The organism is Citrobacter freundii complex sp. CFNIH9, from assembly GCF_002903305.1.
In the GTDB taxonomy this organism is placed as follows: domain Bacteria; phylum Pseudomonadota; class Gammaproteobacteria; order Enterobacterales; family Enterobacteriaceae; genus Citrobacter; species Citrobacter portucalensis.
Window position 1 is genome coordinate 1,384,119 of sequence record NZ_CP026238.1, and the last position, 115,343, is coordinate 1,499,461.

114 protein-coding genes, 7 tRNA genes and 1 pseudogene (2 of these 122 cut by a window edge) are annotated in these 115,343 nt (G+C 51.9%); 43 read left to right on the forward strand and 79 right to left on the reverse strand.

From position 1 onward, the window contains the following. Positions 1–177, reverse strand: the start of a protein-coding gene (locus tag C2U43_RS30025; protein WP_103284863.1) for an autotransporter outer membrane beta-barrel domain-containing protein. 4,269 nt of this gene lie to the left of the window's left edge; the window shows 177 of its 4,446 coding nt (coding positions 1–177); it begins with the start codon at positions 175–177; its stop codon lies off the left edge, out of view. 499 nt (positions 178–676) lie between these two features. Here C2U43_RS30025 and cstA point away from each other — a divergent pair, with 499 nt between their 5' ends. Both cstA and C2U43_RS06930 read left to right on the forward strand, forming a co-directional pair. Then, positions 677–2,782 (forward strand): pyruvate/proton symporter CstA, encoded by a 2,106-nt coding sequence (cstA, locus tag C2U43_RS06925; protein WP_008784063.1) that lies wholly within the window; start codon positions 677–679, stop codon positions 2,780–2,782. Between the two features lie 63 nt (positions 2,783–2,845). Continuing rightward, positions 2,846–3,043, forward strand: coding sequence for a YbdD/YjiX family protein (locus C2U43_RS06930; protein WP_003022064.1), 198 nt, complete (start codon positions 2,846–2,848; stop codon positions 3,041–3,043). Between the two features lie 98 nt (positions 3,044–3,141). Here C2U43_RS06930 and C2U43_RS06940 read toward each other — a convergent pair whose 3' ends face one another. Next, complete coding sequence (locus C2U43_RS06940; RefSeq protein ID WP_103284864.1) at positions 3,142–4,230, reverse strand: oxidoreductase; 1,089 nt, start codon at positions 4,228–4,230, stop codon at positions 3,142–3,144. Between the two features lie 132 nt (positions 4,231–4,362). On the opposite strand from C2U43_RS06940, the gene C2U43_RS06945 reads away from it, so the two are divergent. After that, a complete protein-coding gene (locus C2U43_RS06945; protein WP_103284865.1) occupies positions 4,363–5,523 on the forward strand; it encodes a pyridoxal phosphate-dependent aminotransferase in 1,161 nt (386 codons plus the stop codon). On the opposite strand, the gene C2U43_RS06950 is transcribed toward C2U43_RS06945, so the two are convergent. The 4 genes from C2U43_RS06950 to dsbG form a co-directional block, all read right to left on the reverse strand. Next, a complete protein-coding gene (locus tag C2U43_RS06950; protein WP_103284866.1) occupies positions 5,524–6,141 on the reverse strand; it encodes an IbrB-like domain-containing protein in 618 nt (205 codons plus the stop codon). It abuts the gene before it with no gap. After that, positions 6,126–7,349: a phosphoadenosine phosphosulfate reductase gene (locus C2U43_RS06955; protein ID WP_048235901.1), complete on the reverse strand. Its 1,224-nt coding sequence runs from the start codon at positions 7,347–7,349 to the stop codon at positions 6,126–6,128. Before C2U43_RS06955 ends, C2U43_RS06950 begins: the two co-directional genes overlap by 16 nt. A gap of 165 nt (positions 7,350–7,514) precedes the next feature. Further along, the gene (citR, locus tag C2U43_RS06960; protein WP_079934602.1) at positions 7,515–8,417 is read right to left on the reverse strand and encodes a DNA-binding transcriptional repressor CitR; all 903 of its coding nucleotides are present in this window, start codon (positions 8,415–8,417) and stop codon (positions 7,515–7,517) included. Between the two features lie 203 nt (positions 8,418–8,620). Then, on the reverse strand, positions 8,621–9,367 hold the full coding sequence (gene dsbG, locus C2U43_RS06965; protein ID WP_032942669.1) for a thiol:disulfide interchange protein DsbG: 747 nt from the start codon (positions 9,365–9,367) through the stop codon (positions 8,621–8,623). A 374-nt stretch (positions 9,368–9,741) separates the two neighbouring features. Here dsbG and ahpC point away from each other — a divergent pair, with 374 nt between their 5' ends. The 6 genes from ahpC to C2U43_RS06995 all read left to right on the forward strand — a co-directional run bounded on the left by ahpC (position 9,742) and on the right by C2U43_RS06995 (position 16,390). Further along, positions 9,742–10,305 (forward strand): alkyl hydroperoxide reductase subunit C, encoded by a 564-nt coding sequence (ahpC, locus tag C2U43_RS06970; protein WP_002894394.1) that lies wholly within the window; start codon positions 9,742–9,744, stop codon positions 10,303–10,305. Between the two features lie 154 nt (positions 10,306–10,459). Beyond that, positions 10,460–12,025: an alkyl hydroperoxide reductase subunit F gene (ahpF, locus tag C2U43_RS06975; protein ID WP_020996553.1), complete on the forward strand. Its 1,566-nt coding sequence runs from the start codon at positions 10,460–10,462 to the stop codon at positions 12,023–12,025. Positions 12,026–12,247: 222 nt separating this feature from the next. After that, positions 12,248–12,802, forward strand: coding sequence for a TorD/DmsD family molecular chaperone (locus C2U43_RS06980; protein ID WP_008784072.1), 555 nt, complete (start codon positions 12,248–12,250; stop codon positions 12,800–12,802). Further along, entirely contained in the window at positions 12,799–15,069 is a 2,271-nt protein-coding gene (locus tag C2U43_RS06985; RefSeq protein WP_103284867.1) for a molybdopterin-dependent oxidoreductase, read from the forward strand. Before C2U43_RS06980 ends, C2U43_RS06985 begins: the two co-directional genes overlap by 4 nt. Continuing rightward, complete coding sequence (locus C2U43_RS06990) at positions 15,066–15,623, forward strand: 4Fe-4S dicluster domain-containing protein (RefSeq protein WP_008784074.1); 558 nt, start codon at positions 15,066–15,068, stop codon at positions 15,621–15,623. The genes C2U43_RS06985 and C2U43_RS06990 overlap by 4 nt, the downstream gene beginning before the upstream one ends. Next, positions 15,623–16,390 carry a dimethyl sulfoxide reductase anchor subunit family protein gene (locus C2U43_RS06995; RefSeq protein WP_057067699.1) on the forward strand — a complete coding sequence of 256 codons (768 nt, stop codon included), beginning with the start codon at positions 15,623–15,625 and terminating at the stop codon, positions 16,388–16,390. Before C2U43_RS06990 ends, C2U43_RS06995 begins: the two co-directional genes overlap by 1 nt. A 69-nt stretch (positions 16,391–16,459) precedes the next feature. Here the strand turns inward: C2U43_RS06995 and uspG are convergent, their stop codons facing one another. Then, the gene (gene uspG, locus C2U43_RS07000; RefSeq protein WP_003022101.1) at positions 16,460–16,888 is read right to left on the reverse strand and encodes a universal stress protein UspG; all 429 of its coding nucleotides are present in this window, start codon (positions 16,886–16,888) and stop codon (positions 16,460–16,462) included. 183 nt (positions 16,889–17,071) lie between these two features. Then, complete coding sequence (gene rnk / locus C2U43_RS07005) at positions 17,072–17,482, reverse strand: nucleoside diphosphate kinase regulator (protein ID WP_003831264.1); 411 nt, start codon at positions 17,480–17,482, stop codon at positions 17,072–17,074. 275 nt (positions 17,483–17,757) lie between these two features. Here rnk and C2U43_RS07010 point away from each other — a divergent pair, with 275 nt between their 5' ends. Next, a complete protein-coding gene (locus C2U43_RS07010; protein ID WP_103284868.1) occupies positions 17,758–18,588 on the forward strand; it encodes an alpha/beta fold hydrolase in 831 nt (276 codons plus the stop codon). A gap of 96 nt (positions 18,589–18,684) precedes the next feature. Then, positions 18,685–19,308: a flavin reductase family protein gene (locus C2U43_RS07015; RefSeq protein WP_103284869.1), complete on the forward strand. Its 624-nt coding sequence runs from the start codon at positions 18,685–18,687 to the stop codon at positions 19,306–19,308. A gap of 41 nt (positions 19,309–19,349) precedes the next feature. Here C2U43_RS07015 and rna read toward each other — a convergent pair whose 3' ends face one another. From rna to citC, 8 genes are all read right to left on the reverse strand, one after another. Then, complete coding sequence (gene rna / locus C2U43_RS07020) at positions 19,350–20,156, reverse strand: ribonuclease I (RefSeq protein ID WP_048236469.1); 807 nt, start codon at positions 20,154–20,156, stop codon at positions 19,350–19,352. A gap of 110 nt (positions 20,157–20,266) precedes the next feature. Continuing rightward, positions 20,267–21,730, reverse strand: coding sequence for a citrate/succinate antiporter CitT (gene citT, locus C2U43_RS07025; protein WP_003831271.1), 1,464 nt, complete (start codon positions 21,728–21,730; stop codon positions 20,267–20,269). A gap of 25 nt (positions 21,731–21,755) precedes the next feature. Further along, on the reverse strand, positions 21,756–22,661 hold the full coding sequence (gene citG / locus C2U43_RS07030; RefSeq protein WP_003831272.1) for a triphosphoribosyl-dephospho-CoA synthase CitG: 906 nt from the start codon (positions 22,659–22,661) through the stop codon (positions 21,756–21,758). After that, positions 22,630–23,184 carry a citrate lyase holo-[acyl-carrier protein] synthase gene (citX, locus tag C2U43_RS07035; protein ID WP_071445765.1) on the reverse strand — a complete coding sequence of 185 codons (555 nt, stop codon included), beginning with the start codon at positions 23,182–23,184 and terminating at the stop codon, positions 22,630–22,632. The genes citG and citX overlap by 32 nt, the downstream gene beginning before the upstream one ends. Before the next feature lie 3 nt (positions 23,185–23,187). Continuing rightward, complete coding sequence (citF, locus tag C2U43_RS07040) at positions 23,188–24,720, reverse strand: citrate lyase subunit alpha (protein WP_003831274.1); 1,533 nt, start codon at positions 24,718–24,720, stop codon at positions 23,188–23,190. A 9-nt stretch (positions 24,721–24,729) separates the two neighbouring features. Further along, positions 24,730–25,638 (reverse strand): aldolase/citrate lyase family protein, encoded by a 909-nt coding sequence (locus tag C2U43_RS07045; protein ID WP_003831275.1) that lies wholly within the window; start codon positions 25,636–25,638, stop codon positions 24,730–24,732. Then, positions 25,635–25,931, reverse strand: coding sequence for a citrate lyase acyl carrier protein (citD, locus tag C2U43_RS07050; protein ID WP_003831276.1), 297 nt, complete (start codon positions 25,929–25,931; stop codon positions 25,635–25,637). The genes C2U43_RS07045 and citD overlap by 4 nt, the downstream gene beginning before the upstream one ends. Then, positions 25,928–27,004 (reverse strand): [citrate (pro-3S)-lyase] ligase, encoded by a 1,077-nt coding sequence (gene citC / locus C2U43_RS07055; RefSeq protein WP_103284870.1) that lies wholly within the window; start codon positions 27,002–27,004, stop codon positions 25,928–25,930. Before citC ends, citD begins: the two co-directional genes overlap by 4 nt. Positions 27,005–27,395: 391 nt before the next feature. On the opposite strand from citC, the gene dpiB reads away from it, so the two are divergent. Beyond that, positions 27,396–29,057 carry a sensor histidine kinase DpiB gene (gene dpiB, locus C2U43_RS07060; protein WP_008784080.1) on the forward strand — a complete coding sequence of 554 codons (1,662 nt, stop codon included), beginning with the start codon at positions 27,396–27,398 and terminating at the stop codon, positions 29,055–29,057. Beyond that, a complete protein-coding gene (gene dpiA, locus C2U43_RS07065) occupies positions 29,026–29,706 on the forward strand; it encodes a two-component response regulator DpiA (protein ID WP_003831279.1) in 681 nt (226 codons plus the stop codon). The genes dpiB and dpiA overlap by 32 nt, the downstream gene beginning before the upstream one ends. 116 nt (positions 29,707–29,822) lie before the next feature. Here the strand turns inward: dpiA and dcuC are convergent, their stop codons facing one another. Next, positions 29,823–31,208, reverse strand: coding sequence for an anaerobic C4-dicarboxylate transporter DcuC (gene dcuC, locus C2U43_RS07070; protein WP_003022136.1), 1,386 nt, complete (start codon positions 31,206–31,208; stop codon positions 29,823–29,825). Positions 31,209–31,670: 462 nt separating this feature from the next. Here dcuC and pagP point away from each other — a divergent pair, with 462 nt between their 5' ends. Beyond that, positions 31,671–32,234, forward strand: a complete 564-nt coding sequence (gene pagP / locus C2U43_RS07075; RefSeq protein ID WP_103284871.1) for a lipid IV(A) palmitoyltransferase PagP — start codon at positions 31,671–31,673, stop codon at positions 32,232–32,234. Positions 32,235–32,423: 189 nt separating this feature from the next. Continuing rightward, positions 32,424–32,633, forward strand: coding sequence for a transcription antiterminator/RNA stability regulator CspE (gene cspE, locus C2U43_RS07080; protein WP_000034825.1), 210 nt, complete (start codon positions 32,424–32,426; stop codon positions 32,631–32,633). 52 nt (positions 32,634–32,685) lie between these two features. Here cspE and crcB read toward each other — a convergent pair whose 3' ends face one another. Continuing rightward, complete coding sequence (gene crcB, locus C2U43_RS07085; protein ID WP_003831281.1) at positions 32,686–33,069, reverse strand: fluoride efflux transporter CrcB; 384 nt, start codon at positions 33,067–33,069, stop codon at positions 32,686–32,688. A gap of 90 nt (positions 33,070–33,159) precedes the next feature. Between crcB and C2U43_RS07090 the strand changes: the two genes are divergently transcribed. Together C2U43_RS07090 and tatE are read left to right on the forward strand one after the other, a co-directional pair. Beyond that, the gene (locus C2U43_RS07090) at positions 33,160–33,948 is read left to right on the forward strand and encodes a deaminated glutathione amidase (RefSeq protein ID WP_008784083.1); all 789 of its coding nucleotides are present in this window, start codon (positions 33,160–33,162) and stop codon (positions 33,946–33,948) included. Positions 33,949–34,076: 128 nt separating this feature from the next. After that, positions 34,077–34,280 (forward strand): twin-arginine translocase subunit TatE, encoded by a 204-nt coding sequence (tatE, locus tag C2U43_RS07095; protein WP_003022699.1) that lies wholly within the window; start codon positions 34,077–34,079, stop codon positions 34,278–34,280. Between the two features lie 98 nt (positions 34,281–34,378). On the opposite strand, the gene lipA is transcribed toward tatE, so the two are convergent. The 10 genes from lipA to C2U43_RS07145 all read right to left on the reverse strand — a co-directional run bounded on the left by lipA (position 34,379) and on the right by C2U43_RS07145 (position 43,852). After that, positions 34,379–35,344 (reverse strand): lipoyl synthase, encoded by a 966-nt coding sequence (lipA, locus tag C2U43_RS07100; protein ID WP_003022702.1) that lies wholly within the window; start codon positions 35,342–35,344, stop codon positions 34,379–34,381. 206 nt (positions 35,345–35,550) lie between these two features. Then, entirely contained in the window at positions 35,551–36,192 is a 642-nt protein-coding gene (gene lipB / locus C2U43_RS07105) for a lipoyl(octanoyl) transferase LipB (protein ID WP_003831286.1), read from the reverse strand. A gap of 114 nt (positions 36,193–36,306) precedes the next feature. After that, complete coding sequence (gene ybeD / locus C2U43_RS07110) at positions 36,307–36,570, reverse strand: DUF493 family protein YbeD (protein WP_003022706.1); 264 nt, start codon at positions 36,568–36,570, stop codon at positions 36,307–36,309. Positions 36,571–36,676: 106 nt separating this feature from the next. Next, positions 36,677–37,888 carry a D-alanyl-D-alanine carboxypeptidase DacA gene (gene dacA / locus C2U43_RS07115; protein ID WP_003022711.1) on the reverse strand — a complete coding sequence of 404 codons (1,212 nt, stop codon included), beginning with the start codon at positions 37,886–37,888 and terminating at the stop codon, positions 36,677–36,679. 142 nt (positions 37,889–38,030) lie between these two features. After that, entirely contained in the window at positions 38,031–39,140 is a 1,110-nt protein-coding gene (gene rlpA, locus C2U43_RS07120) for an endolytic peptidoglycan transglycosylase RlpA (protein ID WP_057067704.1), read from the reverse strand. 10 nt (positions 39,141–39,150) lie between these two features. Further along, positions 39,151–40,263, reverse strand: coding sequence for a peptidoglycan glycosyltransferase MrdB (gene mrdB, locus C2U43_RS07125; RefSeq protein WP_003022718.1), 1,113 nt, complete (start codon positions 40,261–40,263; stop codon positions 39,151–39,153). A 2-nt stretch (positions 40,264–40,265) separates the two neighbouring features. Further along, positions 40,266–42,167: a peptidoglycan DD-transpeptidase MrdA gene (gene mrdA, locus C2U43_RS07130; protein ID WP_103284872.1), complete on the reverse strand. Its 1,902-nt coding sequence runs from the start codon at positions 42,165–42,167 to the stop codon at positions 40,266–40,268. Between the two features lie 30 nt (positions 42,168–42,197). Then, complete coding sequence (rlmH, locus tag C2U43_RS07135) at positions 42,198–42,665, reverse strand: 23S rRNA (pseudouridine(1915)-N(3))-methyltransferase RlmH (protein WP_003022725.1); 468 nt, start codon at positions 42,663–42,665, stop codon at positions 42,198–42,200. A 3-nt stretch (positions 42,666–42,668) separates the two neighbouring features. Further along, positions 42,669–42,986, reverse strand: coding sequence for a ribosome silencing factor (rsfS, locus tag C2U43_RS07140; protein WP_003022728.1), 318 nt, complete (start codon positions 42,984–42,986; stop codon positions 42,669–42,671). Between the two features lie 254 nt (positions 42,987–43,240). After that, a complete protein-coding gene (locus C2U43_RS07145) occupies positions 43,241–43,852 on the reverse strand; it encodes an adenosylcobalamin/alpha-ribazole phosphatase (protein ID WP_103284873.1) in 612 nt (203 codons plus the stop codon). Positions 43,853–43,948: 96 nt separating this feature from the next. Here C2U43_RS07145 and cobD point away from each other — a divergent pair, with 96 nt between their 5' ends. After that, positions 43,949–45,043 (forward strand): threonine-phosphate decarboxylase CobD, encoded by a 1,095-nt coding sequence (gene cobD / locus C2U43_RS07150; protein WP_103285970.1) that lies wholly within the window; start codon positions 43,949–43,951, stop codon positions 45,041–45,043. On the opposite strand, the gene nadD is transcribed toward cobD, so the two are convergent. From nadD to leuS, 4 genes are read right to left on the reverse strand one after another with little or no spacing between them, the layout of a single operon-like run. Further along, the gene (gene nadD / locus C2U43_RS07155) at positions 45,018–45,659 is read right to left on the reverse strand and encodes a nicotinate-nucleotide adenylyltransferase (protein ID WP_103015104.1); all 642 of its coding nucleotides are present in this window, start codon (positions 45,657–45,659) and stop codon (positions 45,018–45,020) included. The genes cobD and nadD overlap by 26 nt on opposite strands. A 1-nt stretch (position 45,660) precedes the next feature. Next, complete coding sequence (gene holA / locus C2U43_RS07160) at positions 45,661–46,692, reverse strand: DNA polymerase III subunit delta (RefSeq protein WP_103284874.1); 1,032 nt, start codon at positions 46,690–46,692, stop codon at positions 45,661–45,663. After that, positions 46,692–47,291, reverse strand: coding sequence for an LPS assembly lipoprotein LptE (gene lptE, locus C2U43_RS07165; protein ID WP_103284875.1), 600 nt, complete (start codon positions 47,289–47,291; stop codon positions 46,692–46,694). Before lptE ends, holA begins: the two co-directional genes overlap by 1 nt. Positions 47,292–47,305: 14 nt before the next feature. Then, positions 47,306–49,888 (reverse strand): leucine--tRNA ligase, encoded by a 2,583-nt coding sequence (gene leuS, locus C2U43_RS07170; protein WP_103284876.1) that lies wholly within the window; start codon positions 49,886–49,888, stop codon positions 47,306–47,308. Between the two features lie 235 nt (positions 49,889–50,123). On the opposite strand from leuS, the gene C2U43_RS07175 reads away from it, so the two are divergent. Next, a complete protein-coding gene (locus tag C2U43_RS07175) occupies positions 50,124–50,606 on the forward strand; it encodes a zinc ribbon-containing protein (protein WP_003022748.1) in 483 nt (160 codons plus the stop codon). 96 nt (positions 50,607–50,702) lie between these two features. Here the strand turns inward: C2U43_RS07175 and rihA are convergent, their stop codons facing one another. From rihA to miaB, 10 genes are all read right to left on the reverse strand, one after another. Further along, positions 50,703–51,638, reverse strand: coding sequence for a pyrimidine-specific ribonucleoside hydrolase RihA (gene rihA, locus C2U43_RS07180; protein ID WP_103284877.1), 936 nt, complete (start codon positions 51,636–51,638; stop codon positions 50,703–50,705). A gap of 116 nt (positions 51,639–51,754) precedes the next feature. Continuing rightward, complete coding sequence (gene gltL / locus C2U43_RS07185; RefSeq protein WP_003022754.1) at positions 51,755–52,480, reverse strand: glutamate/aspartate ABC transporter ATP-binding protein GltL; 726 nt, start codon at positions 52,478–52,480, stop codon at positions 51,755–51,757. Next, positions 52,480–53,154: a glutamate/aspartate ABC transporter permease GltK gene (gene gltK, locus C2U43_RS07190; RefSeq protein ID WP_048214691.1), complete on the reverse strand. Its 675-nt coding sequence runs from the start codon at positions 53,152–53,154 to the stop codon at positions 52,480–52,482. The genes gltL and gltK overlap by 1 nt, the downstream gene beginning before the upstream one ends. After that, positions 53,154–53,894: a glutamate/aspartate ABC transporter permease GltJ gene (gene gltJ, locus C2U43_RS07195; protein WP_003831316.1), complete on the reverse strand. Its 741-nt coding sequence runs from the start codon at positions 53,892–53,894 to the stop codon at positions 53,154–53,156. Before gltJ ends, gltK begins: the two co-directional genes overlap by 1 nt. Positions 53,895–54,053: 159 nt before the next feature. Next, positions 54,054–54,962 carry a glutamate/aspartate ABC transporter substrate-binding protein GltI gene (gltI, locus tag C2U43_RS07200; protein WP_003831318.1) on the reverse strand — a complete coding sequence of 303 codons (909 nt, stop codon included), beginning with the start codon at positions 54,960–54,962 and terminating at the stop codon, positions 54,054–54,056. A 411-nt stretch (positions 54,963–55,373) separates the two neighbouring features. Continuing rightward, entirely contained in the window at positions 55,374–56,912 is a 1,539-nt protein-coding gene (gene lnt / locus C2U43_RS07205) for an apolipoprotein N-acyltransferase (protein WP_103284878.1), read from the reverse strand. A gap of 24 nt (positions 56,913–56,936) precedes the next feature. Beyond that, positions 56,937–57,815: a CNNM family magnesium/cobalt transport protein CorC gene (corC, locus tag C2U43_RS07210; protein ID WP_003022770.1), complete on the reverse strand. Its 879-nt coding sequence runs from the start codon at positions 57,813–57,815 to the stop codon at positions 56,937–56,939. A gap of 129 nt (positions 57,816–57,944) precedes the next feature. Continuing rightward, the gene (gene ybeY / locus C2U43_RS07215; protein WP_003831323.1) at positions 57,945–58,412 is read right to left on the reverse strand and encodes an rRNA maturation RNase YbeY; all 468 of its coding nucleotides are present in this window, start codon (positions 58,410–58,412) and stop codon (positions 57,945–57,947) included. Beyond that, entirely contained in the window at positions 58,409–59,455 is a 1,047-nt protein-coding gene (locus tag C2U43_RS07220; protein WP_003022776.1) for a PhoH family protein, read from the reverse strand. Before C2U43_RS07220 ends, ybeY begins: the two co-directional genes overlap by 4 nt. A 206-nt stretch (positions 59,456–59,661) precedes the next feature. Further along, the gene (miaB, locus tag C2U43_RS07225; RefSeq protein WP_003831327.1) at positions 59,662–61,092 is read right to left on the reverse strand and encodes a tRNA (N6-isopentenyl adenosine(37)-C2)-methylthiotransferase MiaB; all 1,431 of its coding nucleotides are present in this window, start codon (positions 61,090–61,092) and stop codon (positions 59,662–59,664) included. Between the two features lie 145 nt (positions 61,093–61,237). On the opposite strand from miaB, the gene ubiF reads away from it, so the two are divergent. Next, a complete protein-coding gene (ubiF, locus tag C2U43_RS07230) occupies positions 61,238–62,413 on the forward strand; it encodes a 3-demethoxyubiquinol 3-hydroxylase (RefSeq protein WP_048235884.1) in 1,176 nt (391 codons plus the stop codon). 104 nt (positions 62,414–62,517) lie between these two features. On the opposite strand, the gene C2U43_RS07235 is transcribed toward ubiF, so the two are convergent. The 8 genes from C2U43_RS07235 to asnB all read right to left on the reverse strand — a co-directional run bounded on the left by C2U43_RS07235 (position 62,518) and on the right by asnB (position 65,113). Further along, positions 62,518–62,592 (reverse strand) — tRNA-Gln (locus C2U43_RS07235). A gap of 36 nt (positions 62,593–62,628) precedes the next feature. Then, a tRNA-Gln gene (locus tag C2U43_RS07240) sits at positions 62,629–62,703 on the reverse strand. A gap of 44 nt (positions 62,704–62,747) precedes the next feature. After that, positions 62,748–62,824: transfer RNA gene (locus C2U43_RS07245), tRNA-Met, on the reverse strand. A gap of 21 nt (positions 62,825–62,845) precedes the next feature. Then, positions 62,846–62,920, reverse strand: a tRNA-Gln gene (locus tag C2U43_RS07250). Between the two features lie 37 nt (positions 62,921–62,957). Beyond that, a tRNA-Gln gene (locus tag C2U43_RS07255) sits at positions 62,958–63,032 on the reverse strand. Positions 63,033–63,055: 23 nt separating this feature from the next. Continuing rightward, positions 63,056–63,140, reverse strand: a tRNA-Leu gene (locus C2U43_RS07260). An 8-nt stretch (positions 63,141–63,148) separates the two neighbouring features. Then, positions 63,149–63,225: transfer RNA gene (locus C2U43_RS07265), tRNA-Met, on the reverse strand. Positions 63,226–63,448: 223 nt separating this feature from the next. Continuing rightward, complete coding sequence (gene asnB, locus C2U43_RS07270) at positions 63,449–65,113, reverse strand: asparagine synthase B (RefSeq protein ID WP_008784099.1); 1,665 nt, start codon at positions 65,111–65,113, stop codon at positions 63,449–63,451. A gap of 39 nt (positions 65,114–65,152) precedes the next feature. Between asnB and C2U43_RS29345 the strand changes: the two genes are divergently transcribed. Continuing rightward, positions 65,153–65,299: a peroxiredoxin gene (locus tag C2U43_RS29345; protein ID WP_122973776.1), complete on the forward strand. Its 147-nt coding sequence runs from the start codon at positions 65,153–65,155 to the stop codon at positions 65,297–65,299. Positions 65,300–65,364: 65 nt separating this feature from the next. Here the strand turns inward: C2U43_RS29345 and nagD are convergent, their stop codons facing one another. The 4 genes from nagD to nagB all read right to left on the reverse strand — a co-directional run bounded on the left by nagD (position 65,365) and on the right by nagB (position 69,523). Continuing rightward, positions 65,365–66,117, reverse strand: coding sequence for a ribonucleotide monophosphatase NagD (gene nagD / locus C2U43_RS07280; RefSeq protein ID WP_003022792.1), 753 nt, complete (start codon positions 66,115–66,117; stop codon positions 65,365–65,367). A gap of 166 nt (positions 66,118–66,283) precedes the next feature. Further along, positions 66,284–67,504, reverse strand: a complete 1,221-nt coding sequence (gene nagC, locus C2U43_RS07285; RefSeq protein WP_048235883.1) for a DNA-binding transcriptional regulator NagC — start codon at positions 67,502–67,504, stop codon at positions 66,284–66,286. A gap of 8 nt (positions 67,505–67,512) precedes the next feature. Then, positions 67,513–68,661 carry an N-acetylglucosamine-6-phosphate deacetylase gene (gene nagA / locus C2U43_RS07290; protein ID WP_003831339.1) on the reverse strand — a complete coding sequence of 383 codons (1,149 nt, stop codon included), beginning with the start codon at positions 68,659–68,661 and terminating at the stop codon, positions 67,513–67,515. Between the two features lie 61 nt (positions 68,662–68,722). Beyond that, positions 68,723–69,523 (reverse strand): glucosamine-6-phosphate deaminase, encoded by an 801-nt coding sequence (gene nagB / locus C2U43_RS07295; protein WP_103284880.1) that lies wholly within the window; start codon positions 69,521–69,523, stop codon positions 68,723–68,725. Between the two features lie 342 nt (positions 69,524–69,865). Here nagB and nagE point away from each other — a divergent pair, with 342 nt between their 5' ends. From nagE to chiQ, 4 genes are all read left to right on the forward strand, one after another. Continuing rightward, complete coding sequence (gene nagE, locus C2U43_RS07300) at positions 69,866–71,815, forward strand: PTS N-acetyl glucosamine transporter subunit IIABC (RefSeq protein WP_048235881.1); 1,950 nt, start codon at positions 69,866–69,868, stop codon at positions 71,813–71,815. A gap of 187 nt (positions 71,816–72,002) precedes the next feature. After that, entirely contained in the window at positions 72,003–73,670 is a 1,668-nt protein-coding gene (gene glnS, locus C2U43_RS07305; protein ID WP_008784103.1) for a glutamine--tRNA ligase, read from the forward strand. A gap of 436 nt (positions 73,671–74,106) precedes the next feature. Next, entirely contained in the window at positions 74,107–75,513 is a 1,407-nt protein-coding gene (gene chiP, locus C2U43_RS07315) for a chitoporin ChiP (RefSeq protein ID WP_048235880.1), read from the forward strand. A 49-nt stretch (positions 75,514–75,562) separates the two neighbouring features. Further along, entirely contained in the window at positions 75,563–75,895 is a 333-nt protein-coding gene (gene chiQ / locus C2U43_RS07320) for a ChiQ/YbfN family lipoprotein (protein WP_008784106.1), read from the forward strand. 50 nt (positions 75,896–75,945) lie between these two features. Here chiQ and C2U43_RS07325 read toward each other — a convergent pair whose 3' ends face one another. The 9 genes from C2U43_RS07325 to ybfF all read right to left on the reverse strand — a co-directional run bounded on the left by C2U43_RS07325 (position 75,946) and on the right by ybfF (position 83,587). Beyond that, entirely contained in the window at positions 75,946–77,241 is a 1,296-nt protein-coding gene (locus C2U43_RS07325; RefSeq protein WP_103284881.1) for an MFS transporter, read from the reverse strand. 53 nt (positions 77,242–77,294) lie between these two features. Beyond that, positions 77,295–78,434, reverse strand: coding sequence for a tricarballylate utilization 4Fe-4S protein TcuB (gene tcuB / locus C2U43_RS07330; RefSeq protein ID WP_103284882.1), 1,140 nt, complete (start codon positions 78,432–78,434; stop codon positions 77,295–77,297). Continuing rightward, positions 78,421–79,824, reverse strand: coding sequence for an FAD-dependent tricarballylate dehydrogenase TcuA (tcuA, locus tag C2U43_RS07335; RefSeq protein ID WP_103284883.1), 1,404 nt, complete (start codon positions 79,822–79,824; stop codon positions 78,421–78,423). The genes tcuB and tcuA overlap by 14 nt, the downstream gene beginning before the upstream one ends. A gap of 97 nt (positions 79,825–79,921) precedes the next feature. Next, entirely contained in the window at positions 79,922–80,848 is a 927-nt protein-coding gene (gene tcuR, locus C2U43_RS07340; protein ID WP_103284884.1) for a tricarballylate utilization LysR family transcriptional regulator TcuR, read from the reverse strand. 127 nt (positions 80,849–80,975) lie between these two features. Continuing rightward, positions 80,976–81,422 (reverse strand): ferric iron uptake transcriptional regulator, encoded by a 447-nt coding sequence (fur, locus tag C2U43_RS07345; RefSeq protein ID WP_003022836.1) that lies wholly within the window; start codon positions 81,420–81,422, stop codon positions 80,976–80,978. Continuing rightward, positions 81,415–81,501 (reverse strand): ryhB-regulated fur leader peptide, encoded by an 87-nt coding sequence (locus tag C2U43_RS07350; protein WP_100247215.1) that lies wholly within the window; start codon positions 81,499–81,501, stop codon positions 81,415–81,417. The genes fur and C2U43_RS07350 overlap by 8 nt, the downstream gene beginning before the upstream one ends. 210 nt (positions 81,502–81,711) lie before the next feature. Then, positions 81,712–82,242 carry a flavodoxin FldA gene (gene fldA, locus C2U43_RS07355; RefSeq protein WP_003022839.1) on the reverse strand — a complete coding sequence of 177 codons (531 nt, stop codon included), beginning with the start codon at positions 82,240–82,242 and terminating at the stop codon, positions 81,712–81,714. Positions 82,243–82,397: 155 nt separating this feature from the next. Beyond that, the gene (gene ybfE / locus C2U43_RS07360) at positions 82,398–82,685 is read right to left on the reverse strand and encodes a LexA regulated protein (protein ID WP_003831362.1); all 288 of its coding nucleotides are present in this window, start codon (positions 82,683–82,685) and stop codon (positions 82,398–82,400) included. Between the two features lie 128 nt (positions 82,686–82,813). After that, positions 82,814–83,587, reverse strand: coding sequence for an esterase (gene ybfF / locus C2U43_RS07365; protein WP_103285971.1), 774 nt, complete (start codon positions 83,585–83,587; stop codon positions 82,814–82,816). 194 nt (positions 83,588–83,781) lie between these two features. Here ybfF and seqA point away from each other — a divergent pair, with 194 nt between their 5' ends. Together seqA and pgm are read left to right on the forward strand one after the other, a co-directional pair. Continuing rightward, positions 83,782–84,324, forward strand: a complete 543-nt coding sequence (gene seqA, locus C2U43_RS07370; RefSeq protein WP_003022848.1) for a replication initiation negative regulator SeqA — start codon at positions 83,782–83,784, stop codon at positions 84,322–84,324. A gap of 24 nt (positions 84,325–84,348) precedes the next feature. After that, the gene (gene pgm, locus C2U43_RS07375) at positions 84,349–85,989 is read left to right on the forward strand and encodes a phosphoglucomutase (alpha-D-glucose-1,6-bisphosphate-dependent) (RefSeq protein WP_008784117.1); all 1,641 of its coding nucleotides are present in this window, start codon (positions 84,349–84,351) and stop codon (positions 85,987–85,989) included. Positions 85,990–86,085: 96 nt separating this feature from the next. Here pgm and kdpE read toward each other — a convergent pair whose 3' ends face one another. The 6 genes from kdpE to kdpF are packed head-to-tail and all read right to left on the reverse strand — an operon-like array spanning position 86,086 to position 93,867. Continuing rightward, a complete protein-coding gene (gene kdpE, locus C2U43_RS07380) occupies positions 86,086–86,763 on the reverse strand; it encodes a two-component system response regulator KdpE (RefSeq protein ID WP_048226088.1) in 678 nt (225 codons plus the stop codon). Next, complete coding sequence (gene kdpD / locus C2U43_RS07385; RefSeq protein ID WP_032942706.1) at positions 86,760–89,444, reverse strand: two-component system sensor histidine kinase KdpD; 2,685 nt, start codon at positions 89,442–89,444, stop codon at positions 86,760–86,762. The genes kdpE and kdpD overlap by 4 nt, the downstream gene beginning before the upstream one ends. Positions 89,445–89,454: 10 nt before the next feature. Next, entirely contained in the window at positions 89,455–90,021 is a 567-nt protein-coding gene (kdpC, locus tag C2U43_RS07390; protein WP_103284885.1) for a potassium-transporting ATPase subunit KdpC, read from the reverse strand. Between the two features lie 8 nt (positions 90,022–90,029). Next, the gene (gene kdpB / locus C2U43_RS07395) at positions 90,030–92,078 is read right to left on the reverse strand and encodes a potassium-transporting ATPase subunit KdpB (protein ID WP_020996545.1); all 2,049 of its coding nucleotides are present in this window, start codon (positions 92,076–92,078) and stop codon (positions 90,030–90,032) included. A gap of 20 nt (positions 92,079–92,098) precedes the next feature. Further along, positions 92,099–93,778, reverse strand: coding sequence for a potassium-transporting ATPase subunit KdpA (kdpA, locus tag C2U43_RS07400; RefSeq protein WP_103284886.1), 1,680 nt, complete (start codon positions 93,776–93,778; stop codon positions 92,099–92,101). Next, complete coding sequence (kdpF, locus tag C2U43_RS07405) at positions 93,778–93,867, reverse strand: K(+)-transporting ATPase subunit F (protein WP_001670793.1); 90 nt, start codon at positions 93,865–93,867, stop codon at positions 93,778–93,780. The genes kdpA and kdpF overlap by 1 nt, the downstream gene beginning before the upstream one ends. A gap of 308 nt (positions 93,868–94,175) precedes the next feature. Between kdpF and C2U43_RS07410 the strand changes: the two genes are divergently transcribed. From C2U43_RS07410 to C2U43_RS07425, 4 genes are all read left to right on the forward strand, one after another. Next, positions 94,176–94,382 carry a YbfA family protein gene (locus tag C2U43_RS07410; protein WP_003022870.1) on the forward strand — a complete coding sequence of 69 codons (207 nt, stop codon included), beginning with the start codon at positions 94,176–94,178 and terminating at the stop codon, positions 94,380–94,382. A gap of 97 nt (positions 94,383–94,479) precedes the next feature. Next, positions 94,480–95,034, forward strand: coding sequence for a DUF1722 domain-containing protein (locus C2U43_RS07415; protein WP_003831377.1), 555 nt, complete (start codon positions 94,480–94,482; stop codon positions 95,032–95,034). An 18-nt stretch (positions 95,035–95,052) separates the two neighbouring features. Then, positions 95,053–96,471 (forward strand): deoxyribodipyrimidine photo-lyase, encoded by a 1,419-nt coding sequence (gene phrB / locus C2U43_RS07420; RefSeq protein WP_103284887.1) that lies wholly within the window; start codon positions 95,053–95,055, stop codon positions 96,469–96,471. A 161-nt stretch (positions 96,472–96,632) separates the two neighbouring features. Next, positions 96,633–97,535 (forward strand): Rpn family recombination-promoting nuclease/putative transposase, encoded by a 903-nt coding sequence (locus C2U43_RS07425; RefSeq protein ID WP_103284888.1) that lies wholly within the window; start codon positions 96,633–96,635, stop codon positions 97,533–97,535. 46 nt (positions 97,536–97,581) lie between these two features. Here C2U43_RS07425 and dtpD read toward each other — a convergent pair whose 3' ends face one another. Next, positions 97,582–99,063: a dipeptide permease DtpD gene (gene dtpD / locus C2U43_RS07430; protein ID WP_008784127.1), complete on the reverse strand. Its 1,482-nt coding sequence runs from the start codon at positions 99,061–99,063 to the stop codon at positions 97,582–97,584. Between the two features lie 289 nt (positions 99,064–99,352). Between dtpD and ybgI the strand changes: the two genes are divergently transcribed. The 8 genes from ybgI to nei are packed head-to-tail and all read left to right on the forward strand — an operon-like array spanning position 99,353 to position 105,648. Next, complete coding sequence (ybgI, locus tag C2U43_RS07435) at positions 99,353–100,096, forward strand: radiation resistance protein YbgI (RefSeq protein WP_103284889.1); 744 nt, start codon at positions 99,353–99,355, stop codon at positions 100,094–100,096. Between the two features lie 15 nt (positions 100,097–100,111). Next, positions 100,112–100,768, forward strand: coding sequence for a 5-oxoprolinase subunit PxpB (gene pxpB, locus C2U43_RS07440; protein ID WP_079934677.1), 657 nt, complete (start codon positions 100,112–100,114; stop codon positions 100,766–100,768). After that, a complete protein-coding gene (gene pxpC / locus C2U43_RS07445) occupies positions 100,762–101,694 on the forward strand; it encodes a 5-oxoprolinase subunit PxpC (protein ID WP_048214672.1) in 933 nt (310 codons plus the stop codon). Before pxpB ends, pxpC begins: the two co-directional genes overlap by 7 nt. Continuing rightward, the gene (pxpA, locus tag C2U43_RS07450; RefSeq protein WP_057067724.1) at positions 101,684–102,418 is read left to right on the forward strand and encodes a 5-oxoprolinase subunit PxpA; all 735 of its coding nucleotides are present in this window, start codon (positions 101,684–101,686) and stop codon (positions 102,416–102,418) included. Before pxpC ends, pxpA begins: the two co-directional genes overlap by 11 nt. A 55-nt stretch (positions 102,419–102,473) precedes the next feature. After that, positions 102,474–103,196: a DUF969 domain-containing protein gene (locus C2U43_RS07455; RefSeq protein WP_003831395.1), complete on the forward strand. Its 723-nt coding sequence runs from the start codon at positions 102,474–102,476 to the stop codon at positions 103,194–103,196. After that, positions 103,193–104,188 carry a DUF979 domain-containing protein gene (locus C2U43_RS07460; RefSeq protein WP_032942722.1) on the forward strand — a complete coding sequence of 332 codons (996 nt, stop codon included), beginning with the start codon at positions 103,193–103,195 and terminating at the stop codon, positions 104,186–104,188. The genes C2U43_RS07455 and C2U43_RS07460 overlap by 4 nt, the downstream gene beginning before the upstream one ends. Positions 104,189–104,197: 9 nt before the next feature. After that, positions 104,198–104,842: a pyroglutamyl-peptidase I gene (pcp, locus tag C2U43_RS07465; protein WP_103284890.1), complete on the forward strand. Its 645-nt coding sequence runs from the start codon at positions 104,198–104,200 to the stop codon at positions 104,840–104,842. A 14-nt stretch (positions 104,843–104,856) separates the two neighbouring features. Further along, positions 104,857–105,648 carry an endonuclease VIII gene (gene nei, locus C2U43_RS07470; protein ID WP_060682568.1) on the forward strand — a complete coding sequence of 264 codons (792 nt, stop codon included), beginning with the start codon at positions 104,857–104,859 and terminating at the stop codon, positions 105,646–105,648. On the opposite strand, the gene C2U43_RS07475 is transcribed toward nei, so the two are convergent. The 9 genes and pseudogenes from C2U43_RS07475 to C2U43_RS29555 all read right to left on the reverse strand — a co-directional run bounded on the left by C2U43_RS07475 (position 105,645) and on the right by C2U43_RS29555 (position 112,152). Beyond that, positions 105,645–106,691, reverse strand: a complete 1,047-nt coding sequence (locus C2U43_RS07475) for an AbrB family transcriptional regulator (protein ID WP_008784134.1) — start codon at positions 106,689–106,691, stop codon at positions 105,645–105,647. The two genes, nei and C2U43_RS07475, sit on opposite strands and share 4 nt — an antisense overlap. Positions 106,692–106,813: 122 nt before the next feature. After that, the gene (locus tag C2U43_RS07480) at positions 106,814–107,218 is read right to left on the reverse strand and encodes a DUF2251 domain-containing protein (RefSeq protein WP_103284891.1); all 405 of its coding nucleotides are present in this window, start codon (positions 107,216–107,218) and stop codon (positions 106,814–106,816) included. Between the two features lie 75 nt (positions 107,219–107,293). Continuing rightward, positions 107,294–107,575: a bacteriocin immunity protein gene (locus C2U43_RS07485; RefSeq protein WP_103284892.1), complete on the reverse strand. Its 282-nt coding sequence runs from the start codon at positions 107,573–107,575 to the stop codon at positions 107,294–107,296. 57 nt (positions 107,576–107,632) lie between these two features. Further along, on the reverse strand, positions 107,633–107,974 hold the full coding sequence (locus tag C2U43_RS07490) for a hypothetical protein (protein WP_048235860.1): 342 nt from the start codon (positions 107,972–107,974) through the stop codon (positions 107,633–107,635). Between the two features lie 28 nt (positions 107,975–108,002). Beyond that, positions 108,003–108,281: a bacteriocin immunity protein gene (locus C2U43_RS07495; RefSeq protein ID WP_103284893.1), complete on the reverse strand. Its 279-nt coding sequence runs from the start codon at positions 108,279–108,281 to the stop codon at positions 108,003–108,005. A gap of 34 nt (positions 108,282–108,315) precedes the next feature. Then, complete coding sequence (locus C2U43_RS07500) at positions 108,316–108,600, reverse strand: bacteriocin immunity protein (RefSeq protein ID WP_048235858.1); 285 nt, start codon at positions 108,598–108,600, stop codon at positions 108,316–108,318. After that, positions 108,587–110,326 (reverse strand): type VI secretion system tube protein TssD, encoded by a 1,740-nt coding sequence (tssD, locus tag C2U43_RS07505; protein ID WP_103284894.1) that lies wholly within the window; start codon positions 110,324–110,326, stop codon positions 108,587–108,589. Before tssD ends, C2U43_RS07500 begins: the two co-directional genes overlap by 14 nt. Before the next feature lie 228 nt (positions 110,327–110,554). Further along, on the reverse strand, positions 110,555–111,838 hold the full coding sequence (locus C2U43_RS07510) for a citrate synthase (RefSeq protein WP_003831404.1): 1,284 nt from the start codon (positions 111,836–111,838) through the stop codon (positions 110,555–110,557). Positions 111,839–112,041: 203 nt separating this feature from the next. Beyond that, positions 112,042–112,152 (reverse strand): annotated as a pseudogene (locus C2U43_RS29555) (hypothetical protein). 383 nt (positions 112,153–112,535) lie between these two features. On the opposite strand from C2U43_RS29555, the gene sdhC reads away from it, so the two are divergent. The 4 genes in view from sdhC to sdhB are tightly spaced (at most 15 nt apart) and all read left to right on the forward strand, a layout consistent with a single transcriptional unit that may run on beyond the window. Then, entirely contained in the window at positions 112,536–112,940 is a 405-nt protein-coding gene (gene sdhC, locus C2U43_RS07520; protein WP_003831406.1) for a succinate dehydrogenase cytochrome b556 subunit, read from the forward strand. Further along, the gene (gene sdhD / locus C2U43_RS07525; protein ID WP_003831408.1) at positions 112,934–113,281 is read left to right on the forward strand and encodes a succinate dehydrogenase membrane anchor subunit; all 348 of its coding nucleotides are present in this window, start codon (positions 112,934–112,936) and stop codon (positions 113,279–113,281) included. The genes sdhC and sdhD overlap by 7 nt, the downstream gene beginning before the upstream one ends. Continuing rightward, positions 113,281–115,047 (forward strand): succinate dehydrogenase flavoprotein subunit, encoded by a 1,767-nt coding sequence (gene sdhA / locus C2U43_RS07530; protein ID WP_003831409.1) that lies wholly within the window; start codon positions 113,281–113,283, stop codon positions 115,045–115,047. The genes sdhD and sdhA overlap by 1 nt, the downstream gene beginning before the upstream one ends. A 15-nt stretch (positions 115,048–115,062) precedes the next feature. Further along, on the forward strand, positions 115,063–115,343 hold the start of the coding sequence (gene sdhB, locus C2U43_RS07535; protein ID WP_003022921.1) for a succinate dehydrogenase iron-sulfur subunit SdhB. 436 nt of this gene lie beyond the right edge of the window; the window shows 281 of its 717 coding nt (coding positions 1–281); the start codon lies at positions 115,063–115,065; its stop codon lies off the right edge, out of view.

Genomic DNA, 115,343 nt, shown 5'->3' on the forward strand with positions numbered 1-115,343 from the left:
TTCACCGCTAAGCGGGCCGTAGTCGCTGGCATGAACGCAATTTGCCATTAATCCAACTGCCGATAACACCAGGCCTGCGACGGTTGCACGAACCCGTTGATCGCCCTGCGAGAGTTCTGACGTCACCACAAACATATTTCTCGCGATATTCCAGACGATGCGATAGCATTTATTCATAATTTATATCCTTATACGGCCATCCTGAACAACCTGGCGCTGGAAAATTCTGCTGAATTAATTTTATTTTTTTTATGTGGGGTATTTTGTCATTAAAGCTGGTGCTGCAGGTATATTCTTTGTTTTGAAATTGGTGATTAAGGTGAAATAAAGCACTTACTGCATACAAAATCAGGATGGTCTGAATCTCTAAGAGCAATAACCGTTAAGCTGAGAAAGTCAGGTTAATATTGTTAATTAATATCCTTATTAATAGTAAAAATATTAAGTGGCACGCTCAGCATCATGCTGAGAGGAGAATTGGATAAAACATAGAGGTGTTGGCACATACTGCGCAATTTTTTCAGTTGTCTCTGCGTTGATAGTGATCAAGTTAACAATACAATGTAAAAAATCAGTGATATATCTGCTTTGCATGGTTGTCAGGTTGTTAAATCCAGAAAAGATGTTATAGAAACAAAATGTAACATCTCTCTGGATCGGACAACGGATAACAACTATGAACAAATCAGGGAAGTACCTCGTCTGGACAGTGCTCTCCGTTATGGGAGCATTTGCCCTCGGCTATATCGCATTAAATCGTGGTGAACAGATCAACGCGTTGTGGATAGTCGTGGCGTCGGTCTGTGTCTACCTTATCGCTTACCGTTTCTACGGCCTGTACATCGCGAAAAATGTACTGGCGCTTGACCCGACGCGTATGACGCCAGCCGTGCGCCATAACGACGGTCTGGATTATGTTCCCACCGATAAAAAAGTGCTGTTTGGTCACCATTTTGCGGCAATTGCCGGAGCGGGTCCGTTAGTTGGACCAGTGCTGGCGGCGCAAATGGGCTATCTGCCGGGGATGATCTGGCTGCTCGCCGGGGTGGTACTGGCGGGTGCGGTGCAGGACTTCATGGTGCTGTTTGTTTCTACCCGTCGCGATGGTCGTTCCCTTGGCGAACTGGTGAAAGAAGAGATGGGCCCAACGGCGGGCGTTATTGCGCTGGTGGCCTGTTTTATGATCATGGTGATTATTCTCGCAGTACTGGCGATGATCGTCGTGAAAGCGCTGACCCACAGTCCGTGGGGAACCTACACCGTAGCGTTCACCATCCCGCTGGCTATCTTCATGGGGATTTACCTGCGCTATCTGCGCCCGGGCCGCATTGGTGAAGTGTCGGTCATCGGTCTGGTGTTCCTGGTGTTTGCCATTATTTCCGGCGGCTGGGTGGCTGAAAGCCCGACCTGGGCACCGTACTTTGACTTTACCGGCGTACAGCTGACGTGGATGCTGGTGGGCTACGGTTTTGTTGCCGCCGTCCTGCCGGTGTGGCTGCTGCTGGCCCCGCGTGATTACCTCTCTACCTTCCTGAAAATCGGCACCATCGTTGGCCTGGCAGTAGGGATTCTGATCATGCGTCCAACGCTGACCATGCCAGCGCTGACCAAGTTTGTTGACGGTACTGGCCCGGTCTGGACCGGTAACTTGTTCCCGTTCCTGTTTATTACCATTGCCTGTGGTGCGGTTTCTGGCTTCCATGCGCTGATCTCCTCCGGCACCACGCCGAAGATGCTGGCAAATGAAGGGCAGGCCTGCTTTATCGGCTACGGCGGAATGCTGATGGAATCCTTTGTCGCCATTATGGCGCTGGTTTCCGCGTGCATCATCGATCCGGGCGTGTACTTTGCAATGAACAGCCCGATGGCGGTGCTGGCTCCTGCGGGCACGGTTGACGTAGTGGCTTCTGCGGCACAGGTAGTCAGCAGTTGGGGCTTTGCCATTACGCCAGACACCCTGCATCAAATCGCCAATGAAGTGGGTGAGCAATCCATCATCTCCCGCGCAGGTGGTGCGCCGACGCTGGCCGTCGGGATGGCGTACATTCTGCATGGCGCACTGGGCGGCATGATGGATGTGGCGTTCTGGTATCACTTCGCCATTCTGTTTGAAGCGTTGTTTATTCTGACGGCGGTAGATGCCGGTACACGCGCCGCGCGCTTTATGCTGCAGGACTTGCTGGGCGTGGTATCACCGAGCCTGAAACGTACCGATTCGCTGCCTGCAAACCTGCTGGCTACAGCGCTGTGCGTGCTGGCCTGGGGTTACTTCTTACACCAGGGCGTGGTGGATCCTCTGGGTGGTATTAATACCCTGTGGCCGCTGTTTGGTATCGCTAACCAGATGCTGGCCGGTATGGCGTTGATGCTCTGTGCTGTGGTGCTGTTCAAGATGAAACGCCAGCGCTACGCGTGGGTGGCACTGGTCCCAACCGCCTGGCTGCTGATTTGTACCCTGACCGCTGGCTGGCAGAAAGCGTTTAGCCCGGATGCGAAAATCGGCTTCCTGGCTATCGCCAACAAGTTCCAGGCGATGATCGACAGCGGTAACATTCCGGCGCAGTACACCCAGTCGCAGCTGACGCAACTGGTGTTTAACAACCGCCTGGATGCGGGTCTTACCATCTTCTTCATGGTCGTCGTTGTGGTGCTGGGTCTGTTCTCCATCAAAACTGCGCTGGCAGCATTGAAAGAGGACAAACCAACTTCGAAAGAGACACCGTACGAGCCGATGCCTGAGAATGTCGAAGAGATCGTGGCGCAGGCGAAAGGCGCGCACTAATATTCTCTTAACCAACGAGCCCTCTCCTGAACGGGGAGGGCGTTTGTACGACAGGGAAACACTATGTTTGAAACACTCGCCAAAGCCGGGAAGTATTTAGGTCAAACCGCCCGATTAATGATAGGTGTGCCGGATTACGACAACTATGTTGAACATATGCGCGTCACGCATCCGGACCAGACGCCAATGACCTACGAAGAATTTTTCCGTGAGCGCCAGGATGCACGATATGGCGGGAAAGGTGGCGCGAAGTGCTGTTGATTTTTTGCCGGATGGCGTTGATGCTTATCCGGCCTACCACAATGCTCTGACCGTAGGCCTGATAAGGCGAAGCCGCCATCAGGCAACCCGCACCATAATCACACCGTAAACGACTCTACCTTTTCGAATGCTGCGCGCAGTGTCTCCGGCGTTAACGTTACCGGCAGGGCGTGAATGGACTCCACCGGGCGCAGAGTGTGCGCAATCACTTTGTCGATTTCGGCGCGGTTATTGATGTTCACTTCCAGTTGAGCTAATCGGGTTGGCAGGTTGAATCGCTGATAAGCGGTAATTAACTGCGCCAGCACGTCATCTTGTCCCAGCAGCGCGCTCTGCACCAGGATGCCGTACGCCACTTTGGTGCCATGTAAAAACTTCTCGGTTTGTGGGAGGACGGTCAGGCCATTGTGAACAGAATGCGCCGCCGCCACGCGTGTGTAGCGCTCGCCCAGACCACCAACCATGCCGCCTCCGGCAATAATCGCATCCACCACATCGCAAAAAGTGCGGCTTAGCGTGCCTTGTTGTTTGTCTGCCAGCGCCTGCTCGCTGCTTTCCAGCAGGACGTCGCGGATTGTCTGCGCGGCTTGAATACCCAGACGTACTGTCAATGGCAGTGTTTCCGGCTGAGGTGCGAGCACGACGGCTTCATACCACTTTGCCAGCGTGTCGCCGATCCCCGCCAGTAAGTATTCTTCTGGCGCATTGAGAACGATCCCGGGTTCGACCAGCACGAGGAAGTTCGCGTCAGGGAAGATTTCGAAATGTAGTGCCTGGCCCGCATCGTTATACCAGACGGAGAGCGGCGTCCAGGCAGCGCAGGTCGCCGCGATAGTAGGAATACCGACAAACGGCAGATCCAGACGACGGGCCAACGCTTTAGCGGTGTCGAGCAATGTACCGCCACCCACGCCAATCACCACACTGCGATCCTCTCCCGACTCTTTTGCCAGTTGAGCAACATCGGTTTCGCTGCAATGTCCCGTAAACAGCAGGCGTTTAGCCTCGGCAAGATGAAAAGCCTCTGGCAGGTAAGGGCGGGCCGCTTCGATGGCGCGTTCACCATAAACCCACACGGCGCGTGAAAGTTGGTCGGCAGAGAAAAAATCGTTCAGTCTCGACAGGCTGCCAGGATGGGAAAAATAGTTGGCTGGGCCGGTGACGACGCGAATCTCGGTATTACTCATGTTGTGTTGTCCTTTTGGCTGTCCTGTCCAGGCAGGTTATTTTTATATAGACGTCTGAACGTCTTGATTGCCAAATACTAGCATCGTGCTATAGTGGCTTCAACCACAACATCACACGCTGGGATAACAATAATGAGTAATAACCCGCTGATTCCGCAAAGCAAACTGCCTAATCTGGGCACCACTATCTTCACGCAAATGAGTGCGCTGGCGCAGCAGCATCAGGCCATTAACCTCTCGCAAGGATTTCCTGATTTTGACGGCCCACTCTTTTTGCAAGAGCGTCTGGCGTATCACGTCGCGCATGGCGCAAACCAGTATGCGCCGATGACGGGCGTGCAGCCGCTGCGCGAAGCTATCGCGGATAAAACGGCAGACCTGTACGGCTATAAACCCGACGCGAATAGTGAAGTGACCATCACGGCGGGGGCCACAGAAGCATTATATGCCGCGATCACTGCGCTGGTGCGCCCTGGTGATGAGGTGATTTGTTTTGACCCGAGCTACGACAGCTATGCGCCTGCGGTTGAATTATCCGGCGGAGTGGTTAAACGTATCGCCCTGCAACCACCGTCTTTTCGCGTCGACTGGCAGGCGTTTGGTGCCTTACTCAGCGACCGTACCCGATTGGTTATCCTGAACACGCCACATAATCCTTCTGCCACCGTGTGGCATCACGCCGATTTTGACGCGCTGTGGCAGGCGATTAAAGAACGCGAGATCTTTGTCATCAGCGACGAAGTTTATGAGCATATCTGTTTCGCCAAACAGGGGCATGCCAGCGTGCTGGCACATTCAGAGCTGCGGGAACGCGCTGTTGCCGTTTCATCGTTTGGTAAGACCTACCATATGACCGGCTGGAAGGTCGGATACTGCGTTGCGCCAGCCGCCATTAGCGCTGAGCTACGAAAAGTTCACCAGTATCTGACGTTTTCCGTCAACACGCCGGCTCAGCTCGCACTGGCGGATATGCTACGAGAAGATCCGGCACACTATCGCGAACTGCCCGCGTTTTATCAGAAAAAACGCGACGTGTTAGTGAACGCGCTGCGTGACAGCCGACTGGAAATTCTGCCGTGTGAAGGCACATACTTTTTACTGGTCGATTACAGCGCCGTTTCCTCGCTTAACGACGTGGAGTTTTGCCAGTGGCTGACCACTGAAGTGGGCGTTGCGGCAATTCCGCTGTCGGTGTTCTGCGCCGATCCTTTCCCGCATAAACTGATTCGCCTCTGTTTTGCCAAGCAAGAATCGACGCTGTTAGCGGCAGCCGAGCGTCTGGTTTCGTTGTAGCTATTTCACAGTCCAGGCTTTGGAGAATCGACGGTCAGCAAACAACGCTTGCAGGCCGTTGATTTGCTTCAGGCGTAACACCTCGTCGCTGTCCATACCAAGATCCTTGCCAATTCTTTCTTCACTCCATCCCAGTTGCGATAGCTCGCGGACAATCTCGGACATGGCGTGGATTTGATGACGCCCGCGAGCGCGGTTGTGGCGAATGGTTGCCGCCATACGCTCATGGCGTTCGCGTTCTAAACAGGCAACCGGCAGATATCCTTTCAGCCTGGGCCTCAGAGAGGCTTTGGCTTTACCTAACTCGTGGCGGTGGAAACCGTCGACAATTTCGTATTCTTCAGCCGTTGAGTGAACCACTACAATGGGCTGCGTAAACCCGTCAGCTTCGAGGGACTTCAGCAGCAGCTTTTTCTCCGGTGGCGCAACGTTATTGGGGTTGTAGTCATTGGGTGAAATATGATCATTTTTAACCCAAAGAACGCAATCTACGGGCTCCTCGCGAAAGGGACTGACGCGGTGTATTGCCTTTCTGAATTCATTTATGGCTTCAATTCTCTCTGGTTCTGATAAACCAGAAAGAAAGCTGAGGAGTTCCTGAGTTAATCGCTGTTGCATAAGAGTCCCCATTCCTGGCGTTTTGTTTTCATGCGCTCATTGTAGCGTTGATAGTTTTTGGGTTTCGTTGGACTAAATGAGAGAGCCCGGCACCAATAGTCGTTATTCAGCAGAACCTTACAGATACGCCGCCACGACGGAATATCCACTGAACCAATATCTCTTTCCTGGGTTTGTGGGATAATCTCCATGCCTTTTTTCTTATACCACTGTAAATAGACGGCGATTTTATTGCGGTAATGTTCGGCGGTCGTTTCCGGCATACTCTTCAATAACAGCATGGCGTATTCCTGCCAGCTTAAATGTTCGGGTTTTAATATTTTGCGGTGGCCGTAAAAATGGTTGTCCTGACCAGCATATATCCCGCCACTTTTTACCCCACTGACGCGGGAGCACATCATTGCCCAGCGTTCAGGCTCAATAACATGGTAAAGCCACAGCCCCTGGCGTTGTTCTGGTCCAAAGGGTTCGCAGATACGCATGTATCGCGTGGGAACCCCCGCCTGATACATCAGGTTGTACAGGGGATTACACGGGAGCGTTGACTTGGCAAACCACGTCCAGATGTCAGCAGTTTTCCAGTCATAAATCGGATAAATATACCAGGTATGCCCGCCGGGGGCGCTGGTGGTCCAGGGTTTGTCATCGGCAAAACGCTGTTTTTTCGAGTTCGCAATGGCGACGAAACGATTATATGACTCATCGGCGCGTATCCCGACCATCATGGCGGCCGGTCGTTTCTGCGAAAACCATTCAGCGAACTCACGAACAAATTGCTCGAAAGTCATACCGGGTTGGTAGAAAGAGAAAAACTCGGGATCGGTAATGGCATCTGCAGGCGGTTGGCGAACCCATTGAGTACCCGGCTCCCAGCATTGCCATTCAGGCTGAAATTGTGACAGTGAATTTTGCGTCGTCAGCGGCAATGCAACCCAATAAAATTCTTCGATGACATCGGAATAATTCTCGCGTAGCGCCTGGACATAGTCGATCGTGCAGGAAAACTGAGCCTCCCAGTCGATAAATAAGACGTTTATTTTTTTCTGTAACTGGCGGGCAATGGCGGCAGTCAGATGTAACATCAACCCCGAATCTTTACCTCCAGAGAAAGAAACGCAGACACGCGGTAGAGTCTCAAGCGTCCAGGTAATGCGTTCCTGTGCTGCTTGCAGAACATTTTTATCCAACGGTATTTTATAAACAGACATATCAAATCCATATCGAATTTTTATTATTTGCAGCCATAATAAATGTCCGTAATAAGATAGGCTTTTTCTTGCGACATGCAATATTTAAATATATTCATTATTTGCATACTATTTTGTTATTGTATATTCTATGTGAATTATAATGTGTTTTTAATCATGTTATCCTTAACTATCCAAGGATAGTTTGCTTATGTATTCTGCGAAGGCTTTGTTATTCAATGATGCCCGGTTATACATTATGAATAATTTTACTTTTGGTAATTCAAAATCGGTTTTAATTTCTTTAAATTTCAATGCTGGCTGATAAATTTCATAAATTTGTCTGGGGAGTGCACCAATAATATCTGTACTGGCGATAACGTTAGCAATCGAGAGTAAGGAGTCGCTACTAAAACCTACTTTATGGAATGCCATCGATTCGCTTGCACGGGAACGATAATCTTTAATACCCTGATCTTCAGAGGAAAAATATGTAAATTGCTCTTGTTGGATTTGTTCGAGTGTGCTCGTTTCATTTATTCTGGGATGGTTGCCACTGCACACTAAAACACAGTCAATAGTCTTGAAATGAGTACATACAATAGAACGATTGTGAACTGGCGTTGTTGTAATCACCAGATCGGCTTTACGATAGGCAAGGATGTTTTCGGCCGTTTCTGCTGACATTAATATATCATGATGCTCAATTTCAATATCTGAATTTTCTCTGAGGCTATTAATTAAAGATGTCACATTCAGGTTGGTTGTAATTTGTGGACTGTAGATGACGAATTTATTTTTCAGGCTGGAACCGTGCATGATATTGATGGTTTGTTCCAGATTATTGAGATTTTTTTCAAGGTGAAGATGAAGGTTTACCCCTGTGACCGTAGGCGTAATGCCTTTGCCTGAGCGAATAAACAAGGGGTCGTTAAACTGTGTACGCAGTCGCTGTAATGACTGGCTGACGGCTGAAGGGGTAATATACAGTGTTGCCGCAGCTTTACTGATGCTCAAATGTTGATAAATACATTCAAAAATTACCAACAGGTTAAGATCGAATTTTTTGAGGTCATAGAGGTTAGCCATGCATACCTTCCTGTGATGGTAATGTATAGGATAATTCAATTGTTGAATAATTTAAATTCTAATCATTCTTAGAATTTATGTTTATGGCTTAATGAATAATTAACTTAAACTAAAATAACACAGATTGCTTGATGGTTACGATAAAAATACATTTTAAAGAGTGATTGAAATGAGAACCATAACAATCACTCATTCTGTTACCTTTATTTATTTCCCATAATAATATTTAATTTATCTTTATCGGGTAATCCCACTTCCTGTTGTAACGTATCGTCTTTGCTCATGTAGTAGATCGCGGGCGTCACATTAGCACCTAAATCATCCATGAGTTTTTGGTTGATATTCAGTACTTTCATCTGTTCTGGATGGACAGACGTGGGGATTTCCAGCTTCATTTTCCCGCCGGATGCTTCATAGTCATGCCAGGTTTTGGCCGGATCTTTGGATGCCAGGATTGCAGCAGCGGTTGCCGGGCTTTCGGGCTTGATCACGCCAACCAGCAGCGTACGCAGCTGAACTTTACCGGAATCTACCCATGGGCGCGCCTGCTGCCAGAACTGTTTGCAATAAGGACAGAAGGGATCGGCAAACACGTAAACGATGACCGGGGCTTCTTTTTTCCCGTCCAGAATCCACGACGCTTTTTCCATTCGCTGCCACATCTCACGTCCGGCAGGGGCATAGATCTCTTTTTCTATGAGCGCATTACTGAGGTTTTCTCCTTTTTCATTATACATGTAGCCGGAGATGGCATGTTTACCGTCAGGCGTGACATAGATAGTGACCCCCATGTCCTGGTATTTTCCCAGATAGCCTTTCATTCCACCCGGTGCGTCGAAGGGCTTCAGGATCGTAATTCCCTGTTTCTCAATGGCTTTAACAGGGGCAGGGAGCTCCTCTGCGTGCACGATAGCGGGGAGAAGAGTTAAGAGTAAGGTGCGTTTAAACATTGATTTTCCTTATAAAATCAGCAGGAAAGTGGGCTTAATTGCAAAACCTATCACAGCCATAGGTAAGATCGACGGTCTGTCGATTGCCCTTTCTTTAGTTGGGTGATGTAATCCCCATCGCTGTTACGACCTTTGTTAAGGTAATGTAGAGCGCAACACATAGCCAGCTCTGCTGGCACTGACGTTACCTGCGGGTAGCTCGGGTAATGAGGCTCCCTGCAAAGGGGGCCTTTTTTACTTTTATCTTTAGGTTCACAACATGAGTTTGAGTGGGTTGTTAGTTAACGCTTATTGATTTGATAAAGGAAACGCATTAGCCCTGCTAAGAGATTTTCGTTAACTTATCTCTCAACGAAAACACGGAGGAAGTACAGATGTCTTTGATTAATACCAAAATTAAACCTTTCAAAAACCAGGCGTTCAAAAACGGTGAGTTCATCGAAGTAACCGAGAAAGATACCGAAGGTCGCTGGAGCGTCTTCTTCTTCTACCCGGCTGACTTTACTTTCGTATGCCCGACCGAGCTGGGTGACGTTGCAGACCATTACGAAGAACTGCAGAAACTGGGCGTAGATGTGTATTCCGTGTCTACCGACACCCACTTCACCCACAAAGCATGGCACAGCAGCTCTGAAACCATCGCGAAAATCAAATACGCGATGATCGGCGACCCGACTGGCGCCCTGACCCGTAACTTCGACAACATGCGTGAAGATGAAGGTCTGGCTGACCGCGCAACCTTCGTTGTTGACCCGCAGGGTATCATCCAGGCAATCGAAGTTACTGCTGAAGGTATCGGCCGTGATGCGTCTGACCTGCTGCGTAAAATCAAAGCAGCACAGTACGTCGCTTCCCACCCAGGTGAAGTTTGCCCGGCAAAATGGAAAGAAGGTGAAGCAACCTTAGCGCCATCTCTGGACCTGGTTGGTAAAATCTAAGTCGCATAGTTTGTAGGCCGGATAAACGTAGTGCATCCGGCATTCCACAGGCGCAAATTTGCGCCTGTTTCATTCCAGCACCATGACGCAAGTTGCATTAATGCAGTCCAGCAAAATCGGCTTGCATGATGATGTTTTCAGAGAGGGAAGAAGAATGCTCGACACAAATATGAAAACCCAGCTCAGGGCTTACCTTGAGAAACTGACCAAACCTGTTGAGCTGATTGCGACGCTGGATGACAGCGCTAAATCGGCAGAAATCAAGGAACTGCTGACTGAAATTGCTGAACTGTCAGAAAAAGTCACCTTCAAAGAAGACAATACTCTGGCGGTGCGTAAGCCATCGTTCCTGATTACCAATCCCGGTTCTCACCAGGGACCGCGTTTTGCCGGTTCTCCGCTGGGTCATGAGTTTACCTCTCTGGTGCTGGCGCTGTTGTGGACCGGTGGTCATCCGTCAAAAGAGGCGCAGACGTTGCTGGAGCAGATCCGCGATCTCGACGGTGATTTTGAATTTGAAACCTATTATTCACTTTCCTGCCATAACTGCCCGGACGTGGTGCAGGCGCTGAACCTGATGGCGGTGCTGAACCCACGTATCAAACATACGGCGATTGACGGCGGTACTTTCCAGAACGAAATCACCGATCGTAACGTGATGGGCGTTCCGGCGGTATTTATGAACGGCAAAGAGTTCGGTCAGGGGCGTATGACGTTGACTGAGATCGTAGCGAAAGTGGATACCGGCGCAGAAAAACGTGCGGCTGAAGAGCTGAATAAGCGTGATGCTTATGACGTGCTGATTGTGGGTTCTGGTCCTGCAGGTGCGGCGGCAGCGGTGTACTCCGCACGTAAAGGCATTCGCACCGGTCTGATGGGCGAACGTTTTGGCGGCCAGGTTCTTGATACTGTTGATATTGAAAACTATATCTCAGTACCGAAAACTGAAGGTCAGAAACTGGCAGGCGCGCTGAAAGCACACGTTGATGATTATGATGTCGATGTGATTGACAGCCAGAGCGCGAGCAAACTCATTCCAGCAGCGCAGGAAGGCGGTTTGCATCAGATTGAAACGGCCTCCGGCGCGGTGCTGAAAGCACGTAGCATTATCATCGCCACCGGCGCGAAATGGCGCAACATGAACGTTCCGGGTGAAGATCAGTATCGCACCAAAGGCGTAACCTACTGCCCGCACTGTGATGGCCCGCTGTTTAAAGGCAAGCGTGTTGCGGTGATTGGCGGCGGTAACTCCGGCGTTGAAGCGGCTATCGACCTGGCAGGTATTGTTGAACATGTGACGCTGCTGGAGTTTGCTCCTGAAATGAAGGCTGACCAGGTGCTGCAGAATAAGCTTCGCAGTCTGAAAAACGTCGACATCATTCTGAATGCGCAAACGACAGAAGTGAAAGGCGATGGCAGCAAAGTTACTGGCCTGGAGTATCGTGACCGTGTGAGCGGCGATGTTCACAATGTGGAACTGGCAGGTATCTTTGTTCAGATTGGTCTGCTGCCGAACACCAACTGGCTGGAAGGCGCCGTTGAACGTAACCGTATGGGTGAAATCATCATCGATGCCAAGTGCGAAACCAGCGTGAAAGGCGTTTTCGCTGCCGGTGACTGCACCACCGTACCGTATAAGCAGATTATCATCGCGACCGGTGAAGGCGCGAAGGCCTCGTTAAGTTCGTTTGATTATCTGATTCGCACGACAGTAGCATAAAAAAGTAAGACTCACCTGCAATGCCAAAACCGCCAGTCATCCGCTGGCGGTTTTTTATTTCCATACACTTAAATTGTCAATTCTTGAAACAATAAACCGTTTAAAACATTCACTTAATTAGCCTGATCATTATTTTCATCAAAGAAAGAGAGGGCGTTATCTTTATTATATTAACCTGCATTATTTTTTCATTTGTTGTGTGAATAAATGGTTGGTTAATTCATGGGTGAAATATATGAAACCCTGACGATCTTTGAATCGACAGGGTTATTGTTACGTGATTTTTTTATCTCTCACGATAGTTACACGCTGAAAGCGGCTTATTCAGCTTTAGATACAAATGCCTCAACGCTAACAGAGCAGGAGTGGCTGGAGGCGGAGTACGACTTCAATGCACTATTTGTTGGGCCGCAGACGCTAAAAGCCCCGCCGTTCGCTTCGGTATACCTTGAAGAAGATGCCCTCGTAATGGGTAAATCAACCTTAAGCATTCGGGAATTCATGGCAAATATAGGTCTATCTATAAACCATGTAAATAATATCCCGGATGATCATATTTCCTGCGTATTGGAATTAGCAGTTTTATTATCGGCTAATGCCAGGATATCAGCAGAATACCAGATCGTTATGACTCGATATGTAATTGAGTATATAGCGATGTGGATGCCCGCGTATATAGAAAAAATACATATAAATGCACAAACCGTTACGTTGAAAAACGTCGCGGAAAGGTTGTCTTTTTGGCTTGATGAATTAAACACGAGAGTATCAATATGAGTAATGAACCGGGAGTTCTGAACAGACGTTCATTTTTGAAAGGGTTGATTGCCCTTGGAACGGTGGCTGCCCTGCCAGGGGGATTGCTGACTTCACGCTGTGCATTGGCGCAACCGCCAATTCCGTTTAATCCCAAAACCTACAAAATCTATCGTAACGCCTGTCCACGTAACTGCTATGACACTTGTAGCCTGAAAACCTGGGTGAAGGATGACGTCATCACCTTTGTGGAAGGCGCGCCTGAATCAACGTTTACGCATGGAACTCCGTGTGTGAAGGGATTGAGCTATCCACGTAGGGTATACAGCCCGGACCGCATTAAATATCCGATGGTTCAGGATGTTCGCGGCAGCGGTAACTGGCGTCGTATCTCCTGGGATGAAGCAATGCAGCGCATTGCGACCAAGATGCTGGAGATTAAAAAGAAAGATGGTTCAATGTTGGGTCTGGCGCTGACCAAGTACTCAGGCAAATTTGGTGTATTGAACTATGCCGTTGAAGGGATGATGTCTTCACTGGGTTACACCACCCGTTTTGCCGGAACACCTTGCTGGCCAGCCGGTATCGACGCGCAAAACTACGACATGGGCGACATGTGGTGTAACGACCCGGAAGATATGGTGAAAGCCAAATACATTATTATCTGGGGCGCTAACCCGGCCTGGTGCTCTATGCACACCATGAAGTACATCTATCAGGCGCGGGAAAAAGGCGCAAAAGTGGTCGTTATCGATCCACTGTTAACCCAAACCGCTGCGAAAGCCGATCTCTATTTACGCGTTCGGCCAGGATCAGATGGCGCTCTGGCGCTGGGGATGGCACGCCACCTGGTGGACAAAGGATTGGTTGATCAGGATTTCGTTAACAACTATTCCCATGGTTATGCTGAATTTGAAGAGTATTTGCGTAATAACGTTACCGTAGAGTGGGCATCTGAGATTTGCGGGCTGTCGGCGGATGTTATTCGCCAGTTGGCGGAAGAATTTACCGCGGTTAACCCTGCTACCGTGTGGATTGGCTACGGCATGCAGCGCCATGTCAACGGCGGCGCTAACGTACGGGCGATCGATGCCTTTGTGGCAATGACCGGCAATATTGGCATTGAGGGCGGTGGCGCTCGCTACGGTCATTTGCATACCTGGGGCTTTAACTACAATGCCATGTTGCAGAAGCCACCGGTAGGCTCTATCGGGATGCCGGGAGCGGCGGGCACAACCAGCGAGTTTGGTTCTGCGGGGGAAGTCGCACAGTATTCCGATCGCTCGTTGAATATCAACCAGACCGCAAAGGGAATTCTGGAAGCCAAAGAGCCGCCTGTCCGAATGCTTTGGGTTGCCTGTAAGAATCCGTTTGCTCAGGATTTTGATCGCAGCAAGATGGAAAAAGCATTCGAAAAACTGGAAATGGTGGTGTGCGCCGACCAATTCTTTAACGAGACCGTCCAGCATGCCGATATCGTTTTGCCTGTCACCACAGCCTTTGAAGAGTGGAACGTAGACGCGTCATATTGGCACTACTGGCTCTCAATCAACCAGCCTGCAATTAAGCCAATGTATGAGGCAAAATGCGATCTGGAAATCGCCGTTTTACTTTCCCGCACAATCAACAAGCTGGAGCCGGGTTCTTGCACATTCCCGCAGGAGTTCGATCATAAGCGCTGGCTGGACCAGGAGTTCAATGACGGAATGGCCAAAATGTTTGGTATCTCCTCCTGGGATGATTTACTGGAAGGACCGAAAAAAGCCATTCTGCCAAGTTCTGCGGCCTGGTATGACCGTAAGTTTAAAACGCCCTCTGGAAAGTTTGAGTTCAAATCTGAGCTGTGTGAGAAAAATGGTCATACGGCGCTGCCGGAATACAAACCGGAGGCAAAAAGCACGTTGCCATTCCACCTGTTTACGCCGCATGTGCAGTTCGGTATCCATTCCCAATTCATCAACCTTGACTGGATGCAGGTCTTCTATCCTGAACCGTTTGTTTATATGCACCCGGTTTCCGCCGGGAAAAGAGGCATCGCTGAAAATGACCTGGTGAAAGTGTTTAACACCGCAGGTGAGGTGGAGTTACGTGCGAAGGTAACCGCTAACGTTCCGGAGGATTTCCTGGTGATGTACGAGGCGTGGTTCCCGAAACGGAAATACAACGTTCAAAACGTAGTGGCGGATACTCCAGCCGATATGGGCTTGATGAAAACTGGTGCGCCAGGTGCGGCCATCCATAGTCAGTTTGCGGACATCATTTTGATCGATAAAGGAGCAGCGGCATGAGGCGCGCGTTTTTAGTTAATAGCGATAAGTGTATCGGCTGCCGTGGCTGTGCGATGGCGTGTAAGAGTTTTAACCAGCTGGAGCCAGAACGTTTCTGGCGCTACGTCTACCCGCTGGATAAAGAAATTTATCCGCATGAAGAGCGAGCGTTCTACTCGCTGGCCTGTAACCACTGCGAAAATCCGGCCTGCCTGGCGGCTTGTCCGGTAGAGGCGTACACCAAACGTGAGGATGGCGTTGTTGTGCATAACCCGGAACGTTGTATCGGATGCAAAAACTGTATTCGCAACTGTCCATACGGTGCGCCGCGCTTTAATGAAGAGACGAAAAAAGCGGAAAAATGCAGCATGTGCTATGAGCGTCTTGATGTTGGCATGCAGCCGGCGTGCGTGAATGCCTGTCCGGTAGGTGCGCTGACGCTTATCGATCTGGATGCCGATCCTATACCTGATAATGCGGTGCAGTATCCGCCGGGATTCCCGCGTATGCCGCAGCTTAATCCTGGCACGCGTTTTATCCTTGCGCGTCAACCAAAGCAGCCGGAGGCCAAGTAATGGAAAAGTATGAACTTCCTCTGGTCATTTTTACCGTATTAAGCCAAATGTCGGTTGGGATCACGCTCATTCTGACGCTGCGTGTGCTGCAAGGAAAACTGGAGAGCAAGCGCCTGTACTGGCTGGTAAGTGGACTGGTTCTGGCGGCGGCGTCCGTGGCGGCGATATTACACCTTGCGCATCCGGATCGCGCCTACGATGCCTTGATCAACCTGCAGCACGCCTGGCTGAGCCGAGAGATTCTGGGCGCCACTTTATACGGTGCAGCTGTCGGGGTGACGTTTTTGGCAAAAGGGCACAAAGCACCAGCTGTTCTGGCCTCTGTTCTCGGTATCGCGCTGGTGGCGGTACAGGGGATGACCTATGCCGCCCCGGCAATGGTGGCGATCGCCAACGGTCTGACAATGCTGTTGTTCTTCATCACGGTGTGGGTGATGGGGTGTGCTGCGATTCCACTGCTTAACCTCGCACCTGCCGTTGCTGCATTGCGCCAGGGGATTGTCGTGTGTATGGCAGTCATGATCGCCGCACCCATTATCTGGCTAAGCGGTGGCACCATCATGCAGATGACGGCGCATGCCTGGCTGACGTCGCCACTTTATCTGGCGAGTCTGGTGTGTCTGGCGGTGGCCTTTGTGCTTAGCCGTCAGGGCGAGCATCGCGCAAAAGCGCTTTTCGTCCTGCTGTTTGTTGGCATATTCCTGAGCCGTCTGACGTTTTTTGGCGATACGATCAGCTCCATCGTGAATATCGGCCATTTGTATTAATCGTGAGGTAATAAAAACCCCTGTCAGGCGTTAACCTGGCAGGGGTTTTCTTTAGCAAATCAGTGGCTGTTAACGAACAACCAGCACTGGCAAAGTCGCGTGTCGAACAACGCTGGAAGCGTTAGAGCCGAGCAGATGGGTGCTGATTGATGGGTTACGCGACCCAATGACAACGACATCCGCATTCAACTCTTCACCCAATTCGTTGACCACGTCACGTACGCTGCCAAAGCGGACGTGTTGCTTAATACGGGAAGGATCGATGCTGAAGTGACCGACCATCGTTTGCAGACGGGTTTCCGCTTCGTGTTGCAGATGCTCTTCAAAACGACGGACATCGGCTGCAAAGCGGTGCAGGCTTAAGCTCGCTGAGCCTGGCAGCACATGCAGTAGATGGATAACCCCTTTATCCTGGGCCAGAAATTCTGCATGGCGAATAGCCTTGTCGCTCAGTTCCATTTCGAATACATCAACTGGCATTATGATTGTGTTGTACATAAACATTCTCCTTGTCATTACATGAACACATAACAGCATAGTATTAAAAATGATTCTGTCAGTCACGACACAGATTTATGTTTTGCGAACAGGAAAGAAAGCGAGGAGCAGGGAGATCTAACCGGAAAGAGGATGCGGATGCATCCCCTGTAAGATAAAGCGAGTGGCTTTGATAAGACAGAGTTAGCGCAGGTAGTCGCCTGCAGCTTCAGGCTGGTACTCAAGCTCGATAACTTCGAGGTGCGTTGAGGTCCCGCCTGGCAATTCCCAGTGAATGGTATCACCAACGCGCAGCCCCAGAAGTGCAGCGCCGACAGGTGCCATTACCGAAAGCTGTGTGTTGCTGTCAGTCATAGTAGCCGGATACACCAGGGTACGCACACGGACTTCGCCATCACTCAGATTGCGGAATTTCACGCGGCTGTTCATGGTCACGACATCGTGCGGCATGGTTTCTGGAGAACACATTTGGGCACGATCCAGCTCGGCGTTAAGGGCGTCGGCAATCGGTAAACCAGCAAACGCAGGTTGCTCCAACAGGCGGTCAATGCGTTCCGCATCGAGGTCGTTAATGATGATAGTTGGTCTGGACATTTATTACTCCATGTCGTCGATACTGCGGGTGCGCAGGTAAATAATCCCAAAAGAAAACCCTCACCGTCAGGCGGCAAGGGTTTAGCTTTTATGATGATACTGAGACTTACCCCATGTTTGAAGTGATTTAGTTCACATTCAGGTAAATCATCAACATTGTCGCATATGGTGTGATTTTAGCCGAAAAACGTGATCGTTCTCCAATTTGCATTATGCTTTTTAAGCGCTCGCTGCGGGCGCGTCAAACAACTCAGTGTTCCGCGACAGGAGATCTCATGAGCCAGTACGACAAACTTACCTTGAAAGACGGCAGCTATTTGCATTTTAAAGACTGGGGAAGTGGACAACCTATTGTGTTTAGTCACGGTTGGCCGCTGACGGCAGACGCGTTTGAAGATCAGATGCTGTTCCTTGGATCGAAAGGATTTCGTGTGATCGCCCATGACAGGCGCGGACATGGGCGTTCGGCCCAACCCTGGGATGGACATCATATGGATCAGTATGCTGACGACCTGGCTGAACTTACCGCGCATCTCAATCTTAAAGATGCCGTACATGTTGGGCACTCTACCGGCGGTGGGGAAGTGGCTCGTTATATTGGCCGGCATGGGACGCAGCGGGTGGCAAAAGCGGTGTTAATTGGCGCGGTGACGCCTATTATGATCAAGACTGACTTTAACCTAAATGGCGTGCCGAAAGAGGTATTCGATGGCATCCGTGAGGGGGTTGTGAACGATCGCGCCGCATTTTTCTATGAGCTGACCGCTGCATTCTATGGCTACAATCGTCCTGGCGCAAAAGAGTCGAAAGCCGTCAGGGAAAGTTTTGTTGAACAAGGTTTACAAGGTTCCATCAAAGCGTTGTACGACTGTATACACGCGTTTTCGGAAACAGATCTGCGTGAAGACCTCAAAAAGATGACCATCCCGACGCTGGTGATCCACGGTGATGACGATCAGATTGTTCCGTTTGAAACCTGCGGAAAGGTCGCGGCGGAAATGCTGCCGGACTCGCAGTTGAAGGTATATGTCGGCGGCTCGCATGGCATTTGCACCACCCATAAGCAACAGATCAACGGTGACCTGCTCAACTTTATTCAGTCGTAATCGTTGGCAGATTGTTCTACGCTGATCTTCTTTTTCCAGGGGGATGAGCGAAGCATAATTTGTGCTGCGCTGACGTTAACTTCAACAGGGAACGCTATGTATTTCTATCAACCGTCACAGGGACACGGCTTACCGCATGATCCGCTAAATGCCATTATTGGACCCCGCCCGATTGGCTGGATTGCGTCGCGTGACGGCAACGGTCGGCACAATCTGGCACCATACAGTTTCTTTAACTGTTTTAACTATCATCCGCCGATTATCGGTTTCGCCAGCAGCGGCTGGAAAGACAGCGTGCAGAATATTATCGAAACCGGTGAATTTGTCTGGAACCTGACGACTCTTGAGCTGGCCACTGCGATGAACGAAACGTCAGCCAGCTTGCCGCACGGTGAGGACGAGTTTTTTGCCGCCGGGCTTAGCAAGGCAGATAGCCGGATAGTCAACGTGCCGCGCGTGGCGCAAAGCCCGGTCAATTTTGAGTGTCGCTTATCGCAAAGCCTGCAACTGACTACCGCTGATGGCTCACCGGTTGATACCTGGCTGGTGTTGGGAGAAGTGGTAGGCATTCACATAGATGAAACGCTCCTGGAAGACGGCATCTATCAGACGGCGAAAGCGAAACCGGTACTGCGTGCAGGTGGGCCAACGGCGTATTATTCGATCAGTGAAACACATCGTTTTGATTTAGTTCGCCCGGACGTCCGTGCAAAACGCTAAGTTTACGGACCGACGCCAGCTCGCAGCGTCGGTCGCAAGTTTCAGTATCCCACTTTGTCGATAATAAACTGTTTACCGCAGCTACCCGGATGCGGTTGCGGTAAGAATGACTGGGCAGATAACGTCTGGTTGATGTTGTCGGCTTTCAGGGATAACTGGATCTCAGTGAGATACGCTGGATTGCCGTGGCAGCTTAGCTTCACAGCTTTGACGTTCTCTTTGCCCCAGCTTTTGGCAACGGCGGCGTCAAATGCGTTACGGCTGACGGTTTTGCCGTAGTTTTCCGCCAGGAATTTGCCCACCTCGCTGTCCTTAACCTCATTATTCAGCCGCACCATCGTGCCGAAGTACGCGTCGGGATCAAAACCGAAACACGCGCCATGTTTGGCATACTCGTAACGTTCCAGACAGGATCTTCCTCCAGCGCCGGGCATTACGGCGCTGAGTTTTGCCGCGCTTTCCAGCGACAGCCCGGTTTCGGGGGCCGCGCATTTACGGCTGGCGCGGGCTTCAGGCAGGTTGGGAATAGGGCGAGTCGCGCAGCCAAAACGCATCCAACGGCGATTGTCTACTCCACGGGCAGCAATGGATTTAGGCAGGCTGGGCCATAAACCGTGAACGGTCAGGAAATCAGCTTTGTCTGCGCTCTCTTTTTGCAAACGACATTCGTCAGGCTCCTGACGATTACGCTCGTGTTGGCTCTGACAAAATCCGGTTTGCCAGGAGAGAGCCAGCACATAGCTGTCAAAATCAGCGTACTGTTTTGCCTGAAGTTCATCGGCCTGAGCTGCAGAAACTGGTAGCAGGAGTGCTGCCAGCAACGAAGAATAACGCCATGTTGATGTCATGATGATTTCGGACACTTATATAAATTCTGAATATCATCTATTTAATCATAAAAAATGCCAGTCAGGTTTAGCTGACTGGCATCATTTTCATCAAGCGTGAACGGGAATGATTAGCTCCACATTGCCAGAATCGGCCAGCCGACCAGCAGAAGCATAGCGATGTAGATAACGCCGAAGATAGCACCCAGACGCCAGTAGTCTTTGGACTTCACATAACCACAGCCGTAGATGATAACGCCTGGGCCTGTTGCATATGGAGTCAGACAGCCCATGATACCGATGGACAGTACCAGCAGGATACACAGGTGTTCCATCGGCACGCCCGGGATACCTTTACCGACGGCCAGAATAACCGGCAGCATGGTGGCGGTGTGAGCGGAAAGGCTGGCAAACAGGTAGTGAGCAAAGTAGAACACCAGCACCAGAACGATCACGGTCGCGTTAGGCGAGAAGCCTTCCAGGTGCGTGCTCATAGTGTTGGCGAACCAGTCGATGAAGCCTGAACGGGTTAAACCATTCGCCATAACGACCAGCGTGGCGAGGTTAACCAGAGTGTTCCATGCGCTGTTATAACGGGTAATGTCTTTCCACGGTACAACGTGCAGCGCCAGCATCAGGGAGACAGCCAGCAGGCCCACTGCGGTTGCATCAATCAGTTTACCACCGAAGACCCACAGGCCCAGGCTGAGCAGTACCAGACCGATCAGCGTTATCTCTTTACGGGTAAGTTTACCCATGCCTTTCAGTTCATCACCGGCCCAAGCGGCAACTTCAGCACTGTGAGTAACTTCTGGTTTGTACAGAACGTATGACAGCCACGGAGCAACGATCAGCAAAATAATACCGACCGGCAGGAAGCTGAGGAACCACTGCAACCAGCTGATTTGAATACCGGCAATTTTGTTGACGAATTCCAGACCCAGCACGTTAGGCGCAGCGCCGGTCACGAACATCGAGGAACTCAGGCTGGTACTGATGACCATCATCCACATCAAATATCCACCGATACGGCGCGCGGAAGGATCGTTCGGGAATGATTTAAACAACGGCGGCAGGTTTTTGATAACCGGGAATACGGTGCCACCGGTACGCGCAGTGTTAGATGGAGTAAACGGTGCCAGCAGAATGTCGATGATAACAATCGCATAGCCCAGCGTCAGGGTACGTTTACCCATGAATTTCACCAGGAACAGCGCGATACGACGACCCAGACCGGTGACTTCATAACCCAGTGCGAAGATAAACGCACCAAACACCAACCACACGGTGGTGCTGGAGAAGCCCGCCAGACCCCATTTCAGCGCTTGCTTACCCGCTTTAAACGCCGGATCGGCCAGTTCTGAAGCATCAAACAGCAGATAGTTGCTGCCGATAACGCAGATCGTTACGGCGATAAAGCTGATCGCTGTTGCCGGAATTGGCTCCAGGATCATACCGACGATCATCGCCACAAACACGGCAAAGTAGTGCCAGGCCTGTGGAGGCATTCCATCAGGGACGGGGATAAGAAACATGACACCCATGACGACCAGGGGGGCCAATAACTTCCATATTTTATCTTTTGCTAAAGACATGTGTGTGATTCTCCGGAAAGGATCTTTAATTGTGATAATGATGAACTTGTGAAATCTGAGCTAAGAACCAGGTGACGATCAGCAGATCGGCGCAGCCTCCGGGACTGAGGTTGCGTTCAATGCACTGTTGGTCGAACTGGTGTAGATATTCGAGATCGGCAGGGGTACGAATCCCCCCTTGCTGCATCAGGGCGGTGGCCTGCTGCTGTAGCCAACGCAGACCTTCTGCGCCGCCACGTGAAGCCACGTTGGTGTCGCCGTTGATAGACATCAGCAGCAATAATGTGTCGAGTAACGCCAGTTCAGGGTCGCGGCCCTGAGTCAGCAGTGCGCGGTAGTGCGGCAGGGCATGCTGGATGACAAGCGGATATCCCGCTTCGGCTTCGCCCCGTGCGCCGGTTAATCCCAATTGCTGATAAAGACGTTGGCCAGCCGTGAGTTGTTGATTGTTCTGGCGCAGTTCGCGCTCGGTCAGGCCACGGCAAAATGTTGCTGCCGTAGAGCAAATGGTTTCAGCGGTAACAGTGAGTTGGAGCTGGTGCAGGCGGCCAATGGCGGCGCACAGCAGTCCCAGTGAAAAGATGCTCCCTTTATGGGTGTTCACCCCGGCGGTGGCGCGGAACATATCGGCTTCGCAGGCCATGCCCAGCGGGCGCAGTCCTTTCAATACATCTTCAGGCGACAGCTGTGCGCTAAACGCCCCATATTCAATAAAACGTGGCAGCCATGACTGAATCGCTTCAGCGCTGCGATGAAAATCTTCCAGCGCCATATCTTTATGCGCGCCGTTGTTAATACGATCTACCAGACCGGGTTTGGGCGACAGGTTGACTTCAGTCAACATGGCGCGCCACGCAAGCGTTGCGTAAGCATCAGGCAGATCCAGAGGGAGGACTGCGTTATTGGTTGATGTTGCGGGAATCGGCATCATGCAGCAGTGCCTCCATCTGAGTGAGTAAGTCGGAAAGCGCGTGGGTTTTACCCCGCGCACAGTCGGCAGCACTTTGCTCGCACAGCAGACAGCGGCGGGCAGGGAGTGCGAAATGACGCCGGGACAGAATTTCCCCTTCAGGGGTCAGGACATCGATGTCCCATAGCCGTCCCAGCGGGTGTGAATGCTCAAGTTCAATTGTGGCGAGCTTGAGGTCGTGGGCCGGAGCCTCAATAGACAAAAGACCTTCTGGACCGCTGGCAGAAACCAGCGCTGTTTGCTCCCTGACAATCCAGGTGGATTGTTCCGCCAACGCGAGCAAGGCGGTTACGCCGTGATTAAAGATACGACGGGTTAATTCGCTGTCTTTAATCGGTCCCGGTGCTACGACGGTAAACGAGACCAGCGGCGCAGAGTGGCGTGTCAGCCACTCCTGTTGCCTTGCTTGTCTCTCATCGCGGCTGGCGAGCAGCTCCGGAATGGAAACCGCGTGTTGGGTGGCGTATTCAGGGAGCAGGTGCATGGTTTATTCCTTCACCTGATGCACAACGTCAATCACTGAACCATCGCGGTAACGCACAACGGCAATCACGCGGTCAGTGAATTCGATAGCGCGTGGCTGACCGGTGAGCTGCTGTGCACGTTCGCGCAGCCATTCAATGGACACCACTTTCATACCGGCTTCTTTCAGACGTTCTGCCAGTTCCGGACGTGCAGGGTTGACGGCGATACCGTGGTCGGTGACCAGAATGTCAACACTGGAGCCTGGGGTTACGCAGGTCAGCACGTTATCAACCAGGGTCGGGATGCGTCCGCGAACCAGCGGCGCGACGATGATAGACAGCGCAGCGGCAACCGCGGTATCGCAGTGACCACCGGATGCGCCGCGCAGTACGCCGTCAGAACCGGTCAGTACGTTAACGTTGAAGCTGGTATCAACTTCCAGCGCGCTGAGCACCACGACGTCCAGACGATCGACGGATGCGCCTTTTGAGCCCCAGTTGGCATACTGGTTGGCACTGATCTCAATGTGGTTTGGATTGCGGGCCAGCGATTCCGCGGCGTTACGGTCAAAACTCTGAACGTCCAGCAGTTTGCGAATCAGGCCTTTTTCGTGCAGGTCAACGATGGTAGCGGTAATGCCGCCCAGCGCGAAGTCGGCACGGATATCGCGGCTGCGCATTTTGTCTTCCAGGAAACGCGTAACGGCCAGAGAGGCGCCGCCGGTTCCTGTCTGCAGTGAGAAGCCTTCGTTGAAGTAGCCGGAATTAGCAATGACCTCAGCCGCGCTACGGGCGATTAACAGTTCACGCGGGTTGGTGGTCATGCGGGTCGCATCGGCACCAATTTTGTCCGCATCGCCGACCTGATCGATCTGCACGATCAGATCTACCTGATCCTGCGTAATGCTGGCCGGGTTATGCGGATAGGTCAGCAGCTGTTCAGTCAGCAGGACAACCTGTTTTGCGTTTTCGGCGTCTACGCGGGCATAGCCTAGTGAGCCGCAGCACGCTTTACCGGTATAACCGTTGGCGTTGCCAAACTGGTCGCAGGACGGCACGCCGAGGAACGCCACATCAATGCTGAGCTCGCCACTTTGCACCAGGTGCACACGGCCACCGTGGGAGTGAATTTGTACCGGTTCGGCTAGCAGGCCACGTGAGATTTCTTCCGCCAGCGGACCACGCAGACCGGAGGTATAAATGCGGCTAACCACGCCCTGACGGATGTGCTCAACCAGCGGAGCATGGCAGTCGCTCAGAGAGCTGGAGGCCAGCGTCAGATTTTTAAAGCCCATATTGGCGATGGCGTCCATCACCAGGTTAATCGTCAGATCGCCACCACGAAAAGCGTGGTGGAAAGAGATAGTCATACCATCCTGTAAACCTGAACGACGAATAGCGTCTTCCAGGTTAGTGCACAGCTTTTTGTCGCGCGGTTTTTGCGCCTGCAATTCTACTTTTGCGGTGCTCTGATAAGCGGAAAGCTCACTTTCTGCATGACGGCTCCAGGTCGCCACGCGATCCTGGCGTTGAGACTGTTCGATTTTCTGCGTCATTTTTTTGCCTTATTCTTCGCGAATGCCGGAAAGTTCTGCACGGGAGATAACCAGAAGGGCGCGCTCGATAACCGGGCTGTCGACCATTTTGCCGTTCAGGGAAACTACGCCACGACCTTCGCGAGCAGCGGCTTCAGCGGCTTCCACAACCAGACGGGCGTGAGCCAGCTCTTTGCGCGTTGGGGCGTACAGGTTGTGCAGGAGTTCGATCTGGCGCGGGTTGATGAGCGATTTGCCGTCAAAACCCAACTGCTTGATGTGTGCGGCTTCGTGCAGGAAACCCGCTTCGTTGTTGGCATCGGAATACACGGTGTCGAACGCCTGAATACCGGCAGAACGTGCAGCCTGCAAAATAGAGCAGCGGGCAAACAGCAGTTCAGTACCTTCCGGTGAGCGCTCAGTGCGCAGGTTACGTACATAGTCTTCCGCGCCCAGGGCAATACCGATCAGACGTTCGGAAGCATGGGCAATTTCTACCGCGCGGGTAATGCCTAACGGCGATTCGATGGCGGCTAACAGACCGGTGCTGCCTGGCTCACGGCCACAGGCGTTTTCGATACGCAGAATTTCGCTTTCGATGTCGATGACATCCTGCGCGGTATCGGTCTTCGGTAAACGTACGATGTCAGCACCGCCACGTACCACGGCTTCAAGGTCGTTGATCCCCCATTCGGAGTCGAGGGCGTTTACACGCACGATGGTTTCAACGTCGTGATACAGCGGATGCTGCAGCGCGTGGTACACCATGCGGCGAGCGGTATCTTTTTCACGCAACGCGACGGAGTCTTCCAGGTCGAACATCAGTGCATCTGCCGGGTAGATGAACGAGTTGCTGACCATGGCGGCATTGGCGCCCGGTACGAACAACATGCTGCGGCGAGTACGGGTTTTACGTTGTTGCAAAGATTCGGAAATCACTGGCAATCCTCCCATGGCAGTGCCGGAATACCGCCAGCGCGGGCCAGTAGTGCTTCCAGTCGCGCACGTAAAATGCAGTCCAGTGCGCCTTTATCATCAACATTCAATTGCACGCCGCGTACGTTGTAGCGGGACAGAACGTCCAGAATGGTGGCCCGGATGGCATCACCGAACTGCTTTTCGACGCTACTGTTAACCTGCAGGTCAATATCCTGCGAATCGAGTGGGGCGATGCGAATCATCACATCACCGGACTCGAGTGTGCCTGCGACGGCTGCCTGGTTTATTTTCATTTTTCACCTGTTGCTAATGCGGGGGTATTTTGGCGGACTGCCGCACCCGATGAGGCTCGTTCAACCATGCTTTGCAGATACTGCAGCGTGGCGTCAGGGACCAGGGATGCGATAGCCGTGAGATCTTTTTTAACCAGCAGCTTGCGCACCCAGGAGGCGGAAATCGGCATCTCCTGGAAACACAGCCGCTCAATTTCCACCAGTTCAATCGGTGGGGCGGGAAGCGTTGGGGTCTCCAGCCAGTAGCGCATATCGTTGTTGTACTGGGAGGTGACGGAGCAATACGGCTCAGTACCGACGAAGCGGTGCGTGACTCCGAGAGCCGGAGCCAGATACTGGCGGAAGATTTTCAGGTCTATTTCGGTGTAGCAGTGGTTAATAACGCTCTGCTCTTTGATGAAGTAACACGGGAACGTGGCGCGGGAAATGATGTACTCCGAACCGCGATGCACGGTTAAACGTGGAATGTCTTTTGTTCCTTTAAGCACCAGATCCAGGCGGTCTTCATACGGAAAACGTGAGGTATCTTCTTTCACCAAAAACAGATGCAGCCAGTCACATTGCGCGGCCGCCTGTTGGATCAGAAAACGGTGTCCGTTGGTGAAGGGGTTGGCGTTCATGACGATACAGCCAATTTTTTTCCCATCATGACGCTGTTTTGCCAGTGATTCGGCGTAGCGTTTCAGACGTGTGGTGCTGTTTTCCATCAATACCATAATGCCGGGAACGCTGGTGAGCGTAGAAAAACCGCACTGTTTAAACAGCGATTCGTACTCGGTTTTGGTATAGATGAAGAGGTGCGTACAATGGCGTTCATAGGCAAGGTTGATTAACTCAGTCGCCAGCGCCAGCGCTAAACCCTCGCCGCGGACAGATTCACAGATTGCGACACACTTAATAATATTCCCAGCGATACCACCGCAGGCAATCAGACGGTCGTCACGGGTGACGGTGATAAATACTTCGACGGTCGTATCTACGCTCAAATCATTCTCTTTCAGAAATTGCGCGATAGCCGCCATCTTTTTATTTTCTGAGCGTTTAACTTGCGTGAATATATTATTACCGAACATAGTGAATAGAGCCCCGATGCTATATTTGTTACTGGGTTTCTGTTTTTGTTGCTCTGTTTAGCAACCTGATAACGTTTTGTTTGCAATTGAAGGGAATGGTTTTTTATTACGGAGTATTTCTTTTTTTCCCTGCTGCATACATCGTAAGGGGTATTTTGGAGGTAATTTTTGATTTATTTCACAATAAGTTAGAAGGTTTTAATGTGTTTTATGGTTTTAAGTTTTTTAATTAATTTAACCCTAAAATAAGGTGTGGTTTTAATTTGTTTAATTGATTTAAGGTGGGGAATCTGCAACGATCTTGTTTTATACCATAACGTGTAAATAGAACATTTTAATTACAACTACAATGAGAAATTAGTTTTAGTTAACGTCGGTGAGGAAAAATGTGATGGCAGAACAGAAAAATAAAACACGGTTTCCTTTTTTCCGCAGTCTGGCGTTTCCTTTACGTATCTTTCTGCTCATTCTGGTCGTTTCTGTTTTTATCATCGCCGCCCTGGCACAATACTTCACCGCCAGCTTTGAAGATTATCTGGCAACGCATGTCCGCGATATGGCAATGAATCAGGCCAAAATCATCGCCTCTAACGACAGTATCATCACAGCGGTTAAGCATCGTGATTACAAGCGGTTGGCGACGATTGCCGACAAACTGCAGAGCGGAACTGACTTCGACTATGTGGTTATCGGGGATACCAACTCAATTCGTCTATATCATCCGAACCCGGAAAAGATTGGCTATCCGATGCAGTTCACCAAACCCGGTGCGCTGGAAAAAGGGGAGAGCTACTTTATTACCGGTAAAGGATCCATCGGGATGGCAATGCGCGCTAAAACGCCCATCTTTGATGACGATGGCAAAATCATTGGCGTAGTCTCAATTGGTTATCTGATCAGCAAAATCGATAGCTGGCGATCGGACTTCTTACTCCCGATGGCCGGTGTGTTTATCCTGCTGTTGCTGGTACTTATGCTGCTCTCCTGGTTTTTCGCTGCCCATATTCGTCGGCAGATGTTGGGGATGGAACCGAAACAAATTGCGCGTGTGGTACGTCAGCAGGAAGCGTTGTTCAGCTCGGTATATGAAGGATTGATTGCCGTGGATCCTGATGGATATATCACCGCAATAAACCGCAGTGCGAGGAAAATGCTGGGGCTGTCTTCACCTGGGAGAAAGTGGCTTGGAAAACCGGTGAGTGAGGTGGTTCAGCCAGCGGACTTTTTCACCCAACAGATTGCGGAAAAACGACAGGACGCGATGGTCAACTTTAATGGACTGAGCGTTATCGCCAACCGTGAGGCGATTCGCTCCGGTGACGAACTGCTTGGGGCAATCATCAGTTTTCGTAGTAAAGATGAAATTGCTACTCTTAATGCGCAGTTAACGCAAATCAAACAGTATGTAGAGAGCCTGAGGACGCTGCGTCATGAGCACCTGAACTGGATGTCGACCATCAATGGTCTGCTGCAAATGAAAGAGTATGACAAGGTTCTGGCCATGGTGCAGGGAGAATCCCAGGCGCAACAGCAACTGATTGACAGCCTGCGCGGCGCGTTTGCCGATCGTCAGGTAGCCGGTCTGTTGTTTGGCAAGGTGCAGCGCGCGCGGGAACTGGGTCTCACCATGACTATTGTTCCGGGCAGCCAACTGCATCAACTCCCCGAGGGGCTGGATAGCACAGAGTTTGCAGCAATTGTTGGCAATCTGCTTGATAATGCATTTGAAGCGAGCTTGCGCACCCAGCAAGGCAACAAGGTCGTCGAACTCTATTTGAGCGATGAAGGGGATGACGTGATCATCGAAGTTGCCGATCAGGGATGCGGTGTGCCGGAAGCATTGCGTGAAAAAATATTTGAACAGGGTGTGAGCACCCGTACCGATGAACCAGGTGAACATGGCATCGGTTTGTATCTTATTGCAAGTTATGTGAGGCGCTGTGACGGGGTGATTACGCTCGAAGATAACTCCCCCTGCGGCACCTTATTTTCTTTATTTCTTCCGAAAGTGAAAAAAAACAATGACGGAACCATTAACGCTATTGATCGTTGAGGATGAAACGCTACTGGCGGAAATGCATGCTGAATATATCCGCCATATACCCGGCTTCAGCCAGATTTGGCTGGCGGGTAATCTTGCGCAGGCGAGGATGATGATTGAGCGTTTTAAGCCCGGTTTGATTCTGCTCGATAACTACTTGCCGGACGGCAAGGGAATTACCTTATTGCATGAGCTAACCCAGGCGCGTTATCCGGGCGGTGTGGTGTTTACCACGGCGGCCAGCGACATGGAAACAGTCTCCGAAGCTGTGCGCAGCGGCGCGTTTGATTACCTGGTCAAACCCATTGCCTACGAGCGACTGGGACAGACGTTGACACGTTATCAACAGCGTCGACGCATGTTGGCGGGTAATGATAGCGCCAGTCAAAAGCAGATAGATGAGATGTTTAATGCCTACGCGCGGGGCGAGCCGAAAGGGGATTTACCGACTGGGATTGATGCCTTAACGCTGAATGCAGTGCTGAAATTATTTGCCGATCCGACGGTACACCATACAGCAGAAACGATCGCCCAGGCGCTCACTATCAGCCGAACGACTTCCAGACGTTACCTGGAGTACTGTGCCAGCCGACATTTGATTATTGCGGAGATTATTCACGGTAAGGTGGGTAGGCCGCAGCGTATCTATCACGGCGGCTAAATGCTGATTTCTGACGTAGGCCGGATAAGATGCTTTAGCATCGACATCCGGCAACGTTGCAGTCGAAATGCCGGATGCGGCGTGAATGCCTTATCCGGCCTATATTTCTCTGAGTATCAGCCGCCAACGACGGCTGAAGAAGAGCCTGGTACCATCACTTCAGTTGCGATAATCACAACCAACAACCCAACCAGAACCGGAACCGAGGTACGTTTCACCACTTCGAACGGAGAAATCTTCGCCATACCTGCAACAGCAACCACCACGCCGGAGACCGGGGAGATTGTGCGTCCAAGGTTTGACGCCTGCAGCATCGGGATAACAAGGTAAGCTGGGTTAATGCCGGAGGAATGCGCCAGCTTAGGGATCATCTCAACGAAGGCATAGAACGGAGCGTTACCGGAACCCGTAGTCATTGCCGCCAGCATAGTCAGGATCACCAGCACCATCATCAGAATAATGCTCGCCGAACCAAACGAGGTGGCGATAGAAATCAGACTCTGAATAAAGCCGATTGTGCTCAGGCCCTGGGCAAAAACACCCGCAGCGACTAACAACATCACCACGTTAGCAAAGGCATCCGCCATGCCACGGTAAGCGACTTCCAGACCAGAGAAAACCTTTTGGGTGTTGAACCCACGTACGAACTCCAGAATAGCCGCGATGAGCATGCACAGAACCAGAATCGTAATGATATGCAGCTGTGGACCCCATTTACCATCAAAAATCAGGACGCCAACAATCGGGGTAAACGGCAGAATGGCGTAAAATGACGGAGCAGTCGTGGTGATTTCAGCCACATCTAACATTTCATGAGAAATGTTCTCTTTTTTATCCAGAAAACGCTGCCAGAAAAAGTGGGCAATCGCCATAGCAATGATGGCGGCAATGGAAATTGGCAGCGTGGTTTTAAAGGCGAAATCGATCAGCGGCATTTCCGCAGCTTTTGCCGCCAGCACCACATCACCGGATGTTGGTGAAAGAATAATTGCAGCAGGGGAGGCACAAATGGCCGCTGCGGCGCCACGGCTGATCCCAACGTTAACCATGACCGGGAACAGTGTTGCCATCAGCAATACGCCCAGACCGGTTGCTGACGAAACCGCCAGTGACATCAGGCAGGCGACAAAATAGGCGGCAATCATTAGCAGATAAGGTGAGTTGATGTATTGCAGAGGCTTGGAGGCCAGCTTAACGACCATATCGTTCGCGCCAATGTGGGTCATATAAGCGGCAAAACCACACAGCATCATGATCATCATGCCGAGATCGCCACCACGGCTCATCAGCAAAATTTTAATATATTCAACAATGTCTGTTGCCGTATAGCCCGTTGATGCCGCGCTGGACGGCAAAACTTTATGCCCCATCAGCGCACTGATAATCAGCAAAACCAGACCACCAACAAACAGTACGCCTGTCGCGGAATAACCTTTAATGATGTAGCGCGCTACACCCACAATAACCACAACCCCAATAAGGAGTTCAATAAATGTCAACATCGTTTCCCCTGTCGCATTGCTGCCCAGAAAGTAAAAAAACTAAAAAAAGTAAAAAGTGGTGACAGAATGTGCCTAATAAACCGATAACTCTTGCTGATTAAAATCAATAAAAATACGGATTCAAGCGATGGTTAAGCCGTTTTTTCAGCATCGCGGTTTAAAAAAGAATCTCACAATAAGAAACTGTGAAGCGCAGCGCTGATGTGTGTGTTTTGTGGCAATGATGAATATTAATTGTTAATTTATTGTGATGATATTTAACTTTTTTCGCAGGAAAGAACAATTTATTGGCAATAAAGAGAAAATAGTTCCTATTAGATGGCTCAATAAACTCATGGATAATTATCTTAAAAATTATAGGCTGAGGATTATTCTGATTTTTTAGCTGCGCATTTTTGTTAAGCTAACATTAAGGTTGGGTTTGCTACAATTAATAATAAATCCCAGGATGGTAATTAAGTTGTGATTGTCGCTAAACGATATTTTCTCATTTTTTCATTTCTTTTTATTCAGTTAGCATCCATTCCCCATGGAGTTGCTGAAGATAAAGGCTGGTTCGCTACTTTTAAAGACAATGTCAGTGAAACCTGGCAGCAGCCAGAACATTATGATCTGTACGTGCCGGCTATTACCTGGCATGCACGCTTTGCCTACGATAAAGAAAAAACGGATCGCTACAATGAACGCCCATGGGGGGCGGGCTTTGGTCAATCCCGTTGGGATGATAAAGGTAACTGGCACGGGCTTTATATAATGGCCTTTAAGGATTCCTACAATAAATGGGAACCCATTGGTGGTTATGGCTGGGAAAAAACCTGGCGACCGCTGGCAGATGAAAATTTTCATACAGGTCTCGGTTTTACCGCTGGTTTTACCGCACGCGATAACTGGAACTACATTCCGGTTCCCGTGCTGTTACCGCTGGCATCGATAGGGTATGGTCCGGCAACGTTCCAGATGACCTACATTCCGGGAACGTACAACAACGGTAACGTCTACTTTGCATGGATGCGTTTCCAGTTTTGATGGACTACCTGTATTGTCAGGTGGATTATTAAAAAGTCTTTTAAAAACAGTGTGATATTAACTTTAACTGAAAAATAACGCGACATTTATCACTTTTTGATAAAGTTCGACTGGACAAAGTCCACCACAATTGTTGTACTGATACCCGACACAGCATTTGTGTCTATTTTTCATGTAAAGGTAATTTTGATGTCTAAGATTAAAGGTAACGTTAAGTGGTTTAATGAGTCCAAAGGATTCGGTTTCATTACTCCGGAAGATGGCAGCAAAGACGTGTTCGTACACTTCTCTGCAATCCAGACCAATGGTTTTAAAACTCTGGCTGAAGGTCAGCGTGTAGAGTTCGAAATCACTAACGGTGCCAAAGGCCCTTCTGCTGCAAACGTAATCGCTCTGTAAGCATACGACAGCAAGCATTCAAAACCCGCTTAATTGCGGGTTTTTTTTCGCTTCAGTGAGCGGGAGAGGCCGAAACCAGCCAGAATGCCAGGGCGGTCATCGCAAATGATCCCAACAGATTAACCAGTACATTCACCATAGCCCAACCAAAGCGTCCTTCCTGTAGCAAAAACACCACCTCAGCTGAGAAAGTGGAAAACGTTGTTAGTCCCCCGCAAAAGCCAGTGGTAATCAGTACCTTCCACATTGGATCAATGTTAGTCATGCGATTAAACCACGCCAGACCCATACCAATGATAAATGCGCCAAGTAAGTTTGCAGCCAGTGTACCGAATGGGATGGCCTGATGTAGCGGGTTAAACCTCATGCTCAACATCCATCTTGCTACACTACCTGTACCACCACCGATAAAAACCGCTAAAAGGAGTTGTAACACTGCATAATCCTGCTATTTGATTGTATATAGGATGAGTGTAACGCTGAATAATCGTAGTTGGCGAGCCTAACAACGTTTTCTGGAGGGAATATGTTCGTTGCAGCAGGGCAATTTGCCGTGGGACCTTCATGGGAAAAAAATGCAGAAACCTGCGTCTTTTTGATGTCACAGGCTGCAGGAGAGGGGGCGTCGCTGTTGGTATTACCGGAGGCGCTTCTGGCCCGTGACGATCTGGACCCAGACCTGTCAGTGAAATCAGCTCAACTGCTGGAGGGCGGATTTTTGACGCGCTTGCTGCGAGAAAGCGCGCAAAACGAGATGACGACAATCCTGACGATTCATGTTCCTTCTGTGCCAGGCCGGGCGTTTAACATGCTGGTGGCGCTACGGGCAGGTCAGGTCGTGGCCCATTACGCTAAATTACATCTCTATGATGCCTTTTCGATTCAGGAGTCACGAAATGTGGATGCAGGGGACGCCATAGCGCCGCTGCTGGACGTAGACGGGTTAAAAGTAGGGTTAATGACCTGTTATGATCTGCGCTTTCCTGAGTTGGCGCTGGCGCACGCATTGCAGGGAGCGGAAATTCTTGTCTTACCCGCAGCCTGGGTTCGGGGATCGCTTAAAGAGCATCACTGGGCTACGCTTTTGGCGGCAAGAGCGTTAGACGCGACGTGTTACTTGATTGCGGCGGGAGAGTGCGGTAACAAGAATATCGGCCAAAGCAGGGTCATCGACCCCTTTGGTGTGACCATTGCTGCTGCGGCAGAAACGCCCGCGCTAATTATGGCCGAGGTTTCCGCCGAGCGGGTGAGGCAGGTTAGGGCACAACTCCCGGTGTTAAGTAACCGACGCTTTGCGCCACCGCAATTATTATGACGTTTTTTTAAACAAGGCTTGATTCACCTTGTTACAGATTGCTATTGTGTGCGCGCGTCGAAAGGCCGTTAATATTCTCAGGTTAATATGGCGCTTTATGCAGCCTGGTTTAAGTCAAGAAGGTATCTATGGGTGAGATTAGTATTACCAAACTGCTGGTGGTTGCCGCACTGGTTGTTCTGCTGTTTGGTACCAAGAAGTTACGTACACTGGGTGGAGACCTGGGAACGGCAATTAAGGGCTTCAAGAAAGCAATGAACGACGATAATGCCGATGCTAAGAAAGATGCTGATGGTAGCGTTCAGGCTGAGAAGCTTTCTCATAAAGAGTAATGTCAGGAGCATGATGCTCTTACTGCATACTCTGCATGAAAAAAAACCGGCAATTTGCCGGTTTTTTTATTGCTGATATGTAAGTGAGTATTACACGATTACTTCACTTCCAGCCCTTTGGCCTGCATGTCAGCATGGTATGAAGAGCGAACGAATGGACCGCAGGCTGCATGGGTAAAGCCCATTGCCATAGCTTCGGCTTTCATCTCATCGAACTCATCCGGGCTCACATAGCGTTGAACCGGCAGGTGATGGCGGCTTGGCTGTAAATACTGCCCCAGCGTCAACATGGTTACACCATGACTGCGCAGGTCACGCATGACCTCAATGATTTCCGCATTGGTTTCGCCCAGACCGACCATCAGACCTGATTTGGTCGGAATCTCCGGGTGCGCTTCCTTGAAACGTTCCAGAAGCTTCAGTGACCAGTTGTAGTCAGCACCTGGACGAACATTGCGATAAATACGTGGTACGTTTTCGAGGTTGTGGTTAAACACATCCGGCGGGGTGGCCGTGAGGATATCCAGCGCACGATCCATACGACCACGGAAGTCAGGCACCAGCGTTTCGATTTTAATCGACGGGCTTTTCTCACGAATAGCGGTGATGCAGTCAGCAAAGTGCTGAGCACCGCCGTCACGCAGATCGTCGCGGTCAACGGAGGTAATGACGACATACCGCAGCGCCATGTCAGCAATCGTCTGAGCAAGTTTTAACGGCTCGTTAGCATCAGGAGCAACCGGACGGCCATGGGCAACGTCACAGAATGGGCAACGGCGGGTACAGATTGCGCCGAGGATCATAAAGGTTGCAGTTCCGTGATTGAAACATTCAGCCAGGTTAGGGCAGGAAGCTTCTTCGCAGACAGAGTGCAGGCCATTTTTGCGCATTGCCGCTTTGATGCCCTGGATGCGAGTGGAGTCCGCTGGCAGTTTTATTTTCATCCATTCCGGTTTACGCAGCAGGGCTTCACGCTCTGTTGCCACATTTTTTACCGGGATAAGAGCCATCTTATCGGCATCGCGGTATTTAACACCGCGTTCCATCACAATGGGTTTACTCATAGCTTGCGTGTTCCAGTTGCGAATTACGAAGGAAAGCGTTTCAATTCAAGGGAATGTTGCATTTATCAACTATTTTTGAATTAGTGATACGCAGTATATCATTGAAACGGGCCAGAAAGCAGCCTGACAGGCTGGCAAAATGTAAAATAGTTGTTGTTTTGTGCCATTTGCCACAACATATGCCGTGGCAAAGTATGCGCGTATTTTCAGTCCGCGATGTACTCGTGCGGTGGGTTACCCAACAGCGCCAGAATGTTGGCCAGCAGCCTTGGGCGAATGCTCTCGGTCGTGGCTGTGCTATCCCACTGCGATACCTTCGCCATTTCCATTCCGGCATAACCACAAGGATTGATACGCAGGAAAGGCGACAAGTCCATATCCACATTGAGCGCTAAGCCGTGAAATGAACAACCTTTACGAATACGTAACCCCAAAGAGCAGATTTTCTTCTCTCCAACGTATACGCCTGGTGCATCGGCTCGCGGGTGGGCGTCAATACCGATTTCCGCAAGGGTATTCACAACGGTTTGCTCCAGCAGCGTAACCAGTTCGCGAACGCCAAGTTTACGACGCTTCAGGTTCAACAGCACATACATGACCTGCTGGCCCGGCCCGTGATAAGTCACCTGACCGCCACGATCGCTCTGGATCACCGGAATATCTCCCGGCATCAGTACGTGCTCTGCTTTACCTGCCTGACCCTGGGTAAAAACAGGATAATGCTCTACCAGCCAGATTTCGTCATAACTGTTTTCATCGCGGGTATCGGTGAATTCGTGCATGGCCAGAGAAACTGGCTCGTAAGGTTGAAGACCGAGCTGGCGGACAAGAATTTTATCCTGATACAAAACGGCATCTCCGTAGATACTCACATAGAGTAGAGAATATAAAAGAGGGGGAAAAGTATATCACAGGGGGGAGGGGTTACCCGAGCGGGGATGCAGCGGGTAACCAACAGGTTTTTACAGTACCATGCGTACGATATCGATATTGCCTAATTCTTCGTACAGCGTTTCAACCTGCTCAATGTGTGTAGCAGTAATAGTGATTGAGACCGAGTGGTAGTTGCCTTTGCTGCTCGGTTTTACCGTCGGAGAGTAATCACCTGGCGCATGGCGCTGTACCACTTCAACCACCTGATCAACCAGCTCAGGCAACGCCTGCCCCATTACTTTGTAAGTAAATGGAGTAGGGAATTCAAGCAGTTCGTTAAGTTTGGTTTTCATGTCAGCTCCGGCGTTACATCAATAAATAATAACTCCCACAGCGCGTGGGAGTTATCTGGATACCTAGTATATGGGGACGTAAATCACACTTTCAAGTGTTCGATTTTTAGCCAAACCAGTGATGGAACATTAATTTAATGTAATCAATGATTTTCCCAAAGAAGTTGCCTTCAGGGATTTCCTGCAGGACTACCAGCGGGCGCTGCTCAATGGTTTTGCCATCCAGCTGGAAGTTGATGGTGCCGACAACCTGGTTTTTCTGCAGTGGTGCGTGCAGTTCCGTGGTGTTCAGCACATAGCTTGCTTTCAGATCTTTCATGCGGCCGCGCGGAATAGTCAGGTAGACATCTTTATCTACGCCTAACGATGCACGATCGGTGTTACCAAACCAGGCGGGCTCAGAAGCAAACTCTTTACCGACTTTCAGTGGGTTCACGGTTTCAAAGAAACGGAAGCCCCAGGTCAGCAGTTTTTTACTTTCGGTTTCGCGACCTTTATAGGTGCGGCCACCCATGACGGCGGAGATCAGACGCATCTGGCCTTCGGTTGCGGATGCAACGAGGTTATAGCCAGCCTTGTCGGTATGACCGGTTTTGATACCGTCGACATTCAGGCTGTTATCCCACAGCAGGCCGTTACGGTTTAACTGACGGATGCCGTTAAAGGTGAACTCTTTTTCTTTATAGATAGAGTATTCGTTAGGCACGTCGCGAATCAGCGCCTGACCAATCATCGCCATGTCGCGAGCCGAGCTGTATTGACCGTCAGCATCGAGACCATGAACGGTCTGGAAGTGGGTGTTTTTCAGGCCCAGCGCGTTCACATAGCTGTTCATCAGACCGACGAAAGCATCCTGGCTACCGGCTGCGAAGTCCGCCATTGCCACGCACGCGTCATTCCCGGATTGCAGGTTGATACCACGGATAAGCTGAGAAACAGGAACCTGCATTCCTGGCTTCAGGAACATCAACGATGAACCTTTAAAGACCGGGTTACCTGTAGCCCATGCGTCATTGCCGACGGTGACCAGATCGGTTTCTTTGAATTTCCCGGCTTTCATCGCCTGGCCGATGACGTAGCTGGTCATCATTTTGGTCAGACTGGCGGGGTCGCGGCGAGTGTCAGCGTTCTGTTCTGCCAGAACTTTGCCTGAATTGTAATCAATCAGGATATATGACTCCGCATCGATCTGCGGAACACCCGGGATCATGGTTTTAATATTCAGGTCATCGGCATGGGCAGCAGAGAGAGAAGCTGCGCAGAGAGCCGCGGTGAGCGCCATACGCTGCACGAAACGAGCGGAAAAAGTGGTCTTCATGGTCTGAACTACGACGTCCGTGATGAAATTAAAAAAAGTGCCCTACTATAGCAAATGCAAAACGGGCAGGCATCTGACTTTCCGCGTGACTTTGTTAATGTCATTTACAGAAACTGACAGTTCAGATACCTGATTTACGTTATTACACGCCGGTGATGAAGGACTGTAATTGCGCCTCGGCTTGAAGACGCTGCTGCAATGTGGAGGCTTCAGCTTTGCTGGCGAACGGCCCCATCTGGATACGCCAGACTGCGCCGTTTTGTACCACCCGACCTGGGACGCCAAATTGCTGGCTTAAACGTTTTTGATACTGCTGCGCACGCGACTGCTCGCTGACTGCGCCAACCTGAACCACGTAGCGTCCGTTGGCTACTGCCGCTGGCGCAGGTGCAGCGACGGCGGCTGGTGTTGCTGCTGGTGCGGTTGGCGTTACCGGTGCGGTGGTGGTCGGTTGCGGAGCCGGAGTCGGCTCGCTACCTTCCAGCACGCCTGCAGCGAGCGTGGTCGGCGCACCGAGGAATCCACTGCTGTTCACTGGCGCACCGGTAGTATCATCGCTTTTCAACGTGGAATTGCTGATCGGACGAATATCGCCTTGCGGCTGACCCACATCCGATGGTGCAGGCATGCTGCCCATACTGCCACCGCCGCTTAAATCAGGACGCGCGGGCAGGGCATAGGTTTGTTTCGCTACCGTGGTACAAGCCATTCCCGGCCCGGACAATGAACCATCCTGGGCGACGATGATCGGGTCGATACGCACTTTGGTATTGTTGGAGGTATTCAGACGGTCGGCTGCTGCACGTGAAAGTGAAATCACGCGATCGTTGCCATAAGGGCCGCGATCGTTAATGCGCACGACAATCATCCTGCCATTTGCCAGGTTAGTTATTCTGGCATAGCTTGGGACTGGCAGCGTCGGATGCGCTGCAGTTAACTGCATCGGGTCGAACGCTTCACCAGACGCGGTTAAGTTGCTTCCGGGTTCCGCATCATAGATAGCGGCAAGCCCTGCCTGGCTAAAGCGGGAAGGGTCCTGGACGATTTTGTAGCTCTTACCATCACGCTGATAGTCCTGATTCGCCGTTGGGTTCAGGGGTTCAAAGCGCGGATCGGCCCCGCTGATTTCAACAATCGGACCATTACACACCGCAGGCTGCGGCGCGACAGCACCCTGTTGCTGACCATCATCACTCGAACACGCCGCGAGCATTCCTGCTGCGATGCAGATACCAAGCCACTGCTTACGCATTGCGTACCCCTTACACGCTTTTCGACAACATTTTTCTATGGGTATGGATCGACATAACAATCCCGAACCCAGCCATCAGCACGATAAGTGCCGAGCCTCCGTAACTAACCAGTGGGAGAGGAACGCCAACCACGGGCAGAATACCGCTCACCATACCAATATTTACGAAGACATAAACGAATAATATCAACATTAAACCACCCGCCATGACGCGACCAAAGGTGGTTTGCGCGTGGGCAGCGATCCATAACCCACGCATAATCAGCAAAATGTACAGCGCCAGCAGAATTAAGATCCCTACCAGACCCAGTTCTTCCGCTAATACCGCGAAGATAAAATCTGTATGACGTTCGGGTAAAAACTCAAGCTGTGACTGCGTACCGTGTAGCCAGCCCTTACCACGTAGACCGCCGGAGCCAATAGCAATTTTAGACTGAATGATGTGATAACCCGCACCCAGCGGATCGGTTTCCGGATCGAGTAACATCATGACGCGCTGACGTTGATAATCATGCATCAGGAAGAACCACAGTATCGGGATAAACGCCGCAACCAGGACTACCGCAACACCGATTAAACGCCAGCTCAAACCAGAAAGGAACAGAACAAACAGACCGGAAAGAGCGACCAGTATTGAAGTTCCGAGGTCTGGCTGGGCGGCCACCAGCAGGGTGGGCATAAATATCAACACCAACGCAATAGCGGTATTTTTTAGCGATGGCGGGCAAACATCACGGTTGATGAAGCGCGCGACCATCAGCGGCACGGCAATCTTGGCGATTTCGGAAGGCTGAAAACGCACAATCCCCAAATCCAGCCAGCGCTGCGCGCCTTTGGAGATAGCGCCGAAGGCATCTACTGCCACCAACAAAATGATGCAAAAGATGTAGAGATAGGGAGCCCAGCCTTCATAAACTCGGGGCGGGATTTGCGCCATCACCACCATGATGACCAGGCCCATCGCGATCTGACCGACCTTGCGCTCCATCATGCCAATATCCTGGCCGCTGGCGCTCCAGATGACCAGCGAGCTGTAAACCAGCAGCGCCAGCAAAATAAGCAACATCGTGGGATCGATGTGGATTTTGTCCCAGAATGTTTTTTTGTTCGGATTATCCGTCACGATTATTGGTCCTCCGCTGCTGCAACCGCGGGGTTTTCTGCAGGCAGATTGGTGTTATTGTCGCCCAACATAATGTGGTCAAGGATCTGGCGCATAATGGTACCCTCAGCCGGGCCCGCGCCACCGTTCTCAAGAATTATGGCGACAGCAACCTGGGGCTTATCATAGGGTGCGAAGGCCGTCATCAGCTTGTGGTCACGTAAGCGCTCGGCGATCTTATGTGCGTTATAGGTTTCATTGGCTTTCAGGCCAAAGACCTGTGCAGTACCGGATTTCGCCGCAATTTTGTAAGGTGCGCCAGCGAAATATTTGTGTGCAGTACCGTTAGGACGGTTGGCTACACCGTACATGCCGTCTTTTGCGATTTCCCAATAACCGGAATGAATGTCACCAACGGGTGGTTCGTGTGGCTGAATCCACGGCACTTGCTTGCCGTTTTCTGCTGTGCTCATCAGCAGATGCGGGACTTTTACCAAACCGTCGTTGATAAGGATCATCAGCGCTTTACTCATCTGGATAGGGGTTGCTGTCCAGTAACCCTGACCGATGCCGACCGGAATGGTATCACCCTGGTACCATGGCTTTTTGAACCGTTTTTGCTTCCACTCGCGGGTTGGCATGTTTCCGGCGCGCTCTTCGGCAAGATCGATACCCGTATATTGACCGTAGCCAAACTTGCTCATCCACTCTGAAAGGCGGTCTATCCCCATATCATAGGCGATTTGATAGAAAAACGTATCCGCCGACTCTTCCAGAGAACGGGTGATGTTCAGATGGCCGTGCCCCCATTTTTTCCAGTCGCGGTAACGTTTTTCAGAGCCCGGTAATTGCCACCAGCCCGGATCGAACAGACCAGTATTGCGGGTGATGACGCCTGCACTTAATGCAGAAACCGCGACGTAAGGTTTAACCGTCGAAGCAGGAGGGTAGACACCCTGAGTTGCGCGGTTAACCAATGGGGTATTCGGGTCATTGAGCAACCCGGAGTAATCTTTACTCGAGATACCATCGACAAACAGGTTCGGGTCGTAGCTCGGCATGGACACCAGTGCGAGAACGCCACCGGTACGCGGGTCGGTGACTACCACCGCGGCACGACTGCCCGCCAGCAGCGTTTCGATGTACTGCTGGAGTTTCAGGTCAAGGGTGAGATAGATATCGTGCCCGGCCTGCGGCGCCACTTCTTTCAGTTGGCGAATGACGCGGCCACGGTTGTTCACTTCAACTTCTTCATAACCCGTCTGGCCGTGAAGTACGTCTTCATAGTAGCGTTCAATACCCAATTTACCGATGTCGTGCGTCGCCGCGTAGTTGGCCAGCTTGCCGTCTTTGTCCAGGCGGTCCACGTCTTTATCGTTGATCTTCGATACGTAGCCAATGACGTGGGTCAGCGCAGAGCCGTAGGGGTAATAGCGGCGTTTATAGCCTTTAACTTCGACGCCGGGAAAGCGATATTGATTAACGGCGAACCGTGCCACCTGCACTTCACTGAGGTTAGTTTTTACCGGAATGGAGGTGAAGCGGTGTGAACGGGCGCGCTCTTTTTTAAAGGCGGCAATGTCGTCGTCCGTCAGGTCTACGACGTTACGCAGCGCGTCGAGGGTATCCTGAACGTTGTCGACCTTTTCCGGCATCATTTCTATCTGATAAATGGTGCGGTTAAGGGCGAGTGGAATTCCGTTACGGTCATAAATGATGCCGCGACTGGGGGCGATAGGCACCAGTTTGATGCGGTTTTCGTTCGAGCGAGTCTGATAATCAGTAAAGCGAACGATTTGCAGATTATAAAGGTTGGCGATCAGCACGCCGGTGAGCAGCAAAATCCCCAAAAAAGCGACCAGCGCCCGGCGCACAAACAGCGCGGACTCAGCCGAATAGTCGCGAAAAGAATTCTGTAGTTTCATCCGCTGCTTAATCTACTCAAGAATCAATGATCACTCACGGTGATAAGGATGGTTGGTGGTGATGCTCCACGCCCTGTACAGACTCTCCGCGACCAGAACCCGAACAAGAGGGTGAGGAAGGGTTAACGCAGAGAGTGACCAGCTTTGTTCCGCTGCCGCTTTACAGGCAGGAGAGAGACCTTCCGGCCCGCCAATCAACAGACTGACGTCACGACCGTCCAGTTTCCAGCGTTCCAGTTCAGTCGCCAGCTGCGGCGTGTCCCAGGGTTTACCAGGGATATCAAGGGTGACGATGCGGTTTTTGCCTGCGGCAGCCAGCATCTGCTCACCCTCTTTGTCGAGAATGCGTTTAATATCCGCGTTCTTGCCGCGTTTTCCTGCCGGGATTTCGATCAGCTCAAAGGGCATATCTTTCGGAAACCGACGGAGATACTCCGTAAACCCGGTTTGCACCCAGTCAGGCATTTTCGTACCCACAGCGACAAGTTGCAGCTTCACGCATTAACTCCAGAGTTTTTCCAGTTCATACAGGCGACGGCTTTCTTCCTGCATCACGTGGACAATCACATCACCGAGGTCAACGACGATCCAGTCTGCAACGTTCTCGCCTTCTACGCCGAGCGGCAGCAGACCAGCAGTGCGGGACTCCTGAACAACGTGGTCTGCGATAGACATTACATGGCGGCTGGACGTGCCGGTGCAGATAATCATGCAATCAGTGATGCTGGATTTGCCCTGAACGTCTAAGGCGATGATGTCTTGACCTTTCAGGTCATCAATTTTGTCGATTACAAAATCCTGAAGTGCTTTACCCTGCAAGTGTTCCCCCTGGGTGAAAAGAGTTAAAAACGTCTGTTAGTATACCTGAACCAGAGGCGATATCGGGACAAATGTCTCCGAAAGCGCTTTTGAAGTGCGCTATCATCCCACCCCACGCCGCAGAATGCATCGCCATTTTTGTAAAACAATTTCTGCAAAGCTCTGAAGGGCGGGAAAAGTCAGGTTGCGGAGAATAACAGCCTGTCATGGGGTGTCAATGGGAGAGAAGCCCTTCGGCAGAAAAAACAGTGCGTTCACTCCCCGTCGTGCCATACAGCCCGGCTGTTGAGCACTTTCAGAACCGCAAAATTGTCGCAAAAATCAATTGCGCTCCAGCAACCTTGTTCGATGCGAAAATGCCACATTGCTGCAGCCGGCATGGACAGCAGACGGGCGATCAACACGCTCAGAACACCCTGATGGCTCACCACCAGCAGGTTTTGGCACGTTTTGTAATCAGCGAGCTGAGCAATAAAGCGTTCCACGCGCTGGGAAAACGCCTGAAAGCCTTCACCATTGGTTGGCGTCGCATTCTGCCAGTCGTTACACCACACGGCGTAGTTTTCGGCGTCTTCTCGCGCCAGATCGCGATGATGGCGCATTTCCCAGTCACCAAAAAACATCTCATTGAGCTCAGGCATGTTGCGCACAGGGACCTCACGATCGCCTAAGATCAACTGCGTTGTATGGCGGGCACGTTCCAACTCGCTGCACAGAACGTTGTCGACAGGCACATTGCGTAACAGCGTACCCAGTGTTTGCGCCTGAGCGATACCCCGTTCCGTTAGCGGTGTGGGGGCATGGCCGCTGTATAAACCAGCGACATTGGCTTCAGTTTCTCCATGACGTACTAACCAGAGTCTCATTTTTTCCTCTTGAGGTTATTCGCACAAAACATGATGTTTGCCCTGATTGCGCAGAGATTTTTCACTAAAATACCTTTTTTTGCGTGGAGCGGCACGATGTCTTTATTGAAGAGCGCGCATGGTGGCAATACCCGAGAAGCCGCCGAACTGTTGGGCATCTCGCCTGAACAATTGTTGGATTTTAGCGCGAATATTAATCCGCTGGGTATGCCGGCAAGTTTAAAACGCGCGATCCTCGACAACCTGGACTGCGCGGAGCGTTACCCGGATGTTGATTACGCTAAACTGCATGCGGCGCTGGCGGAGCATCATCAGATTCCTGCCTCATGGATACTTGCCGGAAACGGCGAGACTGAGTCGATTTTCACTTTGGTGCAAGGTCTTAAACCACGTCATGCGATGATCGTGACGCCCGGGTTTGCTGAATATCGTCGGGCGCTGCAATGGGGAGACTGTACGATCCATGAGTTTGCGCTACGCGAAGACGATGGCTGGCAGCTTACCGATGCAATCCTCGATGCGTTAACCTCAGAGCTGGACTGCCTGTTTCTCTGTACGCCCAACAATCCCACTGGCTTGCTGCCCGATAACCGCCTGCTGCGGGAAATAGCCGCGCGTTGTGAGTTGCTTGGGATCAATCTGATCCTTGATGAAGCGTTTATCGATTTTATTGCCGGGGAGCCGGGGTTTATTCCGCTGCTTCGTGATAACCCGCATATTTGGGTGCTGCGCTCGCTAACCAAGTTCTATGCGATACCGGGGTTGCGGTTAGGGTATCTGGTCAACAGTAATGAACAGGCTGTGGCACAGATGCGCCGTCGACAAATGCCGTGGTCAATTAACGCATTTGCTGCACTGGCAGGCGAGATTATTTTACACGACAGCGCATATCAGCAGGCAACGTGGAAGTGGCTGGAGCAAGAGGGCGCGAGGTTTGATCGGCAGTTGAAAGAACTGCCCGGCCTGACGGTGTATCCTGGCAGGGCAAATTATCGCTTATTGCGCTGCGAGCGGGCGAATTTTGATCTGCAACGCGCAATGCTGGAACAACATGTCTTGATTCGCAGTTGTGCTAATTATCCGGGGCTGGATGCGCGCTATTATCGGGTAGCCGTTCGCAGCCAGGAAGAGAATGACAGCCTGTTGGCGGCTCTACGCAAGGTGCTTAGCGGTACAACCCCTGCTGATTGATATAGTCAAGCACTGCAGCTGGCATCAGGTCGTCGCACGGCTCGCCTTTTTCCAGACGCTCACGGATGAGCGTGGCGGAGATGTTAAACCACGGCGTTTCAGCCAGATAAATTTTCCCGCAAGGCAAGTTGTGCAGGTCATCTGGCGAATGGGTCAGATGATCCTCCAGCCACTGCTGGTGCTTTTCCTGCGCCATTTCGAGCGGATAGCCCGGACGTCGGCAGACAATGAGGTGGGTGTTACCCAGTATCGTGTGGTAGTCATGCCAGGACGGAAAGGTAAGCAGTGAGTCCTGGCCAATAATAAACGCTAATGGTACGTCCGGTCCTTGCTCCTCGCGCCACTCTTTGAGCGTTTGCGCGGTGTAGGAGGCGGTATCGCGTTTCAGTTCGCGTTCATCAAGGGAGAACAGCGGCTTATCGGCAATGGCCAGTTCAACCATGCGTTGACGTTGTTCGCCGGACGCTTCGGGTTGCGCACGATGCGGCGGCACATTATTGGGCATGATAATAACCCGGGAAAGGCCAATCAGATTCGCCAGAATTTCAACCGGTTTAAGATGACCATAATGCACCGGATCAAAGGTGCCACCGAACAGAGCCTGCAATGATTTCATATCAACCATCAATAAAAACATCGGCCAGCGATTTATGGCAGAGCAACAGGGAAAGCCCCTCAAGTTCCGCCCACACTGACTGACCATAGTCTTGTTTAAGCGTAATTTCAGTACGCGTTAACAGCGTTACAGCCTGACGCAACTGCGCAGGATTCAGCCGGTTTAGCGCGTCTCCCATCATACCCCGGCGATTTTGCCACACCCGGTGTTTATCAAACAACGTGCGTAAAGGCGTATGGGCTGACTGCCGTTTTAAGTTGACCAACAGCAGTAATTCACGCTGTATCGTGCGCAGCAAAATAACCGGCTCACTGCCTTCCAGGCGTAACTGTTGCAGAATGTGCAGCGCGCGTTTGCTTTTGCCCATCAGCAGCGCATCCACCCAATGGAACGGGGTAAAGTGCGCGGCATCGTTAACGGCTTTCTCCACGCGAGGCAGCGTTAGTTTGCCATCAGGCCAAAGCAATGCTAGCCGTTCCAGCGCTTGCGCCAGCGCTAACAGATTACCTTCATAGCAATAGCACAACAGCTGATTGGCTGCGTCATCCAGTTGTAGATTGTTAAGCTTCGCTCTGGCGGCGACCCAACGAGGAAGCTGTGCTTGCTCCGGCGTCTGGCAGCTTACCTGCACCGCATTATTGGCAAGTCCGGTATACCATGCGGCGTTTTCCTGCGCTTTAGTCAGTTTGTTGCCGCGAACGATCAGCTGCAGGTCGTCATGTAGCAGTGTGACGAGTGAAGCGAGCTGTTCGTTAATGGCGGCATTGGGGCCATTTTCAGGCAACTGCAAAAGTAGGGTTTGACGGCTGGCAAACAGGCTCATTGCCTGGCAGAGTGAAAAAATCTCTCCCCAGTCGGTGCTATTGTCCAGGGTGAAAGCGTGGTGTTCTTCGAACCCTTGTGTGGCGGCAGCCTGACGGATAGCGTCCTGGCTTTCCTGCAACAAGAGAGGATCGTTACCTAAGAGCAAATACGCCGCGCGCAGCCCCTCATTGAGCTGTGCGCGGAGTTGTTCAGGGTACAACTTGAGCATCAGTTACCCAGCGTGGTGGAAACACGCGCCGGAGATGACGCAGGCTCTGCGGCTTTTGTCGCCGCTGGCTTAGCATCATCATCAGCATTGGATGACAGAGTATCGGCCAGATGTACGCTTGGCAGCTTACGAATTAACTGTTCAGCCGCTTTGTCATACATCTCTTTAACGATCATCTCTTGCTCGTTATCCTTCGCCAGTGCAGCCTGTGGGTTGTCAAAGAACGAACGATAAACTTTGGCGCTGATTGGATAAATATCATGACCTGGAATCAGCACAGTAGCACTTACGGACATCACCATCTGGTATTCAGCCGTTTGACCGTTCTGGAATACCGACGCCGTATCCTGCGAAATGCTGACCGCGCCAAGACGTAAGGACGTCACATCTTTACGCATTGAGCCGTCTTCAAGCAGCGTAACGCCGTTCAGACGCAGCTGATTACGAACCGCGCGGCTTAATGGGCCGTTTGGATCCCCAGAGTCCAGAATCATGGTTTTCATTGAGGGTGGGACCTGCGTAGTATTACGCAGATGCCATCCACATCCGGCGGTGACAAGCACCGCCAGGGATAACAACAATGTTGTCAGAAGTCGCACGCTTCCTCCCGCGCTTAGCCAACGACCAGATTGAGGAGTTTACCCGGTACATAAATCACTTTACGTACGGTAACGCCATCAAGATATTTTGCTACCAGATGCTCCTGGCCAGCACGCTCACGAACCTGCTCTTCAGTAGCGTTTACCGGAACGGTGATTTTGCCACGTACTTTGCCGTTTACCTGAACCACAACCAGCGTTGAGTCTTCAACCATTGCCGCTTCGTCCGCCACCGGCCACGGTGCGTTGTCGATATCGCCTTCGCCTTTCAGTGCTTCCCACATCGTGAAGCAAACGTGTGGGGTGAACGGGTTCAGCATGCGAACGACGGCCAGTAAGGCTTCCTGCATCAGGGCTCTGTCTTGTTCGTCTTCCTGCGGTGCTTTCGCCAGCTTGTTCATCAGCTCCATAATCGCCGCAATTGCGGTGTTAAAGGTCTGACGACGACCAATATCATCGGTAACTTTAGCAATGGTTTTATGTACGTCGCGACGCAGCGCTTTTTGGTCTTCGCTCAACGCATCAACGTTCAGGGCAGCAACATCGCCTTTGGAAGTATGTTCGTAAACCAGCTTCCATACACGTTTCAGGAAGCGGTTCGCCCCTTCAACGCCGGATTCCTGCCATTCCAGCGTCATATCAGCCGGAGAAGCGAACATCATGAACAGACGTACCGTGTCAGCGCCGTAACGTTCAACCATAACCTGCGGGTCGATACCGTTATTTTTCGACTTGGACATTTTGCTCATGCCGGTATAGACCAGTTCATGGCCTTCTGCGTCCTGAGCTTTGACGATACGACCTTTTTCGTCGCGCTCAACGATGGCATCAACCGGAGAAACCCAGTTACGCTCGCCGTTTGCACCAACGTAATAGAACGCATCAGCCAGCACCATACCCTGGCACAGCAGCTGTTTGGCCGGTTCGTCAGAGTTGACCATGCCCGCATCGCGCATCAGCTTGTGGAAGAAGCGGAAGTAGAGCAGGTGCATGATGGCGTGTTCAATACCACCAATGTAGATATCAACTGGCAGCCAGTAGTTTGCGGCTTCTGGATCCAGCATCCCTTCGTTGTACTGCGGGCAGGTGTAGCGCGCGTAGTACCAGGAGGATTCCATAAAGGTATCGAAGGTGTCGGTTTCGCGCAGCGCAGGCATGCCGTTAACGGTGGTTTTTGCCCACTCCGGATCGGCTTTGATTGGGCTGGTGATGCCGTCCATAACCACGTCTTCCGGCAGAATAACCGGCAACTGATCTTCTGGCGTCGGCAGTACGGTACCGTCTTCCAACGTCACCATCGGAATTGGCGCACCCCAGTACCGCTGACGGGAAACACCCCAGTCACGCAGACGGTAGTTCACTTTACGCTCACCCACGCCTTTGGCTACCAGCTTGTCAGCAATGGCGTTGAAGGCAGCTTCGAAGTCGAGGTCGTCAAACTCGCCGGAGTTAAACAGCACGCCTTTTTCGGTCAGAGCTTGTTCGGACAGATCCGGCTCTGCGCCTTCAGCGGTCAGAATTACTGGTTTGATGGTCAGGCCATATTTTGTCGCAAACTCGTAATCGCGCTGATCGTGGCCCGGAACGGCCATGACTGCGCCCGTACCGTATTCCATCAGGACGAAGTTTGCTGCCCAAACGGGGATTTCTTCGCCAGTCAGCGGGTGAACGGCTTTAAAGCCCGTGTCGACGCCTTTCTTCTCCATGGTTGCCATTTCGGCTTCAGCAACCTTGGTATTGCGGCATTCGTCAATGAAGGCGGCCAGTTCTGGGTTATTTGCAGCAGCTTTCTGCGCCAGCGGGTGACCTGCGGCAACGGCCAGATAGGTCGCACCCATAAAGGTGTCCGGGCGGGTGGTGTAAACGGTTAGCGTGTTGTCGTAACCGTTCACATCGAAGGTGATTTCCACGCCTTCAGAACGGCCAATCCAGTTGCGCTGCATCGTTTTCACGGTGTCAGGCCAGTGATCCAGGTTATCCAGGTCACGCAGCAGTTCGTCAGCGTAAGCGGTGATTTTGATGAACCACTGTGGGATCTCTTTACGCTCGACTTTGGTATCGCAACGCCAGCAGCAGCCGTCGATAACCTGTTCGTTCGCCAGTACGGTCTGGTCGTTCGGGCACCAGTTGACCGCAGACGTTTTCTTGTACACCAGGCCTTTTTTGTACAGCTCGGTGAAGAATTTCTGTTCCCAACGGTAGTATTCCGGGGTGCAGGTCGCCAGCTCACGGCTCCAGTCGTAACCGAAACCCAGCATTTTGAGCTGGTTTTTCATGTATGCGATGTTGTCGTACGTCCACGGTGCTGGTGCGGTATTGTTTTTAACCGCAGCGCCTTCTGCAGGCAGACCGAACGCATCCCAGCCAATTGGCTGCAGTACGTTTTTGCCCAGCATGCGCTGGTAGCGGGCGATCACGTCACCGATGGTGTAGTTACGTACGTGGCCCATGTGTAGTCGACCAGAAGGATAGGGAAGCATAGACAGGCAGTAATACTTCTCTTTGCTCTCGTCTTCGGTAACTTCAAATGTGCGCTTCTCATCCCAGTGAAGCTGTACTTTGGATTCTATCTCTTCCGGGCGGTATTGCTCTTGCATGGCAGCCAGTGGTCCTGTTTTCAATACAGCTACAAACGTAGCTTTAGATGTGGTGTTTCAGATCCGCATAGCATAGCCCAAACGCCCGCGCCAAAACAGCCTTTCGCGCATTCAGCGTTGAATTCCCGCAAGGATAATTCTTGCACGAATTTACACACTCTGTGGACAGTCTTGCAAAGCGTAGCGTAAATAACGTCTATTATTATAGACAGTTAACGACCCAGGAGGCGAAGCGATGAACAAGGTTGCTCAATATTACCGTGAACTGGTGGCTTCACTGAGCGAACGTCTGCGTAATGGCGAACGCGATATTGATGCGTTGGTGGAGCAGGCGCGTCAACGAGTTATGCAGACCGGGGAGTTAACGCGAACCGAGGTGGAAGAGCTCACCCGGGCCGTCAGACGCGACCTGGAAGAGTTTGCTCTGAGCTATGAAGAAAGTCTCGATGAGGAGACAGACAGCGTCTTTATGCGGGTTATCAAGGAGAGTATCTGGCAGGAACTGGCCGATATTACAGATAAAACCCAGCTCGAATGGCGCGAGGTGTTCCAGGACCTCAGTCATCACGGGGTTTATCACAGCGGTGAGGTGGTCGGATTAGGTAATCTGGTCTGCGAGAAGTGCCACTTCCATTTAGCGGTTTACACCCCAGATGTGCTGCCACTGTGTCCGAAATGCGGACACGATCAGTTTCAGCGCCGACCGTTTGAGCCGTGATCGCTTATTGCCGGATGGCGACGCAAAGGGTCTTATCCGGCCTACAAATTGCACGATTTTGTAGGCCGGATAAGCGTTAGCGCCATCCGGCGTGTATTAGGCGTAAAACTTCAGCCGTTCTGCCAGCAAATCGACAAACCCTTCGCGATCCACGTCTACCATTACGGTGGCGTTTGGCTTATTGCCGCTCAGGGAGTAGTAATCCACCACGGTCATTCCCTGGGTATATTTACCCTGAGTTTCCACGCCGACCCAGCGTTCAACGGTGGTAAACAGTTCAGGTTTCAGTAGCCAGGCAATGGTGCATGGATCATGCAGTGGCGCGCCGATGAATCCCCATTTTTCATCTTTATGATACTCAAAGAAGAAGTCGAGTAGTTCAGCCACGATCGTCGAAACAGGGTTGCCGATAGCGCGGAACCGCTCGGTATCTTCGCGATGTATTTGCGCTTTATGCGTGACGTCCAGACCAGCCATCACCACTGGAATGCCAGACTGGAATACGATTTCAGCGGCTTCAGGATCCACGAAAATATTGAACTCGGCGGCGGGCGTCCAGTTTCCGAGGCCCATCGCACCACCCATAATTACGATACGGGCGATTTTGGCGTGCAGCTCAGGATGGCTATTCAGAAGCAATGCGACGTTAGTCTGCGGCCCGGTGGAGACAATGGTCATCAGTTCCGGGCTTTCACGCAGGGTTTTCGCCATCAGTTCCACGGCGGTACAGTCTTGTGGCGCAAAAGTGGGTTCCGGCAGCGCCGGGCCATCCAGCCCACTCTCGCCGTGAACGTTATCGGCGATAATCAGATCGCGCATTAGTGGTTTCACTGCGCCACCAGCTACTGGTATATCCGTACGGTTGAGCAACGTTAACATGCGCAACACGTTACGCAGCGTTTTGTCAGGTGTCTGGTTACCGGCTGATGAGGTTATCGCTTTCACATCCAGTTCTGGTGAGGCGAGGGCGAGCACAATTGCGATAGCGTCGTCATGACCCGGATCGCAATCAAACAGGATAGGAAGTGCCATTGTTGCTCCTTGTAAGTGGGACTTTGTGACAAGGTTAACGCTGGGCTGTATGTGTTTCGAGAGGCGAAGGGATAAAGCGTGAGGTGGCGCGCACATGGAGGTGCGCGCCAGCAAGATTAGTGCAGTATTTTCGCGAGGAAGTCTTTGGCGCGGTCCGATTTCGGATTAGCGAAGAACTCTTCTTTCGGTGAGTCTTCAACAATTTTCCCTTCATCCATGAAGATCACCCGGTTCGCCACTTTACGCGCAAAGCCCATTTCGTGGGTAACCACCATCATGGTCATCCCTTCATTGGCCAGTTCAACCATAACATCCAGTACTTCGTTGATCATTTCAGGATCAAGCGCCGAGGTCGGTTCGTCAAACAGCATGGCGATAGGATCCATGCACAGCGCTCGGGCGATAGCGACACGCTGTTGCTGGCCCCCTGAGAGCTGAGCTGGAAACTTCTCCGCATGTGCTGACAGACCAACGCGTTCCAGTAACTTTTGCGCTTTGTCGCGGGCCGGCTTTTTATCGCGCTTGAGCACTTTTACCTGCGCCAGAGTCAGGTTCTCAATGATCGACAGGTGAGGGAACAGTTCAAAGTGCTGGAACACCATACCAACGCGAGAGCGCAGTTTGGCCAGATCGGTTTTTTTGTCGTTCACCACGGTACCATCAACGGTGATGACGCCTTGTTGTACCGGCTCCAGCCCGTTCACCGTTTTGATAAGCGTTGATTTACCGGAACCTGACGGGCCGCAGACCACAACCACTTCCCCTTTTTTCACTTCCGTGGAGCAGTCGGTCAGCACCTGAAAGTGACCATACCATTTAGAAACATTTTTCAGGGTAATCATTAAACTGTCCTTTTCTTCAAATAGCTGACCAACAACGATGCGCTCAGACTGAATACAAAATAAACGGCGCCAGCAAACAGGATCATTTCAACCTGTGTGCCGTCACGCTCGCCAATGGTGGAGGCGGTACGGAAGAAGTCTGCCAGACTTAATACATAGACCAGCGAGGTATCCTGGAAGAGTACGATGCCCTGGGTTAGCAGCAGCGGTACCATCGCGCGGAATGCCTGCGGCAGAATAATGAGCTTCATCGACTGCCAGTGGGTCATCCCTAGCGCCAGCGCGGCGCTGGATTGCCCACGAGAAATACTCTGGATACCGGCACGGATAATCTCGGAATAGTACGCGGCTTCAAACATCGAAAACGCGACCATTGCTGAGATCAGGCGAATATCGGTTTTTGGCGACAGACCCAGTACGTTTTGCAGGAAGCCGGGCACAATCAGGTAGAACCACAGCAGCACCATGACCAGCGGAATAGAACGAAATACGTTGACGTAGCCTTTCGCAAACCAGGCTATCGGCGCGAAGCTGGACAGACGCATGACGGCCAGGATAGTTCCCCATACGATACCAATGACTACCGCCGTAACGGTGATTTTCAGCGTGATCATCAGCCCGTCCAGCAGATACGGCAGGGAAGGGATGATAGAACTCCAGTCAAATTCGTACATTATTTGCCTCCCAAATTGCCAGGCAGGCGGATTTTACGTTCAACGAGATTCATCACCAGCATGATGACGGCGTTAATCAGCACGTAAGCCAGAGTGATAGCGGTAAACGATTCCCATGCGTGGGCGGAGTAATCCAGCAGTTTGCCCGCCTGTGCCGCCATATCGACCAGGCCGATGGTGGAGGCGATCGCGGAGTTCTTCACCAGGTTCATCATCTCTGAGGTCATTGGCGGAACAATCACGCGGTATGCGTTTGGCAACAGAACATAGCGGTAGGCCTGCGGTAACGTCAGCCCCATCGCCAGTGCGGCGTTTTTCTGCCCACGAGGCAGAGACTGAATAGCGGCGCGAACCTGTTCGCAGACGCGCGCGGCGGTAAACAGCCCCAGACAAAGCATTGATGAGAGGAAGAACTGGATGTTGGGATCCAACTCAGCCTTGAACCACATCCCAATGTTTTCCGGCAGCAGTTCCGGAATAACCAGATACCAGGTAAAAAACTGGACGATGAGCGGAACGTTACGAAACAGCTCAACGTACAGCGTGCCGATCCCAGAAAGGAAACGATTTGGAACGGTACGTAAGATGCCGAATAAAGAGCCTATGAGGAAAGCGATAATCCAGGCGGTGATGGATAACGCGACAGTGACCTGGAAACCACTCCAGAGCCAGCCGAGATAGGTGGTGTTGCCGAACGGGGCTTGTTGTAAAAAAATACCCCAGTTCCAGTCTATAGACATAAATCTACTCCAGAAAAAAAAGGGTAGCAGCGCTACCCTCGAAGATTGTTATTCGGCGTTTTGCGGTTTTCAGGCCTGATGGGGAACGACCATCAGGCTTATAGTCTGTCCGTGCCGAGTAACAATCGAGAGGGAGGGGAAGCCTCCCATTTATTTTAGTTAGTTAAGCGCTTTATCATTTGGTTCTTTGAACAGGGCTTTCATCTCGTCTGACAGTTCGAAATTCATGTTCAGGTTCTTCGGCGGAATTGGGTTTTTAAACCACTTATCAAACCATTTCTCAGCTTCGCCTGAGGTTTGCGCCTTGGCGATAGTGTCGTCCATCAGCTTTTTGAACTCAGGATCATCTTTGCGCAACATACAGCCGTAGGCTTCCTGAGACTGTGGCTTGCCGACGATCTCCCAGTTGTCTGGTTTCTTCGCTTTCGCGCGCTCGCCAGCCAGCAGGGCGTCATCCATCATAAAGGCAACGGCACGACCGCTTTCCAGAGTACGGAAAGAGTCACCGTGGTCTTTCGCGCTGATGATGCGCATATCCATTTTTTGTTCTTCATTCAGCTTGTGCAGCAGAACTTCGGAGGTGGTACCCGAAGTCACGACTACGGCTTTACCTTTCAGATCGGCGAAATCTTTGACGTCGCCGCCTTTTTTCGCCAGCAGACGGGTGCCGACAACGAAAATGGTGTCAGAGAAAGCGGCTTGTTTTTGGCGCTCGACGTTGTTGGTGGTGGATCCACATTCAAAATCGAAGGTGCCGTTTTGCAGCAGCGGGATACGGTTTTGTGAAGTAATCGGGATCAGTTTCACCTGCAGATCAGGCTTGTTCAGCTTTTTCTTCACGGCGTCAACGATCGCGTTGGAGTAATCCTGTGAATAACCGACCACTTTTTGCTGATTATCGTAGTAAGAAAACGGTACTGATGATTCACGGTGGCCGACAACGATCACGCCATTTTTGGCGATCTTATCCAGCGTGCTGCCTGCCGCTGGTGCTGCGTCTTCTGCGTGCGCCAGACCGGCGGACATTCCCATGACCAGCATGGCAGTGGCGAGCTTACGTAATTGCATATCCAACTCCTTTATCGTCTGCGCCAGGGACGCATTGATACCCATTGTGATGTTGTTATTGTTTGCTACTAAAACGTGCAGTCTTGTATGTGTTTGTTAACATTTAGTTTGGATGAATGTAAAGAATTTGCTGTGTTATTGTTTATTTTTGCGAAGTGCGCCGCACCATTTGGGGGCAAAAATATCTTGTTGCACTTTTCAGGTGCTACCGGCGCTCAACTTTGGTGCGACCAGGTTGCACATTCAGCCAAAACAGCGTTTGCCTTGTAGAACAAAGCAATAGACGTGCCAGAATGGTCTTTGGGAGGGGGAAGTAGGCCTGATAAGCGTAGCGCCATCAGGCACGATGCTGCACAACTGCCGGATGGCGGCGTACCGCCTTATCCGGCCTGCATTTGATGGGGCACTGTTTTACTTACGACGTTGACGCAGACTCATTACCACTGCGCCAAAGCCAAACAGCGCGGTTAGCAGCCAGAGCGGCCAGTTTCCGGTACGGGCATAAGGGGTTAAGCCCGTCGTTGGCGTCACGCTGGTGGTCAGCACCTGACGGGTAAACTGCGGGATCATCGCCTGAACTTCGCCCTGTGGACCAATCACCGCCGTAATACCGTTGTTGGTGCTACGCAGCAGAGGTCGCGCCAGCTCCAGGGAACGCATACGCGCCATCTGGAAGTGCTGCCACGGGCCAATAGATTTACCAAACCATGCATCGTTAGAGATAGTCAGCAGGTAGTCCGTATCCGGGCGGAAGTTATCCCGTACCTGTTCGCCAAGAATGATTTCGTAGCAGATGGCAGCGGTCAGCTTAAAGCCGTGTGCATGCAACTGTGGCTGTACATAAGGACCGCGGCTGAACGAAGACATTGGCAGGTCAAAGAATGGCGCTAGCGGGCGCAGGATAGATTCCAGCGGGACAAACTCGCCAAACGGTACCAGATGGTTTTTGTTGTAGCGGTTGCTGGAGTCGTAGCTGTATGGGTTGTCTTTACCCAGTGTGATGATGGTGTTGTAAGTGTCGTAACGATTCTGCTTGTTCAGACGCGCGTCTACAATACCGGTAATCAGCGTGCTATTTTTCGATTTCAGCAGGTCATCCATCATACTCAGAAAACGCTGCTGGTTAATTTCCAGGTCCGGAATAGCGGATTCTGGCCAGATGATGAGCTGTGATTTGCCCATCTCAGGCTGGGTGGCGTCGAGATAAATCTTCAGGGTGTTGAGTAACTGGCCTTCATCCCATTTGAGCGACTGCGGGATGTCACCCTGCACCATCGAGACCTGGGTGGTTTTTTCCGGCTCCAGCGTGTACCACTGAATATAACGTAGCGGGAAGGGCAGAGCGAAAAGCACCACGGCGGCAGCCAGCGGCTTCCAGTTACGCGTTACCAGTGCAAGTGCCAGCAGGCCGCTAACCATCATCAGCAGGAAGTTTATCGCCTCAACGCCCATTACCGGCGCCAGCCCTTTTAACGGACCGTCGATCTGGCTGTAGCCGAATTGCAACCACGGAAAACCGGTCAGTACCCAGCCGCGTAGAAATTCAGTGATTTGCCAGACTACCGGCGCGGCAATCGCTACACGTGTCCAGGTAGTTTTCGGCCACAGACGCGCCAAAACGCCGGCAAACAGGCCAGTGTAGAGGGAAAGGTAAGCAGCAAGCAGAACCACGAGGAAGACGTTAACGGGGCCCGGCATACCGCCAAACTGCGCGATACTGACGTAAACCCAGTTGATGCCTGAGCCAAACAGTCCCAGTCCCCAGAAATAGCCGATAGCGGCAGACTGGAGCGGACGGCGGTTGAAGGTGAGAGCCTGCAGGCCCATCAGCGAAACAATCGCAGCGGGCCAGATGTCATACGGTGAGAAAGCCAGTGTCCCGCAGGCACCGAATAATAACGCCAGCAGCAGGCGAATGCGCTGGCGTTCAATTAAAGGGGCAAATGCCATGTAGTCTTAGATCCAGTTTCGGGTTTATTCGTCCAGTTTGGGCTGGGGTGAGTCGTCCGGAATTCTGACATGAACCTGAATAATACGACGGCTGTCGGCCATTGCCACTTTGAACTGGTAACCATCAATGTCGATGGTCTCTCCACGCGCGGGCAGATGACCGAAGGCCTGCATGACCAACCCGCCAATGGTATCCACTTCTTCATCGCTGAAATGCGTGCCGAAAGCTTCATTGAAGTCTTCAATCGGCGCCAGCGCACGAATAGTCCAGGTGTGGCGACTGAGCTGACGGAAATCAATATCGTCTTCTTCGTCGTACTCATCTTCAATTTCACCGACAATCAGTTCAAGGATGTCCTCAATGGTCACCAGACCTGAGACACCGCCAAACTCGTCGATGACGATAGCCATATGATAACGCTGGGAGCGGAACTCTTTCAGCATGCGGTCAACCCGCTTGCTTTCAGGGACGACAACCGCCTGGCGTAACACTTTCTCCATGCTGAAGGCTTCGGCATCGCTACGCATAAATGGCAGCAGATCTTTGGCCATCAGAATCCCTTCAATGTGATCCTTGTCTTCGCTAATTACCGGGAAACGCGAGTGGGCAGACTCGATAATGACATCGAGGCATTCGTCCAGAGTTTGGTTGCGTTTCAGGGTAATCATCTGGGAGCGAGGGATCATGATGTCGCGAACGCGTTGGTCCGCAATATCCATTACCCCTTCGAGCATATCGCGCGTATCTTCATCGATAAGGTCGTTTTGCCCGGAATCACGGATCAGCTCCAACAGTTCGTCGCGGTTTTTCGGTTCACCGTGGAAAAGTTGGCTCAGTAACAGGGAAAAAAATCCCTTTTTGCTGTTTAAGGTGTCACTACTGTGTGAATTGTCGTCGCTCATGGCGTCGTATGGGTTCTCATGTTAGTTAATACAAAGCGCGTCATGCGTTTACTCAGCTGTTGACGGCATATCTCTTCATTGTACTTCAAACCTTGTAGGCCTTATCAGGCCTACAAGATGTCGAAATGCTTACTCTTTCTCGGCAATGTACGGATCCTCATAGCCCAGAGCAAGCATAATCTCTGTTTCGAGGGATTCCATCTCTTCCGCTTCATCGTCTTCAATATGGTCGTAGCCGAGTAAATGCAGGCTACCGTGCACCACCATGTGTGCCCAGTGGGCCTCAAGCGGTTTGCCTTGCTCCTGCGCTTCTTTCTCAACCACCTGACGGCAGATGATCAAATCGCCCAGTAGCGGCATCTCAATGCCCGGCGGGGCTTCAAATGGGAAAGAGAGCACGTTGGTGGATTTATCCTTCCCGCGATAGGTTAGGTTCAGGTCGTGGCTTTCCGCGTCATCGACCAGACGAATCGTCACTTCAGATTCTTCCTGAAATTGGGGGATCACCGCATCCAGCCAGCCCTGAAACTGACTTTCTGTTGGCAAACCGGATTCGTCTTCACATGCCAGCTGTAAATCGAGGATAACCTGACTCATTTTTGTTCCTGCTCCTGAGCTTCGCGCTTGCGTTCTGCAGCCTGCTCGGCTTTGCGTTTCTGTTCTGCTTCTTCCCAGGCTTCATACGCCGTGACGATACGGGCGACCACCGGGTGGCGCACCACGTCTTCGCTATGGAAGAAATTAAAACTAATTTCGTCGACTTCAGCCAGCACTTCAATGGCATGACGCAGACCGGATTTGGTGCTACGCGGCAGGTCAATCTGGGTGATATCGCCAGTGATGACCGCTTTGGAGTTAAAGCCGATACGGGTCAGGAACATTTTCATCTGTTCGATGGTGGTGTTCTGGCTTTCATCAAGAATGATGAACGCATCGTTCAACGTACGACCGCGCATATAGGCCAGTGGCGCAACTTCAATGACGTTACGCTCAATCAGCTTTTCAACCTTTTCAAAGCCGAGCATTTCGAAAAGCGCGTCATACAGCGGTCGTAAATACGGATCGACTTTCTGGCTGAGATCTCCTGGCAGGAATCCCAGTTTTTCGCCCGCTTCCACTGCCGGACGGGTCAGCAGAATGCGACGGATCTCCTGACGCTCAAGCGCATCAACCGCAGCGGCAACCGCGAGATACGTTTTACCCGTACCCGCAGGGCCAACGCCAAATGTGATGTCGTGGTCGAGGATATTCGCAATGTACTGTGCCTGGTTCGGCGTGCGCGGCTTAATTACTCCACGCTTGGTTTTGATGTTCACCGCTTTGCCAAATTCAGGCACGCTGTCTGCGCTTTGCTCAAGCACACGCGCTTCTTTGATCGCCAGATGAATTTGTTCAGGCTCGATGTCCTGCGTCTGACCGCGCATTGGGGCGGTATCGACGTACAGGCTACGTAAAATATCTGCCGCAGCGGTGACGCAAATTGGACGACCGGTCAGTTTAAAGTGGTTGTCACGGCGGTTAATTTCGATGCCGAGGCGACGTTCCAGCTGTTTGATGTTGTCATCAAATGGGCCGCAAAGGCTCAACAGGCGGGCGTTGTCTGCGGGTTCAAGGGTGATTTCGCGAGTGTCTATGTTCAAACTGTTCCTCTTAAGCATGTCTCGCCGGACGCTGAACATTTACCGGCATCTAAGGAAATTATTCACGCCATGGGGGAAAGGCGCAAGCATTGCAGCAAATATGGGGATGATAGGGCAGATTACAAGACCCGCCGGGACAGCGAGCCCAGGATTGTAGGCCCGATAAGTGTAGCGGTATCGGGCCTTTTTTACGTTTTTCAGCAGGATTAAGGCTGATAAATACCGACGCCCAGATCGTTTTCTTTGCGGGTACGCGCAATGACCGATTCAGGGGATTCTGCGATACGCAGACCCATTTCGTCCTCGGTACGCACCACTTTACCGCGCAGGGAGTTAGTCCAGACATCGGTAATTTCTACGTCTACGAACTTACCGACCATGTCCGGGTTGCCTTCAAAGTTCACCACACGGTTATTTTCGGTACGGCCTGACAGTTCCATGATGCTTTTACGCGATGTGCCTTCAACCAGAATGCGCTGGGTCGTGCCGACCATACGGCGGCTCCAGGCCATAGCTTGCTGGTTGATACGCTCCTGTAGAATGTACAGACGCTGTTTCTTCTCTTCTTCCGGTACGTCGTCAACCATATCGGCGGCAGGGGTGCCAGGACGCGCAGAGAAAATAAAGCTGTAGCTCATGTCAAAATTGACGTCAGCAATCAGCTTCATGGTCTGCTCGAAATCCTGCGTGGTCTCACCCGGGAAGCCAACGATGAAGTCGGAGCTAATCTGGATATCCGGACGCGCAGCGCGCAGTTTGCGGATGATCGCTTTGTATTCCAGCGCGGTATGGGTACGCCCCATCAGGTTCAGTACGCGGTCTGAACCGCTCTGTACCGGCAGATGCAGGAAGCTCACCAGCTCTGGCGTATCGCGATAAACTTCAACGATATCATCGGTGAATTCGATCGGATGGCTGGTGGTGAAGCGGATACGATCAATGCCGTCGATCGCGGCCACCAGACGTAACAGATCGGCAAAAGATCCAATCGTGCCGTCGTAGTTCTCACCACGCCAGGCGTTCACGTTTTGCCCCAGCAGGTTCACTTCACGCACGCCTTGGGCTGCAAGCTGGGCGATTTCAAACAGAATATCATCCGCCGGACGGCTGACTTCCTCACCGCGGGTGTAGGGCACCACGCAGTAAGTACAATATTTATTACAACCTTCCATGATAGACACAAACGCGCTTGGACCTTCAGCACGCGGTTCCGGCAGGCGGTCGAACTTTTCGATCTCCGGGAAACTGATATCAACCACCGGGCTACGGGTCGTGCTTCCACGCACTTTGTTGATCATTTCCGGCAGGCGGTGTAGCGTTTGCGGCCCAAAAATAATATCGACGTAATGCGCGCGCTGGCGAATATGATCGCCTTCCTGAGACGCAACACAGCCACCGACCCCAATGATGAGCTTGGGATTTTTCTCTTTTAACAGTTTCCAGCGGCCCAGTTGATGGAACACTTTTTCCTGAGCCTTCTCACGGATTGAGCAGGTATTCAGCAGCAGCACATCCGCTTCTTCCGCCACGTCAGTCAGTTGATACCCATGAGTGGCATCCAGCAGATCGGCCATCTTCGATGAATCGTATTCGTTCATCTGACAGCCCCAGGTTTTAATATGGAGTTTTTTGGTCATCGACTTGCTCTTGCGAAATTGTGGCTGAAATGCAGGGCGCATAGTGTACTGCTTTGGCGCGGTTGTGACCAGTATGACGGATGTCAGCCTCAAGGGGTAAAAAATCCTGTAAACTTACACAATACATGTAACTGGATAATTGACCATGACAAATCAACCAACGGAAATTGCCATTGTCGGCGGGGGGATGGTCGGCGGCGCGCTGGCGCTTGGACTGGCGCAGCATGGATTTACGGTAACGGTCATTGAGCATGCCGTTCCCGCGCCGTTTGTGGCTGATGGACAGCCTGATGTCAGAATTTCTGCCATTAGTTCCGCGTCGGTGTCGTTGCTAAAAGGGCTGGGCGTCTGGGATACGGTGCAGGGGATGCGCAGCCATCCTTATCGTCGACTGGAAACGTGGGAGTGGGAAAATGCCCATGTGATGTTTGATGCCGCCGAGCTTAAGCTGCCTCTGTTGGGCTATATGGTGGAAAACACGGTCCTGCAACAGGCGCTCTGGCAGGCGCTGGAAGCTCACCCCAAAGTCACGCTGCGCGTACCGACGTCCCTGATTTCTTTGCATCAACATAACGATCGACATGAGCTTGAGCTGGCAGGCGGCGAAACCATCAGCGCGAAGCTGGTCATCGGCGCCGATGGTGCCAACTCTCAGGTGCGAAAAATGGCCGGGATTGGTATCCATGCCTGGCAGTACGCGCAGTCCTGTATGTTGATAACCGTGCAATGCGAAAATTCACCGGGAGACAGCACCTGGCAGCAATTTACGCCTGACGGCCCGCGCGCGTTTTTACCGCTGTTTGATAACTGGGCCTCGTTGGTGTGGTACGACTCACCGGCTCGCATCCGCCAATTGCAAGCGCTGAATATGCCGCAATTGCAGACGGAGATTGCTAAACATTTTCCATCGCGACTCGGTAAGGTGATGCCAGTGGCTGCGGGGGCGTTCCCGCTTACGCGTCGTCATGCGCTGCAATATGTGCAACCGGGGCTGGCGCTGGTAGGTGATGCCGCGCATACCATTCATCCGCTGGCGGGGCAGGGCGTTAATCTGGGCTTTCGTGATGTCGATGCGTTGATTGATGTGCTGGTGAACGCGCGCAGCTACGGTGAATCCTGGGCCAGTCAGCCGGTGCTCAAGCGCTATCAGAATCGCCGTATGACTGACAATTTCATCATGCAAAGCGGTATGGATCTGTTCTATGCCGGATTCAGCAATAACCTGCAGCCGCTGCGCATCATGCGTAATCTCGGGCTCATGGCCGCAGAGCGCGCTGGCGTACTGAAACGTCAGGCACTGAAGTATGCGTTAGGGTTGTAATTCAGGCAGGCCTACGGGGAAAATACGTAGGCCTGATAAGCGGAGCGCCATCAGGCGATAAATGCAGAAAAGCAAAAAGCTCGCCGAAGCGAGCTTTTTTAATATGGCTGGGGTACGAGGATTCGAACCTCGGAATGCTGGTATCAGAAACCAGAGCCTTACCGCTTGGCGATACCCCAACGGGTGCACCCACAGAGTGGACGACTTTTTGAAATTGGCTGGGGTACGAGGATTCGAACCTCGGAATGCTGGTATCAGAAACCAGAGCCTTACCGCTTGGCGATACCCCAACAATTTTTTTGGATTTACCGAACGAGTCGATACGTCCTTAATATGGTGGCTACGACGGGATTCGAACCTGTGACCCCATCATTATGAGTGATGTGCTCTAACCAGCTGAGCTACGTAGCCAAATACTAACATTTTCTTCGATGGCTGGGGTACCTGGATTCGAACCAGGGAATGCCGGTATCAAAAACCGGTGCCTTACCGCTTGGCGATACCCCAATGACCGTTGCGGTGAACCGCTATATCGAAGAAAAAATGGCTGGGGTACCTGGATTCGAACCAGGGAATGCCGGTATCAAAAACCGGTGCCTTACCGCTTGGCGATACCCCATCCGTGCAACGCTTACGGGTGAATGGTGCGGGAGGCGAGACTTGAACTCGCACACCTTGCGGCGCCAGAACCTAAATCTGGTGCGTCTACCAATTTCGCCACTCCCGCAAAAAAGATGGTGGCTACGACGGGATTCGAACCTGTGACCCCATCATTATGAGTGATGTGCTCTAACCAGCTGAGCTACGTAGCCATCTTTTTTTCGCGTAACCTTATCGGCGTTGCGGGGCGCATTATGCGTATTGAGCCTTGAAGCGTCAACCCCTTTTTCATTGAAAATAGCTGGAATGTGACTGTTTGGTTAGGTTGCGAACAGCATGACGCAATATTCGGCAATTATTAGTTATTAATTGTTTTTTTGCACAGAAAACAAACATAAAAAAAGAGCCCCGCAGGGCTCTTATCTAAGGATTAACTTATTTATAAGCGGACTGGTGTACGCCAACGGCACGGCCAGATGGATCGTTCATGGTTTTAAACGCCTCATCCCATTCGATCGCCTTGGCAGAAGAACAGGCAACCGACGGCCCGCCAGGCACACATTCCGCTGCACTCGCTACCGGGAACAACTCTTCGAAAATCTCACGGTACAAATACGCTTCTTTTGACGATGGCGTGTTGTACGGGAAACGGAAGCTGGCGGTTTCCAGTTGTTGGTCAGAAACTTGTTCTGCAGCCACCTCTTTCAGGGTGTCAATCCAGCTGTAACCGACACCGTCAGAGAACTGCTCTTTCTGACGCCATGCGACGCTTGCCGGCAGGTAGGACTCAAAACATTCGCGCAGAACGTGTTTTTCCATTTTGCCGTTGCCGCACATTTTGTCCTGCGGGTTGATGCGCATCGCCACATCAAGGAATTTCTTATCCAGGAAGGGCACGCGAGCTTCTACACCCCAGGCCGACATGGCTTTGTTGGCACGGGCGCAGTCGAACATATGCAGCGCTTGCAGCTTGCGCACGGTTTCTTCGTGCAGTTCTTTTGCATCTGGCGCTTTGTGGAAATAGAGATAGCCGCCAAACACCTCGTCCGAACCTTCACCCGACAACACCATTTTAATACCCATCGCTTTAATTTTACGCGACATTAAGTACATTGGCGTCGAGGCGCGAATCGTCGTGACATCGTAAGTTTCGATGTGGTAAATCACGTCGCGGATCGCATCCAGACCTTCCTGCACGGTGAAGTGGATCTCATGGTGCACGGTCCCCAGATGGTTCGCCACCTCTTGCGCAGCTTTCAGATCCGGAGCGCCTTCCAGGCCGACGGCGAAGGAGTGCAGCTGTGGCCACCAGGCTTCGCTACGTTCCTGATCTTCAACACGGCGTGCCGCGTATTTTTTAGTTATCGCGGAAATGACAGATGAATCCAGACCACCGGACAACAGAACTCCATAAGGAACATCTGACATCAGGTGACTTTTCACCGCATCTTCCAGCGCCTGGCGCAGCTCGTTTTTATCGGTAACGTTGTCTTTGACGGCATCGTATTCAAACCAGTCGCGCTGGTAGTACTGACGAATTTCACCGTCTTTACTCCACAAATAGCTACCGGCCGGGAATTCTTTGATTGTGCGGCAGACAGGAACCAGCGCTTTCATCTCAGACGCAACGTAGAAGTTACCGTGCTCGTCGTAACCCATATACAGCGGGATGATCCCGATATGATCGCGACCGATCAGGTAGGCGTCCTGCTCGCTGTCGTACAGGGCAAAAGCAAACATGCCTTGCAGGTCATCGAGGAACGCGGGTCCTTTTTCCTGATACAGCGCGAGGATAACTTCGCAGTCGGAACCGGTCTGGAACTGGTAGCGATCGCCGTATTCAGCACGCAGTGTCTGGTGGTTATAAATTTCACCGTTAACCGCCAGGATATGTGTCTTCTTCACGTTGTACAGCGGCTGAGCACCGGCATTGACGTCGACGATGGACAGACGTTCGTGCGCCAGAATGGCGTTATCACAGGCGTAAATACCTGACCAGTCCGGGCCGCGGTGGCGCATCAGACGAGACAGTTCCAGGGCTTTTTTACGCAGTTCAACTGCGTCAGTTTTAATATCGAATACGCCAAAAATAGAACACATAACCTTCTCCGTTAACCTGTTGCGTGATGCTTTTTAAGTTTGCTTGATAAAGAAAATGCCGCAAAGCTGGAGAGGGCGCAAGCGAATTACGGGTCAGAAAATAAAAAACGCAATGGTCATTGTGGATTGATGAAAAAAGAATATGTAATGAGCGCTATTATTGATGAATCAGCAGTGAAATGGTGATTTTATTGAATGGATGTATTTTTCAAGCCGGATAACTTGCAGATGTTGTTATCCGGCTAAAGAGATTAAATGACGTCTATTTCAGCAACGGACGGGTAAATCCAGCTTGGTCTGAACGGCATGTTGTCAATATCATCAAGCTTGGAAACGCCAGACAGTACCAGGATAGTTTCCAGACCCGCCTGAAAACCTGCCAGAATATCGGTACGCAGGTTGTCACCAACGATAACGGTTTCTTCCGAGTGCGCCTGCATTTTGTTGAGCGCCGCGCGAATAATCCACGGGCTGGGTTTGCCGACATAAAACGGTTTACGGCCTGAGATCTTCTCAATACCGGCACAGAGTGCTCCACAGGCGGGATAAAAGCCGCGACCGTGGGTATCCGGGTTAGTGGCGATAAAACGAGCGCCGTTGGCGACAAAATACGCCGCTTTATGCATCATGTCCCAGTTATAGGAACGTGTCTCGCCAACAATCACAAAATCGGGGTTCACGTCGGTAATGGTAAATCCAGCTTTATACAGTTCGTGTATTAACGCGCCTTCACCCACCACGTAGGCCTTTTTTCCTTCCTGGCGACGAAGAAAATCAGCGGTAGCCATCGCGGAAGTATAAAAGACGCTATCAGGGACATTCACACCCGCGGTGGCGAAGCGGTTTGCCAGATCTTGCCCGGTCTGCGAAGGGTAGTTAGTCAGCAGGACTAACGGCAGGCCTTTTTCCAGGATCCCAGTCAGAAATTCTGCCGCACCCGGTACAGCAACATTGTCGTGCATCAGCACGCCGTCGATATCACAAATTACATTCTTAATGGCCATGGACAATCCGACATTAAAAAAAGAAGGCATTACTATACACAAAATACACTACATCATTCGAGTTGCATCAAGGCGGCAAGTCTGCGAACCCCTGGAGCTTACTGAAGTAAGTGACCGGGGTGAGCAGATGCAGCTAACGCAGAGGCAGCTCGAAGGATGACGTGTATTAGTTTTCCAGCAAACGTTGCAGCAGTGTACCGTTGAGCATTGCGCGCTTCACCAGCGCAAAGGCGCCAATGGCGGAGCGGTGATCCAGCGTGGACCGAACCACCGGTAAATTATGGCGAAACGCCTTTAACGCCTGCGTGTTGATACAGCTTTCTATTGCAGGCAGCAGCACCTTATCCGCCTCGGTAATTTCGCCCGCAATGACGATTTTTTGCGGGTTAAACAGGTTGATGGCAATGGCGATAGTTTTACCCAGGTGGCGACCAACGTGCTCAATAACTTCTGCTGCCAGATTATCGCCTTTATTCGCGGCCTTACAGATGGCTTTGATGCTGCAATCATCCAGGGTGAGTCGACTTGGATAACCCTGCTTCAGTAAGTTCTGCACGCGATGTTCAATAGAAGCATTGGCGGCAATGGTTTCCAGGCAGCCGAAATTACCGCAGTGACAGCGCTCACCCAGCGGCTCTACCTGAATATGACCAATCTCGCCGACGTTGCCATTGCGACCGATGAAAATTCGGCCATTGGAGATGATACCCGCGCCGGTTCCGCGGTGCACTCGCACCAAAATGGAGTCTTCGCAATCCTGGCTTGCCCCGAAATAGTGCTCAGCCAGCGCCAGGCTGCGAATATCATGACCAACAAAGCAGGTGACTTTGAAGCGTTTTTCGAGCGCTTCGACCAGTCCCCAGTTTTCGACCTGAATGTGTGGCATATAGCGGATGACGCCGCTTTCAGGATCGACAAGGCCTGGCAGGATGACAGAAATTGCGATCAGCTCACGGATTTTCCGCTGGCAGCTCTCAATAAAGATGGCAATGGTGTTGAGCAGCGCATATTCCAGCGTTTCCTGGGTGCGCTCCGGGAGGGGGTAATGCTCTTCGGCGACAACTTTACTGCTCATATCATAGAGCGTGAGCGTTGTGTCGTGGCGACCCAGTCGTACGCCAATGGCGTGGAAATTGCGAGTTTCTGTGACGATAGAGATAGCGCGGCGGCCCCCGGTGGAGGCCTGCTGATCGACTTCTTTGATCAGCCCGCGTTCGATCAACTGACGTGTAATTTTGGTTACGCTGGCGGGGGCAAGCTGGCTTTGCTCGGCAATTTGAATTCGCGAGATTGGCCCATGCTGGTCAATCAGGCGATAAACCGCCGCGCTGTTAAGCTGTTTTACGAGATCAACATTACCTATTTGAGCTTGTCCGCCTGGTGTCATTCTTTCTCTTACTCAGTAACGACCTCGTTGCCATTAACGATGGTCTTGATAATTTTAAAGTCGTGCGTGAACGCAGTCAGGTTGGCTACTTTGCCTGGCGCGATGCTGCCGAGTTGTTTGTCGACGCCGATGGCGCGAGCAGGGTAGAGCGTTGCCATGCGTAAGACTTCGTCGAGGGCGATATTTGCATGCTCGACCAGATTGCGTACGCCTTCAATCATGGTTAATGATGAACCGCTCAACGTGCCGTTCTCATCAACACACAGTCCATTGCGGTAGTATATTGTTTTACCAGCGAAAATGAACTGTTCAATGTTTGCACCTGCCGGCGCGGTCGCGTCAGTAACCAGGCACAGCTTGTCGCCTTTCAGGCGCTTAGCATTACGGATGTTAACGTAGTCAACGTGCAAGCCATCGGCGATGATACCGCAGTAGATATCGGCTTCATCCAAAATAGCGCCCGCCAGACCAGGTTCGCGGCCGGTAATGTACGGCATCGCGTTGAACAGATGCGTTGCAAAGGTAATACCTGCACGGAATCCGATTTTTGCTTCTTTTACCGTTGCATTGGAGTGACCCGCAGAAACCACGATACCCGCATTCACCAGTTTGGTGATGACCTCTACCGGGACCATTTCTGGTGCCAGTGTGACTTTGGTGATCACATCCGCATTATCGCACAGGAAATCAACCAGTGCAGCGTCCGGCTGACGGACAAATCCCGGATTATGGGTACCTTTTTTCACCAGGTTCAACCACGGGCCTTCAAGATGAAGTCCTAATGCCTGATTCGGATGTTTCGCCAGGTATTCACGCATCACGCGAACACCCTGTTTCATCAGGTCATCGCTGGTGGTGATAAGCGTTGGCAGATAGTTGGTGCAGCCAGATTTTTCATTGGCTTTCTGCATGATTTCCAGCGTTTCAACGGTTACGGCTTCTGCCGTATCGTTAAACTGCACACCGCCGCAGCCGTTCAGCTGTACATCAATAAAACCGGGGGAAACAATGGCCCCATTCAGTGAGCGCTGTTCAATCCCTGACGGTAATTCAGCCAGTGGGCAAACGCTGTCGATCAGGCCATTGGCGACAACAATCGCATGGTCATCAAGAATTTCGTGACCGGTAAAGATCCGGCCCTGGGTTAAAGCATACATTCCGACCCCCGATTTCAAAAAAATGCCGCCCTGCAACTTATCGACAGGGCGGAGACATCAATTACAGATCTTTAATATTTTCCGCTTCTAACTCGTTGAAGTATTTCAGCGTCTTCACTTTCAGTTCCATGGTGGAAGGCTCATCGCAGACCACAACGGCTTTTGGATGCAACTGCAGGCAGCTGATGGTCCACATGTGGTTAACGTTGCCTTCAACGGCGGCTTGCAGCGCCTGTGCTTTCTGGTGGCCCAGAACCAGGATCATCACTTCTTCAGCATCCAGCAGGGTGCCCACGCCAACGGTCAGCGCATATTTAGGTACCTGGCTTACGTCGCCGTCAAAGAAGCGTGAGTTAGCAACACGTGTGTCGTGAGTCAGCGTTTTGATGCGGGTACGGGAAGCCAAAGAGGAAGCTGGCTCGTTGAACGCGATGTGACCATCGTTGCCTACACCGCCCATAAACAGGTGGATTTTACCGTAAGAACGGATTTTTTCTTCATACTGACGGCATTCTGCATCAATATCCGGCGCGTTACCATTGAGGAGGTTGATGTTTTCTGCTGGAATATCAACGTGATCAAAGAAATTGCGGTGCATAAAGCTGTGGTAGCTTTCCGGATGCTCTTTCGGCAGGCCAACATATTCGTCCATGTTGAACGTAACAACATGCTTGAAGCTCACCTGGCCCGCTTTGTGCATTTCAACCAATGCTTTATAAGCTGTCAGCGGAGTACCGCCAGTCGGCAGGCCCAGAACGAACGGACGATCTGCCGTTGGTTTGAACGCGTTAATACGGTTAACGATATGGCGAGCAGCCCATTTGCCGACTTGTTCAGCGGTATTCAGGGGGATCAGTCTCATTCTTCACCTCAAAAGTAAAAGTAAGCAGTTGGCGGATTGAGTCTCTGTGCAGTAATAAGCGTAACCTGGTTTTGCATCGGTAAGGATCAATCCGTTTCGATTTTTTGAATGATAAAATAAGTTTTCGTAGTTAGCCAGTGAAAGGGAGGGTTAATAACGATATTTGGTGACTGGAATCACAAAAAACACGCGTTTAATTTGCGATACGAATTAATTTTTCACACACTCTGAATGTAGATGAATGGTTAATATCGTTGTTCCAGAATCTTGCTGTCAGGAATGGTCGCACAATAAAAATATGGCTTCAAAGAAGCCTAATCGGGGTCTCGTAGGGGGAATAAAATGAATATTTTAGGTTTTTTCCAGCGGCTGGGTAGGGCGTTACAGCTCCCCATCGCTGTGCTGCCAGTCGCGGCACTGCTGCTGCGATTCGGCCAACCAGATTTACTTAACGTACCCTTCATCGCGCAAGCGGGTGGGGCCATCTTTGATAACCTCGCGTTAATTTTTGCGATCGGTGTTGCTTCCAGCTGGTCAAAAGACAGCGCAGGTGCAGCAGCGCTGGCAGGTGCGGTCGGTTATTTCATATTGACCAAAGCAATGGTTACCATTAACCCTGCAATCAATATGGGTGTGCTGGCTGGTATCATCACCGGTCTGGTCGGCGGTGCCGTGTATAACCGCTGGTCTGGTATCAAACTGCCTGACTTCCTGAGCTTCTTTGGCGGCAAACGCTTTGTGCCGATCGCCACTGGCTTCTTCTGTCTGGTGCTGGCTGCTATCTTCGGTTACGTATGGCCGCCGGTACAGAACGCCATCCATGCGGGTGGTGAGTGGATCGTGGGCGCTGGCGCGCTGGGTTCCGGTATCTTTGGTTTCATCAACCGTCTGCTGATCCCAACCGGTCTGCATCAGGTGCTGAACACCATCGCCTGGTTCCAGATTGGCGAATTTACTAACGCTGCAGGTACCGTATTCCACGGTGACATCAACCGCTTCTACGCGGGTGACGGCACTGCGGGTATGTTCATGTCTGGCTTCTTCCCAATCATGATGTTTGGTCTGCCGGGTGCGGCGCTGGCGATGTACTTCGCGGCTCCGAAAGCACGTCGTCCGATGGTTGGCGGTATGCTGCTGTCCGTTGCGATCACCGCGTTCCTGACCGGTGTTACCGAGCCGCTGGAATTCCTGTTCATGTTCCTGGCTCCACTGCTGTACCTCCTGCACGCACTGTTAACGGGTATCAGCCTGTTCGTTGCAACACTGCTGGGGATCCACGCAGGCTTCTCCTTCTCCGCAGGTGCTATCGACTACGTGTTGATGTACAACCTGCCAGCAGCAAGTAAGAACGTCTGGATGCTGGTGGTGATGGGTCTGGTGTTCTTTGTTATCTACTTTGTGCTGTTCAGTGCGGTTATTCGTATGTTTAACCTGAAAACGCCGGGCCGCGAAGATAAAGAAGACGATATCGTTACTGAAGAAGCCAACAGCAACACTGAAGAAGGTTTGGCTCAACTGGCAACCAACTACATTGCAGCGGTTGGCGGTACTGATAACCTGAAAGCGATTGATGCCTGTATCACTCGTCTGCGTCTGACCGTTGCCGACTCCGGTCGCGTAAACGATGCGATGTGTAAGCGTTTAGGTGCATCTGGAGTAGTTAAGCTGAACAAGCAAACTATCCAGGTCATTGTGGGTGCGAAAGCCGAATCCATCGGCGACGAAATGAAGAAAGTTGTCGCGCGTGGCCCGGTGGCAGCAGCATCTGGTGAAAGTGCACCAGCAGCAGCGGCTCCAGTAGCAAAACCGCAGGCTGTAGCGAATGCAGTCACCGTTGAAGCGCTGGTTTCTCCGATTACTGGTGACGTAGTTGCGCTGGAACAGGTTCCTGATGAAGCCTTCGCCAGCAAAGCAGTAGGCGACGGCGTGGCAGTGAAACCAACGGATAAAATCGTGGTTGCTCCGGCTGCGGGCACCATCGTGAAAATCTTCAACACTAACCATGCGTTCTGCCTGGAAACTGTTAAAGGCGCGGAAATCGTGGTCCATATGGGCATCGATACCGTAGCGCTGGAAGGCAAAGGCTTTAAGCGTCTGGTTGAAGAAGGTGCGGAAGTTACTGCAGGCCAACCGATTCTGGAAATGGATCTGGAGTTCCTGAACGCTAACGCACGTTCGATGATAAGCCCGGTTGTGTGCAGCAACAGCGATGATTTCGGCGCTCTGGTTATTAAAGCCGAAGGTCATGTGGTTGCCGGTCAAACACCACTGTATGAGATTAAAGGTAAATAACTGCTCCTGAGTAAAGTGAGTTAAGTGCCTTAAGCGGCGGGGGATATTCCTCCGCCGCTTTTTTTTGCAGCAAATGCCCTCATATATCCTGTTGAAACACCTTTTTTGTGCAACTAATAGTTGTCTCCTGACGTCGCTTATAAGATCATACTCCGTTATACGTTGTTTACGCTTTGAGGAATCCACGATGAGTGAGGCTGAAGCCCGCCCGAGTAACTTTATTCGTCAGATCATCGATGAAGATCTGGCCAGTGGTAAGCACACCACTATCCATACCCGTTTTCCGCCGGAGCCAAATGGCTATCTGCACATTGGCCACGCGAAATCCATTTGTCTGAACTTTGGCATTGCGCAAGATTACCAGGGCCAGTGCAACCTGCGTTTTGATGATACGAACCCGGTTAAAGAAGATATCGAGTACGTTGAGTCGATTAAAAACGACGTTGAATGGTTAGGTTTCCACTGGACTGGCGACATTCGCTACTCTTCGGATTACTTCGATCAGCTTCACGCCTATGCAGTAGAGCTTATTAATAAAGGCCTGGCGTACGTTGACGAACTGTCAGCGGACGAAATCCGCGAATACCGCGGCACGCTGACTCAGCCTGGCAAAAATAGCCCGTACCGCGATCGTAGCGTCGAAGAGAACCTGGCGCTGTTCGAAAAAATGCGTACCGGTGGCTTTGAAGAAGGTAAAGCCTGCCTGCGCGCGAAAATCGATATGGCGTCGCCGTTTATCGTGATGCGCGATCCGGTGCTGTACCGCATTAAGTTCGCCGAACACCACCAGACCGGCAACAAGTGGTGCATCTACCCGATGTACGATTTTACCCACTGCATCAGCGATGCGCTGGAAGGCATTACGCATTCCCTGTGTACGCTGGAGTTCCAGGATAACCGTCGTCTGTACGACTGGGTGCTGGACAACATCACCATTCCGGTTCATCCGCGTCAGTACGAATTCTCGCGCCTGAATCTGGAATATACCGTGATGTCCAAGCGCAAGCTGAACCTGCTGGTGACCGACAAGCACGTTGAAGGCTGGGACGATCCGCGTATGCCGACGATTTCTGGCCTGCGTCGTCGCGGTTACACCGCTGCCGCGATCCGTGAGTTCTGCAAACGCATTGGCGTGACCAAGCAAGACAACACCATTGAGATCGCTTCTCTGGAATCCTGTATCCGCGAAGATCTGAACGAAAATGCCCCGCGCGCGATGGCGGTTATCGATCCGGTTAAACTGGTTATCGAAAACTATCCGCAGGGTGAAAGCGAATTGGTCACCATGCCTAACCATCCGAACAAACCGGAAATGGGCAGCCGCGAAGTGCCATTTAGCGGTGAAATTTGGATCGATCGCGCAGACTTCCGTGAAGAAGCGAACAAGCAGTACAAGCGTCTGGTGATGGGCAAAGAAGTACGTCTGCGCAATGCTTATGTGATCAAGGCCGAACGTGTTGAGAAAGATGCGGAAGGGAATATCACCACCATTTTCTGCACCTACGATGCCGACACCCTGAGCAAAGACCCGGCCGATGGTCGTAAAGTCAAAGGCGTTATTCACTGGGTGAGCGCGTCCCATGCGCTGCCGATTGAAATCCGCTTGTACGATCGTCTGTTTAGCGTGCCAAATCCAGGCGCGGCGGAAGACTTCCTGTCCGTTATTAACCCGGAATCGCTGGTCATTAAGCAGGGTTACGGTGAGCCGTCGCTGAAGGCAGCGGTTGCAGGTAAAGCGTTCCAGTTTGAGCGTGAAGGTTACTTCTGCCTGGACAGTCGTTATGCAACGGCTGACAAGCTGGTGTTTAACCGTACCGTTGGTCTACGTGACACGTGGGCTAAAGCGGGCGAATAAGCCGCAACACATCCTCTCTAAACGCCGCTTCATGCGGCGTTTTTTTTCGCAAAAAAACCGTGTTCCAGGCTCCGTTTGCGGAGCGAATTAATTACATGTCCGTAATAATAGACTGGGCGAATGTTTTTACGTTTAAATAACTTACCTCAATATGAAATGGGCTGAAACCGATTTCATCTCCATGGAAAACAAGCGATTTTTTCATTTCTTCAACGCTTTTTTATCTTCCGATGAAAATGTAACAGAAAGCAATCAAATATGTGCGGTTGCTCATACTATTACATACTCGTTACAGAAAGAGATTGATAATTCGCGTCGCGAAAAATAGTCTATTCATTGTAGTCACTGAGGTTTTCTTAGCGCTACTTTTTTATTTTTTGTTTTTTCGCTGTCCGCTTTTGTCGGCAGCATTTTATACGTCAAAGAGGATTAACATATGCGTACGTTTAGTGGCAAACGTAGTACGCTGGCGCTGGCTATCGCCGGTATCACAGCAATGTCGGGTTTTGTTGTCGCTCCGCAGGCACACGCCGAAGGTTTCATTGATGACTCAACCTTAACCGGCGGCATCTATTACTGGCAGCGTGAGCGTGACCGTAAAGATGTGACCGATCATGACAAATACAAAACCAACCTTTCTCACTCCACCTGGAACGCTAACCTCGACTTCCAGTCCGGTTATGCGGCCGATATGTTTGGTATTGATATCGCAGCATTTACCGCTATTGAAATGAACGAAAGTAGCGAAAGCGGCCATCCAAACGAAATCGCATTCTCTTCTAAAAATAAAGGCTATGACGAGGATTACTCCGGCGATAAGAGCGGGATTAGCCTTTATAAAGCAGCAGCTAAATTTAAATACGGCCCAACCTGGGCGCGCGCCGGTTACATTCAACCAACCGGGCAGACTCTGCTGGCACCGCACTGGAGTTTTATGCCAGGTACCTATCAGGGTGCTGAAGCCGGTGCCAACTTCGATTACGGTGATGCTGGCGCACTGAGCTTCTCCTATATGTGGGCTAACGAATATAAAGCACCGTGGCACACCGAAGTCGATAAATTCTATCAGGCTGATAAAAAGACCAGCGTTGATTACCTGCACTCAATTGGCGCGAAATATGACTTCAAAAATAACCTGTTACTGGAAGCGGCATTTGGTCAGTCTGAAGGTTATGTCGATCAGTACTTCGCAAAAGCCAGCTACAAATTCGATTTAGGCGGTAACCCATTTACCACCAGCTACCAGTTCTACGGTGCACGCGACAAAGTTGATGATCGTACCGTGAACGATATTTATGATGGCACTGCCTGGTTGCAGGCGTTGACCTTTGGCTACAAAGTGGCAGAAGTCGTTGACCTTCGTCTGGAAGGGACCTGGGTTAAAGCGGACGGCCAGCAGGGTTACTTCCTGCAGCGTATGACCCCAACCTACGCCTCTTCAAACGGTCGTCTGGATGTCTGGTGGGATAACCGTTCTGACTTCAACGCCAACGGTGAAAAGGCAGTCTTCTTCGGCGCAATGTATGACCTGAAGAACTGGAATCTGCCGGGCTGGGCGGTAGGTGCGTCCTACGTTTACGCATGGGATGCTAAGCCATCAACCTGGCAGCTCAACCCGGATGCGTACTACGACAAAAACCGGACTATCGAAGAATCTTCTTACAGCCTGGATGCGGTCTACACCCTGCAGGAAGGTCGTGCGAAGGGCACCATGTTTAAGCTGCACTTCACTCAGTACGACAACCATTCAGACATTCCGAGCTGGGGCGGTGGTTACGGCAACATGTTCCAGGATGAGCGCGACGTGAAGTTCATCGTTATTGCTCCGTTCACCATCTTCTAATGCCAACAGCGGCAGGTCGGGTGCCTGCCGCATCGTTGAGGAAAGTGCTATGAAAAAACTGATACTCATCGCCGTTATGGCATCAGGGCTGGTGGCGTGTGCGCAATCTCCTGCGCCGAAAGAGGACAGCCGTCTGAAAGAAGCCTACAGCGCGTGTATTAATACCGCGCAGGGATCGCCGGAGAAAATTGAAGCCTGCCAAAGCGTGTTGAATGTGCTGAAGAAAGAAAAACAGCACCAACAGTTTGCCAATGAAGAAAGCGTACGCGTGCTGGATTATCAGCAGTGTATCCAGGCCACGCGCACGGGTAACGGTCAGTCCGTTAATGCTGATTGTGACAAGGTCTGGCAGGAAATACGCAGTAAGAATACTGCGCAGTAAATCGAAAAAAGAAAATACAACGGGCGGAGAATTCTCCGCCTGTTTGCATGTCAGAGTTTCTGTTCGGCCGGTTGATAATGACGACTCAGGCGGACAAACAGCATTGCCGTGGCGGCGAGTCCGCAAAGTGCCGCGCACATCAGCCACCATCCCGGCGAGCTTTTATCTCCGGTTAGTTGGACCAGCGCCGTGGATATGACGGGTGTCAGACCGCCAAAAATCGCCGTAGCCAGACTGAAGGCCAGTGAAAAACCCACCGTACGGACATAGACAGGCATCACCTCGGTGAGTGCCGCGACCATTGCCCCATTATACATACCAAAAAAGAACGAGAACCAAAGCAGGACCAACGTCATGCGCATAAAATCTGGCGCGGCGGTGAGCCAGTGCATGACCGGCCAGGTGGTGAGCAGTGCGAGTACGGTAATCCCCATCAACACCGGGCGGCGACCAATTCGGTCAGAAATCGCTCCGCCAATCGGCAGCCAGATAAAGTTAGAAATACCGACCAGCATGGTGACGACCAGGCTGTCGCGCGCGCTCAGGTGGAGTACAGCCCTGCCATAGGTCGGGGTATAGACGGTAATAAAGTAAAACGTCGTTGTGGTCATCGCCACCAGCAGCGTACCTGCTGAGATAAGACGCCAGTTTTTGATGATAGTGGTGAAAATTTCCCTGGTGTCGGGACGGTGTTTACGTTGTAAAAATGCGTCCGTTTCCTGAAGCGAGCGGCGCAGGACGAAGATCAACGGAATAATCATACAACCAATAAAGAACGGAATGCGCCAGCCCCATTCAGAGATTTCATCGTGCCCCAGCGTGGCATTCAGGCCGTAGCCAATCAGCGCTGCCACCACAATGGCGACCTGTTGGCTGGCGGACTGCCAACTGGTGTAGAAACCTTTATTGCCAGGCGTGGCGATTTCAGAAAGATAAACCGAAACGCCGCCCAACTCTACGCCCGCAGAGAAGCCCTGCAATAATCGACCGACTAATACCAGCACAGGAGCCAGCAGGCCAATACTTTGATAACTGGGAACCAGAGCAATCAACAGGGTCCCGCAGCCCATGATCGCCAGCGTCACCATCAGTCCTTTGCGGCGACCAATTCTGTCGATATAAGCACCCAGCACGATTGCGCCAACGGGCCGCATTAAAAAACCCGAACCGAAAACCGCAAAGGTCAACATGAGCCCGGCAAACTCACTCTCCGCGGGGAAGAAAGTCTTTGCGATATAGGTGGCGTAAAACCCGAACAGAAAAAAGTCGAACTGTTCGAGAAAATTACCGCTGGTTACCCGCAGTATTGCGCCGAAAGTTCCGGTGCGCGATGTTTGTTGTGTCATTGGGTTTGCTCCACTGTCTTATCATAATATTTATAGAGGTAAGAGTTTGCGGGTTAGTCGCCTGAGACTCCCGCCTGTTTGCCGCGCCGTTTCTCAATCGCCCACTTGAGTAAGGCTGCGCAGCGGTAAAATCCGTGGGCAAATTTTCCGTAAGGAATGGTCAGAAAAAGCGCCATGACCACGCCGAGATGAATGGCCAGTAAAATAGCCATCCATGAGGTATCTCTTCCCGCCAGCAGCGCCAGACCGGTCAGACTGGTCAGCAGCAGCAGCAAAATAAAACCGCGATCCATCGGTTTTTGCCGGGCGTCGCCGTGTAGCGGTGAGCGCCTGAGATTAAGCCATAGCAAGCCAGCCGGACCGACAACCAGGCCAATGCCACCCAACGTGCCCAGCATGACCGGAACGCTGAAGAACGGGTAGGGTGCTTCTATGCCTGCAAAGTAGTGATAGCCCGTTGCCACCACGGTGGCGGCAAAGCAGAGCATAAAACCATAGAAGGTAAAGTGGTGGAAACGGCGACGCATCAGGGTGAAAGCATCATCCGCTTCGTTACAACCTTTGCCATGGCCTCCATCGAGATACTTCAGCGTCAGCGCATTGTGCGAGGCTTCAGCAATCTCGGCGGAACGCGGCATGCCCGGAGAAATCTCGCGCCAGAAGCGGATCACGCCTGCCATCAGCAAACCGATCGCCAGAACAAAGACCGAACCAAACATCCAGGCCAGCAGGTTATGCGGGAAAATTTGATAGAAATCCCCGGCCAGCGGAGGATGGAATAGTGAACCTTTCAAACCTATAGCGAGGAGTAAAAACAGGATCAGACCGAATACCAGCGCCAGCGTCACGGTTACGCCTGCGCGACGATATAGCGCTCCAAAAGCGGCGGGCTGCGCGTAATGCTGATAGGTTTCGAGCCGGACTTCCGCCATCGCCTTCGGCACGTTTATGGCAAATTCATGAGGCGGGGCATACTGACACGCGTGCAGGCAAGCGCCGCAGTTATGGCACAAGTTTGCCAGATAATTGATATCCGCTTTACCGAATTCCAGACGTTGCGTCATGGCCGGGAATACGGCGCAAAAGCCTTCACAATAGCGACAGGCATTGCACACCTGCATCACACGTTCAACTTCCGCTTCCGGTTCGGTGATAATTTGCGCTTTGATGATCAGTTTCTCAAGCTGCTTCATGACGTGTCTCCTTACGTGCGGCCAGCGCGGCTTCTTTTCCGGCAATGCGGCCAAAGGTCGTGCCGATCGACATCCCCACGCCTGCGGTGTAACCCTTGCCCAGCACGTTGCCCGCCATCATCTCTCCGGCGACGAACAGGTTACGGCTTGGAAGCCCTGCAAAATGCACAGCGGCGCGTTCGTTCACTTTTAACCCAAGATAAGTGAAGGTGATTCCTGGCCGCAGGGCGTAGCCGTAGTAAGGCGGTTGATCCAGCGGTCGCGCCCAATGCGTTTTCGCGGGTAGCAAATCTTTAGTGGCGCAGTTATCCAGAACGGTATGGTCGAACTGACCTGGCTGGCAGGCGTTGTTGTACTCTGTCACGGTGTGGGTAAAGCGTTCGGCATCCAGTCCTAACTGAAAGGCCAGTTCAGCCAGCGTATTGGCCTGCGTGCCAGGAAAGACCGGAGGCATGAAGTGTCCGATAGCTTTACTGTCGATGATGGAGTAGCCAATCTGTCCTGGCTGTTGAGCGACCAGACGTCCCCAGATGGCGTAGCGTTTGGGCCAGAAATCTTCACCTTCATCATAAAAACGCTCAGCGTCCCGGTTCACCACAATACCGAGCGAAACGCAGTCCACGCGGGTGCAAATCCCGCCGTCATATAATGGCGCTCTGGCATCAATTGCCACACAGTGTGACTGGGAGGGATCGCCGATAATGTCTGCGCCAGCATCCATCATAAATTTAAGCAGTACGCCCTGATTAAAACGCGTGCCGCGAATCAGGAAGTTATCCGCTGGCCACTCGCCGCGCTCGTTCTCTCCCCAGGCTTCTCGCAGCCACTCCCGGTTAGATTCGAATCCGCCAGCGGCAAGCACGCAGGATTTCGCTGTGATACGCTCGTTGCCTGACAGCGCCGCCACGAACTCGCCGTTGTGCAGTTCAAGCGCCTGAACGGGAGTGTCATAGCGGATTTGCACGCCCAGCTTTTCGGCACTGCGGTAATAGGCATTCACCAGGGCTTTTCCGCCCCCCATAAAAAAGGCGTTGGTACGCGCCACGTGCAAAGCGCCAGAGAGAGGAGGCTGAAAGTTAACGCCGTGCAGGCGCATCCAGTCGCGGCATTGGGAAGAGGTACGGATCACCAGACGCGCCAGCGCTTCGTTGGTATTCCCTTCCGTGACGCGCCACAGATCCTGCCAGAACTCCTCTTCCGGATAGCTTCCCACCAGCACATCCTGCGGCGCATCATGCATACAGCGCAGATTACGCGTGTGTTGGGAGTTTCCTCCGCGCCATTCACGGGGAGCCGCTTCGAGCAGGAGTACCGAAGCTCCTTGCTCGCGGGCGGACAAGGCAGCGCATAACGCGGCATTGCCACCACCAATCACCAGAACATCAACCATCGTATACTCCATTACCATTTAACCATTTGTTAAATTTGTAATTGAAATGTATACGCACAGCTTGTGCGGGCGCTATGACGTGGTGCTAAACGGTACTTTAGTTATTGTAAAGGATGGCGCCAGGCCAGCTTCCTGATTCCACCAGTTGATGCATCACTTTCGTCAGCACCACGCGGGCCGCGAGGCCTGCCGGGGTGAGTTCATCGTCTGAGAGACTCACCAGAAAGTTGGGGCGGCTAAGTATTGGATTGTGGACGCCGATCACTCTTAGCGTCTCTTTATCGAGATGGGAAATTGCCGCGCCGGGCTGGAGAGTGGCACCAATGCCACTGCGCACGGCGCGCATGAGTAGCGCCAGACCATCAATTTCAGTGGCGATCTCAATGTTCAGCGCGTGTTCCTGACAAATCGCTTCCAGCCTGCCGCGCAGACCGTGGCCCGGGCTTGGCATTATCAATGGGATACTTGCCAGCTGGGCTGGAGCAATATTGTCATCGGCAATATCAGCCAGTAAGGCATGAGTCCCAATCAAAAACAGCCGCTCTTCGAGAATCGGTATGGCGCTCCAGCGCAGGATCTTTTCTTTCTGAAACACGACAGCCAGATCAATCTGGCGGGTATTAATCATCCGCTCCAGATTGCCAGAGAGGCTTTCCACCACATGCAGACGGACATCACTGTAGCTTTCCCGCATGGCGTTGATAAACGGCATTCCGAGAACGGAAGCAGTACTGGGAGCCATGCCGACGCTGACGTGCCCGGAAAGCCGGGACTCGCGTGCGGCGAGGATCGCGTCGTCTGCGTGACGAAGCACCAGCTGCGCCTGGGAGTAAAAAGCCAGCCCGGCGCTGGTGGGCGTCACGCCTCGCGAGGTGCGCTGCAGCAGGCGAATAGCGAGTTTGTTTTCCAGACGCGACATTTGCTGGCTGAGTGCCGAAACCCCGATATTGAGATCGAGTGCCGCGCTACCCATGCTGCCGGTTTCTACAATGCGCACAAAATAGCGTAGCTGGCGAAGTTCCATTTCGACTCTCCGGAAGGGGCAATTGATTTTACATTAAAGCAACACAGGAGCGGAGGGAAGGGGAAAAGGGCAGGTAATGCCCATAAAAAAAGCCAACCGGAAGGTTGGCTTTTCAAAAAGCATTACATTATTTGCCGTCGTGGGCATGCTCATCTTCGCGGCAATCGCCTTCAGCGCAGTGGCCGTAGAGATAGAGACTATGGTTGGTTAAACGAATACCATGTTTAGCCGCAATCTCACGCTGGCGCGCTTCGATGGAATCATCGCTGAACTCGACCACTTTGCCGCAGTCGAGGCAAATGAGGTGATCGTGGTGATGCTGTTGAGTCAGTTCGAAGACGGATTTACCACCTTCAAAATTATGGCGGGTCACGATACCGGCATCATCAAACTGGTTCAGCACACGATACACGGTCGCCAGACCAATCTCTTCACCCATATCGATCAGGCGTTTGTATAAATCTTCCGCACTGACGTGATGGTTATCCGGTTCCTGAAGAACTTCCAGAATTTTTAAACGAGGAAGCGTTACTTTCAGGCCAGCCTTCTTTAATGCGGTATTGTTGTCAGTCATGCGGAATCTGTCCTGTAGCTAAACGATTCACTTCATTAACAGAAGTGACAGAAATTGCACTTGAGATAATGCGTATCATTATAGAACTGCCATGGCTAAATGAAAACTGCAAGTCTCTGGCATATATTGTTAATCAAAACGTGGTATCGCCGACAAACACACTGTGCAACACCCGATTGGCATCCAGCCATTGTACAGGGTCAGACGAAAAAGTTACAAATTTGTAGCAATTATTTTGATTGGTTTTATCTATTGATGCGGCGCAGATGGAAATCTGCGCCGCACGAAATCAGGCATTAATGATTTCGTCGAGGTGCAGCTCTTCAGAGATCTGCTTAACCCATTTTTCTACGCGTTCTGCTGTCAGTTCTGGCTGGCGATCTTCATCGATAGCCAGACCGACAAAGTGGTCGTCGTCAGCCAGGCCTTTAGACGCTTCAAAGTGATAACCCGCAGTCGGCCAGTGACCAACGATAGTTGCGCCGCGCGGTTCGATGATGTCGCGAATGGTCCCTAACGCATCGCAGAAATATTCTGCGTAATCTTCCTGGTCGCCGCAGCCGAACAATGCAACCAGTTTGCCATTAAAATCAATGTCTTCGAGGGTAGGGAAGAAGTCGTCCCAGTCACACTGCGCTTCACCGTAGTACCAGGTTGGGATGCCGAGCAGCAGAATGTCATAACCTTCGAGGTCTTCTTTGCTGCTTTTTGCAATGTCATGAACATCGGCAACGTCTTTACCAAGCTGTTTTTGAATCATTTTTGCGATGTTTTCGGTATTACCGGTGTCGCTGCCGAAAAAGATGCCAGTGATTGCCATGAGTAAAATAACCTCTTGAAACTTATTGAAATGGTGGTGGCGCATTGCCCACGGATAAGGGCAATCATAGCAGAACAGTCAGGCATGCGGAAACAGCAAACACGCAGGACTGCACTCTGTGCTACACGATTTATGATTTAGAGCAGAAATTCAGACTATGCCTGACCGCGCAATGTGCTGAGTTGGGTCATCAGCATCTCTTCGATGAGTTCACTGCGACTCATGTTACGCGCCTCAGCCAGCTCGTTCAGAGCGTCAACGGCATCAGCGTTCAGTTTCAGTTCGACACGCTTAAGCCCGCGAACTTTGTCACGCTTAAGCTGATTACGTTTATTAATACGTAACTGTTCATCACGCGAGAGCGGATTAGTTTTGGGTCGTCCCGGGCGACGCTCCTGCGCGAACAGATCTAATGTCGTACGGTCCGTTTGTTCTTTGGCCATGATCTTGGTGACTTCGGGGAAACAATCAGCCAGGCGTCTGCCCGGATGGATAGCGCGCCATAATACATCAGCAGGGGTGACACGCCAACGCCCACGCGCGTAATCGCGCGCAGACGCTGAGTTTTTAATCAGTTAGCCTGTTCGTTCAGATAACGACGGATGGCGCGCAGCACTGCCTCCGGTTTTTCCGCATGCACCCAATGACCGGCTCCAGCAATAACATGCGCCCGAGCCTGTGGGAATTGCGCCAGCAGTTGTTCGCGATACGCTTCGGTAACATACGGTGAGTTGCCGCCAGGGATAAACAGCGCCGGGTGCTCCCACGCAGGAATGGTTTCCCAACCGACGATATGAGGATACTGATCCCACAGCACGGGAACGTTAAAACGCCATTCGCCGTCTACGAAAGATTTCAGCAGAAACTGGATTACGCCTTCCTCATGCAGATGCTGACGCATGACGTTGGCCGCCTGCTGACGCGAAGTGGCCTGGGCATCGGTTACGGCATTAATAGCGGTAAAGATCGCATCGTGACGGCGAACATGATAGTCGACCGGAGCAATATCAATGGCCACCAGTCGATCGATACGATCAGGAGCCAGCGCGGTTAACGCCATGACGGCTTTCCCCCCCATCGAGTGACCAATAAAGGTCGCCTTTTCTATTTGCTGAGCGTCCAGCGTATCCAGCAAATCTTGCGCCATGGCCGGATAATTCATCTCAGGGGAACGAGGGGAGAGGCCATGATTTCGCATATCGACCTGGATGATATCGTGAGCGACCACCAGATCGCGTGCCAGGATCCCCAGGTTATCCAGACTGCCAAACAGGCCGTGAACCAGGACGATGGGAGAATTATTGTGCAGGTTTTGCGCAGATTGCGCTCGGATATTCAATTTCATGGCAAAGTTCTTTTTTTCACACTCACGGGTTAGGGTATCATGTTGACCATTCTGCCACATGGCTGCAACAACTACGGTTACTCTGAGTTTTGCTGGCCACCAGGCTTGACGCTATCCGCTGTTGGGATTTGCCTTTACACTACGTGTGTTTACCCCGACAACTTGTATTCAGCTAAACACTGCACTGGATTAAGATGAAAACGATTGAAGTTGATGATGAACTCTATAGCTATATTGCCAGCCACACCAAGCATATTGGCGAGAGCGCATCCGACATTTTACGGCGTATGTTGAAATTTTCCGCCGCATCACAGCCTGTCACTCCGATAGTCAAAGAAGTCCGCGCTGTGCAACCTGTCGTGGAAGCTAAGCCGGTTAACCCCGTAAAAGATAAAGTGCGCGCGATGCGTGAACTGCTGCTGTCCGACGAATACGCGGAACAGAAGAAAGCAGTAAATCGCTTTATGCTGGTGCTGTCTACACTCTATTCACTGGATCAAAACGCGTTCGCCGAAGCAACGGAATCGTTGCATGGCCGTACGCGCGTTTATTTTGCAGCGGATGAACAGACGCTGCTGAAAAATGGTAATCAAACCAAACCGAAACACGTGCCAGGCACGCCGTACTGGGTGATCACCAACACCAATACCGGCCGTAAATGCAGCATGGTTGAACACATCATGCAGTCAATGCAATTCCCTGCGGAATTGATTGAAAAGGTTTGCGGAACAATTTAATCCTTGCATTAGAAGGACCAGGCAATGGCAATCCACAACCGTGCAGGTCAACCTGCGCAACAGAGTGATTTGATTAACGTCGCCCAACTGACGGCACAGTACTATGTACTGAAACCAACAGCAGGGAACGCTGAGCACGCCGTTAAGTTCGGTACGTCCGGACATCGCGGCAGTGCAGGTCGTCATAGTTTTAACGAGCCGCATATTCTGGCTATCGCTCAGGCGATTGCTGAAGAACGTGCGAAAAACGGGATTACTGGCCCGTGCTATGTGGGCAAGGATACCCACGCGCTGTCTGAACCGGCTTTTATCTCTGTACTGGAAGTGCTGGCGGCGAACGGCGTTGACGTCATCGTGCAGGAAAATAACGGCTTTACGCCAACCCCTGCTGTGTCGAATGCTATCCTGGTCCACAACAAAAAAGGCGGCCCGCTGGCTGACGGCATTGTGATCACGCCGTCCCACAACCCGCCGGAAGATGGCGGCATTAAATACAACCCGCCAAACGGTGGTCCGGCAGATACCAACGTCACCAAAGTGGTGGAAGACAGAGCCAACGCGCTGCTGGCTGACGGTCTGCAAGGCGTGAAGCGCATGTCGCTGGACGCTGCGTTGGCATCTGGTCATGTAACAGAGCAGGATCTGGTTCAGCCGTTTGTTGAAGGACTGGCTGACATCGTCGACATGGCGGCGATCCAAAAAGCGGGTCTGACGCTGGGTGTCGATCCGCTGGGCGGTTCCGGTATCGAATACTGGAAGCGTATTGCTAAGCACTACAACCTGAACCTGACTATCGTTAACGATCACGTTGATCAGACTTTCCGCTTTATGCATCTCGACAAAGATGGCGCAATCCGCATGGACTGCTCCTCCGAGTGCGCGATGGCGGGCCTGCTGGCGCTGCGCGACAAGTTCGATCTGGCCTTTGCCAACGACCCAGACTACGACCGTCACGGTATCGTCACCCCGGCAGGGCTGATGAATCCGAACCACTATCTGGCGGTGGCGATCAACTACCTGTTCCAGCATCGTCCGCAGTGGGGCAAAGACGTTGCCGTTGGTAAGACGCTGGTGTCCTCGGCGATGATTGACCGCGTGGTGAATGATTTAGGGCGTAAACTGGTCGAAGTGCCGGTTGGCTTTAAATGGTTTGTTGACGGTCTGTTCGACGGCAGCTTTGGCTTTGGTGGTGAAGAGAGCGCGGGGGCATCTTTCCTGCGTTTCGACGGTACACCGTGGTCGACCGACAAAGACGGCATCATCATGTGCCTGTTGGCGGCAGAAATTACCGCAGTGACCGGTAAAAATCCGCAGGAGCACTACAACGAACTGGCTGCCCGCTTTGGTGCGCCGAGCTACAACCGCCTGCAGGCAAGTGCGACCTCCGCGCAGAAAGCGGCGCTGTCTAAGCTGTCTCCGGAAATGGTGAGTGCCAGCACGCTGGCGGGCGACCCGATCACCGCACGTCTGACGGCGGCACCGGGCAACGGTGCTTCTATCGGCGGTCTGAAAGTGATGACTGACAACGGCTGGTTTGCCGCTCGTCCGTCCGGCACCGAAGACGCTTATAAAATCTATTGCGAGAGCTTCCTCGGTGAAGAACACCGCAAGCAGATCGAAAAAGAAGCGGTTGAGATCGTCAGCGAAGTGCTGAAAAACGCGTAAACCGTAGGCCGGATAAGACGCTAGCGTCGCTATCCGGCATGAATTAAAAAGCCGGATAGCTTTGTGCTGATCCGGCTTTTTTTATTCGGCTTAGATTCACGGCATAAACCGATAACCAATCCCGGTTTCGGTCAGAAAATGACGCGGACGCGCCGGGTCCTGTTCCAGCTTCTGGCGCAGGTGTCCCATGTAAATTCGCAGATAGTGACTGTGTTCGACGGCGTTTGGTCCCCAAACCTGATTTAGCAACTGGCGTTGCGTTAGTACCTTTCCGGCATTATTCAGCAGTACCGCTAACAGGCGAAACTCAATCGGCGTCAGATGAATCTCTTCATCACCACGATGTACGAGGCGGGCGGCGATATCTACTTTTACGTTGGAAAAATGCACCACCGGCTCGGGAGACGCGCCGCTGGCGTGGCGGCGCAATGCCACGCGTAATCGCGCCTGTAGCTCGCCAATACCAAAGGGTTTACTGAGATAGTCATCGGCACCGGCATCCAGAGCGGCGATTTTATCGCTTTCTTCGCTGCGGGCTGAGAGCACAATTACCGGTATCGCGCTCCATTGTCGCAGGTCACGAATAAAATCAATGCCGTCACCGTCCGGCAGACCGAGATCGAGAATGATGAGATCGGGTTTTCGCGTGGCGGCTTCCAGCAGACCACGTTGCAGCGTTTCCGCTTCATATACACGCAGACCATCGGCTTCCAGCGCGGTGCGCAGAAAGCGACGGATAGCCTGTTCATCTTCAACAATCAGTACGTTCGTCACATATCCTCATGAAAATCTTCAAGTTCAGGGGGGATTTCCTGGGGCAGTGTAACACGGAAACATGCTCCTCCCTGTGCGCGATTGTGGACGGAAATCGTACCGCCGTGCACGTCCACAATGGCCTGACAGATTGCCAGCCCCAGCCCAACGCCCGGTACCGATGACTCTTTGTTTCCCCGGGAAAACTTGTCAAAAACTCGCTGCTCCATACCCGATGGAATGCCGGGACCATTATCCCAGACGTCCAGTTGCAGGTGCTCGCCATCGACGCTGGCATCAATACCGATTTGCGCCGCTGGACCTGCGTATTTAACGGCGTTTTCCAGCAGATTAATCAGCACCCGTTCAAAGAGTGGGCCATCGACGTGGATCAGCGTCAACGGTGCTGGTAGCGACAAATTAATAGGAGCAGAGAGTCCTGGCTCCAGCATCTGCAGGGCGCTGCCGACCACCTCTTCCAGTGTTAACCACTCCTTCTTAAGATTAAAGCCGCCAGACTGAATTCGCGCCATATCCAGCAGGTTATTAACCAGTCGGGTCGTATTAAGGACGTGCTGGCGAATCTCACTGGCCTGGCGCGCGTGCGGCGATCCTTCGCTTGCCAGATCCAACGTTAAGATCTCTGCCTGACCAAACAGCACCGTTAGCGGCGTACGTAAATCGTGGGAAAGGGCGGCGAGCAGCGCGTTGCGAATGCTTTCGCGCTCGCTGGCAAACCGGGCCTGCTCTTCGCTGGCGGTCAGCGTCAGACGCTCCAGCGCACTGGCGACCAGTAAAGTAAAAGTTTCCAGCAGGCGTTGCTGTTCGGGGATCATCAACTGGCGTAAATTTCCTGGTTCCACAACCAGCAGCCCATGCGTTTTGTCAGCACTTTTTAACGGTAAAATTTGATACGGCACACCTGGCAACGTGTCAGTACCTGCGCCAGCCGGTTGCCCTTTATCAAAGCTCCATTGGGCAATGGCATCATCCCACGGCGTCATGCCCTGTTGATGGGTGAGAGGGGCCAGCTTACCGTTCTCACCGGGCAGTAAAACCTGGCTGCGGGCCTGGAACGTTGAGGCAATAAATTGTTCGCTGGTGGCGGCAATATCTTGCTGACTACGCCCAACGGCCAGCGCTTTTGACATCTCATACAAATGGCGCGTACGTTGTTCACGATAACGGGCCACCCGCGCCTGATAACGCACTCCGGCGGTAAGATTACCGATTACCAGCCCTACCGTTAGCATCACGGCGAAGGTAAGCAGGTACTGGACATCGGAAACGGCCAGCGTGCCGCGCGGAGCAATAAAGAAGAGATCGAAGCTGGCGACGTTAATAAAAGTTGCCAGCACCGACGGCCAGCGTCCGTAAAAGAGGGCGATAACCACCACGCCCAATAAATAGATCATCACCAGGTTGGCGGCGTCAAAGGCCATCAACCACTGCATGGCAATCAACGTAATGATGGCGCACAGCGCGACGGCAACCACACAACCCTGAATTTGTACCCGCCATTTATCCTTAAAGGTGCGGTTATCTGCAGTTTGTAGCACAGGGCGCGAAGGTGGCTCATCGAGTGCAACAATCATCAGGTCGAGATCCGGTGCGCGATGGGCCAGTTTGTCAGCAAAGGAATCACTGCGCCACCAGCGTCGTGTAGTCGGACGTCCGAGGACAATTTTTCCCAGATTATGCTCACGGGCGTAGCGGATTACCGCCTTGTCTTCAGCGGGATCGGAAAGGGTGGCGGTTTCTGCACCCAGCTCCTGGGCTAACCGCAGAGCGCTTAGGATTGCCCGGCGCTGTTTTTCGGGCAGTCGGTGCAGCGCTGGCGTTTCGACATACACTGCATGCCAGACGCTGCCGAGGCGCGCTGCCAGACGCGCGGCAGCACGCACCAGTTTTTCGCTGCCGGTATTGTGTCCAATGCACAGTAAAATGGCGTCACGGGTATGCCAGACTTTTTCTTCCCCCGGACGCCCTCGCCAGGCACGCATCTGATCGTCAACCCGATCGGCCGTGCGGCGCAGGGCCAGCTCACGTAGCGCGATCAAGTTCCCTTTGCGAAAGAAATGCTCGATGGCTCTTTCCGCCTGACCGGCGATATAGACCTTGCCTTCGTTCAGGCGTTGGCGCAAATCGTCGGGGGGAAGATCGACCAGCACCACATCGTCGGCGGCATCGAAAAAAGGATCGGGGACGGTTTCGCGAACCTGAATGCCGGTGACGCCGCTGACCACATCATTGAGGCTTTCCAGATGCTGCACGTTGACGGTAGTAAAAACGTCAATACCGGCTTCGAGCAGTTCTTCAATATCTTGCCAACGCTTAGGGTGGCGTGAGCCAGGCGCATTACTGTGCGCCAGTTCATCCATCAAGATGAGCGCCGGACGGCGGGCCAGCGCCGCGTCGAGATCGAACTCGCTGATATGACGACCATGGCGCGCCTGTCTCTTTAGCGGCAGGATGCTGAGACCGTCCAGCAGCGCGGCGGTCTCTTTGCGTCCGTGGGTTTCCACCACGCCAATCAGCACATCTAACCCCTGCGCCCGCAGCCGCTGGGCCTCTGCCAGCATGGCCCAGGTTTTACCGACGCCTGCACACGCGCCGAAGAAAATTTTCAGTTTTCCGCGGTGCGGGGCAGCGGTCTGCTCCAGCAGGCGATCGGGGTCGGGGCGTAAGGGTTCGTTATGCATGTCCTTTTTCTCAGTGCTTATCCAGCGCTAAATTAAGTTCTACCAGGTTCACCACCGGCTGACCGATAAAACTGACCAATGGCTTTTGCGTGTATTGTGCAACCAGGCGCGTGACTTCTTCAACGCTGAGGTTGCGAGCCTGCGCCACGCGGGGGATTTGCCAGGCCACCGCGGCGGGTGTCAGATTGTTATCCAGCCCGCTGGCAGAAGCCGTTACCAGCTCTACCGGAACGACAGGATTTGCCTGCGGGTTGGCGGCACGCAGCGCGGCTATCCGGCTTTGCAGCTGTTTATCCAGTTCCGGGTTGCTGGCTGCCAGGTTACTGCCGCCTGAAGCCATTGGATTATAGGGCATTTCTGCTGTAGCAGACGGACGTCCCTGAAAATAACCGGCCGCGGTAAAATGTTGCCCAATGAGCGCAGAGCCGCGAACGACCTGACCTTCGCGTAGAAGCGAGCCGTTAGCCTGGTGGGGAAACCACCACTGCCCCAACGCGGTGGTCAACAACGGGTAAGCCCCGCCGGTGATAAGCATCAGGAAAATCAATGTTGATAATGCAGGACGTAATCCACTCATCTGAAACCTCACACCAGACCCAGCAGGGTCAGCAGTAAATCAATTGCTTTGATACCGATAAACGGCACAACCAGACCACCCAGACCATAGATCCACAAATTACGGCGCAGCATTGCGGATGCGGATAACGGTTTGTAGCTCACGCCTTTAAGCGCCAGCGGGATCAGAAAGACGATAACCAGCGCATTAAAGATAACCGCGCTGAGGATCGCCGAATCCGGCGAATGCAGACCCATCACGTTAAGTGCATTGAGCTGCGGGTAGGTGGCGGCGAACGCGGCCGGGATAATGGCGAAATACTTCGCCACGTCGTTGGCGATACTGAAGGTGGTCAGCGAACCACGCGTCATCAGCATCTGTTTACCAATGTGCACCACCTCAATCAGCTTGGTGGGGTTAGAGTCGAGATCCACCATGTTGCCTGCTTCCTTCGCCGCCTGGGTCCCGGAGTTCATGGCGACTGCCACGTCGGCTTGCGCCAGCGCCGGGGCGTCATTGGTTCCGTCGCCGGTCATCGCTACCAGACGACCTTCCGCCTGATACTGACGAATCAGCGCCAGCTTGGCTTCCGGCGTGGCTTCAGCTAAGAAGTCATCTACCCCGGCTTCTGCCGCAATCGCGGCGGCGGTTAAACGGTTATCGCCGGTGATCATCACCGTTTTGATGCCCATTTTACGCAGTTGGGCAAAACGTTCCTTGATTCCGCCTTTTACGATATCTTTCAGGGCAATCACGCCCAGCACGCGGGAGCCTTCGGCAACCACCAGCGGCGTAGCGCCAAGGCGTGCGACGTTTTCGACCTTCTGCTCCACGTCGGCAGGGAAGTGGCCGCCGTTGGCTTCGACGTGACGACGAATAGCATCGACCGACCCTTTGCGGATCATGCGGTTGTCGATGTTGATCCCGCTCATTCGGCTTTGGGCGGTAAACGGTACAAAGGTGGCGTGCAGCGATTGCACGTCGCGAATACGCAGATTAAAGCGCTGTTTAGCCAGAATCACGATGCTGCGGCCTTCTGGGGTTTCATCGGCCAGTGATGAAAGCTGCGCGGCGTCGGCCAGCGTTTTTTCGTCCACGCCCTGGGCGGGCAGAAAATCTGAAGCCTGGCGGTTACCCAGCGTAATGGTGCCGGTTTTGTCCAGCAGCAATACGTCCACGTCACCCGCAGCTTCTACTGCACGTCCGCTGGTGGCGATGACGTTCGCGCCCAGCATGCGGCTCATCCCGGCGACGCCAATTGCGGAGAGTAGCCCGCCGATGGTGGTGGGGATCAGACACACCAGCAGGGCAACCAGTACCGTGACGCTGACCGCGCTACCACCCCAGGCGGAAAACGGCCACAGCGTGGCGGTCGCCAGCAGAAAAACGATGGTCAGGGCTATTAACAGGATCGTCAGGGCGATTTCATTCGGCGTTTTACGCCGCTGCGCGCCTTCAACCATGGCGATCATTCGGTCGAGGAACGTTTCACCAGGGTTTACGCTACATTCAATCACCAGCCAGTCGGAGAGGATGCGGGTCCCGCCGGTGACGGAGGCGAAATCACCACCGGATTCACGAATGACCGGCGCGGATTCACCGGTAATGGCGCTTTCATCCACCGATGCGCCACCTTCGATGACTTCGCCGTCACACGGGATAATATCGCCCGCTTCTACTAACACGATATCTCCTTTGCGCAAATCCTCCGCCGGAACGTGATCCATGGCGGCACCGTATTTCGGCTCGCGGAGTTTGCGAGCAAAAGCGGTTTTTTTAACTCCTTTCAGACTGTTAGCCTGAGCCTTACTGCGTCCTTCCGCCAGCGCTTCGGCAAAGTTGGCGAACAGAACGGTGACCCACAGCCACAGACTTATCGCGCCGGTAAACCACGGATTGCCTTGCATATGGCCTGTGGCCATTGCCAACGTTAACAGGGTTGTCAGCAGACTGCCCAGCCAGACGATAAACATCACCGGATTGCGCCACTGGGTATGTGGGCTTAATTTTTTCACGGCGTCCATCAGCGCCTGCGCGACCAGAGAGGGTTCGAACAGCGCCAGTTGCTTGCGACTCATAGTCATGTGCTCCGCATCACTCAGTGTAATGACAGGTATTCTGCGACCGGGCCAAGTGCCAGGGCAGGAACAAAGGTGAGGGCGCCAACCAGTAACACTGTACCGATTAACAACCCGACAAACAGTGCACCGTGAGTAGGCAGCGTGCCTGGACTTGCTGGCTGGATCTTTTTACTGACCAGCGATCCGGCAATTGCCATCACGGGAATGATCACGCCGAAACGGCCGAAGAACATGCACAGGGCCAGCAGACAGTTCCAGAACGGGCTGTTGGCGCTTAATCCGGCGAAGGCGCTGCCGTTGTTGTTCGCGGCAGACGATACGGCGTACAACACCTCACTAAAGCCATGTGGACCAGGATTGAGCATGGCGCTGCGTCCGGCGTCGCTCATCATCGCTATCGCCGTACCGAGCAGGACCAGCGCAGGGGTGACCAGAATCGCCAGTGCGGTCATTTTCATTTCACGCACGTCTATTTTCTTACCCAGATATTCCGGCGTGCGACCAATCATCAGGCCCGCGATAAACACCGCCAATAACACGAACAGCAACATGCCGTACAGGCCCGAACCGACACCACCGAAGACCACTTCGCCAATCTGCATTAGCCACATCGGCACCATCCCGCCCAGCGCGGTGAAGGAGTCATGCATCGCATCGACAGCGCCGCAAGATGCCGCTGTCGTCACGACGGAAAAAAGACTCGTAGCCAGCACGCCAAAGCGGCTTTCTTTGCCTTCCATGTTGATATTACTGTCTGCACCGAATGCCATCAGGTGCGGGTTGCCTTGAACTTCGGCCCACATCACCACGGCTACGCAGACTACAAATATCAGCGACATGGCCCACAGCAGGGTCCGCCCCTGGCGACGATCGCCAACCACATCACCAAAGGCAAAACACAGCGCGGTAGGAATTAAGAAAATGGCCAGCATCTGTACCAGATTGGTCAACGCGGTAGGGTTTTCAAACGGATGTGATGAGTTAGCGTTAAAGAACCCGCCCCCGTTAGTGCCAAGCATCTTAATCGCTTCCTGTGAGGCGACGGGCCCCATCGGCAGCAGCTGTTTCACCCCTTCAAGGGTAGTAATTGGCTGATAGGGCAACACGTTTTGCAGCACACCTTGCTGAATGAAGAACAACGCAATGAGCAATGCAATGGGGAGCATGATCCACAGCGTAATGCGAACCAGATCGACCCAGGCGTTGCCCAGCGTGTTCATACTCTGGCGAGTAAAGGCACGGGCCAGGGCAAAAATCACCGCAATCCCGGTTGCCGCTGACAGGAAGTTCTGCACGGTCAGCCCGACCATCTGGCTGAAGTAGCTTAAGGTGGTTTCGCCAGCATAGGATTGCCAGTTGGTGTTGGTGACAAAACTTACCGCCGTGTTGAGCGCCAAATCCCACGAAAGCCCAGGTAGCTGTTGCGGATTTAGCGGCAGCAGGTTTTGCGCCATCAGCATTGAAAACAGGACCAGCAACCCCAGCACATTGAGCGCGAGGATCGCCAACAGATACTGCCGCCAGTTCATCTCCTGCTGCGAGATGCCCAGACCGCGCCAGAGCAGATGTTCCACGCCAGCCAGGCCCGGCAGGGACGTATTATTGATCAGCCGAGCCAGGCCAAAACCCAGCGGTCTGGCGATGATAAACAGTACCAGCAAGAAACTGGCAATGAGTAAAAATCCTTGGGCCGCCATCAGAACGCCTCCGCATTAATCAGGGCATACACCAGATAACCTAATAATAAAAAGACCAGCACAATGCCGGTTATCACGCCTGCACTCACGGTGCACCTCCAGTGGCATAAATGTGATAACCAGAGCGTAGATTTTTGCTTGCAAAGATTTCGCAAAAATCAGTGGGAGGGGTGTAAAAAAAGTATAAAAATGGCAAAGACCATTATTTAACTAATGATTAGTATTAATTTAACTTTTATGTAACTTAATTACGGTTTTTAGCTAAACGGAGCATCAATAGATAAAAATAAGTGGTCGGATGAGTAGCAAAATTACACACAAGGCGGTATTATTTTCATCAGTTAACCAAGTTTATTTTTCCGGTGCGATTCACCGAACAGATATATGGGAGAGGATTATGGACTTTTATAAAGAATATCCAGCACACATTGTTTTCTTGCGCCGTACCTTTGCCGTTGTGGCGGGCGTGCTGGCGCTGCCGGTCATGTTGTTCTGGAAAGACCGCGCCCGTTTTTACAGCTATCTGCACCGCGTCTGGTCCAAAACCAGTGATAAACCGGTGTGGATGGAGCAGGCTGAAAAAGCCACCTGCGACTTCTATTAAGTTGTCGTTATTGTTCAAGAAAACCGCCAACAGCAATGTGGCGGTTTTTTTATACGCCGAGGTCTACACTTATCTAAGTAACGGATAAGGAGTGGCGATGAGCACGAGAATTCCTGTTGGTATCCGCACCTGTCTGACCACAGAAGCGAGTGAGGCACCTCAGTTCGACGAAAATACATTAATACGTGTTTACGCTTTGCATGAATTGCACCGCCTGCGTCAGCGAAAATTAACGCGGGGCGCATTAATTGACTATCATACCCGCTATAAACTGGTACTACTGGCGCATTCCCAGCCAGAGTATCGGGAGCTTGGCCCCTTCGTTGCCGCAATCCATGAATGGCAAGATCTCGATGCTTTTTTTACCGAGTATCGCCTACGATTGACCCATCTGTTATTAAATCCTGCTACCCGGCGTAACCATACCAATGTATTGATGCACGTACAGGGCTATTTCCGTAATCAGCTCGATCTGCGTCAACGTCAGGAATTGACCTCGATAATCGATAACTATCGACGCGAGGCGCAGCCGCTACTTGCACCCTTAATGCTCCTCAAACACTATATGGCTGAGCACCCGAACACCTGGTTGTCCGGGCAACGTTATTTTGAACTCTGGCCTGCGATTTGGCGTTTACAGGGCAATGATTAATTTTTATCAGGGAGTGTTATGACCACGCATCTGGTCTGGTTTCGGCGTGATTTACGCCTGCATGACAATCTCGCGCTGGCGGCGGCTTGTCGGGATCGTTCTGCACATGTACTCGCGCTCTATATCTCCACGCCTGAACAGTGGAAGGCGCATGATATGGCCCCACGTCAGGCGGCATTGGTTAATGCGCAGCTGAACGCGTTGCAAACGGCGCTGGCAGAAAAGGGCATCCCGCTTCTGTTTCATGAAGTTGCTAATTTTGCGACCAGTGTGGAAACCGTCAAAAACGTCTGCGTACAGCATGGCGTCAGTCGAATATTTTATAACTATCAATATGAAATAAACGAACGCCAGCGTGATGCTGCCGTTGAAAAGTCAATACCTCAGGTGGTGTGCGAAGGGTTTGACGACAGCGTGATCCTGCCTCCGGGGGCGGTCATGACCGGTAATCACGAGATGTATAAAGTCTTTACGCCGTTTAAAAATGCCTGGCTGAAGCGGATAAAAGACGGGATCCCAGAATGTGTCAGTGCGCCGAAGGTCAGAGAAAGCGGTGCTCTTGACTCTCCATTAACATCCATCACGCTGAGCTACCCGCAGCAGGATTTTGATTCGCAGCAATTTCCGGCAGAAGAAAAATTGGCCATCGCGCAATTACGCCATTTTTGCCAGCAGGCCGCCGGAGAATATGAACAACTGCGTGACTTTCCGGCGATTGATGGAACCAGTCGATTATCCGCGAGCCTGGCGACAGGAGGACTATCGCCGCGCCAGTGCCTGAATCGACTGCTCGTGGAGCAGCCGCAGGCGCTTGAGGATGGGGCAGGCAGCGTTTGGTTGAATGAGCTTATCTGGCGCGAATTTTATCGTCATCTGATGACTTACCATCCGGCGCTGTGTCGGTATCAACCTTTTATTCGCTGGACCGATCGCGTGCAATGGCAGAATAATCCGACGCATTTGCAGGCCTGGAAAACAGGGAATACGGGCTACCCCATTGTGGATGCGGCCATGCGTCAGCTCAACGCCACGGGCTGGATGCATAATCGTTTACGAATGATTACCGCCAGTTTTTTAGTGAAAGACCTGCTGATCGACTGGCGTAAAGGCGAACAATATTTCATGTCGCAACTGATCGATGGCGACCTGGCGGCCAATAACGGCGGCTGGCAGTGGGCAGCCTCAACCGGAACCGACGCCGCACCGTATTTCCGTATCTTTAACCCCACGACGCAGGGCGAAAAATTTGATCGTGACGGTGAGTTTATCCGCCAGTGGGTGCCGGAACTGCGCGACGTGCCGGGTAAAGCCATTCATGAACCGTGGTCGTGGGCTGAAAAAGCGCAGGTAACACTGAGTTATCCTCGCCCGATTGTGGATCATAAACAGGCAAGGCTGGCGACGCTGGCGGCATATGAGGCGGCACGTAAGGGATAAGCACGCAGCGGATTTCTGCGTAATACCTTCCAGCAGAATGAATATGTTGCAGTGGGGGGCATTTAGCGCTGAAGCGTGTACGCAAGGCTGCTAATGCCTTGATGAAGATGTTTTCCGCCAGCAGTAAAGTGCCGTCATCTTCATTCAGGTGACGGAATTTGATGACAACACCAACGACATCTACACCGCACGATGCGGTATTTAAATCGTTTTTACATCATCCAGAAACAGCTCGGGACTTCCTCGAAATTCATCTACCCGCAGATCTGCAAACGCTTTGCGATTTAAATACGCTGAAGCTGGAGTCAGAAAGCTTTATTGAAGCGGATTTACGTACCCGCTACTCCGACGTGCTCTGGTCTGTGCATACGCACGATGGTGAAGGTTATGTATACGTGGTTATAGAACACCAGAGTACAGCCGATCCGCATATGGCTTTTCGTCTGCTGCGTTACGCAATAGCGGCGATGCAGCGTCATTTGGATGCCGGGCACAAAGAACTGCCGATTGTGATACCCATGCTGTTTTATCATGGCTGTCGAAGTCCGTATCCGTACTCACTGTGCTGGCTTGATGCGTTTACCGATCCTGTAACGGCACGGCAACTTTATGCCAGCGCATTTCCATTGGTGGATATCACAGTGGTGCCCGATGACGAAATCATGGCTCACAGGCGAATGGCACTGCTGGAACTAATGCAAAAACATATCCGTCAGCGGGATTTGATGGGGCTGGTAGATCAACTGGCCACGCTGTTACTTACAGGGTGCGCTAATGACACGCAACTACAGGCGATGTTTAATTACATCCTGCAATCCGGCGATGAATCTCGCTTTAATGAATTTATACAAGAGATGGCGCAACGGATCCCCCAACATAAGGAGAAGCTGATGACGATTGCCGAGCGGTTACGCTTAGATGGATTACAGGAAGGGTTGCAGCGAGGCAAACGAGAAGCCGCATTACGTATAGCGCAAACTATGTTGGAGCAGGGAATAGATCGCAACATGGTGCTTCTGGTTACAGGTCTTTCTGAAGAGGAGTTGACTGCCAGTAATGCGTAATTCCTGAAAAAAGCCCGAATCAGATTACATCATCGGGCCCCTACACTCAGGATTCTACCGCCAGTGAACGGTTTCTGAACTTAAGCGACTGGTACAGCCAAATCAGCAGCACCAGCACCACACAGGCCAGCGCGCCCCAGGTAATTTCACTAAAGACATCAATATAGGCATTGATGGAGTAGTTGATAGCGCCGGCAGCATCAAACGAGCCTTGTGAGGTCTGATCGGCGATAACGCCTGCCAGGTAATTGGCGATAGCACCGGAAAGCAGCATATAAATGCCGGTTAATACGCCGGTAACACCAGGGATCTCAATACGCGTAATTTGTGACATTGCCACCGGGTCAATAAACAGTTCGGCAAAGCCCATGACCGCCAACCCAAGTACCATCAGCGGCATGGAAGAGTGGCCGTAAGCAGCGGACCAGCGAGCGCTCAAGGTTAGAATACAGAACCCAGCGCTCATTAAGCCGAGGCCAAGGGCAAATTTACCCCAGATACGTACGGTACGATTGCCACTCACGCTTTCTTTGACTACCCACGCCAGTACGATACCGCACAGCATAACGGCAAAAGCGTTAACCGACTGGAACATCGCGGTAGGGACGGAATACCCCAGAATATCGCGGTTAACGAAGCGGTCGATATACAGGCTGATCGAACTGCCGCCCTGTTGAGCAAAGGCCCAAAACAACAGGCTAAAGAAGGTCAGTGTGACGATAAGCCCCAGCTCTTTGCGCTGTTTCTGCGTCTGTGCCTGGCGATAAATCTTCGCCAGAACTGCCAGACCAATAACAGTGGCAACAATCAGTGCGTAAACGGACCACTCTTTCCAGAACAGCACGGTAATCAGCAGCGGTGTGGTAACTAGCAGAACTAACAGCCAGGCCCAGTTTGGCAGAATAAAGGTTTTAGCACACAGAACGGCCTTGTTGACGCCGGTGGTGTGGGCGAAATGGCGATTTCCACATAAGAAAATCACCAGCCCTGCCAGCATGCCGATGGCAGCCAGCGCAAAGCCCATCGCCCAACTGTACTCTTCCTGCACGTATCCGCAGGCAATTGGTGCGATGATCGAACCGATGTTACCGGCGGCATAGAGCAGAGAGAATCCACCGTCGCGACGCGGGTCTTCAGGTTGATATAACTCGCCCAGCAGGCAACTGATATTTGATTTAAACAGACCGTAACCGCAGACAATTATCGCCAGCGACAAATAGAGGAACGCCGGAGCCATTTCACTGGCACCTAATACCAGATGTCCCACCGCCATTAAAAATGCGCCGATCATCACCGCCATTCGATTGCCGAGCACTTTATCGGCCAGGTATCCCCCGAGAATAGGGGTGACATAGACCAGCGAGCAGTAGGCGCTGAACAGTTCATATGCGTGATTATCGTCGTACTTAAGCTGGTTAGTGAGATACAGGATCAGCAGCGCACGCATGCCGTAAAAACTGAAGTATTCCCAGATTTGTAGCGCGACGACGTAGTAAATCGCCCGTGGTTGAGATGCTTGTTTATTCATTATTTTCTCGAAGTAAATGCCTCGCGACTGGCTGAACGTGCTGCGCGAGTGTGTTTCCTTAAAGTTGTAACTTTGATACAGATCTGATTATTTTTGCAATATGCTGTCTGATTGCATAAATATACATGAATTAGATCGCGTAGTGGTAAGCAAATCACGTTCAAAGCGGGTGTGATTGTTTCTTTATGTGTCAGTGAAATGGCTATCGACGAACGCAGGCGGGGACGCTATTTTAACCTAAGCTGTGTTGCTGATTGGGCAGGCAGAAATGATGACTACGAGGACGATGATGAAAAACACCGAACTGGAACAACTGATCAACGACAAACTAAACAGCGCCGCCATTAGCGATTATGCGCCGAATGGTTTGCAGGTTGAGGGCAAAGAGACGGTGCATAAAATCGTGACCGGTGTGACTGCAAGCCAGGCATTGCTGGACGAGGCGGTACGCCAGCAAGCGGATGCGGTTATTGTTCACCACGGCTATTTCTGGAAAGGCGAATCTCCGGTTATTCGCGGCATGAAGCGCAATCGTCTGAAAACGCTGTTAGAAAATGATATCAACTTGTATGGCTGGCACTTGCCGCTGGATGCACACCCGGAATTGGGGAATAACGCGCAGTTGGCCGCGCTGTTGGGAATCACCGTGATGGGGGAAATTGAACCGCTGGTGCCATGGGGAGAACTCTCCATGCCGGTTCCGGGGCTGGAGCTGGCATCGTGGATTGAAGCGCGTTTAGGCCGTAAACCGTTATGGTGCGGTGATACCGGGCCGGAGAAAGTTCAGCGCGTTGCCTGGTGTACCGGGGGCGGTCAACGTTTTATTGATAGCGCAGCCCGATTTGGTGTCGACGCCTTTATTACCGGTGAAGTCTCTGAGCAAACCATTCACTCAGCCCGCGAGCAGGGGCTGCATTTTTATGCTGCCGGTCACCATGCGACCGAACGCGGCGGCATTCGCGCATTAAGCGAATGGCTGAATGAAAATTCCGATCTGGACGTAACCTTTATCGATATTCCTAATCCAGCGTAATAAAGAGGGATGAAAGTGCAGCGAGCGCGTTGTTATCTGTTAGGTGAAACGGCGGTGGTTCTCGAACTGGAGCCCCCCATCACGTTGGCGACTCAGAAACGCATCTGGCGTCTGGCTCAGCGTTTAGTTGACGCCCCGAATGTGCTTGAAGCTATTCCGGGAATGAACAATATCACGGTTACCCTGCGCGACCCGCAAACACTGGCGCTGGATGCGATTGAACGCCTGCAGCGCTGGTGGGAAGAGAGCGAAGCACTGGAGCCGGATTCACGTTTTATTGAAATACCCGTGATCTATGGCGGTGAGTTTGGCCCCGATCTGGCAGAGGTCGCACGACACAGCGGATTAAGCGACAAGCAGGTCGTCGAACTTCATGCGTCAGTTGACTATGTGGTGTGGTTTATCGGTTTTCAGCCGGGATTTCCCTATCTCGGGAGCTTACCTGAACAGCTGCATACCCCCAGACGTGCGGAACCGCGTTTGCTTGTTCCGGCAGGTTCTGTCGGTATCGGTGGATCTCAAACGGGGATCTACCCGCTTGCAACACCTGGTGGATGGCAATTGATTGGGCGTACCTCCGTTTCGTTATTTGATCCAAAACGGGAGGAGCCGATTCTGTTACGGGCTGGCGATACCGTGCGTTTTGTCCCGCAGAAGGAGGGGATATGTTAAACATCATCCGCGCTGGCATGTACACCTCAGTACAGGACGGGGGACGCCATAGTTTTCGTCAATCCGGAATTAGTCACTGTGGCGCGCTGGATAAACCGGCGCTGAACGTGGCTAACCTGCTGGTGGGTAATGATGCGAATGCCGCAGCGCTGGAAATCACTCTGGGGCAACTGGTGGTGGAGTTTGAAGCCGATGGCTGGTTTGCCCTGACCGGTGCCGGATGCGAAGCGCATCTGGATCGAACTCCCGTATGGAGCGGATGGCGGTTACCGGTAAAAGCCGGGCAGCGTCTGACGCTAAAACGTCCTCTTCATGGCATGCGCAGTTATCTGGCGGTAGCGGGCGGTATCGATGTTCCCGAAGTGATGGGCTCGCGTAGTACCGATCTGAAAGTGGGCATTGGTGGGTTTGAAGGGCGTCTGCTGCGTGATGGCGATCGACTGGCGATTGGCGTATCGACCCGGCAATTCAGCGGGCCACAAGGTGTAAAACAACTGATGTGGGGTAATCTCATTCGCGCACTGCCCGGCCCTGAATATCAGGAGTTTGATGAGGTATCGCAGGCCTCTTTCTGGCGCTCGCCGTGGCAGCTTAGCCCGCAAAGTAACCGTATGGGGTATCGTCTTCAGGGGCAGCCGCTGACGCGCACGACCGATCGCGAGCTGCTGTCGCATGGTTTGCTCCCCGGCGTGGTGCAGGTTCCGCATAATGGCCAGCCAATCGTGCTGATGAACGATGCTCAGACGACGGGTGGCTATCCGCGCATCGCCTGTATTATCGAGGCAGATATGTATCATCTGGCGCAGATCCCGCTCGGTCAGCCGATTCATTTTGTGCAGTGTTCGCTGGAGGAAGCGCTGAAGGCGCGGTACGACCAGCAGCGTTATCTTGAACAGTTAGCATGGCGACTTAACAATGAAAATTGATCTCAATGCAGACCTCGGTGAGGGATGTGCGAACGATGCAGCGTTGCTGCAATTGGTGTCATCGGCCAACATCGCCTGTGGGTTTCACGCCGGCGATGCGCAAACTATGCTCTCAAGCGTGCGTGATGCGTTAAAAAATGGTGTGGCGGTAGGCGCGCATCCCAGCTTTCCGGATCGGGAAAATTTTGGTCGTAGCGCCATGACCCTGCCTGCACAAACGGTGTATGCACAGACGCTGTATCAAATTGGCGCGCTGGCTGCCATCACGCGGGCAGAAGGTGGCGTGATGCGCCATGTCAAACCGCATGGCATGCTCTATAACCAGGCGGCGAAAGATCCTCAATTGGCCGATGCGATTGCGAAAGCGGTTCATGCCTGCGATCCGTCGCTGGTTCTGGTCGGGCTGGCGGGAAGCGAACTGATTCGCGCTGGAGAACACTATGGCTTGATAACGCGTCAGGAGGTTTTTGCCGATCGGGGTTATCAGGCCGATGGCAGTCTGGTACCTCGCAGCCAGCCGGGCGCACTGATTGAGGATGAAGAGCAGGCGCTGGCGCAAACGTTAGAAATGGTGCAATCCGGCAGAGTAAAAAGCCAAAGTGGAACATGGGCAAGCGTAACCGCCCAGACGGTATGCATTCATGGGGATGGCGAGCACGCACTCGCTTTTGCCCGTCGCTTGCGTAGCGCCTTTAATGCATGCAATATTGAAATTGGTGCATAAGATTTACCATACAAAACAACAATATATTACACAACAACATATACGGGAATGAATTATGGGAGAGGTAATTTCTCTCTGGCCATTGACGGGGATCGCCGTCATCGTGGTCGGATTTCTTTTACGTTTTAATCCGGTATTGGTGGTTATTATTGCCGGGATCGTCACGGGACTGGCGGCGCATATGCCGATCGCCACCATCCTCGAGAAGCTGGGTGAAGGTTTTCTTAACACCCGCAACCTGCCGTTTATCCTGCTGATCCCACTGGCGGTTATTGGCCTGCTGGAACGTCACGGACTCAAAGAGCGCGCTCAGGCGTGGATTGCGAAAATCCGCAGTGCCACCAGTGGCCGTCTGCTTATTGTCTATCTGTTCATTCGTGAAGCGACCGCTGCGTTAGGGTTGACGAGCCTGGGGGGGCATCCGCAGATGGTGCGCCCGCTGCTGGCGCCAATGGCGGAAGGGGCCGCCGAGAAAAATCACGGCGAGATACCCGGCGCGGTTCGCTATCGCCTGCGCGCAATGTCAGCGGCGACCGATAACGTCGGGCTGTTTTTCGGTGAAGATATCTTTGTTGCCTTCGGCGCGATCATATTCATGCACAACTTTATGCTGGAGTCTGGTGGGATCCAGACCGAACCGCTGCATATCGCCTTGTGGGGGATCCCGACGGCAATTTGTGCTTTCCTGATCCACGGCACGCGTTTGTGGCGTCTGGATAGCTATTTGCAACGTGAAGTGGCGAAAGCGAATGCCGCAGCGAAAGGGGAAGCGAAATGAATTTTCAACAAAGCTATCTCTACTGGCTGGCAGGTGCGGTATTACTGATTGTGGCGCTGATGTCCTGGCAGGACAAAGCAAACCCGCGCCGTTTCACCACAGGCCTGTTTTGGGGCATATATGGCGTACTGTTTCTGCTTGGTGACTGGACATACTCGCTGTTTGGCGATAAACGCGCAGTGCATATTGCTGTCGGCGTTGCGGTGGTCGTGCTGGCCCTGATCGCGGGTTTTGGCGGTGTGAAGCTGGGAAGCTACCATCAACGCACGCAGCAACAGCGCGAAGAAAGCGCCAGCCGCCTGGGCAACCGCCTGTTTTTCCCAGCGTTGGCGATCCCGGTGGTAACGGTCATTGGCGTACTGATGTTCAACCATATTCCGGGCTTACAGGATGCGCTGTTCGGGCCGGGTAATCACGCCACTCTGGTGACGCTCTTTTCAATGACAGCGGGTTCGTTGATTGGTCTGGCGATGGCGATAAAAATGACCCATGAGCGGGTGCATCAACCGATTCAGGAGGCTCGCCGTCTGCTGGACTCCATTGGCTGGGCGTTCATTTTGCCGCAGATTCTGGCTACGCTTGGGCTGCTGTTTACAGCGGCGGGTGTCGGTAGCGGCATTTCATACCTGACGCAGGAATATCTGGCGGTGGATAGTCGCTTTATCGCGGTGGCGGTGTACACCATCGGCATGGCATTGTTGACCATGGTTATGGGTAATGCGTTTGCTGCTTTCCCGATCGTGACCGCTGGGATTGGCATTCCGATCCTCGTACTGCAACACGGCGGCAACCCAGCGGTAATGGCGGCGATAGGTATGTTCTCCGGCTATTGTGGGACGCTGATGACGCCGATGGCGGCGAACTTTAATATTGTTCCTGCAGCGTTGCTGGAACTACCGGACAAAAATGCGGTGATTAAAGCGCAGGTGCCAACCGGCATACTGCTGCTGCTGGTCAACGTGTTCCTGATGTATTTCCTGATGTTCCTGTAAGGAGGAAGGATGAAAACAGTACTCATCACGGGATTTGAACCCTTTGGCGGCGAGTCAGTTAACCCTTCCTGGGAAGTGGTCTCGAGCCTCGACAATGCTATTATCGGTGGATGCCGCGTAATAGCCCGCCAACTACCGTGTGTCTTTGGCGAGTCTCTCGCTGTACTCAATGCCGCGATTGACGCGTTGTCGCCATCACTGGTGCTGGCGGTGGGGCAGGCGGGTGGTCGCACGGATATCACCGTGGAACGCGTGGCGATTAACGTTGACGATGCGCGTATTGCGGATAACCAGGGGCAACAGCCGGTAGATGTGCCGATTGTGGTCGATGGCCCGGCGGCATGGTTTAGTTCGTTGCCGATTAAAGCGATGGTTGTCGCCATGCGCAACGCGGGAATTCCGGCCTCGGTTTCCCAGACTGCGGGTACTTTCGTGTGTAACCACGTGATGTATGGCCTGCTGCATAAACTACGCGACGTACTGGCGGTGAAGGGCGGCTTTATTCATATCCCTTATTTGCCGCAACAGGCTGCACAGCATCCCGGGGCGCCAAGTATGGCGACAGAAACGGTGCGCCGTGCGCTGGAGATTGCGATTGCCACTGCCTTGCAGGTGGAAAGCGATATCGCAGTGACGGGCGGCGCAACACATTAACAAAGGACAGTATTATGCCTGAAGGCCCGGAGATCCGCCGCGCGGCGGATAACCTGGAGGCGGCAGTCAAAGGCAAACCCCTGACGGATGTCTGGTTTGCCTTTGAGCAGTTAAAACCGTATCAATCTCAACTGATTGGGCAACGTGTTACCCAGCTTGAAACGCGGGGGAAAGCATTACTGACCCATTTTTCTAATGGCCTGACGCTGTACAGTCACAATCAGCTCTATGGCGTGTGGCGAGTGGTGGATACAGGCAAAATTCCGCAAACTTCGCGGGTACTGCGTGTCAGACTGCAGACACACGACAAAACTATCCTGCTCTATAGCGCGTCTGATATCGAAATGCTGACGCCAGAACAGCTCTCCACCCATCCGTTCCTGCAACGGGTAGGGCCGGATGTACTGGATTTACGTTTAACGCCCGATGAGGTTAAAGCGCGTCTGTTATCTCCGCGTTTTCGCAATCGCCAGTTTTCTGGTCTGCTACTGGACCAGGCATTTCTGGCGGGATTAGGTAACTACCTGCGGGTAGAGATCCTTTGGCAGGTTGGGTTGACCGGGCAGCATAAAGCGTCGCAGCTTAGTGATGAGCAACTGGATCAACTGGCACATGCGCTGCTTGATATTCCGCGGCTGTCTTATACTACCCGCGGCCTGGTCGATGAGAATAAACATCACGGTGCGTTGTTTCGCTTTAAGGTCTTTCATCGGGATGGCGAAACCTGTGAGCGTTGTGGTGGAATAATTGAGAAAACGATGCTCTCTTCGCGCCCCTTTTACTGGTGCCCGGGTTGTCAGCACTAAGCGGGTTGTTTTGGTGCGTGCACCGAAATAAACCGCGCGACTGCGGGGCCAGTTAACAAAATGCTGAACAGTCGCAGGGTTTGCATCGCCATGATGAGCGCCATATCAGCGTGGCTTCCTGCGGCGATCACCGCAACAGAATCCACTCCTCCAGGACTGGTTGCCAGATAGGCAGTGAGAAAATCGATCTGCATGTAATGCGCCAGTCCCCAGGCCATGGCTGCGCAGATCGCCATCAGTGAAAAAATAGACAACAGGATCTGTGGCAGTGGTCGTAATGCCATCAAAAAGATCTGCTTGTCAAAGCCAAGACCGATTTGCCAGCCAATTGACATGTAGGCTATAGCCAGTAGCCATTCCGGCAGTTCAATCACCATCACTCCGCTTGCATTCAGCATGGCACCCACCAGCATTGGCAATAGCATAACGCCAGAGGGAATACGCAGTAGGCGTCCAGCCGTGCCGGCAACGGCGGCCAGCATCAGAGTGCTGAAAAGATTGCCGCTTAGCGGCGGAAACCAGATGATTTGTTCACTGACCGTTTGGGCCTGGTCGCCCATCACCAGCCGGGTGACCAGCGCTGCCGCGCCTACCACCAACAGTACGCGCAGATACTGCATAAACGCCACCAGCCGGATGTCGGCGCCATAATCCTGGGCCATTGCGACCATTGCCGCTGCACCGCCTGGTGACGAGCCCCACGCACCGGTATTCCCCGGTAGATTACTATAGCGAACCAGCAGCCAGCCGATTATCGCGCTGCTGATAAGGGTTGCCAGAAGGATAACAATCACCATCGGCCAGTGGGCTGCAAGGGTTGTGAAGATTGAACCGGTCAGATTTTGGGCAATCATGCAGCCGAGAATCGCCTGTGCGCCAAGAAATGTGCAGCGAGGAGGATGCAGCGAGATGCCGCGCATACTGAAAATGATGCCGACGATCATCGAACCGAGCAGCAAGGGGCCCGGAAGATGGATAAAGAGAAAGAGCAGGGAAAGAAGGAGCGATAGCACAAACAACAGGCTCCACTGCAAAACAGGCATCCCATGCTCCCTTGTTTTATGCTGCATTCAATGTCTTGATATAGCATAGAGAAAAATTCCGCTGAAAAAAATATCAGGTATCAATAAAAACGGACTAACCGGCGATCGGGTATTGATGCCTGTTATCTGAAAAAATCGTCGACAGCATCATTCCAGGCATGTCCGAAGATAGACCACTCCTGACTGATTGTAGGTGGAAAACCGCTCCGGCAGTATCCATTCTTAGATTCAAAATCAAAGACGCCATGTGGGTAACCATTTATCAGCAACACACATTTCTTACTATCTTCTGACCAACCGATCTTCACATCTGATGGGATATGTCCATCTGAAACGTCTTCTGCATTGTAAATATGTAGTGCATCTTTGATAGGATTTCCGTCTGCAGATTCATCAAGTGCATAGAAATATCCGGTTTGACCATTATCTTCAAATACAGCAGCGTATGAACCTTCAGGGGTTAAACTTTCTATTACCTGAGTTTCACCGACGATGAGTTGAGCTTGAACCGTAACTGTTATTGTCATTTTAATTTTCCTGGATGTATAAAACTACGCTGTTCTATAATTGGTATTGATGTTTAACGACTTGATTTGAAATTTTTAGGTTGATTGTTTAAATGATGAGCGTCCCTGGGACTTACGCCATCTTTTTATTTCATCAATGACGCCTTGTGGGCTGTCTTCCCTGTCATCCGGGGGATAAAAAATCAAACCATTACCTTCCGGATGGTCCACGATTTTATCGAAATGATCGACTAATAAGTCGATGTAAGATTCACGATCCATTTCTCCCTGGTAGCGCGGGTTTGCAGAGAATTCATTTAGGAAGTCTAAGAATTCGGATTCTGTGTAGTCTTCGAGTTTTTGCTTAAGATGATTCATATATTCAACTTAATAATAAGAGGCTTTGCAGAGTGCTGTTATTTGGTTTTGAAATAGTTATTCAGCTTTTAAAATGAAAGGCAACTGACCTAAAACCTCGTTTACCTTTTCAATCAGCTCATTTTTATCCCATCCTGAGGATGTTTTTATCATAGGGTGATCCCAATCGCCATTCGATATAACCTGGATAAGAAACTCCCCTTTCTCGTCAAGCGAGGGGTACCAGCCGATGTCTATGACAACACCATTATTTTGGGTTAGTTGAAATAAATCTTCATCTAGTCGGATAGCCTCCTCTGATACTGTTTTGGTAAAATCTATAGTAGATAACTCATCGTAAATACTCTTCACATTTTCAATGAAATAATCTTTTCCTAAAATATTGAAATTGGTTTTCATTTTGTTTTTCCATTACCTGTGAAGGTTTTTATTCTGAATCTTTAAATGACGCTCGTCCCTGGGACTTACGCCATCTTTTGATTTCATCAATGATGCCTTGTGGGCTATCTTCCCTGTCATCCGGGGGATAAAAAATCAAACCATTACCTTCCGGATGGTCCACGATTTTATCGAAATGATCGACTAATGAGTCGATGTAAGATTCACGGTCCATTTCGCCTTGATAGCGCGGATTTGCGGAGAATTCATTCAAGAGTTCTATGAATTCAGCTTCGGTGTAGTCTTCGATCTTTTTAAGATGATTCATATACTCACCTTTATAATAAGTTTCTTTGTATAGCTCATTTAGAATCTTTAAATAACTCTAATCCATGAGATGTTCTCCACTTTTTTATTTCCTTAAATATTCCTAAGGGTGAACATTCAATCTCATCTGGAGTATTAAAAATCAGTCCATTACCAAGTGGATGCTGGGTGACTTTGACTACATGTAGTTGTAGGTTATCGATAAATTTACCAAAATCACTAGCATTTAGTCCATGTTTATTCTCAAAAAAGTTAGATAGCAGATCAATGAACTCTGACTCAGTGTAATCGCTTATTTTTTTTTCATTATCTATTAGCATTTTTATGTATTCCTATATGTAAGCGAGGAGTAGTAATATTTATATTATCCATATTAAACGCTTCTCCGCCATGCTGGATTTCTTCTAAGTGATGAAGTTCAAAAGTGCTTCTGCCACCTACTTGCTCTGAAGGACCAGGATATGGTGCTAACCCCATTCTTATCAGGGTTTGGTTAGAAGGTTTAAAATCCTTCATAAGCTCAGGGCACTCTGACATCGCAAGCCAGAACTCTCTTCTGAAATGGTCAAAGTTGCGAAATGTTCTTCCTCGCAGCTTATCTGCGACCTGTGCAGGTATCGGTGCGCCCAGCCCTGAACTGGCGGCCTCAAGCCAGCGACCATTTCCGGATAGAATTTCACCTTGGCCGGTTGCTGTGCCGGGTTCGTCCCGGGCTGTTTTCAGGTATACATATATCGGCTGAATGCCTGAATCGGCCGGAAAGACCAGAATATAATCGTTAAAATCGGCGACATCCGGCACAAGGAACGGTGGCGTGGTGTACTCATTTTTGCCATCCGGGATGGGTGTCACCAGAATTGTTGGCTGATCAAGCGGTGGAATATCGCTTCCAGTATGTTCAGGTACATCACCCGTCGCAGGATTTTCTGGCGTCCATGTGATTAACGGCCCGTCTACGTCGTGGGCAGGCGTAAATTCATAACGATGGTGTCCATCATTCCATAGCATATTCGCGACGCGCACGTTTTCATACGGAGTACCTTCGCCGGTATGCACGCCGTAGACTTGCGACTTACCGTGAATGTCGGTTCCCCAGAAAAAACGAACCCGGGTTGTGGCTGTGCCACCTACCAGCGCCTTTTTCCGCAGTTCTTCCTCATACCAGAACTCATCACGTCCGGGAACGCGTGCGCTGCCCGTCCCCGCAGACGGAATATACAGCGCGGAAGCTAACGCTCCGATATAAGGAACGCCGCGTGCGGCGCTGAGAATGCCACTGAGTGACCACTCGCCCCACACCTGCGTCAGCCCACCTAAGATCGGCAGTGCGGCCGAGGCTTCTGCGGGTTGTGCATATCCGCAACAATCATCAACGGAAGATTGTGCGAAAACCGCCATCTGACCGAAGTTTTCAGCCGATTCTTCACGGCTCCCTGCGTCTGTACAGCCTTTCTCTTTCAGACAGGATTTGGCATAGACCGGTGTGACTGCAGGAATGAGTGGTGCTGGGGGGGAAGGTCGGTTCGCAACGGGTATTATCGAACTAGCCGGCTGATTGCGGGGCGGTATAAACAAACGATTGTACTCAGCAGGCAACGCCAGGTAGTCAAACTCCGTATTGGCAATCAGGTGCTTGCAAAGAATATAGTCATACGATACCGCAATTTCTTCGGTATCCAGCTCGTTTAGGGCCACATAGGTTTGTATGCTTTTTACCGAAGCATTTCTTAATTGAATATAATAGTAGCGTTCCCATCTGCCGAATCTGTTTATTCGCCATAAATCAATTTCAATAAACAGACGTTCATTGTTATTGATGGCGTTAATAAATAGCGGTGTGCTTTTATCAATTAATTTTTCAAATCTTAGCGCCCGGGTATTAATACCAGAACCCGTATTAACTAATCCGTTAGAGAGCGAAAAAGCAAAAATCTCATCAGGATGGTTTTCCTGCCAGCGATTTCCTGTCGATGCGTCTGTACCACAACCAGAAGAGATATCGCCTTGTCGCTCACCTGTTATCTTCAGATAAATAAGGTCGCCCATGCCATTTAATCCAGTGCTGTGTTTTATGAGGCCGGATTAAATAGTTAATGAATTTAAAAATCAAATAATGCCTTGGCAATTAATGCTATATTAAATCGGGTAGGGGTTGCGCTCAATTAAATATATTAAAGGGCGAGTAAACGAGAGAAAGTAATATTGAAGAGGTGAATGCAATGAACAAGACGGGAACTGAAAAAAGCCACCGGAATTATCCGGTGGCCTGAACAATTAACGCTTAATATCAGACTTAAAATCGCGCTTGTCGTAGCCGGTGTACAGCTGACGCGGACGCGCGATTTTCATGCCGTCGGTGTGCATTTCGTTCCAGTGTGCAATCCAGCCAACGGTACGTGCCATGGCGAAGATCACGGTGAACATGGAGGACGGAATACCCATCGCTTTCAGGATGATGCCGGAGTAGAAGTCTACGTTCGGGTAGAGTTTCTTCTCGATGAAGTACGGGTCGTTGAGCGCAATGTGCTCAAGTTCCATCGCCACTTCCAGCAGATCATCTTTGGTGCCCAGTTCTTTCAGTACTTCATGGCAGGTTTCACGCATGACGGTAGCGCGCGGGTCATAGTTTTTATAAACACGGTGACCAAAGCCCATCAGGCGGAAGGAATCATTCTTGTCTTTCGCGCGGCGAACAAATTCCGGAATGTGTTTAACAGAGCTGATTTCTTCCAGCATTTTCAGCGCAGCTTCGTTTGCGCCGCCGTGTGCCGGTCCCCACAGGGAAGCAATACCTGCCGCGATGCAGGCAAACGGGTTAGCGCCAGAAGAGCCCGCGGTACGTACGGTAGAGGTTGAGGCGTTCTGTTCGTGGTCAGCGTGCAGGATTAAGATACGGTCCATTGCGCGTTCCAGAATCGGATTCACTTCGTATTTTTCGCACGGCGTAGAGAACATCATGTTCAGGAAGTTACCGGCGTAGGAGAGATCGTTACGTGGGTACACGAACGGCTGCCCGATGGAATATTTGTAGCACATCGCTGCCATGGTTGGCATTTTGGACAGCAGGCGGAAGGCGGCGATTTCACGGTGACGCGCGTTGTTTACATCCAGCGAGTCATGATAGAACGCTGCCAGTGCTCCGGTTACACCGCACATAACGGCCATCGGGTGAGAGTCGCGGCGGAAACCGTGGAACAGACGGGTGATCTGCTCGTGGATCATGGTATGGCGAGTGACTGTGGTTTTGAACTCGTCGTACTCTTCCTGCGTCGGTTTTTCGCCGTACAGCAGGATATAACACACTTCCAGATAGTTGGACTCGGTCGCCAGTTGGTCAATCGGGAAGCCGCGATGCAGCAAAACACCTTCGTCACCGTCGATGAAAGTAATTTTGGATTCGCAGGATGCGGTAGAGGTGAAACCTGGGTCAAAAGTAAACATCCCTTTTGAGCCAAGGCTACGAATATCAATAACATCTTGACCGAGCGTACCTTTCAGCACATCCAGTTCAATAGCAGCGTCACCATTTAGAGTGAGTTTTGCTTTAGTATCAGCCATTTACGGTCTCCTTAGCGCCTTATTGCTTAAGACTGCCGGAACTTAAATTTGCCTTCGTGCATCAATAAACCGTTACCAGTTTGTTATTTGGCTCGCCGCTCTGCGAAAGAGGGGATGACCTGGGTACAGAGCTATGGGCGCTTGCAGGTAAAACGGTCTTTTCATGGCGAATAAACTGCAAATCAAGAACTTAGCAATCCGAATTATTTAACCTGTCTATCACTAATAACTGTCCTGAAGGTATTGGTCAATACTTCCACACTGTTACATAACTAAATCTCCGGTGAAAGAGTGACCCCATAACTTTTACGCATTATATGCTTTTTCTGGTGTCGTTTGTAACAACTTTGTTTAATGATTGTCAAATCAGATGATTAAAAATTAAAATAATGTTGTTATCGTGACCTATGTCACTGTTCGGGATAAAACCCGACAAACTATATGTAGGTTAATTGTAATGATTTTGTGAACGTCCTATACTGCCGCCAGGTCTCCGGAATACCCTGCAATCCCGAGCCAACCAGCGTTGTAACGTGTCGTTTTAGCATCTGGAAGCAGTGTTTTATATGACGCGTAGTTATAGTAAGGACGCTGTCTGACCCGCACGCAGACCGGAGGAAGGAAATCCCGTCGTCTTTCAGGCTACAGGTGTCTTCATCTTCTGTACCCGAAGTCTAAAGGGAATAATAAGAACAGCATGTGGGCGTTATTCATGATAAGAAATGTGAAAAAACAAAGACCTGTCAATCTGGATCTGCAAACGATCCGGTTCCCAATCACGGCGATAGCGTCCATTCTCCATCGCGTATCCGGAGTGATCACCTTTGTGGCGGTCGGGATTCTGTTGTGGTTATTGGGTACCAGCCTTTCCTCCCCTGAAGGTTTCCTCACCGCGTCATCCATTATGAATAACTTCTTTGTGGAGTTAATTCTGTGGGGGATCCTGATTGCGCTGGCATATCACGCCGTAATGGGCATTCGCCATCTGTTGATGGATTTTGGCTATATCGAAGAAACCCTCGAAGCAGGGACACGCTCCGCCAAAATTTGTTTCGTTATCATTGTCGTGCTTTCACTTCTCGCAGGAGTCCTCGTATGGTAAGCAACGCCTCCGCATTAGGACGCAACGGCGTACATGACTTCATTCTGGTCCGTGCTACCGCTATCGTTCTGACGTTATACATCATCTATATGGTCGGTTTCTTCGCCACCAGCGGCGAGCTGACGTATGAAGTCTGGACCGGTTTCTTCTCATCGGCATTCACCAAAGTCTTCACCCTGCTGGCACTTTTCTCCATCTTGATTCATGCCTGGATTGGCATGTGGCAGGTGTTGACCGACTACGTTAAACCTCTGGCTGTGCGCCTGATTCTGCAACTGGCTATCGTCGTTGCGCTGGTGGTTTACGTCATTTATGGATTTGTTGTGGTGTGGGGTGTGTAATGAAACTGCCAGTCAGAGAATTTGATGCTGTTGTGATTGGTGCCGGCGGCGCAGGTATGCGCGCGGCGCTGCAAATTTCCCAGAGCGGTCAGACCTGTGCGCTGCTCTCCAAAGTGTTCCCAACCCGTTCCCATACCGTATCCGCGCAGGGTGGCATCACCGTTGCGCTCGGTAATACTCATGAAGATAACTGGGAATGGCACATGTACGACACCGTTAAAGGGTCGGACTACATTGGTGACCAGGACGCTATTGAATATATGTGTAAAACCGGTCCGGAAGCGATTCTGGAGTTGGACCACATGGGGCTGCCGTTCTCTCGCCTCGACAATGGCACAATTTATCAACGTCCGTTTGGCGGCCAGTCGAAGAACTTCGGCGGCGAGCAGGCGGCTCGTACTGCGGCAGCGGCCGACCGTACCGGTCATGCGCTGTTGCACACGCTGTATCAGCAGAACCTGAAAAACCATACCACCATCTTCTCCGAGTGGTATGCGCTGGACTTGGTGAAAAACGCCGATGGCGCAGTTGTCGGTTGCACCGCGCTGTGTATCGAAACCGGTGAAGTGGTTTACTTCAAAGCCCGCGCGACCGTGCTGGCCACCGGCGGTGCTGGCCGTATTTATCAGTCCACTACTAATGCCCACATCAATACCGGTGACGGTGTTGGTATGGCTATCCGTGCTGGCGTGCCGGTGCAGGATATGGAGATGTGGCAGTTCCACCCAACCGGTATCGCCGGTGCAGGCGTTCTGGTAACAGAAGGCTGCCGTGGTGAAGGTGGCTACCTGCTGAACAAACACGGTGAGCGCTTCATGGAGCGTTATGCCCCGAATGCGAAAGACCTGGCGGGTCGTGACGTGGTGGCGCGCTCCATCATGATCGAAATTCGCGAAGGTCGCGGCTGCGACGGCCCGTGGGGTCCGCACGCCAAACTGAAACTCGACCACCTGGGTAAAGAAGTACTGGAATCCCGTCTGCCGGGTATTCTCGAACTGTCCCGTACCTTTGCTCACGTTGACCCGGTCAAAGAGCCGATTCCGGTTATCCCAACCTGCCACTATATGATGGGCGGTATTCCGACCAAAGTAACTGGCCAGGCGCTGACCGTGAATGAGCAGGGCGAAGATGTGGTGATCCCTGGGCTGTTTGCCGTCGGCGAAATCGCCTGCGTATCGGTTCACGGCGCCAACCGTTTGGGCGGTAACTCGCTGCTGGACCTGGTAGTATTTGGTCGTGCGGTTGGTCTGCACCTGCAGGAGTCCATCGCTGAGCAGGGTGACCTGCTGGATGCGACCGAAGATGAAATCGACGCTTCTCTGGCGCGTCTGAACCGCTGGAACGGTAACCGTAACGGTGAAGACCCGGTGGCGATTCGCAAAGCGCTGCAAGAATGTATGCAGCATAACTTCTCGGTATTCCGCGAAGGCGATGCGATGGCGAAAGGTCTGGAAGAGCTGAAAGCGATCCGCGAACGCCTGAAAAATGCCCGTCTGGACGATACCTCCAGCGAGTTCAACACCCAGCGCGTTGAGTGTCTGGAGTTGGATAACCTGATGGAGACCGCGTACGCCACTGCAGTATCTGCAAACTTCCGTACCGAAAGCCGTGGCGCGCATAGCCGCTTCGACTTCCCGGAACGTGATGATGAAAACTGGCTGTGCCATTCCCTGTACCTGCCAGAGTCGGAATCCATGACGCGACGTCAAGTCAATATGGAACCGAAGCTGCGCCCGGCATTCCCGCCGAAGATTCGTACTTATTAATGCGGAGACAGGACAATGAAACTCGAGTTTTCAGTTTATCGCTATAACCCGGATGTTGACGACGCTCCGCGCATGCAGGATTACACCCTGGAGGCGGAAGAAGGGCGCGACATGATGCTGCTGGATGCATTGATGCAGCTGAAAGAAAAAGATCCGTCGCTGTCGTTTCGTCGCTCCTGCCGTGAAGGGGTTTGTGGCTCCGACGGTCTGAACATGAACGGCAAAAATGGACTGGCCTGTATCACTCCTATTTCTGCGCTGAATCAGCCGGGCAAAAAAATTGTCATTCGCCCGCT

Coding starts and splice junctions, on each gene's coding strand:
- nagB (WP_103284880.1), bottom strand. CDS start 69,523: ATGAGACTGATCCCCCTGAATACCGCTGAACAAGTCGGCAAATGGGCT.
- fldA (WP_003022839.1), bottom strand. CDS start 82,242: ATGGCAATCACTGGCATCTTTTTCGGCAGCGACACCGGTAATACCGAA.
- pxpC (WP_048214672.1), top strand. CDS start 100,762: ATGTTAAACATCATCCGCGCTGGCATGTACACCTCAGTACAGGACGGG.
- chiQ (WP_008784106.1), top strand. CDS start 75,563: ATGAAAAAACTGATACTCATCGCCGTTATGGCATCAGGGCTGGTGGCG.
- nagD (WP_003022792.1), bottom strand. CDS start 66,117: ATGGCCATTAAGAATGTAATTTGTGATATCGACGGCGTGCTGATGCAC.
- sdhD (WP_003831408.1), top strand. CDS start 112,934: ATGGTAAGCAACGCCTCCGCATTAGGACGCAACGGCGTACATGACTTC.
- C2U43_RS06945 (WP_103284865.1), top strand. CDS start 4,363: ATGAGTAATAACCCGCTGATTCCGCAAAGCAAACTGCCTAATCTGGGC.
- miaB (WP_003831327.1), bottom strand. CDS start 61,092: ATGACCAAAAAACTCCATATTAAAACCTGGGGCTGTCAGATGAACGAA.
- ybeY (WP_003831323.1), bottom strand. CDS start 58,412: ATGAGTCAGGTTATCCTCGATTTACAGCTGGCATGTGAAGACGAATCC.
- rnk (WP_003831264.1), bottom strand. CDS start 17,482: ATGTCCAGACCAACTATCATCATTAACGACCTCGATGCGGAACGCATT.
- tcuB (WP_103284882.1), bottom strand. CDS start 78,434: ATGAAGCAGCTTGAGAAACTGATCATCAAAGCGCAAATTATCACCGAA.
- C2U43_RS07495 (WP_103284893.1), bottom strand. CDS start 108,281: ATGAATCATCTTAAAAAGATCGAAGACTACACCGAAGCTGAATTCATA.
- C2U43_RS07455 (WP_003831395.1), top strand. CDS start 102,474: ATGGGAGAGGTAATTTCTCTCTGGCCATTGACGGGGATCGCCGTCATC.
- citT (WP_003831271.1), bottom strand. CDS start 21,730: ATGTCTTTAGCAAAAGATAAAATATGGAAGTTATTGGCCCCCCTGGTC.
- tatE (WP_003022699.1), top strand. CDS start 34,077: ATGGGTGAGATTAGTATTACCAAACTGCTGGTGGTTGCCGCACTGGTT.
- leuS (WP_103284876.1), bottom strand. CDS start 49,888: ATGCAAGAGCAATACCGCCCGGAAGAGATAGAATCCAAAGTACAGCTT.
- lipA (WP_003022702.1), bottom strand. CDS start 35,344: ATGAGTAAACCCATTGTGATGGAACGCGGTGTTAAATACCGCGATGCC.
- citF (WP_003831274.1), bottom strand. CDS start 24,720: ATGACGCAGAAAATCGAACAGTCTCAACGCCAGGATCGCGTGGCGACC.
- cstA (WP_008784063.1), top strand. CDS start 677: ATGAACAAATCAGGGAAGTACCTCGTCTGGACAGTGCTCTCCGTTATG.
- C2U43_RS06995 (WP_057067699.1), top strand. CDS start 15,623: ATGGAAAAGTATGAACTTCCTCTGGTCATTTTTACCGTATTAAGCCAA.
- lnt (WP_103284878.1), bottom strand. CDS start 56,912: ATGGCATTTGCCCCTTTAATTGAACGCCAGCGCATTCGCCTGCTGCTG.
- gltJ (WP_003831316.1), bottom strand. CDS start 53,894: ATGTCTATAGACTGGAACTGGGGTATTTTTTTACAACAAGCCCCGTTC.
- uspG (WP_003022101.1), bottom strand. CDS start 16,888: ATGTACAACACAATCATAATGCCAGTTGATGTATTCGAAATGGAACTG.
- C2U43_RS07480 (WP_103284891.1), bottom strand. CDS start 107,218: ATGACAATAACAGTTACGGTTCAAGCTCAACTCATCGTCGGTGAAACT.
- ybfF (WP_103285971.1), bottom strand. CDS start 83,587: ATGAAATTGAATATCCGAGCGCAATCTGCGCAAAACCTGCACAATAAT.
- holA (WP_103284874.1), bottom strand. CDS start 46,692: ATGCTCAAGTTGTACCCTGAACAACTCCGCGCACAGCTCAATGAGGGG.
- dcuC (WP_003022136.1), bottom strand. CDS start 31,208: ATGTTGACATTTATTGAACTCCTTATTGGGGTTGTGGTTATTGTGGGT.
- C2U43_RS06955 (WP_048235901.1), bottom strand. CDS start 7,349: ATGTCTGTTTATAAAATACCGTTGGATAAAAATGTTCTGCAAGCAGCA.
- dtpD (WP_008784127.1), bottom strand. CDS start 99,063: ATGAATAAACAAGCATCTCAACCACGGGCGATTTACTACGTCGTCGCG.
- C2U43_RS07145 (WP_103284873.1), bottom strand. CDS start 43,852: ATGAGACTCTGGTTAGTACGTCATGGAGAAACTGAAGCCAATGTCGCT.
- ubiF (WP_048235884.1), top strand. CDS start 61,238: ATGACAAATCAACCAACGGAAATTGCCATTGTCGGCGGGGGGATGGTC.
- kdpC (WP_103284885.1), bottom strand. CDS start 90,021: ATGAGTGGATTACGTCCTGCATTATCAACATTGATTTTCCTGATGCTT.
- C2U43_RS07010 (WP_103284868.1), top strand. CDS start 17,758: ATGAGCCAGTACGACAAACTTACCTTGAAAGACGGCAGCTATTTGCAT.
- fur (WP_003022836.1), bottom strand. CDS start 81,422: ATGACTGACAACAATACCGCATTAAAGAAGGCTGGCCTGAAAGTAACG.
- C2U43_RS06930 (WP_003022064.1), top strand. CDS start 2,846: ATGTTTGAAACACTCGCCAAAGCCGGGAAGTATTTAGGTCAAACCGCC.
- glnS (WP_008784103.1), top strand. CDS start 72,003: ATGAGTGAGGCTGAAGCCCGCCCGAGTAACTTTATTCGTCAGATCATC.
- dsbG (WP_032942669.1), bottom strand. CDS start 9,367: ATGTTTAAACGCACCTTACTCTTAACTCTTCTCCCCGCTATCGTGCAC.
- tcuR (WP_103284884.1), bottom strand. CDS start 80,848: ATGGAACTTCGCCAGCTACGCTATTTTGTGCGCATTGTAGAAACCGGC.
- C2U43_RS06950 (WP_103284866.1), bottom strand. CDS start 6,141: ATGCAACAGCGATTAACTCAGGAACTCCTCAGCTTTCTTTCTGGTTTA.
- ybfE (WP_003831362.1), bottom strand. CDS start 82,685: ATGGCCAAAGAACAAACGGACCGTACGACATTAGATCTGTTCGCGCAG.
- citD (WP_003831276.1), bottom strand. CDS start 25,931: ATGAAAATAAACCAGGCAGCCGTCGCAGGCACACTCGAGTCCGGTGAT.
- C2U43_RS07510 (WP_003831404.1), bottom strand. CDS start 111,838: ATGGCTGATACTAAAGCAAAACTCACTCTAAATGGTGACGCTGCTATT.
- sdhC (WP_003831406.1), top strand. CDS start 112,536: ATGTGGGCGTTATTCATGATAAGAAATGTGAAAAAACAAAGACCTGTC.
- rna (WP_048236469.1), bottom strand. CDS start 20,156: ATGACATCAACATGGCGTTATTCTTCGTTGCTGGCAGCACTCCTGCTA.
- cobD (WP_103285970.1), top strand. CDS start 43,949: ATGTCTTTATTGAAGAGCGCGCATGGTGGCAATACCCGAGAAGCCGCC.
- C2U43_RS06985 (WP_103284867.1), top strand. CDS start 12,799: ATGAGTAATGAACCGGGAGTTCTGAACAGACGTTCATTTTTGAAAGGG.
- ahpF (WP_020996553.1), top strand. CDS start 10,460: ATGCTCGACACAAATATGAAAACCCAGCTCAGGGCTTACCTTGAGAAA.
- seqA (WP_003022848.1), top strand. CDS start 83,782: ATGAAAACGATTGAAGTTGATGATGAACTCTATAGCTATATTGCCAGC.
- C2U43_RS07475 (WP_008784134.1), bottom strand. CDS start 106,691: ATGCCTGTTTTGCAGTGGAGCCTGTTGTTTGTGCTATCGCTCCTTCTT.
- ybeD (WP_003022706.1), bottom strand. CDS start 36,570: ATGAAAACCAAACTTAACGAACTGCTTGAATTCCCTACTCCATTTACT.
- pgm (WP_008784117.1), top strand. CDS start 84,349: ATGGCAATCCACAACCGTGCAGGTCAACCTGCGCAACAGAGTGATTTG.
- C2U43_RS07425 (WP_103284888.1), top strand. CDS start 96,633: ATGACAACACCAACGACATCTACACCGCACGATGCGGTATTTAAATCG.
- dacA (WP_003022711.1), bottom strand. CDS start 37,888: ATGAAGACCACTTTTTCCGCTCGTTTCGTGCAGCGTATGGCGCTCACC.
- C2U43_RS06990 (WP_008784074.1), top strand. CDS start 15,066: ATGAGGCGCGCGTTTTTAGTTAATAGCGATAAGTGTATCGGCTGCCGT.
- phrB (WP_103284887.1), top strand. CDS start 95,053: ATGACCACGCATCTGGTCTGGTTTCGGCGTGATTTACGCCTGCATGAC.
- C2U43_RS07015 (WP_103284869.1), top strand. CDS start 18,685: ATGTATTTCTATCAACCGTCACAGGGACACGGCTTACCGCATGATCCG.
- nagC (WP_048235883.1), bottom strand. CDS start 67,504: ATGACACCAGGCGGACAAGCTCAAATAGGTAATGTTGATCTCGTAAAA.
- citC (WP_103284870.1), bottom strand. CDS start 27,004: ATGTTCGGTAATAATATATTCACGCAAGTTAAACGCTCAGAAAATAAA.
- pcp (WP_103284890.1), top strand. CDS start 104,198: ATGAAAACAGTACTCATCACGGGATTTGAACCCTTTGGCGGCGAGTCA.
- kdpB (WP_020996545.1), bottom strand. CDS start 92,078: ATGAGTCGCAAGCAACTGGCGCTGTTCGAACCCTCTCTGGTCGCGCAG.
- C2U43_RS07090 (WP_008784083.1), top strand. CDS start 33,160: ATGTTCGTTGCAGCAGGGCAATTTGCCGTGGGACCTTCATGGGAAAAA.
- mrdA (WP_103284872.1), bottom strand. CDS start 42,167: ATGAAACTACAGAATTCTTTTCGCGACTATTCGGCTGAGTCCGCGCTG.
- gltI (WP_003831318.1), bottom strand. CDS start 54,962: ATGCAATTACGTAAGCTCGCCACTGCCATGCTGGTCATGGGAATGTCC.
- C2U43_RS06980 (WP_008784072.1), top strand. CDS start 12,248: ATGGGTGAAATATATGAAACCCTGACGATCTTTGAATCGACAGGGTTA.
- pxpA (WP_057067724.1), top strand. CDS start 101,684: ATGAAAATTGATCTCAATGCAGACCTCGGTGAGGGATGTGCGAACGAT.
- C2U43_RS07175 (WP_003022748.1), top strand. CDS start 50,124: ATGAACAAGGTTGCTCAATATTACCGTGAACTGGTGGCTTCACTGAGC.
- dpiA (WP_003831279.1), top strand. CDS start 29,026: ATGACGGAACCATTAACGCTATTGATCGTTGAGGATGAAACGCTACTG.
- kdpD (WP_032942706.1), bottom strand. CDS start 89,444: ATGCATAACGAACCCTTACGCCCCGACCCCGATCGCCTGCTGGAGCAG.
- C2U43_RS07410 (WP_003022870.1), top strand. CDS start 94,176: ATGGACTTTTATAAAGAATATCCAGCACACATTGTTTTCTTGCGCCGT.
- dpiB (WP_008784080.1), top strand. CDS start 27,396: ATGGCAGAACAGAAAAATAAAACACGGTTTCCTTTTTTCCGCAGTCTG.
- rlpA (WP_057067704.1), bottom strand. CDS start 39,140: ATGCGTAAGCAGTGGCTTGGTATCTGCATCGCAGCAGGAATGCTCGCG.
- chiP (WP_048235880.1), top strand. CDS start 74,107: ATGCGTACGTTTAGTGGCAAACGTAGTACGCTGGCGCTGGCTATCGCC.
- C2U43_RS07490 (WP_048235860.1), bottom strand. CDS start 107,974: ATGAAAACCAATTTCAATATTTTAGGAAAAGATTATTTCATTGAAAAT.
- citG (WP_003831272.1), bottom strand. CDS start 22,661: ATGATGCCGATTCCCGCAACATCAACCAATAACGCAGTCCTCCCTCTG.
- rihA (WP_103284877.1), bottom strand. CDS start 51,638: ATGGCACTTCCTATCCTGTTTGATTGCGATCCGGGTCATGACGACGCT.
- C2U43_RS06940 (WP_103284864.1), bottom strand. CDS start 4,230: ATGAGTAATACCGAGATTCGCGTCGTCACCGGCCCAGCCAACTATTTT.
- kdpA (WP_103284886.1), bottom strand. CDS start 93,778: ATGGCGGCCCAAGGATTTTTACTCATTGCCAGTTTCTTGCTGGTACTG.
- cspE (WP_000034825.1), top strand. CDS start 32,424: ATGTCTAAGATTAAAGGTAACGTTAAGTGGTTTAATGAGTCCAAAGGA.
- citX (WP_071445765.1), bottom strand. CDS start 23,184: ATGCACCTGCTCCCTGAATACGCCACCCAACACGCGGTTTCCATTCCG.
- gltK (WP_048214691.1), bottom strand. CDS start 53,154: ATGTACGAATTTGACTGGAGTTCTATCATCCCTTCCCTGCCGTATCTG.
- C2U43_RS07500 (WP_048235858.1), bottom strand. CDS start 108,600: ATGCTAATAGATAATGAAAAAAAAATAAGCGATTACACTGAGTCAGAG.
- nei (WP_060682568.1), top strand. CDS start 104,857: ATGCCTGAAGGCCCGGAGATCCGCCGCGCGGCGGATAACCTGGAGGCG.
- gltL (WP_003022754.1), bottom strand. CDS start 52,480: ATGATTACCCTGAAAAATGTTTCTAAATGGTATGGTCACTTTCAGGTG.
- nagE (WP_048235881.1), top strand. CDS start 69,866: ATGAATATTTTAGGTTTTTTCCAGCGGCTGGGTAGGGCGTTACAGCTC.
- nagA (WP_003831339.1), bottom strand. CDS start 68,661: ATGTATGCTTTAACCCAGGGCCGGATCTTTACCGGTCACGAAATTCTT.
- ahpC (WP_002894394.1), top strand. CDS start 9,742: ATGTCTTTGATTAATACCAAAATTAAACCTTTCAAAAACCAGGCGTTC.
- citR (WP_079934602.1), bottom strand. CDS start 8,417: ATGGCTAACCTCTATGACCTCAAAAAATTCGATCTTAACCTGTTGGTA.
- ybgI (WP_103284889.1), top strand. CDS start 99,353: ATGAAAAACACCGAACTGGAACAACTGATCAACGACAAACTAAACAGC.
- C2U43_RS07325 (WP_103284881.1), bottom strand. CDS start 77,241: ATGACACAACAAACATCGCGCACCGGAACTTTCGGCGCAATACTGCGG.
- C2U43_RS07415 (WP_003831377.1), top strand. CDS start 94,480: ATGAGCACGAGAATTCCTGTTGGTATCCGCACCTGTCTGACCACAGAA.
- C2U43_RS07460 (WP_032942722.1), top strand. CDS start 103,193: ATGAATTTTCAACAAAGCTATCTCTACTGGCTGGCAGGTGCGGTATTA.
- tcuA (WP_103284883.1), bottom strand. CDS start 79,824: ATGGTTGATGTTCTGGTGATTGGTGGTGGCAATGCCGCGTTATGCGCT.
- tssD (WP_103284894.1), bottom strand. CDS start 110,326: ATGGGCGACCTTATTTATCTGAAGATAACAGGTGAGCGACAAGGCGAT.
- asnB (WP_008784099.1), bottom strand. CDS start 65,113: ATGTGTTCTATTTTTGGCGTATTCGATATTAAAACTGACGCAGTTGAA.
- nadD (WP_103015104.1), bottom strand. CDS start 45,659: ATGAAATCATTGCAGGCTCTGTTCGGTGGCACCTTTGATCCGGTGCAT.
- C2U43_RS07350 (WP_100247215.1), bottom strand. CDS start 81,501: ATGATACGCATTATCTCAAGTGCAATTTCTGTCACTTCTGTTAATGAA.
- C2U43_RS07485 (WP_103284892.1), bottom strand. CDS start 107,575: ATGAATCATCTTAAGCAAAAACTCGAAGACTACACAGAATCCGAATTC.
- sdhA (WP_003831409.1), top strand. CDS start 113,281: ATGAAACTGCCAGTCAGAGAATTTGATGCTGTTGTGATTGGTGCCGGC.
- corC (WP_003022770.1), bottom strand. CDS start 57,815: ATGAGCGACGACAATTCACACAGTAGTGACACCTTAAACAGCAAAAAG.